Source organism: Rhodococcus sp. NPDC060090 (genome assembly GCF_042729855.1).
Lineage (GTDB): Bacteria > Actinomycetota > Actinomycetes > Mycobacteriales > Mycobacteriaceae > Rhodococcus.
This window is the reverse complement of the sequence record NZ_JBHWXB010000001.1, coordinates 298,380-413,722: the sequence shown is the minus strand read 5'-3', so window position 1 is coordinate 413,722 and position 115,343 is coordinate 298,380. Positions and strand designations below refer to the sequence as shown.

The window sequence follows — 115,343 nt, the reverse complement described above, 5'->3', positions numbered from 1 at the left end:
GTATCGGCGATCGCTGCCCGTGGCGCCGCAGCGCTCATCGTTGACGGCGCAGCGCCGACGTCCAGCACCACTTGGCCATCGGGCCTACCCGTGATCGAACTCGACCTCCCGGTCGGATTCGCCGCACTCAACCGGCTGCTCGCAGAACGGTCACTGACGCAGGAAGTGCACGTGATGCGCTATTCCGCCCTTGTGCACTCGACGCTCGCCGGGCTACTTCACCGGGGCGCAGGTCTCGCCCTGTTGATCAAGGAAGTGTCGTCGCTCGCGCAGCATCCCGCGCTTGTGCTCGACGCCCGCGGCCAGGTCGTGGCCCATCACGGCATCGATCGGGCGGTGGTCGACGAGATTACGGAGCAACTCCGGGGTCCCCTCGCCGCGCCGACGGTGAACCGACATCAGCACCACGACACACGCGTCGTGGAACACACCGCGGGAGCGGTGCGCTGGACGTGCACTGCCGGCGCGATCCGCCTCGGCAAGAGGTTCGAAGGGTGGGTGGTGATTCTCGCCCCCGACCCCGCGCCGGGCCCGCACGACCTCGCTCAACACGCGGTGGTCACCGAGCAGGCATCGGCGATCATCGGTTCCGAGATGCTGCGCCAGAGCAGCGTGGACGAGGCCGAGGAACGCGCGCGCGGCGATTTCGTCCAGGCGCTCGTGCACGGCAGTTTCTCCAGCCGCCACGACATGCAGGCGCGCGCCGAGCATCACGACATCGACCTCACCTCGACGTTCGCCGTGTTCGTCGCCCCCGGGTACAGCGGGAATCCGTCCGCACCGGGCGGTGAGGGTCCGGGCGGGTTGCTGCGACTCGCCCGGTACGCGGCCAGCGTTCTACCGCACCCCTCCGTCCGGTCGTACGTCACTGTGATCGGTGACGCCCTCGTGGTGGTGCGGTCACTTCGATATCGCGATGCCCCCGACATCGAGGCGGAGATCGACGAATTCGCGGAGGCCGTGTCGCAGGACCTGTCCCGGCGTCGAGGCCGGCCGGTGCCCGTCGCGCACGGAGATCCCGCCGTGGGCGCCGATCAGATCCGAGAGAGTTACCGGCAGGCTCGGGTGGCGCTCGGGATCGGGCAGCGGATGGACATGTCGGGCTCGGTGTCGTACCACGACTTGCGCGGATACGGTGTTCTCGAACTCGTTGCCGACACCGACCGCAGCCGGCGCTTCGTCGACGACGTGCTCGGCACGCTCCGTCCCGGCACCGATCTCCACGACACGCTCGTCGCGTATCTCGGCGTCGGCGGCAACGTCAACGCTGCAGCACGCGAACTCAACGTGCACCGCAACACGATGCTCTCGAAACTCGACCGGATCTCGCGGGCGATGTCGATGGACGTGCGGGTGCCGGAGAACCAGTTCACTGCCTGGCTCGCCGTCCGGCTCGAATTGCTCGATCGTCTGCATACCTCGGTGGATCGCGAGATCAACTACCGCTGAGAGCCCCTGGGTGGGTGTCGTGCGGAAGTCCGGCCGCGTCTTCTGGATCGGGTCCGAGGAATGAGGCTCCGAGCCCGATGCACACGACGGCCACGCACGCGACGAAGACGACTCCCACCGACCACGCGGACAGCGCGATCGTCACCCATGCCGCGCCGACCGCGGAGCCGCCGAAGCGGATGAGATTGAAGACTCCGAGTCCGGTGCCCTGTGCGCCGGCGGGGGAGCGCGTCGATCCGGCCGCGGCCGGTGTCTGCACCGCAGCGATCCCCGCTCCGGTCACCGCGAGAACCATCGCGATGAGCCACAGGTTCGGGGCGTCGTTCGACAGAACAACCGCGAGCGCACCCTGAGTCACTACCAGGACGGCCAGACCGAACCGGAGAACGCGTCGCCCGCCTATCCGGTCCGTCCTCCTGCCCACCAGCGGTGCGAGGGCCGCCATGACGGCCGGAAGCGCAAACAGGACCATGCCCGCAGTCACTGTGGATTCACCCGTCGCCGTCAATCTGAGTGGGACGGCCAGCAGGGCCGTACCGAGACAGAACATCTGTGCGAACGCGGCGATCGCGCTTCGGGCGAAACGACTCTCGACGAGCAGACGCACATCGACGAAGGGTACGGGAGCGCGCAGACAATGCGCGACAAACCACGCGAGTACGCCGACGGATGCCGCGAGCACTACCGGAGGAACAGCGGGAACGACACCGGACTGACCGAACATGCTCAAGCCCAGCACGATTCCCGCGGAGCCAACCGTGAGCGTCGTAGCACCGAGCACATCGAGCCGCATGGGTCGACCGGGGAACGCCGGTATCCATCGCAGTGTTCCGGCGAATCCGATCAGGGCAATCGGAATCAACGGGACGAACACCCACCGCCAACCAAGGCCCCCGGCCACGAACCCACCGAGCGACGGCCCGATCGCCTGACCGATCCCGTTGACGGTGGCCCACGCGCCAACGGCGCGCGCGCGGCGTTGCGAGTCGAAGAGCCACGCGATCAGCCCCATCACCGCAGGAGCGAACGCCGCGGCCGAGAGACCGCCGAGTGCGCGCCAGGCGATGAGCACTTCGAGGGTGGGTGCCGTCGCTGCACCCGCCGCGCATACCGCGGTACCGAGGAGGGCGCCGCAGTACACGCGCCGGCGCCCGAAGCGATCGCCGATATATCCCGCGAGCGGCATCGCCGCCGCGAAGGTGAGGAGGAATGCGACGGCGAGCAGCGCGCCGTCCTCCAGTGATGCATCGAAATCCGAAAGTATCTGGACAAGCGGAACATTGATGATGTTGTTGCTCAAAGTTCCGACGAGCGTGCCGGCGAGGAGCGCGGACAGCGCCAGTGGGGTGCCGGTGTCGGACATGTCCGGAGAGGCGGCGGGCACGTGTGTGGAGGTGGTCATCGAGCTCCTGAGCCAGTCGAACTGCACGGCACTGTGCGAACCGTGGTTCCACTTTCTCACCGCCCATCGCGCGTGTGCATCAGTGTCGTGTGGGCAAAGAGCACATGCTCTGGCTGCCAAATGTGGGCACTGTGCACAGCGAGCGGTGGGATCCCGCGACGGAGCGTGCGTCGACACATGTCCGTAGCAATTTGTCACATACTCGCGACCCGATGACACGAAATCGCAAAAGTGGAACACATTGCACACGTAACGTCCTGGGCACTGTGCATGGTTCTCGTTGACCAAGCATGGAGGAACGCGGAAAGTTCCACCAACAGCCCTCCGCTCCGCTCTCCTGCTGAAGGACCTGCCTTGGACGTACAACTCACCGCCGCCCACTGGGTCTACCTGGTCGGCATACTCGTCATCCTGGCCACCATGGCGCTACGAAAGAACATCGTCGTTCCCGCCGTCATCGCAACGTTCCTGACCGCACTGGTGTTCTCCGGCAGCATCATCACCGGGCTGTCCGCCATCTTCAACTCCAGCCTCGTGGCGGCGAAGGAACTGTTCAACATCTTCCTCATCATCGCGATGGTCACCGCGATGCTCGGCGCATTGCGCCAGCTCGGCGCCGATCGGATGATGGTCGCGCCGTTCCGCCGCGTCATGCGTGCGGGAACCAGTAGCTTCCTGGTTCTCGCTGCCGTCACCTACGTGATCTCGTTGTTCTTCTGGCCCACGCCCGCGGTCCCGCTGGTCGGGGCGGTGCTCATTCCCGTCGCGATCCGGGCGGGTCTGTCTCCGCTGTCGGTGGGCATGGTCATCGCGATCTGCGGTCAGGGGATGGCGCTGTCGGCGGATTACATCATCAAGGTCGCGCCGGGTATCTCGGCGTCTGCAGCGGGTGTGAGCGCCGATTCTGTCGCCGACAAGGCACTCGTGTTGTCGTTCATCGTCGGTGGCACTGCCCTCGTGCTCACCTACTTCATGCAGAAGAGGACGTGGCGCACGCCGTCCCCCGACCTGCTCGTCGAATGGGAAGCTGCAGCCGATCGAGGGATCGGCAGTGCACGAGCCGACGACGAGTCGTTCGGTGATTCCTCGGGTGGCGCGGGGCCACCGAAGCCGGCGCCGACCCCTGCAGGCGGTCCGGCCGGTGGTGGTGCGCAGACAGCCGCGGCAACGGTCGCTATCGCCCCTGCCTCGGATCCGTTCCCCGACGAGGTCGCCACAGGGGAGAAGGAGCGTCGTGGCACCGCGAAGGCTTTTGCGATGCTTGTGCCGCTGGCCTATCTCGCATTCATCGTCTACTTGATGCTGGGCAAGTTCACCGAGGTGGTACCGCCGCTGCAGGGTGGTGACGCCGCCGCGATCGTGGGCGGTATCGCGGCCCTGGTCCTGTTCGCTGCGGCAGCATCGACCGACAGGGGAAGCTTCCTCGAAACGACCTCGGACCACCTGGTGGACGGTTTGGTCTTCGCGTTCAAGGCCATGGGATGTGTGCTACCCATCGCGGGATTCTTCTTCATCGGAAACCCCGACTTCGCGTCTGCGATTCTCGGTGTTCCCGAAGGCCAGGCCCCTCCGGCGATCCTGTTCGACCTGGTTACCTCCGTCCAGACGCACCTGCCTCAGAATGCCTTCGTCACCTCGTTCGGGATCCTGCTGATCGGGCTGGTCGCAGGACTGGACGGTTCCGGGTTCAGCGGTTTGCCGCTCACGGGGGCGCTGTCGGGTGCCCTCGGCCCCGCGGTCGACGTCGATCCGTCGACGCTGGCGGCGATCGGGCAGATGGGCAACATCTGGGCAGGTGGCGGCGTGCTCATCGCGTGGTCGTCGCTCGTGGCGGTCGCCGGTTTCGCTCGCGTCCCGGTCCTCGAACTCGCTCGGAAGTGTTTCATCCCGGTGATGTCCGGACTTGTGTTGTCGACAATCTTTGCGGTGCTCGTGTTCTAGCAGCTACCACCGGGCTTCCGGAGAGGAACGGACGAAGCAGCAACGTGCCCTCGGCGCGTTGCTGCTTCGCTTTCTACTGGCCTTCGCCGGCAGTTGCTCGCGGGAACTGCCCGAGCCGATCCACGTTCGCCAAGATCACCGCGCGCAGTTCGCGCTCCGGCTCGCTCAGTACGCTTCGCCGTGAGACCAGGACGAATTCGAGTCCACCGGCGTTCGGCAGGTGACGACCCGCAGTGCGTACCTGTTCGAGCCCGGGCGGCGGAAACCGGCGGGCATGGAGAACAACGCCGAGTCCGGCCAGTGCGGCGGCGCGTAGACCGTTCAAACTGTCTGCGACGCACGTGATGCGAGCACTGTGTCCTTCGCGTTGCAGTGCTCCGAGTGCGATCTCACGAGTCAGGGACGGCGGGGGATAGGTCACCAGCGGCACCGGGCCGGTCGGCTCGAGGACGAAGTCCGGGGCGGCGAGAAACACCAGTCGATCACGGAAAATCAACTCGCCGTGCCGTTCACCGGGCCGGCGCTTGCCGAACATCATATCGAGTTCGCCGTCGTCGAGTTTCCGATGCAGATCTTCGCTCAGAGCGACGGCGAGTTCGAAATCTATCCGTGGGTGACTTCGCCGGAACTCGGCGAGAATCAAGGGAAGTTCGTGCAGGACCAGGTCTTCGGAGGCTCCGAAGCGAAGACGGCCACTGACTTCCGACTCCGCGAAGTACCGCTGTGCCGTGTCGTGCCGATCGAGGATCTCGCGAGCGAAACCGACCATGACGCTGCCGTCCGCGGTCAGTTCGACCGAATGAGTATCCCGGAGGAACAGCCGGCGGCCGACCGCCTGTTCGAGCTTGGCGATGTGCTGACTGACCGTCGATTGCCGAAGGTCGAGTCGTCGAGCGGCTGCACTGAAGTTCCGATCGCGTTCGACAGCGAGGAAGGTGCGCAGGTGGATGGGATCGAACACCCCCGCATTCAATCACGATTCGCGATAGCTGTAACCACTGTGATCGCCTTTCGCGGATAGCGGCCGGTGACTTAACGTCGAACCATGCTCACGAAGGTCCCCCTCCTGAACCGGCTCGACCCCTTTCTTGTCGGCATCCTCGTCACGGTCGGTATCGCGGCGCTCCTCCCCGCAGATGGCGTGGTCCTGAGCGGATTCAGTTGGGCATCCAAGATCGCGATCGGCCTGCTGTTCTTCCTCTACGGCGCGAGACTGTCGACGAGTGAGGCAATCGAAGGACTCAAGCACTGGCGCTTGCACGCCACCATCCTCGTCACGACGTTCGTCGTGTTCCCCGTTCTGGGTGTCGCTGCGAAACTGCTAGTTCCCTGGTTCCTCAACGATCCGCTCTATCTCGGAGTGCTGTATCTCTGCGTACTCCCATCGACGGTGCAATCGGCGATCGCTCTCGTGTCGGTCGCACGCGGAAATATCCCGGGTGCGATCGTGAGTGCCTCGGCGTCGAGCCTGCTCGGGATCGTTCTCACACCGTTGCTGGTGGCGGCGCTGATGACCTCTCAGGGCGTGGCCATGAGCGCGGGTGCGGTGATCGATATCGTGGCCATGCTGCTCGTTCCGTTCATGGCGGGGCAGGTGGCTCGCCGCTGGATCGGTACCTGGGTCAAAGACCACAGCAGCCCCCTCAAGCTCGTCGACCGAGGCTCGATCATGCTCGTCGTGTACGTCGCATTCAGTCGTGGCATGAACGAGGGAATCTGGTCGAGTATCTCGATCCCTCGGTTGCTCGCCCTGCTGGTGACGTGCAGCGTGCTCCTCGCGATCGTTCTTGCCTTCTCTTGGTACATGGCGCCTCGACTCGGATTCGATGCCGAAGATCGTGCGACGATCCTGTTCTGCGGGTCGACCAAGTCACTCGCGACCGGCCTGCCGATGGCAACAGTATTGTTCGCAGGTCAGCCGATCGGTTTGATCGTGTTGCCACTTATGCTGTTCCACCAGATTCAGTTGCTCGTGTGCGCTGCGATTGCTGGTCGGCTGGCGAAGCCAGCTCCCGAGGTCCCGGTCGCGGCATGACGAGAGCGTCCCGCCTCTTCTGAGCGAATGTGCCGTTCGTCTTCTTCACGAGACTGAATGTGCCGTTCGCTCAGGAAGCGGGTAGGTCAGATGTATCCACGACAGTCGGGAATCTCTGCGGGTACCGTCTCTCAGATGACGAACTTGGATCACGGCGACCCCGGCGACGCCCCCACTGTGCCGCCGCCGTTGACGGAGATCGTGAACGCGAACCGGCCCTCCGCTGCAGAGGAAGCGCGGACGGCCGCTGCGTCGACGAACATGGGCACTCTCGCCACCCTCACCAAAGACGGCGATCCGTGGGCGTCGTTCGTGACGTATGGGCTGGTCGGTGGTGCGCCGGTGCTGTGTGTGTCGCACATGGCCGAGCACGGCCGCAATCTTGCGCGTGATCCACGCGCGAGCATCGCGATCGTCGCGCCGGGCCCGCAGTCCGACCCGCTGGCCAGCACTCGCATCACACTCGCCGGGCACGTCGAGCGCCCGGAGGGGGAGGAGCTGGCCGCTGCACGCGAGGCGCACCTTGCGGCGGTGCCTGCGGCGCGCATCTACATCGATTTCAGCGACTTCTCACTGTGGGTTCTCCGAGTCCAGCGCGTGCGCTGGGTCGGTGGGTACGGGCGAATGGATTCGGCCACCGCCGAGGCCTATGCCGAGGCGCTGCCGGATCCCATTACTCCCTCGGCCGGTCGCGCGATTGCGCATCTCAACGACGACCATGCCGACGCGCTGGTGGCGATGGCTCAGAAGCTCGGCGGATTCCCGGACGCCACCGCGGCCACCTGTGTCGGCGCAGACCGGTACGGGCTGGATCTGGATGTGACCACCCCGCGCGGGCGCGCCATGACGCGCGCCGGATTCTCCTCGCCGTTGAATTCCTCCGATGAGTTGCGTTCGGCCACAGTGGGGTTGACGCAGCAGGCGCGGCAGGTATAACGGTTGCCCTTGGGTGGGCTGTGCAGTGGCGACGGTCAGGGCGTGAGCGTGGTGACGAACGACATCCGGTCGCCGCGGTAGAGCGACCGTCGATGCTCGATCGGGACGTCGTTCTCGTCGTACGAGATGCGGTTGAGCAGCAGCATCGGAGTGCGGATATCGGCGTCGAGCAGTGCGGCTTCGCGGGCATCCGGCAGGGTGGTTTCGATCCGTTCGACGGCGCGAGCGAAAGTGATTCCGCGTGCGCGGATCGCCGCGTACAGCGATGACGACGTGTCGAGAGTGTCGCGCAGTCCGGTGAATCGTTGTGCGGGAAGGCGAGTGCGTTCGAGGCCGACGCGCACGTCGTCGGTGAGGAGCACGCGTTCGAGTTCGACAACGGCGTCCCCGACGCCCAGTTGGAGGAAGTCGGCCAGTTCGTCGTCGGCCACGAGGTCGGTCCAGTCGACGAGTAGGCGCCCTACGCTGCGCCCCTCCGTCAATGCAGCTTCCGTGTAGGAACCGATGATCAGCGGCTGGACGAGTTTCGGGCTCGCGACGACGGTACCGCGGCCCCGTCGTTCGATCCTCCCGGCGACGAGGAGTTCCCGCAGTGCCTGACGCACGGTCTCGCGGGCGACATCGAAGCGTGCGGCGAGGTCGCGTTCGGACGGCACAGGGTCGCCGACGGCGAGCGCGTCGAGTAGGGAGTCCACTTTCTGTCGGACGATCTGGTGCTTGAGGATTCGAGCTTCCCGGTTCGCTGCGGCCACGCCGTCAGGGTAGCGGATTTTGGTCTATACCAATTGTTCACCGACCGTTTCCCTGGAATCTCCCCATTGGTCTAGACCATCGCCGAAGGTTGGCTGCATGCGAATCCTGATCATCGGTGGCGGCATCCTCGGTACCGCCCACGCCGACGCTGCAGTCCGTCGCGGACACGACGTGCTCCACCTCGAACGCGAACCCGAGGCGCGCGGCGCCACCGTGCGCAACTTCGGCCTCGTGTGGGTCTCCGGCCGTACCCGCGGCGAACTCGACGCCACCCTCCGATCCCGCGCCCTCTGGGAAGACCTCGGCGGCCGCGTCCCCGACATCGGCTTCCGCGCGAACGGGTCACTGACGTTGCTGCGCACCGACGCCGAAGTCGCCGTCGCCGAGGAAGCAGTCGCACGAGACGACGCAGAACGCAGAGGCTTCACGCTGCTCGATGCCGACGAAGCCCGTCGCATCAACCCTGCACTCCGTGGGAAGTTCGTCGCAGCACTGCATTGCAGCACCGATGCCACCGTCGAGTCGCGTGTCGCGTTGCCCGCCATCCGGCAGCACCTTGCCACCTCCGGTCGCTACCGATTCCTGTCGTCCACCGAGGCCCGCGGCGTCATCCGCACTCCGCACGGAACCGTCCGAGTCCGCGACGACCGCGGCACCGTCCACGAATCCGACCTCGTCCTCGTCTGCCCGGGCGCCACGCTCAGCGGCCTGGCCCGCGACCTTGCCGGCGATCTACCGCTGCGCCGCGTCCGGTTGCAGATGATGCAGACGGCTCCGCTCGACGAACCACTCACCACCTCGATCGCCGACGGCGACAGCCTCCGCTACTACCCGGGCTTCGCAGGGGAGGCCCGCGACCATCTCACCGCCACCGAGTCGCAGGCGCCCACCGCAGCGCTCCACAAGATGCAAATGCTGTGCGTGCAGCGACTGCATGGAGGCCTCACCATCGGCGACACCCACGCCTACGACGAACCGTTCGACTTCGACGTCGACGAAGAGCCGTACGACCACCTCATCAGCGTCACCGAAGAGCTTCTCGGGCGGCGTCTTCCGCAGGTCGTCCGCCGGTGGGCCGGCGTGTACAGCCAGTGCCTCGACCCCGCTGCGCTCGTGCATCGAGCGAAAGTCGACGAGGACGTGTGGGTTGTTGCCGGACCGGGTGGCCGCGGCATGACACTGGGCCCCTACCTCGGCGAGGAAACCGCCGAAATCCTCGAACTGTGAACCACTTCCACTCAACACCTGGAGCTTCCATCATGACCACCATCCGACTCGCCGTGCTGGACATGGCCGGCACCACGGTTGCCGACGGCGGACTCGTCGTCCGCGCTTTCGACGAGGCAGCCACCGCCGTGGGTCTCCCCGAAGACGGCCCCGAGCGGGACGACGCGCGCCGCTACGTCCTCGACACCATGGGGCAGTCGAAGATCGTCGTCTTCCGTGCCCTGTTCGGCAGTGACGAACGCGCCCGGACCGCCAACGACGCTTTCGAACGCGCCTACGAACGGTTCGTCGACGCAGGTGACGTGAGTGCGATCCCGGGCGCCGAGAAGGCGATCCTCGCGCTGCGTGATGCCGGCGTCAAGGTTGCCCTCACCACGGGGTTCAGTCGTTCCACCCAGGACAGGCTCCTCGCGGCTCTCGGCTGGCAGGATCTCGCCGATATCGCGCTGACCCCCGCTGACGCCGGCCGCGGCCGTCCCTATCCCGACATGATCCTCGCCGCTCTGCTGCGCACCGGGATCGACGACGTCCGGGAGATCGCGGTCGTCGGGGACACCGCAGGGGATGTGCAGTCGGGTCTGCGGTCGGGCGCGTCGGTCGTCGCCGGAACCCGCACCGGCGCCCACGACGAGACGACGCTCCGCGCAGCGGGAGCCACACACATTCTCGACTCGATCGCGGATCTGCCCGACCTGATCCTCTCCTGACATCCCGACCCGAAGGACATCACCTCCCATGCGCTCACACTCGTATCGTCGCGCGACCGCCGCCGTCGGTCTCGCCACCGGTCTGGCTCTCGCCCTGACCGCCTGCGGCGGAAGCGGTTCGGATCCCGATGCGCTCAATGCCCAGGGTTTCCCCGAAATCCTCACTCTCGGTGCGATACCCGCCGAGAACTCCTCCGATCTGAAGTCGAGTTACGAACCGCTGTTGGCGATGCTCGAAGACGAGACCGGGTCGACGGTCGAGTTCGTACAGGCATCCGATTACGCGGGTGTGGTCGAGGGCATGATCGCCGACAACGTGGACCTGGCCTTCTTCGGTCCGTTCGCGTACGTCGTCGCACAGATCAACGGGGCCGACACCTCACCGCTCGGCGCGGTGGTGCAGGATCCCGGCGCTGAACCCGGATACCAGTCGTACGGTCTGACCCGATCGGACAACGCGGAGATCGACAGCATCGAGGATTTCGCAGGCAAGGACGTGTGCTTCGTCGATCCCGGATCCACCTCCGGATTCCTCTACCCGGCTGCCGGTCTCATCGATGCCGGTGTCATCGACTCGGCGAACGAACAGAACCTCACGGCCGGGCTGGCCCCCGTCTACGCGGGCGGCCATGACGCCTCGGCACTCGCCATCGCGGCCGGCGACTGCGACGCCGGATTCGCCTTCGACACCATGGTCGACAAGACCATGATCGAGAGCGGCGACCTTCGCGAAGGCGAACTGAAGACGGTGTGGGAATCCGAGATGATTGCCGGATCCCTCTTCGTCGGCGACAACTCGCTCGGCGCCGATGTCATCGAGCGTCTCGGCACGATCCTCGTGGAGAAGGCCAACGCCGATTACCTACGCGAGCAGGGTTACTGCGACGGCGAATGCCGCATCACCGACGAGCGTGCGTGGGGTGTCGTACCCGCGTCCGACGCCGACTACGAGGGCGTCCGCAAGGTATGCGACGTGACCGAATCCGACAAGTGCAAGGGCTGACCATGACACTCGATTCGCGACATTCCGTGGCCGGCGACGACGTCGTCGTGTCGGCACGCGACGTGGTCAAGGAATTCGGCACCACGGCCGCCCTGTCCGGCGTCGACCTCGACGTGCACCGCAGCGAACTTGTCGTCCTGCTGGGGCTTTCCGGCTCCGGAAAATCAACCCTCCTGCGTTGCCTCAACGGCCTCCACCCCGTCACCGAAGGCAGGATCGAGGTGTCCGGGACCCGCGTCGACCTTGCGTCCCGACGCGAACTGCGTGACCTCCGCCGCGATGTCGGGTTCGTCTTCCAGCAGTTCAACCTGGTCGGGCGGCTGAGTTGCCTCGAGAACGTGCTCATCGGTGGTCTCGGCCGGTTGTCGTTGCCCCGGTACGGTGCGCTGACCTACCCGAAGGCCATGCGGATCGAGGCGCGCGAGCATCTCGACCGAGTAGGTATGGCCGACCTCGCCGACCGTCGCGCCGACACACTGTCCGGCGGCCAGCAGCAGCGTGTGGCCATCGCACGCACACTCATGCAACGCCCCACCGTCCTGCTCGCCGACGAACCCGTTGCCTCACTCGATCCGGAGAATGCAGGCGTCGTCATGGATCTGCTGTTCCGCGTCTGCATGGAAGACAAACTCACCGTCGTGTGCACCCTGCATCAGGTCGATCTCGCGCTGGGCTGGGCTCACCGCGTGATCGGTCTGCGTGACGGACAGAAGGTGCTCGATCGGCCGGTCGTCGGGTTGTCCCGCGAGGAAGCCATGGAGATCTACCAGCGTGTCGAGCCCATCTCCGATTCGCTGGGAGCCAGGGCGACATGAGCGTGCTCACGCCCTTCCGAGCAACGACGAGCACGAACGAGCCACGATCGATCGGGCGACGGCCTCTCGCTACCTTGTGGATCGTCGCCGCGATCGGTGTGCTCGCCTCGGCCGCATACATCGACTTCGCGCCCGCGACGTTGCTCGGCGGGTTGGATTCGATGGGCGGCCTGCTCGAGCGCATGATGCCGCCGCGGCTCGACGACCCCGGCCGCATCTGGGTCCTCGCGCTCGAGACACTGCTCATGGCAGTGCTCGGCACAGTCCTCGCGGCGATCGTCTCGGTGCCGATCGCATTTCTTGCGGCACGCAACACGACGCCGCATCCGATGCTGTACCGAGCTTCCCGCGGATTCATCACCTTCTGCCGGGCAATGCCCGACCTGTTGTTCGCGGTGCTGTTCGTCCGGGCCCTCGGCATCGGAGTTCTCCCCGGTGTGCTCGCGCTGGCGCTGCACTCCATCGGCATGCTCGGCAAACTCTTCGCCGACGCGATCGAGCAGACCGACGCCGGCCCTCGCGAAGCGGTGCGCAGCACCGGCGTGGGCTATATCCGGGAAATGATCAATGCGGTGCTGCCGCAAGTGGTGCCGTCGTTCATGGCCAACTTCGTCTACCGTATCGACATCAACCTGCGAACCTCGGTCGTCCTCGGCTTCGTCGGCGCCGGCGGCATCGGGTTCGCTCTGCAGGACGCGTTGCGCGGTCTCGTGTATCCACGTGCCCTGGGCATCGTGTGCGTGATCCTGGTGATCATCGCCGCGATGGAACTCGTCGCGATAGTCGTGCGACGCGCGTTGCTCACGCCGTCCGCAGTGCATCCCGGCCGCGAACGAGTGTCACGGATCGTCTTCTCGGCCACCGTTGTGGGCGCGACGCTCGCTGCTCTGGTCACTCTCCGGATCGACCCACGTGATCTCGTCACCTGGGTAGGGCCGTCTCTCGAAGTGTTCACCCGGTTGATTCCGCCGGACTTCACGGCGGTGGGTGATGAGCTCGTCGATGCGGTCCTGCAGACGCTCGCGATCGGTGTGGTCGCCACCGCTGTCGGTGCGGTCCTGTCGCTGCCATTCGGAATACTGGCGGCGCGCAATGTATCTCCAAATCTCGCCGTGTATACGGCTGCTCGCTCGATCATCCTCGCGGTCCGGGCGATACCCGAGTTGATCCTCGCGGTGATCTTCGTCGCCGCGATAGGTCTGGGTCCGATCGCCGGGGCGTGCGCACTCGCGGTCGCATCCGTCGGATTTCTCGGCAAACTCGTCGCAGATGCGGTGGAGGAGGTAGATCCGGGGCCACTCGAAGCAGTTCAGGCCGTGGGCGGAGGATGGTGGAAAACGCTTCTCGCAGCGGTTGTTCCGCAGGCAATTCCGGCTGTCGTCGGATCCACCCTGTACCTGCTCGACGTCAACATCCGCACTTCCACGATCCTCGGCGTCGTCGGAGCAGGCGGAGTGGGATTCCTGCTCTTCGAGGCCGTCCGGACATTGAACTTCGAATTCGCCGGCGCCATCGTGATCATCGTGTTCGTCATCGTGTATGTCATCGAAAGGATATCCGGGTGGATTCGATCTCGCGTGGTGTGAGCCGCACTGCCGTGTGGACCGGTGAGAGCATCGCGATGCAGGACGTGCCGATACCGGATCTGGGGCAGGGCGAGATGCTCGTGCGCATCCGGTGTACGACAGTGTGCGGGAGCGACCTGCACACTGTGTTGGGGCGTCGAAGCAGTCCGGCACCATCGGTGCTCGGCCACGAGGCTGTCGGTGAGGTCGTCGCGACCGGGCCGCACGCTGCGACCGAAGTGGGCCGGCGATTGGTGTGGAGCGTGACGTCCTCCTGCCACGAATGCGATCGATGCCGCTCCGGACGCACCGCCAAGTGCCGCACCGTGACGAAGGTCGGCCATGAACCCTTCACCGGGCCGTGGCCGCTGTCGGGGACATATTCGCAGTACATCGTCCTGCCGCCCGGGTTCGCGACCGTGCCTGTTCCCTCGGTGCTCCCCGATGTGGTCGCGGCCCCCGCATCGTGCGCGACCGCGACGGCCGCCGCGGTCGTCGAAGCGGCGGGTGAACTTGCAGGCCGACGGGTGTTGGTGTGCGGCATGGGAATGCTCGGCATCGCGGCCACTGCGATGTGCGCCGAAGCCGGCGCCGAGGTGAGGGCACTCGATATCGATCCGGAGCGCACAGCCCGCGCCGAGCGGTTCGGCGCGGTCGCCGACGACGGCGGGCCGGTCGATATCGCGCTCGACTTCTCGGGCTCGGCGGAAGCGATCTCGTCGCTCGTCCCGCGTCTCGACGTGGGGGGACGGCTGGTGCTCGCGGGCTCCGTGTCGCCTGGGCCCGCCGTATCGATCGATCCCGAGTCGATCGTGCGCCGATGGCTCACGGTGTCCGGCGTCCACAACTACGAGCCCAGGCATCTGCAGTCGGCTGTGGACTTCCTCGAGCGCACTGTCGCGATATATCCGTGGGACGAGCTCGTGGCGCAGCCGGTATCCCTCGACGAGCTCGAGGAAGCCCTTCGTCCGGGATCTGCCTTGCGTGCGGCGGTGGTGCCGTGAGCACGCTCAGGTAGGACGGGTAGTCACGACAGGTCCGCTGCGGTGAACCCCTGCTCAAGTGTGGTTTTCACCGCGGTGAGGAACCGGGCCGCGTCGGCGCCGTCGACGATCCGGTGGTCGTAACTGAGAGACAGGTAGGCCATCGACCGCACGTCGATGCGCAGCTGTCCGTCCTCGCGGGTAGGGACGAGTCGTTCGACGACTGCCCCGGTGCCGAGGATGCCGGTCTGCGGCTGATTGATGATCGGGGTGTCGAACAGTGCTCCGCGGCTGCCGGTGTTGGTCAATGTGAATGTGCCACCGGATAACTCGTCCGGTGAGATCGTGCCGGTGCGCACCTTCCGACCTTCCCGTCGCCGACCCGCTGATCTGAACACACGAGCCCATCTACCGGCTCGTGGACATCAGCCGTCCCGAGCGCGTCCGCGCGGCAGAAAGGCAGCCGCTCCCCGTCGACATGATGTTCGTGTCCGTTCTGTTCGCGGTTGTACCCCCGGGTGCGGGCAGGTTGGTCGCGCAGGAGACTGGACGATCCGATCTCATTTCTGTTGCTCGGAGAATTCGCGCAGTGTTGCGGCGATCCGATGCATGTCGTCCAGACCCATCGCGACGTCGTTCATGAATACCTCGGCGGCATCGACATCGAATTTGCTCGCCAGCGATACACCGTTGTATCCGAGGAACAGCCAGGCCGAGGCCCAGGCGGTGCGCTTGTTCCCGTCCACGAGTGCGCGGTTGCGCGCGAGTGAATGAAGTAGTGCGGCGGCCTTATCGAAGACGGTTCGGTATGTGTCGAGTCCGAAGACCGTGCTCTGAGGTCTGGCGATGGCGGCATCGAGGAGTCCGATGTCGCGCACGCCCGGGTTGCCGTCGAGCACCCGGGCGGCGACAGTGAGGACGTCGTCGCGGTCCAGGTAGGCGATCAAGCGAGGCGTCGGTTCAGCTCTGCGGATTTGATAAAGATGTCGTCGAGCAAGCTCTCGCGTAAGCGCTTTCGGTCGTTCGCGCACGAGATGGCTGCGTCGTGCACGAAGGTTTTCAGTGACGTCTTCTCGTGCTCCGCTGCTTGGCGTAGCAGTGCCTGTTCCTCTTCGGTGAAGGTGATGTTCAGTGATGGCATAACGCTCGTCCTACAGGTAATGGTGCTGAATCAGGTACCTGTTTTGGTACTGCGTTCTATGCTGCGTACGGCTCAGCCCACCAGGGCTCGCCGAGGGAGTCATCGTTGCCGGACTCCCCACCGCAGGCGCTCAGAAGGAGCAATGTGGAGCACACCGCTGCGAGGATCGTCAGGGCACGTGTGGGTCGGAACATCGTCGACCTTCGACTGTCGATGGGGAGAGCGGCTATGTCTGTGCGAGGGCTGCAGGCCTCTCGGCCCATGCTGTTTCGACGACGTCGCTGAGCGCCTCACCTTTCGCGAACCCGTAGTAGGCAGAGAATTGAATGACGATCTCGTCCATTTCGGCCTTGGTGATATCGCCGGAGTGGAGAGCGGCCCCGACATGACTTTTCATCGGGGTGAGGGCGTCGTTGTAGGAAACGCAGGCGACCGTGATGATTCGACGCTCGCGGCGGGTCAGGCCGGGTCGCTGCCATACGTGGCCGAAGACGAAATTGAGGATGCCCGCGTGCCGGTACGGGGTGGTGTGAGGGGGCGCGGGAATCAGGTTGACGTCGGCGAATTCCTGCGCGCCGGCCTCGAACCGCTCGTCCCAATCCGACGGGCCGAGCGTGTCGTTCGAGAGGTCTTTCCAGGGTTCGGGTTCCTCGCCACGGTCGCGGTGGATCTGTGCCCATTGCCTCATCACAGCGCCTTCGAGATGTGACGCCTTCGGCCACCCGCTGTACACGGCGAAATGCAGGATGAATTCGAGCATTTCCTCCAGCTCGATGTCGCCGCTCTCGAGTGCAGCGCGCACATATGCCTCGATGGGGCCGGGAGCGTCTGCACCGGCGACACAGGCCAGCGCGACCCATCGCCGGTCCTTGCGGCTCAAGCCGGGACGCGACCATATCTCGCCGAAGATGAAGTCGCGTGAAACCCGTTGGAAGGGGGTGCGGATCTCGGTGGGTTCGCGGTGCAGCACGGCACGGAAGGTCTCGTCTGCATGGTTGTTGCTCATGGTCGACTCCTGTCGTTCGGGGGAGGTGTTCAGGAGAGGTTCAACGCAATTCGGATGGAGTCTCGTTCAGGTGTGCGCTCGGTCATGAGCGAGAAAGCGTCGGCGAACCGGTCGAGTGGGTAGCTGTCGCCCAGAAGATCGGCGGTGGGGATCTGCCCTGCGTTGATGAGCTCGACTGCTCGCTCGGTGTCGAGACCTGATCCTGGGTGCACGGTGATCCGCCTGGTGGGAATCCAGTCCGGATGGAAACCTTCGAGCGGGCCGTCCTTCATCCCTGCCAAGACCACGTGGCCGCCCTTGCGCACCAGGTGCATGGCCAGATTGACCGTCTCCGAACTTCCCGACGCGGCGTCGATCACCACATCGGTCATCTGCCCGTTCGTGATCTCACGGACTCGTTCGACGACGTCGTCGTTCTCGACGTCGAGCGCGTGGTCGTCGCCGACCCGCAGTGCGTGATCGAGGCGGAAACGGTCTCGCCCGGTCCCGGTCACGATGATCGTTGAGGCGCCGGCAGCGCGTGCGGCGACGATCGTTGCCATACCCATGTGGCCGGGGCCCTCGATGAGAACCACATCACCGTGCCGTACCGGCGCCACCCATGTGACGGCGCAGCTCGGCGGCTCGAAGAACGTCAATTCGTCGGCGGGGCGATCTTCGCGCAGTCGATACACTTTCGAGCCCGGGAGCAGTTCGAGATGCTCCGCGAACCCTCCGTGCAGACCGGACCCCTCGTGGATGGAGAAGTCGTGACCGTAGGTCCGGTTCGGCTGCCGTCTCCGGTCGGATCTTGTCGATACGACTGACGATCTCGTGGCCGGGTACGGACGGGAAGGCGCCGCCCCGCGAGGTGTGGATGTTGCCGCGAAAATGGTCGACATCGCTGTAACACAACCCCGTTGCTTCGACTCGCAGCACGGCGCCCCCGATGGGCGGTTCAGGCTCCGGAAGCTCACGCTCCTCCCACGTCTCGTGACCGGAGAAGACGATGGCCCGGCTCATGGCTACACCCTTCGGATAATGCACTCGCACGTTCGTTTTCGTACTCGAGTGCCTCTTCGTGGTGATCCACGAAGCGCTCACGTCGGTTATTGGACTGAACTGTAAGTCTCAAGACTTAACTTGTCCAGAGGTGGTTACATTTGATGCATGTCAGAACAGCGGCCACACACCATCGCTCCGTCACCGAAGCAGCAGCTGGTACTCACCGCTGAACGTCTCTACGCTCTCCACGGGCTCGACGGAGTTCCCCTTCGCCACATCGGCGTTGCCGCCGGCATGGCGAACAAGTCCGCTGTGCAGTACCACTTCGGTAACAGAGAGAATCTGATCCAGGCGATTCTGGTCAACCGGATCGACGGTCTGACGCACCGTCGTGAGCTACTTGAAGCCAGGTCGTCGGGTGAAGGTGTGCGGCAGATCCTCGAAGCGCACCATCTCCCGTTGATCGAGCTCGCAGAAGACGAGGACTGTTACTACCTGCCATTCCTGGAGCACCTTCTGCGGAAGAGTCACCCGATGGACGACCTGACTGCGAGTCACCGCGAATCCAGACGCAACTACTACGCCCGCCTGGATGAGTTTCTCGGACACATCCCGCAACCGGTTCGCGACATGCGGATGCATCAAGCATCGGCAGTATGTGTGCATATCTCCGCCGACCGGCATCGCATGCGCATGCAGGGGATGGCCGTCGCCCCGTACGCGCTGCACGTGAGTCAGCTCCTGGACCTTCTCGTCGGCATCCTGACCGTGCCTCCTTCTGCGGAGACGCTCGCTGCTCTCGAAAACTCGACTCAGGAGGCTCCTGTGTTCCGGGCGCTTCCCTGAGTGAGTAATGCAGCAGACGCACGTCGCGGTAGATGCGCTCGACGGCGACCCTCGCGCATGTAGCCGGTGCCACCGTGGATCTTGCGCCACGAGCCAGTGTGGGCGCCGCGTCGGTATAGTCTTGGCTATGGGCAAATTCAAGGATGCTGTGGATGGGATTCTGAAGCGCCGGAAGCGAAATTCGGACCCCGCGTCCAAGCAGCTCGATCGATGGGCCAACGAGGGCGGGGCGCTCCCGCCGGAACCGCACGGGGATTCGGAATCCCGCTGAGCTGACGCCGACATTCTCGAACGAGCATGGATCCCAATCTCATTCGGGCAACCAGCCAACTCCGGTCTGGCTGACAGGGTATTCGGTCTGTCTGCTCGGTGGGCAGTGCCGCGGTCTCGTCACTCGGTCGAGCGAGTCCAGTGAGGTCTGCACTACCTCAACGTCATGGTGAACAATGCCGCAGCGGCCTGCTCGGCGAGATCGGCCGCATGGTCGGGGATCTGCTGGCCGGTGCTCAGGTAGCGCTTGACCATGGCGTAGGGCAGATCGACCACGGCAAGGAGTATCCGGTCGGCCGCATCGGGAGCGGTGTCGTCGCTGTTCGCGATCAGGGTGGTCAGCGCGTCGCTCAGCGCGGCATTGGCTCGCGCGGTGTTCGTGCGAGCCTGCTCACTCCAGTTCTTCTCATCCAGTTCTGTTGCGCCCGCGAGTAGGACGCGCGCATCGCGAGGATTGCGCCGCGCCCAGTCGATGCTTGCGCGGGCGCTGCGGCGGATCGCCTCCTGTGGTTCTCTGAGGCTCAGTGCTACGAGCAGTTCGTCGTGGAATCTTTGTAGCGCGCGTGACCACAGTGCGGCCAGTAACGCGGGGCGATCCGGGAAGCGGTGATAGACCGACCCGCTCGGTGCGCCGACGGCTTTCGCCACTCCCGACATGGTGACAGCGGACGGCCCCCCTCCGGCAAGGAGCTCGGCGGCGGCGTCCAGGAGTCGATTGGCGTCGTACCTCGGTGTCCTTCCCATGTAGTGGAGGATATGCTCTAATTTGTTTTAGAGAAGAGTCTCTAAAATGAGGAGCCGATCATGGCCGTTATCAACCTTCACGTACGTCACCTTCCCGTGCCGGTGAGCGAGGTCGGTGCGCTGATGGACACTCTCGCCAGCGAGGGCGACCTACTCTGGCCCGTGCATCGCTGGCCTGCGATGAGGTTCGACCGCCCGCTCGACGTGGGCGCGGTGGGTGGGCACGGTCCGATTCGGTACACGGTGGAGCACTACGTGCCCGGCCGCTGGGTGCGTTTTCGTTTCACGGGCCCCCGAGGTTTCGACGGTTTCCACGAATTCACCGTCCAACCCGTTTCTGACGGTACCGATCTGGTTCACCTGCTCGCCATGAACGTTCGCGGGCGGGCGCGACTGACCTGGCCATCGGCCTACCGGTGGATGCACGACGCCTGCCTGGAAGATTGCTTGGATCGTGCAGAGCGTGCCCTCACCGGCTCCGTCTTCCGCCCCGCCCGGTGGACCGGCCGTGTCCGCGTGCTGCGTCGGATCGCCGAACGTACCGTGGGGATGCGTTCGGGCGCTTCTGCCGACGATGCCGACGGTCCTCTCGTCGCGTCGTCGGGGTAGTCGCCGGGCGTGCAGACGCGTCAGTGGTCGTCGTAGGGAGCGCAACCATTGAGTGTTTGCGTGCGCACATACGCACATATACTGTCATGGGGTGAGAGCGCACAAGACCGGAGCGATGACCAAGGCGTTGCGCAATCCGATGTTCCAGCGACTGTTCGCCGCCCAGGTGGTGGCATTGATCGGGACCGGCCTGCTGACGGTGGCGCTGGGGCTGCTGGCCTACGGTCTGGCCGGCAGCAACGCCGGTGCGGTGCTCGGCACGGCCCTGGCGATCAAGATGCTCGCGTATGTGGCTGTGGCTCCGGTGATCGCCGCGCTGACCGACCTGTTGCCCCGCAAAACGGTGCTGATCACCGCCGATGTGGTGCGCGCCGCGGTGGCCATGGCGTTGCCGTTCGTCGCGCAGGTGTGGCAGATCTACGTGCTGATCTTCGTGCTCCAAGCCGCGTCGGCGACCTTCACCCCGGCGTTCCAGTCGGTGATCCCGTCGGTGCTGACCGACGAGGACGACTACACAGCAGCGCTGTCGCTTTCCCGCCTGGCCTACGACCTCGAAGCGGTGCTCTCCCCGATGCTGGCAGCGGCATTGCTGCTGGTGATCGACTACAACTCCTTGTTCGTCGGCACCGTGGTCGGCTTCGTCGCCTCGGGCGTCCTGGTGTCGACCATCTCGTTGCCGGCATTGCCGCCGGCGGATCGGGGGCGGCCGCTGCGGGCGCGGATCACCGCCGGGGCACGGGTGATGGCCGCCCGTCCGGTACTCCGGGCCCTGCTGGTGATGAATCTGGTGGTGGCCGCTGCCACCGCCCTGGTGTTGGTCAACACCGTGGTCTACGTGCGGGATCTGCTCGGGGGCACCGACACCGGAGTTGCGGTGGCGTTGGGGTGTTACGGCGCCGGATCGATGGCAGTGGCGCTGACTCTGCCGCGGGTACTGAGCGAGGTGCCGGATCGAGCTGTGATGCTCGCCGGCTGCGCGGTCCTGCCGCTCGGGCTGGCGGTGGTCGCGGTGGTGCTGTTCATCGACCCCGGGCCCGCACTCGGGTGGGCAGTACTGGGGACGATGTGGGTGGTGCTCGGGGCAGGCACGTCGCTGGTCAACACGCCGTCGGCGCGGCTGCTGCGCTATCAGTCCACACCCTCGACTCGATCGGCGGTGTTCACCGCACAGTTCTCCCTGTCGCACGCGTGTTTCCTGCTGACCTACCCGATCGCCGGGTGGGTGGGGGCGCGCGCCGGTCAGCCGGTGGCCGCGGTGGTGCTCGCTCTGCTGGCTACACTCGGTGCAGTCTCGGCGGCGTGGCTGTGGCCCCGGCACCTGTCGTCGAGGACGACCGCACCGGCGACCGCGTAAGGCCCACCCAGCGTAGCGAAAGGGGACACCGTGACCGACAGCCTCTCCCCCTCGCCCGCCGGGGCGGACGCCAGTCTGACGCACCCGGTCTCCCCGGACTCCGCACGTCTCGAGGCTGCTACCGGGATGTTCCGGATGCTCTCGGATCCGACCCGGCTGCACCTGCTGTGGCTGCTCAGCCACGCCGATGCGGACGTCACCGCCCTGACCGAGGCGTGCGGGGCGTCGCGCACCGCTGTCAGTCAGCACCTGGCCAAGCTGCGGTTCACCGGGATGGTCGAGACTCGCAAGGATGGTCGCCGGGTGATCTACCGACTGCGCGGTGGGCATCTGGCGCGACTGGTCCGTGAGGGTCTCAATCACGCCGACCATGTGGTCACCGGCGAGCCACCCCACGAATAGCGCAGAAGTGCCCGATGTGACGGCTGCTGTACTGAAATATCGGTAGCAAACCGTCACATCGGGCGCATTTGCCGTGTGGCTACGTCACCACCACGGCGGTCAAAGCAACCTCCACCGGCGCCCTGCGACAGGTCGAAAACTCACCCCGGCGGGCAACATGCCGCTATCGCGCGGCTACTCCGCACCCCGATCCGCAGTCCTACCCCACCAACCACACGCCAGCCAGTGCGATGACCACTACCCACAGCGTGGATAGGGTTGCCAGGCGAACGGCCGCGGACCCACCGCGCGGAGCAAGCTCACCCGGACCCCGAGGCCCAACGCGAACATCGCCGCGGTCAGCAGCGCCGACTGCACGAGTTTGACTTGGTCGATCACAGCATTGGGCAGCAGGCCCGATGAGCGAATTGCCACCAGCACGAGGAATCCGATCGCGAACATCGGCACCAGCGGTGGTTGTCTTCCGCGATCCTTCTCCCCCTGGGGCGGACGGCGCTGTAAGACCCCGAGGTACGCCATCACTGGGGCCAGCATCAGGACACGGGCGAGCTTGACCACTGTGGCGACGGCGAGCGCTCCGCTACTGATGGCACCTCCGGCGGCGACCACTTGGGCGACTTCGTGGATCGAGCCGCCGGCAAGGCTGACCAGCATCGTTGCACTCATGGTCGGTCTGCTGACGTTCCCGCTGTCGCTGCTCGCCGACCGCTGGGGACGAGTTCGCAGCCTCGTCCTGATGGCGGTGATCTGGAGCGTCGCGACACTGTTCTGCGCGGTGGCGGCCAACTACGAGCAGCTACTGGCCGCACGCTTCCTTGTCGGAGTCGGTGAAGCGGCCTATGGCAGCGTCGGAATCGCCCTGGTACTCAGTGTCTTTGTTCCTCGCGTCCACTCGACCCTCAGTGGCGCATTCATGGCCGGCGGCTCGTTCGGTTCGGTCGTCGGCGTATCACTCGGCGGTGTCATCGCTGTACACCTGAGCTGGTGGTGGTCGTTCGCGGCGATGGCGGTGCTGGGCCTGATCCTTGTCGCCATGTTCCGGGCCGTGGTCACCGAACGGCGACTGACCGAGCACGCAGTAGATCAGGACACCGCGACGGCCAACCGCCCCGACGGCCCTCCGATCCGAGTTCCGGTCTCGACGCTGTTCACCACCCCGCCACCTGGTGCGCGTACCTCGGCGGCGGCATGGTGGTGTGCGGCATGATCACCGACCGCGTCAGCCGCCACAACCCGGCGGGGAAGTGGTCGAGCGCCATCGCGTTCTGCGTCATCTCGCTGACTGCCCTCGGCATCGGATTCCAGTTGGAGACCGGCGTGGCGCAACTGACCTTGATCGGGATCGGTGCCTTTTTCTCAGCCGGCTCGTCCGGCCCCACCGCGGCGATGGTGGCGAGCTTGACGCACCCGTCGGTGCGGGCCTCAGCGCTTGGCAGCCTCACCGTCGCCAACAACATCCTGGGGCTGGCGACTGGCCCGTTCATCATCGGTGTCCTTGCGGACCGACTCGGCCTCCTCGGCGCGCTGCAGGTGACCCCCCTGGTGTATGTGCTGGCGATCGTGGCGTTGTTCTTCGGCCGGTGGGTGTACGCGGCCGGTCTTGCGAAGCTTGCGGTGCAGAGTGCCGCGGCGGCCGTCAGGGCCTGACGCCGAAGCTCGAGCCACAAACGTCGGACGCATCCGCACGCCATCAAGCCGGCCGCTGACACGCCCCGACCTGCTCAACGCTGTCGCGGTGGGGACTACCGTGGTGTGCATGGATATTCGCCGCCGTGTCGCCGACGCTCGAGTGGCCAGGCTCGCCACTGCGGACGGGTCCGGTGTGCCGCACCTCGTCCCGATCGTGTTCTCCCTCGAAGGCGATGCGATACACACCTGCGTCGACGACAAGCCGAAGACGACCCGACGACTGCGCCGATTGACCGACATCGCCGAGAATTCGCGGGTGAGTGTGCTCGTCGACCACTACGACGACGATTGGTCGCAGCTGTGGTGGGTCCGCATCGATGGCATCGCCACCGTCGACGACGCGGACTCGGATACGGGAGCGACCGGACTCGACGCGTTGGCTCGCAAGTATGTGCAGTATCGGGTGAAGCGGCCGTCGGGCCCGGTGATCACTATCGACCGGCTGAGCTGGCGATCGTGGTCGGCGTAAATAGCGATGACAGCACCGATAAGCGCGTGTATACCGAGGGAATGCGTATAGGAATCGTGGGTCTGTTGCGGGGCCTGTACATGGCCGAGTCGGCACACCGGATCGGGGCCGAGGTGATCGCGCTCTGCGATCGTGACGCTGAGCGCCTGGCCGCCGCGCACGCGGAATTTCCGGGGGCCCGGTTGACGGAGGACTGGACGGACTTGCTCGACGCCGGTCTCGATGGCGTCGTGCTCGCCAACGATTTCGACGCGCACACGGCGTTGGCGATCGCCTTCCTGGACCGCGGGATTCATGTGTTGTCGGAGACGGCGGCCTGCGTGTCCGAGGAAGAAGGCCGACTGCTCATCGCCGCGACCGAGCGTTCCACGGCAACCTATTCTTTCGCGGAGAACTACGTCTTCCATCCGCACACTCGATTGCTCCGGGAGTCGGTGGATTCCGGCGAGCTGGGCTCCATTGTGTTGGCGGAAGCCGACTATCTGCACAGCCTTTCGCCTCAGGACACCGCCGCGCTCATCGGCGATCCCGCGCACTGGCGTGGTCGAATCCCACCGACCGCCTACTGCACGCACACCGTCTCGCCGCTGCTCGAGCTCACCGGAGCATGGCCGGTGGAGGTCAGCGCCTACCCTGTCGGCTCGGGTGGCGGCCGCCCCGCCGCCGTCGTGCTGGCAATCCGACTCTCCGACGGCGCCTTGGCCCTGACCCGCCACGGATTCCTCGCCGGAGAAGCGGGCAGCCACTGGAGTTGGATCTCTGTGCGCGGTGCCCACGGCCTGGCCGAATCCGTCCGAGCCACAGGGGACGATGCGTGGTCGGTGCGAGTGCGCACGGAGGGCTGGGCCCAGGACGACGGGCAGACGCACGAAGAAATCCGTGTACCGGATCACTATCTTGTGAACGACGAACCGGTCGACCGGATGGCCGAGGGTACCGTCGCGGTGCTCGAAGGATTCCGAGCCACGGTGGAACACGGCGCACCCCCGCTGATCCCGGTGCGTCCCGCCGTGGCGGCATCACTGGTCGGCGTGGCAGGTGCCGAATCGCTCGCGACGGGTTCCGCACCCGTTCGCGTTCCGGACGTGTCCGCATAGGTTTTGTGCCGCAGTAGGTGAGAGCGAGCCGGGCGGCCTGTCACGACGTGGACGGTCGGGCGGACCACCTACGCTCGATGCATGGTGCGGCTGCGAAGACCAGAGGGTGTACGGATGAACGAACCGATCACACTACCTATTCTGATAATCGGCTACGGTCCGGTTGCTCAGCAGTACGTCGCCACACTCCGCGCACGACGTGACGAATTCCGGACTCGGTACGGAGTGGAACCACGCGTCGTTGCGATTCGGGGACGAACCCGGCAGGTTCTCCTGCCTGACGGGGAAGCTCCGCCTGTCCGGGAATCATGGACTGCACGCACGCCATTGGCGGAACTGTTGGCGCTGACATCGCCTCTCGTCGTAGCGCAGGCGGTTCCCTCCCATCCTGACGGGGCGGCAGAGGCATTGAGTGATGGCCTCACCGCACTCGCTCATGGTGCTCATCTGGTGACAGCAACAAAGTCACCTCTGTTGACCGGGTGGTCGCGGCTACGCGATACCGCACTCGAACACGTTCGCGGGGTGCGCATCTCAGGTGCGGCCGGTGCGGCGTTGCCTGCCGCAGACCTTGCATGTGCAGGTTTGCGTGGTTTCGACGTCCGTACCATCCGCGGATGCTTGAACGGCACTGCGAGTTTCGTACTCGATCAGCTCGGAGACGGTGTCACTCTCGCAGAGGCCGTCCAGATTGCACAGAGCCGAGGTATCGCCGAGGCGGATCCGTCGGCGGATCTCTCCGGAGCCGACACGGCGACGAAGCTGCGTCTGCTGGCAGCTCTGCAATGGGGATGGGATGTCAGTGCATGCACAGTCGACGGGGAGCCGATCACCGCCGACACTGCGCGCCGTGCGGTGCGTGCCAACGAACGTGGCGCGGTTCTGCGGCACGTCGGATCGGCGAGCATCGACAATCCGGGTCGCGTCGTCGTCGCTCTGCACGAGTTTTCGCGATCCGAGCCGCCCTTCGGCGTCCTGGCCGGTCCGGAGAAGGCGGTCACGTTCGGGTGCGCTGATGCGGGGGACATCACGGTCTCCGGTGGCCGATCGAGTCCGCTCGGCGCAGCATTGGCCATGGTCAAGGACACGCTCTCGCTGGTGATCGACCCACTGCCCGGTCTCGGTTGAGCGCTCCCTCCTGAGCGAAAGAGCGGGCCGATTCTGAACCTGGACTCTCCGACAGGTGTCGAGTAGAGAAGCAGTATGGATACGCATATCACCGATGAGTTCGCCCTGCTGCCGGAGAACGCAGCCGAACTGGGGCTCGAGCTGCCCACGTTGCCCCCTGCACAACGCGTACGCACCGACCACGACGACGGGCATGTCAGCGGGATCAAGTGGGGAGACGAACCGCCGCGCGCCGTCTTCCTCCACGGCGGAGCGCAGAATGCGCACACCTGGGATTCGGTGATCCTTGCCCTCGGCGTGCCGGCACTCGCCGTGGACCTTCCCGGTCACGGCCACTCCTCGTGGCGCGACGACGGCGACTACAGTCCGTGGCCGAACGCCGACGCCGTCGCCGTTGCCATCCGGCAGTGGGCGCCGGATGCGGAGGTGGTGGTCGGGATGTCGCTCGGTGGATTGACCACGATCCGGCTCGCTGCGGTCGCCCCCGAACTGGTGCGACGCACGGTGCTCGTCGACGTCACCCCCGCTTCGATCCAACGACATCAGGCCATGACGCAGGAGCAGCGCGGCACTGTCGCGTTGGCCGCTGGACCGGCCACATTCGACACGCTCGACGAGATCGTCGCCCTCACAGCGGCAGCGGCGCCGCATCGGAGCGCGTCGTCGATCCGTCGCGGCGTCATCCACAACACCCGGCAACGCGACGACGGTCGCTGGGAGTGGCGCTACGACCGGATGCGGGTCCTCCGCGACTTCGCGTTGTTGTGGGACGATCTCGCCCGGATCGACGTCCCCCTCACTCTGGTACGCGGTGGAGCGTCGGTGTTCGTCGCCGACGACGACGTGGAAGAAGCGCGTCGACGCGTTGCGGACCTGGATGTGCGCGTCGTGCCGGGCTCGGGGCATTCGGTGCAAAGCGATGCGCCGCTGGAACTTACAGAGATCCTGCGGGCGCACCTCTGAGCCGAGTGTGAGCGAATGTATCGTTCGGTGCGTTCAATCGATCAAATGTACCGTTCGCTCGGAAGTGGCTGGACGGTCCGCTAGATGCCGGTCTGTGCGACTCCGTACTGCGCCTGTTCGCTGGTATACCCCTCGAATATCAGCTGGTCGATCAGGCCCTGTCGCGAGAAGGCGCTGAACTCGAGGTAGTTCTCCGCGGCCAGCGCAGCCTGCTCGTTCCAATCAGGCGACACGTAGTCGACGGCGAATGTTGCGTCCTCGGTCGAGTAGTCCTCGAACTCCAGCTGGTCGATCAAACCTTGCCGTGAGAAGGCGGCGAAGTCGAGATACCCTTCCGCCGCTCGGACAGCGTTCCTCTGCCCGCCTGTCATTCCACCCGTCGTTGCGGGCTCTACTCGCGCCGGCGCGGTGGGCTCCGGTTCGACCGTCACCGTGGGCGCTACCGTCACAGTCTCAGGTGCGAGCGTCACGGTCTCCGGGGCCGGCGTCACTGTTTCGACGGTTGTGGCCTGCGCTTTCGGGCGTGCCGAAGGTTCGGTCGCCGTCGGCTTCGTTGTGGACGGAGCCGACGCTATCGCGCTCGGCTCTGTCGTCGCCTGCGCACGCGACGCGTCATCAGACGAGCCATCGGGAGAACTGACCGCACCGACAATGATGACGAACACTGCGACAGCGCCGACGATCCATGGCCACTTCTTGCGTTTGGATGTATGGGACCCCGGGTCGGGTTGCCCGGAGCCTTCGGAGTCTGGAAGCCATCCGGCGGGTGTGGTCATGGTCGTTCCTTACATTGCGGCGGACCTTCCACAGAACAAGGATCGGTTCTCATGTCCAAGGCGGATGCTTATCGGGTCTGTGAAATCGGTTGTGGGGCATTTTGGTTCGACATGGTCGAGCACCACGAACTGTCATCGGCTGAAATCGTCGGGCTGTTACCTATCGGTTGTCATTCGCTCGAATAAATCTCCAGGTAACAGGTTTATCGAAAGGCGCATTCTTCCTGCATGGTTCGATAGGGCCAGGTGCTGCAACGGGTGACGGACGATATCGGATTCAGGACCAATGGCCCGCTTCGCCGGTGATGAAAGAAAGCAAACCCGGAGAGATCGCTTCCGTTAGCCTCAATCTTTCGCGCGGGTGACGCGCTGGCCTGAGCAGTTCGGATTGGACGTGGAAAACCGTGGATCCGGTGTGCTTCCACGATCGACTACCCGACACGGTCGGGTGACGCCGGGGTCCACGGCCCCAAGCTGAGCGTCCCTTTCGTCTCGATGAAGAAGATTCGTGCAGGTCACACAGGTGCAGGTAGTGCTGCAAGCCGGTTCAGACCGGCCACGAGAACATCGACACCAGGAGCCGTCGCGGCCAGCCGTAACCGAACCCGGCGGGCATGCCGGGCGATCTTCCCGGCGATCGACAGCACCCGCAACCGCAACCGTTTCGGCTCCCACCTGCGTGCAGTCGTGTCGGTCAACGCGAGCATCTGCATCCACGCGAGCAGCTCGCACGCCAGTTGCACGAGCGCCAACCAGATCCGATTCTGATCGAACCCGTGCAACGGAAAATTCTGTAGTCCGGTCGCTTTCGCTGTCCAGATCCGGTCCTCGCACCGAGCCCGACGCCGGTGCCGCAACTCCGGATCGGGCAGTTGCCCGCGGCGGGTGTTGGTCACGAACGCCGTCAGACGCAGTCCGTCACGATCGGTGAACCGCAACTGCGCACCCGGATGCGGACGCTCCTTCCTCACGATCACGCGCATGCCGTTCGGCCACGTCGACAGGTCGAGCAACCCGGTGATCTCGGTGACCCAAGCGCCGTCACGGACCTGCCCGTCCGAGTCGTAGGCCGGCGTCCATGCCTGATCAGGAACGAGATCGATCGCGGCGGCGTGGGCGTCGGTCAACCCGAATCCGACCGAATACGAGAGCCTGCGCTTGGTCAGATACTCGATCAAGGAGTGGGTGCCGCCGGCGCCGTCGATCCGGACCAGCACCTTCTTCCCGACCCGATATCCCGGATCGAACGGCAACTGCGCGAGGGCGTCCTGCACGACGGTGATGTGGTCGGCGGCGGTGTTCGAACCGGCGTTACCCGGGCGCAGGAGCATCGCGACGGGTTCACCGGTGCCGTGCTCACCGTGGTCGACGAACGCGCATAACGGATGAAACCCGTAGCCGCGTTTGAGGTTCGGGGCGGCGTGTTCTTTGTTCGAGTGCGCGGTGACGAGGGTGGCGTCGATGTCGACAACCAGCGGTGTCCGCTCGTCGATGGTGTGATCCGGTGCCGAGGAGCCGGCGGCGGTCCAGGCGTGGGCGCGGGCGGCGGTGCGGGCCCGTCCGATGGCGGCCAGTGCGATGTCGGCGTCACCCGCGAGGGTGGTGATCAGGCGGGAGACGGTCGGGTCGGAGGCCACCGTGCCGAAAAGTTCGGGCTGGGCGCGTAGTTGGTTGATGTCGGCGAGGCAGTCCCCGCCGAGCGCGAGGGAGACTGCGAGGTCGAGGAGGATCTTGCCGGGATCGTGGCGTGCCAACGGTTTCCGGAACCGGGCGAGTTCGGTCGTCAATGCCGTGGTGAGGCCGGTTTTCTCGGCGGTGCGCAACAGCAGGACGGCGCCGGCATGTGACACGATGCCGGTTCCGTTGGCCGATGCGGACACGTGTGGGTAGGGGGACGTAGACTTGCTCACCGGAATGGTGCTCCTCGAACTGGTTGAAACTCGACCCTCAGCAAGTCGAATTATCCCAGCTCAGGGCACCATTCTTTGTGTTCGACACGGCCGCTCGCTCAATCAGCACGAAAGCGCGAGGCTAATGGGATGTGTTGGTTGGTGATGCAGGAGTGTCGCGAGGGTTGAGATTGTCTCCGAGGAGACTCACGAGAGTGGTTGAAGTGTGGTCGTGATCCAAGAAGAGCGGGGCGCCGGCAGTGAATCGTCGGTGCAGACGGTGCGTGTACGCCCACACGAGGCAGCGAACCGCTGGCGATGGCAGGCGGCGTACGGTCGGCGCTTGTTCTGGACCGACAGTGTCGTCGTCGTGCTGGCGGTGTTACTTGCGCATGCGGTGAGATTCGGCCAAGAGAACATGCTGGCGGTACAGCCGATCAGCACGCTGAACTACTCGCTGATTTCGCTGGGGCTCGCGGTCGCGTGGCTGACTGCGCTGCGAATTTTCCGTACCCGCTCACGTCGGGTGATCGGTGCGGGCTACGACGAATATCAGCGTGTCGTGTCGGCGACGCTGTGGCTGTTCGGGTTTGTCGCGATCATGGCGCTGGTGTTTCGTCTGGAGCTCGCGCGGGGGTATCTTGCGATCGCGTTGCCCACAGGTCTGGCGGGTCTGCTCATCAGTCGCTGCACGATCGAGATGACGCCGGGCCTCGGTGGATATGGCGGAAGGCTGTGGCACGCAAGCGCAGTCGAGGCGAGTACGCCACCTCCGTGCTGGTGGTCGGTGGTGCGCGAGCGGTGCGGCACCTGGGTCGCACGTTCGAGCGCAAGTTCACCGACGGTTACCGCGTGGTCGGAGTGTGCGTGCCCGCATATTCGGGGTCGGTGGGGGAGACGATCGACGTCGACGGCCGGGCCGTGCCGATATTCGGTGATGAGCACTCGGTGGTCGAAGCGCTCGAGCTATCGAGTGCTGACACGGTGGCGGTGACAGCGACGGAGTCGCTCGGCCCCGAAGGTATCAAGGATCTGGTGTGGCAACTCGAACCGCTCGACGCGGATCTCGTGGTGGCGACGGGTGTGGTCGACGTGGCGGGTCCGCGGTTGGAGATGCGACCGGTTGCAGGCCTGCCGTTGATTCACGTGGAGAAGCCGAGCTATCACGGTGCGAAGCGTTCCGGGAAGCGGATTTTCGACTGGGTGTTCTCGTTGGCGGCACTGGTGATGTTGGCGCCGGTGTTCGCAGTGGTCGCACTGCTGATCAAGCTGGACGGCAAGGGGCCGGTGTTCTATCGGGCCGAGCGGATCGGTCTCGATGGTGAGCCGTTCGGGATGATCAAGTTCCGGTCGATGGTCACCGACGCGGACAACATGGTCGAGACACTGCTGGCGGAGAACGAGGGCGCCGGATTGTTGTTCAAGATGCGCGAGGATCCGCGCGTCACGCGGGTCGGACGGGTCCTTCGGCGTTTCAGCATCGACGAGTTGCCGCAGTTCATCAACGTGCTGCGCGGTGAAATGAGTGTGGTGGGTCCGCGTCCGCCATTGCGGCGCGAGGTGGAGAACTACGACGGGCGGGTCAAACGGCGTCTGCTGGTACGTCCGGGTGTGACGGGGTTGTGGCAGGTGTCGGGGCGTTCGGATCTGTCGTGGGACGAGTCGGTCCGGCTGGATTTGTCGTATGTGGAGAACTGGTCGATGGTGTCCGATGTACTGATCATCGGGAAGACCGTGAAGGCCGTTGTCGCGAGCGAAGGTGCGTACTGACCGCGCACCTACGTCCACGACCGATCACGGACTGAGTTTCCTCCACTTCCTTGGGTTTCCGCAGGTTCAGAACCAACGGAAACCCAAGGAAGTGGAGGAAACTTTCAGCGATGGCCTTACTTCACCGTCGCACTCTGTGTCATTCGTTCGGATGACATAGCTGCGGGGATCGAAAAGAAGTGGAGTGGAGCGACTTCCAAGATCAGTGGGGCAAGGCTGCACCAGAAAATGGATGTGACATAGGCCATGAAAAAGTCGGATGTAACGATCAAATCAGACACCGCGATCCTTGGTTGACGATTGCGCTAGGAGTAGGGGTCTGAATGTCCAACCACCTGGTGGTATCCAGTACGAGTGATACCAGCCCGATTCCGCGCGTCTACCTCGAGCCCGGGCGCAACCGGAATGATGTGTATTCTTCCGCCAGCGAAGTATCGACGAAGGGCGAACCCGTGGTATCGCGCGACAGGTCCAAGAGGATGACGTTCGTGGCGGGCGGTGGTATCGACCTCTGGTTCATCGCCGGGGTGGCTGCAGTGCTGCTCGCCATCGGACTGGTTGTGGTGGGCGTTGCCTCGAACGAGTCGCGCAGCGCGCCGGCATACGAGTCTGTGTATGTACCCGTGAGTCCTTTCTCCCGTGGGGCACCGTAGCGAGCGGTCCGGGCTCGCGTGTCACTTGAACACTGGCCCGTGGCGCCTGGCTGACCCGCCGGGGAATTGTCGTCAACATTCAACGATCACGTTCATCTCGCGGAGATGATCCGAGCTGGACTAAAGGAGACATCGATGCCAACCAAACACGCCTTGGGCTTCGGAAACGGCCGGATCATGGAGCACGAGGACGGCACTGCCGCGTACATCAAGACGGGGGAGTTCACGCAGGCGTTCCGCGTGAACATTGCGGATGTCCGGGGCTTTTCGGTTACCAGGCACGGCAAGGTGATGTCACGATTGCTTCACGTTCTCGGGAACGGTACGACATTGGCGTCTGTCGAGGTCAACCACGGAACCTCCGAGCTGATCGAGAAGTGGTTCCAGCGGCATCCGTCGTTCAACAGCAAGGCGACACCGACGACGATCACCCCGACGCCCAGGCCCGCGGCTGCCGCGCCGGCGCCGTCAGCGCTGGTTGCTGATGAGCTTCGGAAGCTCGCCGAGTTGCGGAACGAGGGGATCCTGACGTCGGAGGAGTTCGACGCGCAGAAGGCGAAGCTCCTCGGCCGCTGACATCCGTGCATGGCCGCTACGGCGGTGAAGACTGTCGATTGCATCGCGATAGTGCGTGCCGATGTGATGCGGGGTTGTCGCGCTACGAGGTATCGGTGGCCTGAGCAGCGAACCTCGGGACGGTCGACCGCAAGCTCTCGAGGAACTGCGTGATCGTCTCTGGTGGGTTGCGAAAGGCTCTGACCTCGCGTTTTATGACGCCAACAACGGTCTCGGCGTGTTCGGTGAGCAGTCGCAGGAGGAGAGCGTCAGGGTGTAGGACCCCGATCCCATACGGCGCGGCCGCCTCGTCGGGAAAATCCTTGAGGTTGAATGTCGCGAGCATGTCGGCCCCACCGCGCACGGCCACGGCGAGTACGTGCCGGTCCTTGGGATCGCACTGCATCTTCTCGATGAGGTAGTCGAAGTCGTCGACGAGCGCTTCGGCTCCGAATGCTTCTCGCATCATGGCAATCCGGAGGCGTGCCTGTTCGGACGTCACCCCGACCTTGGGTAGGTTTCTTTGCGCCTCATCCAGGATGGACTCTGACCATAGAGGCTGGAACAGGCCGGCCTCGGCGAGCCACAGTAGCGTCGTTGCGAGCCGGATGGGAATAAGCACACACGCGTCAAGGACGACGACCGGGCGGTTGGTCACCGGGTGGTGATGATCTGGTCGGGTGGTGTGTCGTCCCCGATCTCGCCGGCAAGACCGTCGAGGGCAACCCTGCGTCGGGTGTCGCTGGCGGTCCGGTAGCGGGCCAGTTCGGAAACCGCGATACGTCGATGTGCCCCGCCACCGACCGCGGCAATCTCGCCGCGGTCGATCAGGCGCACCACGGTCATACGACTCACCCCGAGCAGATCGGCAGCCTGACCGGTGCTGACCGTGGTGTCGGAGGGGAACACTACCGCCGCGGGGCTGGACTCCAGAACCTCGACGAGGCGCTCGAGCGCTACCCGCGCGGAAGTCGCGGCCTCCGGTGCGGTGCCGGTTTCTCCGAGTACTCGATCGAACGCAGCTCGTAAGCGTTGCGCCTGATCGTGTGCAATCGCCCCAGTCATGACTCCACCCTACAGAAAACGCTCAAAACGCACACCCGGAAGGGATGCAGCGCTCGAATCTCGTCGGGCGCCCTGTGGTGGGCCGGCCGCTGAGGAGGTGGGCGGGTCCCGGCCTCGCATCAGCCAACGTGGATGGCCAGTCCAACGTCACGATCAGACCTGCGGCGCCCGCTTCACGCGCCCGCTGCACACGCTCGGCTATTTCCTCGCGCGAGCCCACCCAGTAGGTCTGGAAGAACGTCTGGGGATTCGCCTCGACGGCGTCCTCGACCGGTCTGCTGTCGAAGAAACTGAGCCCCATCGCAGTACCCTTTGCTGCAGGCGCACGAGCCACCGCCAAGATCTGCGATGTGGGGGTATGAATCCGAGTTCGTTGTAGGAATCGATGTTGTCGCGCAAGGTCAGTCCTTGCTGCGACCCGGCGTTGTTCACAGTTGCTCCTTTCCTGAGAACTGTCGGTGACCAGCCACAGCAGCGCATCGCTGATCACCTGAGGTGGCAGGGCACCTTGGTCGGCCATGATCCCGTAATGGGTGGCGCCTTCTTCGAGGCTGGTGCGGTCGCCGTCGGGCCCGCCGTTCATCATGTCGTAGATGTCCTGATAGTTCGTCATCGCTGTATCGATCACCCCGGGGCAGATCGCGTTCACGCGAATCCCATGGGGTCCCAATTCGAGTGCTGCACTACGCATCAAGCCGATCACCCCGTGCTTGGCCGACACGTAAGGGGCGTAGTTCACTCCGCCTTCGAGTCCATTGATCGAGGAGGTCGATACCGCTCGGTGAGGGTGAGGGCATGGGTGCGGCCTTGGCCACGAGCGGCGCCCGTGATGAACGCGATCTTCCCGTCGAGAGTGCCCATGGTTCGTCCTCCTTCCGTGTCGGGGCCCGCACCGAGTTACCGTCTTGGACGAGCGCTTCGGTAAAGCGGACCTTTATGATTCGGTCACTGTGTCCTCACCCGGACAGCGAGGGTCGAAACACACATGTAGCGGACCGATGACGAACTTCGGCCTCTCCTCGTCCTTGCATCTGGACGGGGAGAGGCCGAAAGGTAGTGAAGAAGAGAGCGTGTCAGCTGGTGTGCGGGCTGGTCGCGTTGGTGGTCACCGCCGGACCGATCTTGGTAGCGAGGAGCCCGAGCCCGATCATGCCGACTCCGAGGCCGAAATGCAGCCAATTGTCGGCCGTGTTGACGGGAACGAAGTTGGCGGCGCTGTTCATGTCGATCACCAACCCGTAGATCCACAGAACCAGGTAGATGACACCGCCACCGATCAGGAACCATTTCGCAGCCGCCGCCGTGCGCGCCATCACGAGACCGGCCACACCGAACAGTAAATGCACGACGTTGTGAAGTGCGGAGACCTGGAACAGGCCGAGCAGTTTCGCCTCCGAATGGTGACCCGCCCACGTGAACGTGTCGTAGTTCGTGGTTATGCCTGGAATGAAGCCGAGCACACCGACGAGCAGAAAAACCACGCCGACCACCAGAGCCGCAGTTTGTACCGGGTTGCGGGGCAATGCAGTTCGTGTAGTCATAGCAATCCCTCACTCAGCGATCGGAGGCAGCGAGTCGGGTAGTCCTCTGGAATCAGGTTGTAGTCCTTGCCCCTGGTGCCGGTGACGTCACCGGTTTCTTCGCCGCTCATAGGTTTCCCACCCTTCGTGTGTATGTGTGCGGTCGAACTTTCGGGAGTCTGCGAGATTCAGGCAGGTCCGTCAGGGCCCGCTCGCCCTATTTCTGGTCGGGCTTGGTCTGCGTGCCGTGGAGCTTCGCTGCGATGGCGTCGGGCAGCAGCTTGCCCACCGCTGCTTGCACTCGATTCATCGCCTTCCCCGTCACGACGTGGTCTTTACCCTCGAGCGTCGCCTCGACGGCTTGCTCGGCGACCTGTTCAGGATCGTCGAGGTCGGTGCTGGTCACCTTCGCTTCATTCATGTCTGCGCGGTCGAAGAAGTCGGTTTCGGTCGGTCCCGGTATCAACGCGGTGACGGTGACACCGGTATCGGCCAGCTCGACGCGGATTGCCTCGGTGAACGACTGGATGAACGCTTTGCTCGCGGCGTACGTCGCATATCGCGGCCCGGGCATGGTTGCTGCGACAGACGAGGTGGTCATCACCCGTCCGTGCCCGCGTTCGACCATCCCGTTGATGATGTTTTTCGCCAACGTCACGTTGGCGGTGATGTTCACGGCCACGACTCTCAGGTCGTCGGCGAGTGGCAGTTCGTGGAACAGACCGTATGCGCCGATCCCCGCATTGAGGGCGGCCACCTCGACGGGGCGTTCCAGCGCCGCGAGTGAACGCTGTACTTCGTCGAGACCTTCGGGGGTACCTAGGTCTGCTTCGAGGGCGTGGGTGGTGATGCCCTGGGGTGCGAATTCCTTCGCGACCGTGTGGATCGACGGCTCGTCTGCCACGAGAACAAGATCGTAGTGGCGGCGGGCAAGCTGTCGCGCCAGTTGATAGCCGATACCGGTGGATGCTCCGGTGATCAGAGCCAACGGTCGTTCGTTTGCCGCATCAGGTGAGCTCATAGTCGCATCCCTCATCGTCGGAGCGGTACGCCCTGGCGATACCCCAGCGCGAGACATCGAAACGGCCACATTCCTCCCGCGCCGGTTACCACCGTCGAGAACCATGTCCGCCTTGTGCTCGATGCCCCCACGGAAACGACTCTCGTAGCGATGACGACCGAAGCGCCACGGCCCGACTTCGCACCGTGCGATCGAATCGGCCGCCGCCACACAGGTAAGGCTATGCATGCAACGTGCGTTACATTTGTGCCGAATACCCGCTTTCGACTCATCCACTACAACTGGGGTGCAGATGTCACTTATCCGCAGAATGAGCGTGCTGTCCTGCAGCGCCGCGCTGGCCGTGGGGTTGGTCGCGTGCGGCTCCTCCGATAGCGCTGACGAACCCGCTACCGACACCGAATCGGCATCGGCGCTCGTTGTCTACTCGGGACGCGACGAGGACCTCATCGATCCGTTGATCGAGCAGATCGGCGAAGAAGTCGACACCGCCATCGAGGTCGACTACTCCGGTAACACCAACGCACAGGCCGCGAAGATCCTCGAGGAAGGCTCCGCATCTCCGGCGGATGTGTTCATCGGTCAGGATGCTGGTGCATTGGGTGCGCTCGACGAGGCCGGGACACTGGCACCGCTTCCCGACGACATCCTGGCCCTTGTTCCCGAGCAGTATCGCGGAGCCGACGGCACTTGGGTGGCTACATCCGCGCGGGCCCGAGTGCTGGCCTACAACTCGGACCTCGCTACGGAAGAAGGGCTCCCCGATGGGATCGACGGCCTGCTCGACCCGCGCTGGAGCGGACAGATCGGCTACGCGCCGACCAACGCATCGTTCCAGGCGTTCGTGACTGCGCTGCGCGTGCAACGAGGTGAGGACGCCGCGCGTCAGTGGCTGGAGGCGTTCCTGGCCAACGACCCGGTTGCATTCGAGGGCAACGGCCCGCTGATGGTTGCGGTCAACGACGGTCAGGTCGCTGCTGGCCTGACCAACCACTACTACTGGTATCCATTCATCGATGAGCACGGCGACGATGCGCCGGTCCGGTTGCACTACTTCGAGCCGGGCGATCCGGGCGCGCTGGTGAACGTCGCGGGCGCCGGTATTGTTGCAACGTCCGACAATGCAACTGCGGCCGAGGATTTCCTGAGGGCGATGCTCTCCGTGAATGCCCAGACCTACTTCGCGAACGAGACGGCGGAGTATCCGGTGATCGCCGGAGTGGTCTCGGAGTACGACCTGCCGCCGCTGGACGAGCTGGGGGTGTCGGATATGAACCTGGGACAGCTCTCCTCACTGGAGGAGACCCAGGCTCTGCTCACCGAGGTGGGGATGATCTAGCTTGATCGGATTTTCTCGTGGCCGCCCCGTGCTGGGGGCGGCCGCGTCGGCTGTCGCACTCCTCGCTCTGGCGCCGCTGTGCTATCTGGTGATCCGGGCATTCGACGGCGGTACAGAAAAGGCATGGGGGTTGCTTTTCCGGCAGCGAACCCTCGATCTGATGTTGCGCAGCATCGCGCTCACCGTCGTCGTGGCCCTTTCCTGTGTAGTGCTCGGAGTGGGTCTTGCGTGGCTGACGACGCGCACCGACCTACCGATGCGCCGGTTTCTCGGAGTCTGCCTCACGATCCCACTCGCCATTCCGTCATACGTGGCGGGATATACGTGGATATCCCAGTTTCCTTTCCTGGCAGGTTTTCCCGGCGCTGCACTGGTGCTCACCGCGTCGTCCTTCCCATTGGTGATGCTTCCGGTATCTGCAGCTCTTGCGAGCGCCGATCCAGGTATGTCCGAGGTGGCGCGCACGCTGGGACGTAGCGAGATGTGGACGGTGCTGACCGTGGAGTTGCGGCGTGTCGCTCCGGTAGCTGCGGCAGGGGCGTTGCTCGCCGCGCTCTACACCCTCAGCGACTTCGGGGCAGTGGCACTGATGAGATACGAGGCGTTCACCCTCGGGATCTACAACGCGTATCGAGGTGGGTTCGACCGCACCGCCGCCGCGATCCTGGGATTGGTTCTCGTGGTTCTGGCGCTGGTGTGCACCCTGATTGAACGGTGGGTGCGGAGCGGCGCGACCGCCCGGGTCGGATCGGGATCACCGCGTCGTGCAGAGTTGGTCCAGCTGGGACGGTGGAAGTTTCCGGCATCGGTGTGTGCCTTCGGCGTCTTGGCGATATCGGTGCTCGTGCCGCTCGGGGGCCTGGCGCGCTGGCTCGCACGGTCGGTTCGGTTCACCATCGACTGGTCGGATGTACTCGCCACCACGGTCGAGACAGTCGAACTGTCCGCGACGGCGGCGGTCGTCGTGACAGTGCTGGCCTTCCCCGTCGCGTTGTTCGCGGCACGATCGTCGTCCTCCGCGGCGCGGATGGCCGAGATCTCGACATATGTTGCGCACGGGCTTCCTGGCATCACCGTCGGGCTTGCCGTCGTCTTTCTCGGGATACGGTTCCTGCCCTCGATCTATCAGACAACCACCCTGCTGATCGTGGCATATGTCGTGTTGTTCCTTCCTCTCGCAGTGGGGAGTACGCGGTCGGCGATCGATGCCTCTCCGCTGGTGCTCGAAGATGTCTCACGTGTCCTCGGATCCGGTCGGTTACGAACCGACCTTCGGGTGACGATACCCATCGCCCTACCGGCCATCACTGCTGGCGCGGCACTGGTATTCCTCACTGTGGCAAAGGAACTGCCGGCAACTTTGATGCTTCGACCGAGAGGTGTGGACACGCTGGCGACCGAACTGTGGTCCACTGCCCAGGTGTTCAAATACGGCGAGGCAGCACCGTACGCGCTCGCTCTGATCCTGGTGTCCGCGCTCCCGACGTTCGTGCTCGGCAGAGTGCTCAGAGGAAACTCGGTCGACGGGCGGACCGTAGTGAAAGGTCAGGTATGAAGTCTCTGTCGGTGTGCGGGGTCGGTGCAGGGTACGGCAGCACACGTGTCCTCGACGACATCTCGTTCCACGTCGACCAGGGCGAGATGCTCGCGGTGCTCGGTCCGTCCGGATGCGGCAAGACCACACTCCTGCGTTCGATTGCAGGGCTGCACCGGATCGATACCGGATCGATCATGTTGGGAGACCGACTGATCGATCAACCGCCACGCGAGTACCTTCCACCCGAGCACCGGATGATCGGGCTGATGCCACAGGAAGGTGCCCTGTTCCCGCACCTGAGCGTCGGACGGAACGTCGGCTTCGGCCTGGTGCGTCCATCGCTGCGGTCGATGCTGGGAGACCGCAAGGCGCGGCGTGCGAGGGTGGAAGAGTTGCTCGAGCTGGTGGGGCTCGCACACGCGATCGACGCGCGACCGCGGGAGCTGTCCGGCGGACAGCAGCAACGTGTCGCGCTTGCACGTGCCCTCGCCCCGAAGCCGACGCTGCTGCTCATGGACGAGCCGTTCGCCGCTCTCGATGCCGGATTGCGAGCAAGCATCCGCTCCGAGGTGCGGGAGCTGCTACGTGAACAGAAGGTCGCCTCGGTCCTGGTCACTCATGATCAGGCGGAGGCGATGGGCTCCGCAGACAGGGTCGCGGTTCTCCTGGCGGGTCGGTGCGCCCAGATCGGAGAGCCTGAACACGTGTACCGCGCGCCCGCCACACGAGAGGTCGCGATATTCGTCGGCGAAGCCCAGTTCGTTGCCGCGGTTCGTACCGGGCTGCACGCAGAGACCGTGTTCGGAAGTGTCGCGGTGTTCGGGGAGGGACACGGTCGCGGAGAGGTGCTGGTTCGGCCGGAACAAGTGACGTTGACGCCTGCACCGGACGGACAATTCCGGGTGGGTGAGATCCAGTTCTCCGGCGCCGAGTCGATTGTGACCGTGAATCATCTCGAGTCGGAGGTCTGTGTGCGGGCGTCTGTTCGTGGTGGGGCGCGTTTCGAGATCGGGTCGATCGTTCGAGTGGAGGTGACGCAACCGCTCGCGTACTACTGCAGTGAGACCCTTCCGGCACGCAGTCTCTCGTGAGGGTGCCCGTCATGGGTCGAATCGGGTTCAGAGCAGAGTGTCGAGTGGCAGCGATTTCAAAGAGTCCTTCTTGCAGCTCATGAACTGGTCGTGCTCCGAGGAGCGAAGTGGTTGAATTGCCATGTGATTCGTCCTCGCCTTGATCGGACCGAGAAGGCACACCACGTACGGTGCTGCACGTGAGCACCATACGGTCGGCTGTGATCGGGATCGCCAGCGGACTGCGCAGCTCCACAGGGCTCGCGGCGATGCTTCTCGCACGATCCTCAAGACCGCCGCATTGGTCACGCCGGGTCGGTGCGGCGGTGCTCGTCGCCGGCGAATTGGCAGCCGACAAGAGCCCGAAGATACCGTCGCGATTGGCCGCGCCCGCGCTCACCGCACGACTTGCCGCAGGTGGTGGAGGAGCGGTGGCGTTGGCTCGCCGCGACCGGGCCGGTACGGCGCCCGCCGTGATCATCGGCGCCGTCGGAGCGCTCGCCGGCTCCTACGGTGGGGCCTGGTGGCGAGCACGGGCGGGCCAGCGAATGCCTGACTGGCAGGCCGCGCTGGCGGAGGACGTCGTGGCACTTGCCCTCGCTGGGACCGCCCTGCGGCGCACCGCTCGGTCGTCGGCGACCGCTGCGCGCTGACTCTGCAGTTGCGACCGAGTGCGCCAAGGCCGCTCGGTTTCGAAACCGCTTCGCCGCGCTCAGCGGCCCCGTCGTTGCGCTCAGCCGCCCAGATTCGCGACAGCGGAATCGAGCGCACCCGCCTGTATTTCGAGATCGCTGTCGGTGTACTCCCGATCTTGCGGAAGCTGTTCACGAAGTTGCTCACGTGTGAGTACGACGAAGGTTCGATTCCGGTCGGTTGTGTCTTCGGCACCGACCACCCGGAACAGGCCTTCGTCGAGTACGAGTGCGGGGTCATCGAGTGGAGAGTCGAGGAGTTCTCGCAGGTCGGCTGCGGTCACATGAGTAGGCACATCGTCCTCCTGAACACGTCGTTCTTCCGAAGCGGTCCTGACACGTATACCCGTCAGAGGCCGATCGAATCGGCACGCCGGTCTGCCGGAGTCCTCAGGAGTTATGGAAAGCGCATGGCCGTGCGCCTTCGTCAGAATTCGTTCGATTGCCGGGCGTCGTAGTCCTGCAGCGTCTGCACGAGAGAGGTGAGCAGTCCGTCGCCGGCGCGAACTCCATCGTCGAGAGCGTTGGCGATGACCGTCGCTTCGGCGGTGAGGATGGCTGCATCGGTGTCTCCGACGCTCGAGACGATGCGGTCGTACACACGGCCACACTCCTGGGCGACATGCCCGATGCGTTCGTGTGCGCAGCCCGGCGCACAGATCTGAGGAGTCCAGCCCTCGAGGAGGCCGAGTACCTTCCGGAACTTGCCGTCATTCCAGTAACCGGGTGATGTTCGGAGCCACTCCATCAGTTCGTCGTGATCGGGGATGCTCGCGTCGCACTCGTGGCGCAGCTCGGCGTCCGAGGCTCCGACCAAGGCTTCGGCGAGCTCACCGGGGCCCGCGCTCATCGGGTCGAGATCGAGGATTGTGCGGAACACGATGCCGGTGGCCGACGACAGGGGAAGGTTCCGTTCGTCTTCGCTGAACGGATCGGACAGCACGCTCGGCTTCTCGGAAGCGCCTTCGATCCAGCGTTCGAACTGCTTCAACCCGTAAGTGATTGCGTTCGCCTTCGGCATTCCGGCATTGCGTTGATGAACGCCGGCGGTATCGCGTATGGAACCCCAGACCATCCGGTCCAGATGCCCGATCGAGAACAGTTCTGCACCGCGGGCCGTTGCCGTCCTCAGCGCGTCCTCTTGAGTCTCGGTCAAATCCGGCAGGTTGTGCTCACCCAGCATGTGAACGAAATACCGACTGGCTTCCTCGGCGATGAGGTGCCGCACGAGGTCGGTCAGTTCGGTGCGTTCGGTCGAGCGCATGCGAGTCGGATCGAGCCTGTCGAGGAGGAGGTCGACGAGGCGCTCGGGTCGTTCTTCGACGGGCCCGTCGCCGGGGACGAAGAATCGGGCCCGGTTGGTGTAGAAGCCTTCACCGAGAACGGTTTCGCCGTCCCAGGAGAACGCGTTGGTCGGTGAGGTCGGATGGACTTGGAGCAGCCCTCCCTGCCAGGCAGCGATGAAGAGGTCTTTGCTGAGCGATGCGTTCGGAGCGATCGTCCGATCGTTGATCTCGATGGGATAGATCAACCCGCCCGTGTTTCCCACTGCGTGGATCACCGCGAGGGCGCCGAGCTTTGCCTGGAGTGAAGCGTCGGCGAGGAGCTGCTCCGGATCTTCGAATGCCACCGGGTGGAGTTCTGCGATCACTTCGCGCCGGGCTTGCTCGATAGTCGCCTGCCCCCGCGCCTCCAGCGCCCGATGGGAGTGCCCGGTGAGCGCGCGTGGGTTGAGGATGCCCGCTGCTTGATCGTCGACACGCGTGTTGCATCTTCGGCACTCGACTGCCTTCCCGACGAGGGCATCGACGAGCGCTTGCCGGGAGGTCAAGACCAATTCTCCCCGACACGATGCGCACCAATATCCGAGCAGCGTCGCGGCTACGGCAGCGGCCGCTGCATAGTGCGCTCCGCCCGACCACATCTTGTAGGGAAGCGCACTGAGGCTCTGCTCCCAGATCGGCTCGCCGGTTTCCGGCTCGAGACCTTCCAGCCGCCAGTACGCGATGCCGACGTCCTGAAGTGCGGTGGGTGCGTATGCGTTGATTTCGAGTCGAATGTTGGGATCGGTGGGCGGGACGGCGTAAGGCATGCCGGATTGTAACGGCACCTTTCCTTGGTTCGGTATGTCGGAATCCCACTCGAAGGGCGTGGCCCGGTGTGAGCGCGAACATGACGAAGGTTGTCGATGCGGATCTGCTCAATGGGGACGTGCCGCAGGTACCGTGTGGCGCAGCGACGCAGAAGGTCGGGGAGACCACCGTCACCGGCCCGGCCGGAAGGCAGGTCCTTGCCGACGCAGGCTTCGCTGCGCCCTGACTCCCAACTGTCCTCGCCGTACTGGGACGGACACTTCTGCAGTGAAAGGAATTCGCGTGACTGCTCGTGGATTTCGTGCGTTCGTCGCTGGGTATTTTGCGTAAGGCGGAAGACTCGCTCAGGCCGCGCCTCGAGTTGTTGTCTGCGACTCCCCGCCGGGCGCCCATGAGGCTCCGTGGGTCAATCAACCTAAACCAGTCATCTACAATATCAGTTGTTTGTATATGGCGGTTCTATCTGGTAGGGGCTATGCACTCGACAAGTGACTTGAGCATCGACTCGATGTCGAATGCAGCTGATCTTGGCCTTCGCGCCCTTGCGGACCTGGCCTCCGCGGCCACGGGGCACGAATACCGTGTCATCGGTGGCCACATGGTCCACATACTCACCCACGTCTATCGGCGGTGACGTCGGCTGTATCTGGCGATCCATTCGAGGTCTGCGTCGTAGCCGCTCGTTCGGTGAGGCTTTCGCCATCGAACGACCGCGCGCGAGAAAGGCAGGTACACGATGTCGACGCCGCGCACCTGCCTTTTTCTGCTGTGTCTGTGTCACCCGAGCAGTCCGTGCCCACATGACACCCGGCCTCGCGCCTGAAACGTCAGTTGTCGATGCGGACTTCGTTGTCGGTGATGAGAAACTCATCAGGTCGTTACCCACAGTCAGTGGCCCCTCGTAGCTCTCCCTCGTCCGTTCGATGAGAGTTTCCTCGGAGATTCCGGGCACCCGCCCGGGGATACCGTTGACGATGTGGCTGTATACCGCCATCTTCGGCTGAGTCTGTTCGAAGATCTCGCCTGCCTGCTGCGGGTTCGTATAGTGCGCGTACACACTCGGCAGGGCAGAGGGATCCTCGAAATCGGCGACTTCGTGGATCAGCACGTCGACTCCGTCCCCGAAGATGAGGACGTTCTCGGTGGGAACGGTGTCGCCGCTGATGAGGACGGACTTTCCGGCGTAGTCCACGCGGTAGCCGACTGCCGGCTGGATCGCGCCATCGGGATCGTGCTGAACGGTGAACATTGTGACGGTGACGCCGTCCTGATCGAAAACTACTCCGTCGGTATCGAATTCGTGTGATTCGATACCTGTGGTGGCGGGGTCCACCTCGTTGTCCGCGACACGGACGTCGATGTCAATGCGGTAGGTGCTTTGCATTCCGTCGCCGATGTTCCGGACGCCGGTGGGGCCGTAGAGCTGGAAGCTTCCTTCTCGACCGCCGAGCGCCGGAACATAGCTGCTCATCCACAGGTCCGAGAGGCCGTTGATGTGGTCGGAATGGAAATGCGTGAGGAAGACGGCGTCGACCTGACCGACGGGTACGCCGGCTTGGGTGAGACGCACAGTGGCGCCGCGGCCGGCGTCGAACACGAGATTCATGCCGTTCGCCTGGACGAGGGTCGAGTTTCCGTAGCGTTCAACGCTGGGTACGGGACTGCCGGTTCCGAGCAGTGTCACGCGCATTTCACCGTCGGCGAGGTCGGTGCAGGGAACGCCGAGGGAAGGGTCGTCGTCCATGCTCATGAGGGGTGTCCCTCTCGCATGTTGACGATGCTGCCGGATACGGGCAGCGAACGACAGACGGATCCGGTCGCGGACGTGCGGTGTCCGCGACCGGGTGTGTGAGGGTTCCGTCATCGAACAGCCGCGCGCGAAAAAGGCAGGTACACGATGTCGACGTCGCGCACCTGTCTCTTTCTGCTGTTTCTGTCTCGCCCTCCTCGTCAAGGAGGTACCACCGGAAGGGATGCGGGTGGTTGGTCCGGGGGTGAGGAAACCTTCAGCGTTTCTCTCACGATCCTTCGTGGTGAGCTAGAACGTCTGGACGACGGGCTCAGGCAGCAGTGTCTATTCGGTGAGAGCGTCCGGCTCGTCTCGTACCGGCATGTCGAGGAGGTGGTCGAGCCAGTCCACCGCCTCGGTCAAGGCGTGAATTTGCTTCTCGGGATCGGATACATACACCACGGGCCTGAGTCGTCTATGGCCACGCAGAGCGTCTCCCGCAAGGTAGTAGGCAATCGCCTGCCACACGTGGCGTTCCGGGGACGGAAGCTGCTCGATCGTCATGTGCTCGCCTTCGGGTGTTCGCAGCGTCAGTACCTTGTCGGTCTCCGAGCCGGAAGCGATCGGCCCCAATTTGTCGGTGATCACGTCGGCTGTGGCCGTGACCGTCCATTCGAGGACTGCGCCGTAGCTGTTTCGTCCGGTGAGGCTTTCGCTGTGGACCAACGAGGCCACCGTGTCGGAGAGAGCGGCGCGGTCGTGCTCACCGGCCAATGCGAGCAGATGGCCGCCCAGTCTCGACGCGGGGTCGGCATCTCGTCGATTCGGTTTCATAGAGAAAGTATTCCCCCTCATTCAGGGGTTACACCTGGGTTTTCGTGGGGCGGCGAAAGCGGTTCGGATCGTCGGAATTTCACGCTATGGGAGGTTTCGCACGCTGATGGTCGAAGCCTGTGCATGGATTGCCGTGGCAACGGGTATATGACCGGACGTGCTCGGATCCAGTCGGGAGCGGGGCACGACGAGCAGGAGAGCGCACAACGCATGCACAGCATCACCACCGGCGTCGAATTCGTTCGACGGCTCGACCACGCCAAGCGATCCCAGATATCGATAGTGCGCCAGGAGTTCGGGGGGTGGCTCGACGCTGTGATCGGGCCGGATCCGATGCGTGCCGCAGTGCTCTCGGCAACCGGCGAGGCGGTGGTCAATGCTTCCGAACATGCCTACCTCGACCGAGCGGGCCCCATCGAGATACACGCAACGATGCAACGCGGATATCGACGATTGATGGTGCTCGTCCGCGATCACGGCCGGTGGCGCATTCCCACCGCCGCCGGAAGCCGTGGCGCCGGTGGACACGGGCTCGCGCTGATCGACGAACTCAGCGCTGACAGCGTTGTACATACGAGCGCCACGGGAACGACGACGTCTATGTTGTGGAATCTCGCGCCCCGGGTTGCCGAGATCCATCCCTGAACAACGTCCAGCGACGCCCTCGACGAGAGCAGCAGCATCGGCTCGCTCCATCTCGGCGGTCCAGTAGCGCATCGACTCCTCGTCCGGGGGGAGCCCTGCCTCGTGATGGCAGCAGCCGTCGAGGGTGACGTTGATCGAGTATCGAAGTGGTCTCATAAGCCCCCGCGTTCACTGGTTCAAGAATGCGTCGTGGTCGGCGTGGGCGCGTCGGATGAGGCCAAGAGCTCGATTTCCACCACGTGCACGGCACGGTGCGCGATGCGGTGCGCACCTTGGGTTCGTGGGGACCGAACCTGTGGTGGCCGCAGGACCGGGCATGGTCCGTCACCAGCGACGAGATCAATCCACCACCGCCGCGCTCGTACGGCTGCAGCGACAGGTACTGGCGCGGTGATGAGACTCGCCTGACAGAACTTTCCCGACCGATCAAGGGTGTTCGAACAGCTTGGCCGCTTCCACTGCTGCTGCGGTGTCGAGCTCCCGGGGTTGAAGCAGCGCACCTGCGGTGTGTGGGTCGAGCGCAGCACCCTGCGCCAGGACAGCATCGATGATCGCGAGGTCGGCTTCGTGGTCGCCGGACTCAACTATCTTCAGCATCGTGACGATGTGTTCTCGAGTGGATTCGTGATCGACGCAGGGTAGACCGACCGATCTGAACCCGTCGTCGACGGAATAGTCCACCCGCGTCCACCGGCCGTTCTCGAAGCCGTATACGAAACCGATCCATTCCCCCTTGTCGCGCTGCCGTTGCAGGTAATCGGCGATCGTCTCGGACCACCAGTCCGGGGCGCCGGCCAATATGTCCGTTGCGTCGCATTCGAAATATTCGGCGGCCGCATCGAAATACGTCTCGGAGTATTCGTGGTCGTATCCCACCAGGACTGCCCGCTGATCGTCGACCCAGCGGAGGTCGACCCAGTTGCCGCCACCGTCGTCGTAATGCCACGTGTTTCCCGACGCGTAACAGCTTCGGCCCCAAGCGGGTCCGCGCGAGGCCATCATCGCGGCCAGTGCAGCCCATCGGGAGCGCATCGAATCGGGCGAGGGTATCGAGACAGTCTGCATGCACCCAACTTTAGTCTCGGGCTTTCGTGCTGATTGGTCGCAAACCCGTGTCAAACCTTCTCCGGCCCGACCGGAATGTCGGCCGCACCATCGACGTTCGGGGAGGTGCCGAAGGTGAAGGTCCAGGTCAACAGTTGTTCCATCATGTGCTCGGTGCTGATGTGTCCGGCGGTGCTTCGGTCGATGATCTCGGCCGGTATCGCTGGGCGACCGCCCCCGACCGGAACTCATGGCGGTCCACGAGCTCGAGCTGGATGCGCTCGCGCAGACCGGCGAGCAACGTCGGCCCGTGTCCGGCGAGGACCGGCTGCACAAGGAACTCGTACTCGTCGATGAGTCCCAGGTCTGCCAGTGCCTGGGGGAGCGTCACGCCGCCCACCCAGAGGCCCTCGCCCGACTCCTGCTTGAGCTGCTGAATCGCTGGCCCCAAGTCGCCGCGCACCAGCTCGGCATTCCAATCGACTTCGCTCAGTGTGCTCGACACGACGTACTTCTTCGCCCGGTCGATGGCCTCGGCGAACGGGATCTCCCACTCATCCATCCAGTCGGGCCATGTGCCCGTGGCAGGCTTCCGCCACGCCGACTCCATCATCTCGTAGGTCACCCGGCCGAATAGGAGGGCATCGGCGCGCTCCATCGCGGCAGTCCAGTAGCGCATCGACTCCTCGTCCGGGGGAAGTCCTGCCTCGTGATGGCAGCAGCCGTCGAGCGTGACGTTGATCGAGTATCGAAGTGGTCTCATCAGCCCCCGCGTTCACTGGTTCAAGAATGCGTCGTGGTCGGCGTGGGCGCGTCGGATGAGGGCCAACAACCCTTCCTCCTCCCGCGCCTCCTGCCGGTACTTCGGCGCGAGCGCCTTCACCTGCTCCTCCTTGGCAATCAACTTGGCGAACATCCGTTCGCGCTCTTCCTTACTCGACGTGTAGTCGAGGTCGGCATAGTTGGTGGCGAGACGTCTCGCGCCGGAGATCGCGGACTGCGCCTTGCCCCGCTCACTGGTCAGCGAGGCGATGACGGTGACGATCAAAATGCCGAGGATGACGGCCAGCGAGGTTCCTGTCTCGATCTCCACCACGGGCACGGGTTCGCCGTCGTTGACGAACGGCAGATTGTTCTCGTGGAGCGCGTGCAGGATGAGTTTCACGCCGATGAACGCGAGGATGGCTGCGAGTCCGAACGACAGGTAGATGAGGCGGTCGAGCAGTCCGTCGAGGAGGAAGTACAGCTGACGAAGACCCATCAGTGAGAAGGCTGTTGCCGTGAACACGATGAACACGTTCTGGGTCAGTCCGAAGATCGCGGGGATGGAGTCGAGTGCAAACAGTAGATCGGTACCGCCGATGGCGATCATTACGAGCAGCATCGGCGTCAGGGCCCGCTTGCCGTTCTCGATGGTGAACAGTTTGTCGCCGTCGTAGTGCTCGCTGGTGTGGAGGAATCTCTTGGCGATGCGGATGATGAAGTTGTCTGCCGAATGCGACTCTTCGGTTTCGGGCCGCAGCATGTTTCCGGCGGTGAGGAGGAGGATCAGGCCGAAGATGTAGAAGACCCACGCGAACGAATTGATCAGTGTCGCACCGAGAAAGATGAATCCCGTTCGGGCGAAGAGTGAGAACACGATGCCGAACAGAAGCACCTTCTGCTGGTCGTCGCGCGGCACCCGGAAGCTGGACATGATGATCAGGAAGACGAAGAGGTTGTCCACCGACAACGCCTTCTCCGTCACATAACCCGCGAAGTACTCCGCACCCATCGCAGTACCGCCGAAGACGAATACCACGACGCCGAAGACGAGGGCCAGCCCGACGTAGATGGAAGACCAGATCGCCGATTCCTTCAGAGTCGGCGTGTGGGCCTTGCGGACGTGCGCGAAGTAGTCGAAGGCGAGCAGGCCGACGATCACTGCAATCGTCAAACCCCAGGCCAGGGGAGTTACGTGCATTATCCGCCTCCGGTCTGAGTGGACAGGTGATTCGTCAGTCTAGTGACCGGTGGGGGCGCCATCCTGTGATTCGTTATGCCGGCCTCTTGACTTCCTCCCCCGCGTGAACGCGGAGGATTCCTACGCAGCCTCACCAGATGGTGCGGTCTGTTCAGCAGGTTCCTGCTTCACCGGGTCCGCGCATGCAAGCACACGTCTTACGCTCCCTCCACAGGCGTTTACCCTCTCCACCAGCCCAGCGGCGAGCATCACATTCACAGCGGCGTTGTAGTCCCGATCCAGCAGCAACCCACACGACGGGCACATCCACACCCGCACATCCAGCGGCTTCGCCCCGTCGCGCACCCCACACCCCGCACACACCTGCGATGTCGGCTCCCACCGGCCGATCCTGTGCACCACAGCGCCATACCGGGTGGCTTTCTCCTCGATCAACCGCATCAGAGTCGACCAACCCGCATCGTGCACCGACTTGGCCATCCGAGTCCGCGCCATCCCCGCCACCGACAACCCCTCGAGCGCCACCGCTTGATTCTCGCGGACCAACCTCGAAGCCAGTTTGTGGTGATGATCCAACCGCGTCTCGCGCACCTTCCGGTGCGCCACCGCCACCTTCCGCCGGGCCTTGTCGCGGTTCTTCGACCCCCGCTCGGTACGCGCGTACGCCCGCTGAGCACGACCCAGGCGCCGCTCCTTCGACCGCAACCATCGAGGGTTGTCGATCTTCTCGCGGGTGCCGTCGTCGTAGACGATCGCCGCCAGATCGGTCAACCCCATATCGACACCGGCAGCCCGAGCCGGCGGGGTCGACACCACTACCGGCGCCGGCTCGTCGACGACGAAGGACACGTAGTGCCGCCCGTCGGCTTCGCGGATCACCGTCACACTCGACGGGTCCGCCGGTAACGGCCGTGACGACTCGTACCGCACACGCCCGATCTTCGGTAACCGCACGAACCCGATACCGCCGCCCGGCTCGAGGACACCGAAACCCGCGTTGCGGGTGAAACGGGCACTCTGGCGGTGTGTCCGCTTCTTGAATTTCGGAGCTCCGACCTTGCGGCCCTTACGTTTCCCGGTGCGGGAGTCGAAGAAGTTGGCGTACGCGCGGTGCAGGTCCGCCAGCGACTGCTGCAACGGTACCGACGACACCTCCGCGAGCCACGCCCGTTCGGGAGTTGTTTTCGCGGCGGTCAGTGCCGCCGACAACTCACCTTTGCTCGGGATCGACCGGCCTGCCCTGCGGGCGGATTCCCTCGCGGCGAGGGCGTCGTTGAATACCACCCGGCAGCACCCGAACAGTCGCGACAGTGCCTTGTGCTGTTCCCCTGTGGGATAGGCACGGTAGCGGTATCGCTTGAGCACCCCGCGACGATATCATTTGGTGTCATGAATGAGGCGAGCCTTGTTAGAGCTGGTAGACACGCAGTGTGGGAATGTCACGCACGTTTGGTGTTCGTCACAAAATATCGGCGTGGCGCGTTCACCGGACCGATCTTGGCGGACTGCGAGCAGATCATGCGGAAGGTGTGTGGGGACTTCGGATGCGAACTGCGGGAGTTCAACGGCGAGGACGATCATGTGCACCTGCTGATCGACTTTCCCGCGACCGTGCAGTTGTCGAAGTTGGTGAATTCACTCAAGGGGGTGTCCTCACGTCATTTGCGGCGTGATCATGCGGATCATCTGTCGCGGTATCTGTGGGGTGGGCATTTGTGGTCCCGCTCGTATTATTGCGGGACCGCAGGTGGTGCGCCGTTGTCAGTGGTTGCCGAGTATGTGAAATCCCAACGTCGCCCGGGGTGATGGTGATTCACCTCCACCGTGAACGGTGGAGCACTCTCACCGAGCAAGGTAGATCCGAGACAGCGAAGTTCTCGAGGACATAGTTTTTTGTCCTCAGCGAAACCAGTACTTCATTACAGAGGAGGAACTCGACGCAATCGAGACCGCCAGTAAGGCCCACCAACACCTTCGACGCCGACGATCTGCATGAAGGCCTGTTCGACGGATGGTCGGACGACAGGGAGGATGCCCCCGGCGAGGTGCAGGAAGGTGAGTTGACGAGCATTGCCCAGGTCCCCGGGTGGAATTTCGGGGCGGGCACACCTGCCGCCCTGATCAGCAGTCGATTCAAACAGGAGATCGAATGAAACTGACGCACTTCGGTGCGGCCGGCGGTACCGGGCGTCTACTCGTCGGCAGACGTCATTTCGTGGCCCAGTTCGTCGCGAGGAATCGCATCAACTCTGCGGTCACCGCTCCTGCCGCGTCCTGACTCACGAGGTGGCCGGCGTCCGGTACAACCAGTTCGCTCACGCCTTCGTGACGCGCCCACGCGGGCATTGCCGACGCGATGTTCCCGGTGCGGTCTTCTGCCCCGCGAATCAGGCAGAGAGGCACCGGTGTCCGATACGAGGGATCGGGATCGACGAACGTCGTCGTCGCCCGCCAGATCTCCAGGAAATCGCGCTTCGTCACCTGCGAGAAGGCCCGCTCGGCGTCCTGGCGTGCGGGCTCCGTTGTTGCGGAGGCCGCGGCCATGATGTGCGGGAACTTTGCAGCTGGGATGAGGGAGAGTCCGGGGGCGGCCAGACGAAGCATCTGCCTCTCCACCCAGTTCAGAGGCCCGGTGTTCCACGTCGAATCCAAGACGGCCAAGCCGGAATACGCATGCGGGGAGCGCCTGACCAGCGCCTGACCGAGGTTGCCGCCCAGCGAATGACCGACAAGAACAGGTCGCTCGAGCGCAAGCGCAGCGACGAGGGATTCGACGTCGTCCATCAGTTGCTCGGCCGTGATCGCGGCACTGTTGGGGCGGGACTGGCCATGACCCCGCATGTCCAGCAGCACCACTCTGCGGCCATCGTTGTTCAGGGTCTCTGCCTGATCGATGAACATCACGTGATCTGCCCCTGCACCGTGCAGGAAGACCACGGCAGGCCCAGCACCACCGGAATCGCGATACCTGAGGGAACATCCCGGAACGCTCAGGTGGCTAGTAAAACTCAGCATAGATTACCTCCGAGATAGTCGACATCCGTTCCTGTCGACACCGACGATGGGACCCAACGTAGCGTGAACGCTGCGTCGTCGAATCGAAAGGTCCTACAGTGCATACTCCCGTCGATCTCTACCTCGAAACGTGGAACGCAACCGATGACGCGACCCGTGAACGCCTACTCGCCGATCACTGGTCCGACTCCGCCACCTACACCGACCCGATGGTCGATGTTGCCGGCCGCGACGAAATCAGTGCCACGATCGCTGCCGTACATGTCCAGTTTCCGAGCTATGTGTTCTCGCTCGTCGGCGAAGCCGACGCGCACCATCGGCAGACCCGATTCCAGTGGGGCTTGGGCCCCGCGCACACCGAGCCGGTGGTGATCGGCTTCGACGTGCTCGTCAGTGACGAGAGCGGCCGCATTCAACGTGTCCACGGCTTTCTCGACAAGGTCCCTGCGTGACGTCTCGGGTCGTCACTGCCGTTGTAGCTCGACCCAGATCTGTGCCAGTGCTTGCGAGATCTCCTTGTTCCGGATGACCCCGTCGTCGTCGACGTCGTCCCGCCCCACCGGCACAGCAATACACGCAGGCTGGATCAATTGTGCGCCAACGTAACCGAGGACAGTTTCGAGGGTGCTCACGGCGCCGCGCCCGCGACCGGGCGCGGCGACGTTGATCCACGCCACCGGTTTGTCGGTCATGTCGGTTCCTCCGACCGTCCAGTCCAGGAGATTCTTGAAGCTGCCGGGCAGGGTGCCGGCGTATTCGGGTGTGCAGAAAAGCACTGCGTCTGCAGCTCGGATGAGTTGCCTGAGGGCGGATACTTCGTCAGGCAGCGGATCGTGGTCGTCGTCGGGGTTGAATGCAGGAAGTGCCGACAATCCGCGATAGAACGTTGTGGTTGCTGAGGGCGGAGCAGAGCCGGCGACCGACGCGAGGGCGGCAGCGTTGGTCGAGTTCGCTCTCGTACTCCCGGATACCAGCAGTAGGTTCACAGGATCGATGCTCTCACGCACGCGGTATCGCTCGTTCCTGCGGCGGCGCCGCGGGTTCGAAAAACCGGGTTGCGCCGAAAACATGCCGAATGCTCGCACATACAGCAAGATCACAAAGAACCACAATCCTCGACCGTCAGGAACCTCGATGCGACCGATTGCCCGCGCTGCCCTGATCGCTGCGGCCACTGTCCCCCTGGCCATGGCAGTTCCTGCTGTGGCCTCAGCCGCCAACGCAGGCGATGTCGCTTACGTATTCGGTGTCGACGGCACGAGTGTGACCAATACGATCACCAACAACACCGGGGGAGTGCTCCTCTGCACGACGTCGCTCGCTTCCGCGCCGGGCGGTGTGCTGCCTCCGATCTGGGAAGTTACGGGGCCGGGTCAGACGCTCTACACGTCGGGCGAGGTGCAGCCCGGCACCACGACACAGACGGTGACGGAGATTCCCGACGGCTCATATGTCGTGTTGGCGACGTGCGGTAATGCCGACAACACGGCCATGTGGGCGTCGGACTATCCCGGTATCGGTGAGATTCTCGACCTCTTCCCGTTGACGGCTTTCGCTGTCCAGCAGGCGTCCACGGTCGTCACAGTGCCTGGCGCAGCTCCCGCTCTGCCCGCTCCGGGCGCCGGAGTTCCGACCTTCGGCAGTAGCTGAGAACAGGTCTGGAGATTCCTCATTGCAGTGAACTCAGGCAATGACAATCCAAGGCACTGAAATGTCGTTCGGCCAGGGATTCGGTAACGACCCACAGGTGCTGGGCGATCGGTTGTGTGTGACCGACCTTGACATCCTCGTACTCCTCACGATCCTCTGGGGAGGACTCTCGATGTTCCGAAACTCATCGGACGCGGAGCCGCAGTGCAGATACTGCGATACAACGCTCGATCCCGACACGAGCGGCTTCTGTTCGTCCGACTGCGAGATCGAGTTCACCGACTCGAACTTCGTGTGACTGAGGCCGGACGGAAGCGGTAACGACCGAGTTCAGCCACACGATGTCTCGGTCGAGCTGATTGTCGGATTCGTGAGGAGTTGTTTGTGGGCATCGAGGTTGCGTCGCAGTACCCCATTGCCGTCGTCGACGAGCAGCCAAGTCGAGTGGCTGTCTGGCACGTCGATGTCAGTGGCGACATTCCTGCGGGCATGTCGCGCCTGACGGGGTCCTGGGTTGTTGACGCCTCCGACACCGAAACGCTGACTACTCTGCTCACCGATCGCTATGTTGCACGCTGCGACCCTGCATCCGCACAGTCGGTTGTAGAACAATTCTCGATCAGTGGACAAATTGATCTGGATGCCACCGTTGATGCAGTTCGTACCGAAATCCGGGAATTGGACAAACTCTTCACCGAGCATGTCGCCTCGGTGAAAGGAAAGCTCGTCCGGCCGGTCTGGCCCGATGTTCCCGACCCGCGTGTTGTCGCACTGCGACCGGTCAGTGCACCTGACGAGCCGCGACGCGAAGGCGCCGACGCTCTCGCTCTGGCACGAGGCATCCGCGACCTCGCAGATACTTGGGCTCAGATCGAAGCGCACCGTGCCGCACGTCCTTTCCTTGCTGAGCCGGCAGGGAAAGCTATGCGCCCGCTTCCTCTGGAGGTCTCGTGACACCGACGTGGGAACAGGTCCGAGGTTCGAACTACGGCACGATGGGACGCACCGTCTGCGGAACTGTCCACCGTCCGGACGGATCGTGGAGCCGCATATGGCATGCGCCCGAGGAGACTTGGCGCTTCGAGAACGAAGCCGGTGAGCCCACTCGCATCGAGAACACCACCGACAGATGGTTCCGCGACGGGGATGGCACGATGGTGCACTCGGTCAAGTCTCCCCACACCTTCTATGCAACCGTGGGTATTGCTTCGCCGTCTTATCTCCTCCGCGCCTACGAGATGTTTCCTCCCTCGGGAGCACGCGGGGGTGGCGACCAACGATTCGTCACACCGAGTGCGCCCAGATCAGTCCGCGTTCGTGGCCGCGACGGCTGGGAGGTGAGTTCCCTCGGCCCACGCGCGAACCAAACAGTCAGCTACGTGTTCGACGCGGAACTCGGCATCGCACTGCGGTGGCAGCGCGGAGAAGACTGGATGGAACTCGAAAACCCCACTCTCGATGAACTATTCGAGCCCACATTGTTCACATGGACAGGGCTGTCGCGCCCAGCCGAGGACGACGCCGCGAAATATCAGCGCGAGCACGAGGAGCGTCAGCGCGTTCTGGCCGCGATTCCTCAAGCGCTCCCGACGTGGCTGCCGCTGAGGATAAACGCACAGTCCCAATCCGGCGATGCCCGCACGGGCGAACTGAAAGTGTCGATCAGCGGGCATGCGCCACAATTCACGCTGCGCCGATGGGTGAGCGCAATCGGTGAACCGAAAGCCGAAAGGCCCAACGATTCGACGCCGGAACGCTACCGCCGGTCCATCGGCGACTGGACGTACGAGATTCGCAGCCACCAGGACATCAGTCGGGACGACTGCGCTCGGATCGTGGATTCGATCGTGCCGGTCGACCCACCCGATCGCGACCCCGTCGAGATCACTGCCGAACTCGCTGCCGAGGAGCACGATCGCCGCGAAGCGGAGATGCTCGACATGCTCGGGACAGGCCGAGTTCTCACCGACCATCTCGAAGACGAGTCACTGTTCATCCGCACCGACTTCACCGACGACGCCGCCTGGCGCGACATTGCCGTCGCAGCCATGGCTCCGATACCGCAGGGAGACGGCACCGAATTCGCCGCCTGCCTCACTTGCATCGACAACCCGGAATATGACGGGTTGACCGTCGACGGGCTTCTCCAAGCAATAGGCGAGTCACCGACGTACTACGCATTTCTCGTCGACGCCGAGACGGTGACGAACCCCGAGATGCCCATCGTCGCCGTCTATACCGGGCCCGACGAACCGGAAGTGCCTCGCGGAAGAACCTTCCGCGTCATTCCTTCCGAGATGTGGGGTGTGGAGAACAACCTGTCGATCTCGAACATGGACTTCGAATCCTTCGCAGACAGCGCCGACGAGGACGGGGTGTTTCGGGGTTTCCCGGAACCGGAGCGACCCGTCGAGGAGGTGACCACACGCGAGATCGCGCAGTGGATCGCAGACCATGTCGATACCGACGCGCTCCGGGAGTTCCATGCCCAGATCGCCGGCCGGAAGTATCGCTATCCCGTGTCTCTGTTCGAAGTCGACTTGGCGGAGGTGCACGCCCACGCCCGCGACACCGACCACGGAGCGCATGCCGTACTTCTCGGCTACGACGAGTTCCTGGACGCGACGGCGGCTGGGGGACCGGCGCTGCGCGGCACCATGCCGACGCACAACGGCTACTGGAAGTTCGTGCTCGAACGCGGCTCGCATCGACCGATCGCGGCGTACCGCATCACGAACGCACCCTACGTGCCCCCGGCTCCTCAGGACGGAGTGAGGCAACCGATGAGGTTCGAGGTGCCGTTCGTATGCACTGAACCGGTTTCGTTCTCGACGTTGACCGATGACGACGATCTGATCGACCGAGATGTCGTGCAGCGAGCGGTTCTGGCCGAAGCTGCACGGCTGCATCCCGACAGTGAGATCACAGGCGGCGTACCTACACTCCAGCGGATCCCGCGTCTCGTGGGTTTCAATATCGGCTGCTACGTGCACATCGACGGCCGGTCGGTGTTCTACGTGTCCATCGTGACCGACATCGACGACGAGTTCATCGTCCAGGAGGTACCACCGGAAGGGATGCGGGTGGTTGGTCCGGGGGAGGCGTGAGGAAACCGTCAGCGTAGCGCAGGGCGACACAGCCTCACTCGGAAGATCGGGTTGCGGGAAGGACACCATGCCGGGCGAGAGGATAAGCTCTTGACCATCGTGACCGGAGGTGGGGCAGAACGATGGAGGTCGGCAGTTGAATCTCGCTTCGCTGACGCTGAGCAATTATCGCAGGTTTGAGCGATTCAACATCGATCTGCATCCGTCGTTGACCGTGATCGCGGCCCGAAATGGGCAGGGCAAGACGACGGTGTTGGAGGCTGCGGCCTCGGCGCTTGGGCCTTTTGTCGGCGCATTCGACGAAGGCAAAGCCGAGCACATCAAGCGAACCGACGCCCGCTACCGAAGGATCGGTGCAGGCCCTGAGAATGAGCAGACGTTTCCCGTCGTCGTCAATGCTGTTCTCGATGATCCGCGATTGACTTCTACCCGTGAACTGCGCAGCGGAAAGGGCCGTACGACGACGAGCGGAGCTGCAGAGCTCGTGCACTATGGAAAGGAACTACAGGACCGAGCACGGTACGACGAGCGGATTGACCTTCCTGTCGTTCGTTATTACAGCTCGAAGCGTCTGTGGGTTCACCACAACAGCAGCCGCAAGTCCGTGCTTACGGAAAGTCGCACCGCGGGTTACGAGGATTGTCTGTCGGCGATGTCGACTTTCAACCAGTTGCAGGAATGGGTGCGGGCGGCCACTCTCGCCGATCTCCAGCAGCGGGCGCAACCGGGGTATCCAGACTCCGGTCTCGGCGATCGGCTGCGTGGAATTGCTAGTGCGGTCGATGTTGTCATGGCGGGTGAAGGCTGGTCAGGATTCCACTACAGCTTCATTTTCGATGAACTCGCTATGACCCACCCCGACCACGGCGCATTGCCGATGACTGTGCTGAGCGACGGTGTTCGCGCAATGGCCGCGCTCACTGCAGATCTCGCGCAACGGTGTGCACGGCTCAACGGACATTTGGGGTCGGAGGCTCCGACTCGGACTTGCGGGATTGTTCTGGTCGATGAAGTCGACCTGCATCTGCATCCCGCCTGGCAGCAGCGTGTACTTCCGGCGCTGACAGAAGCGTTTCCCAACATCCAGTTCATCGTCAGCACACATAGTCCGCAGGTCCTCAGTACCGCTCCGCGTGAGAGCATCCGAACTGTCTTCCAGGACGCCACAGGTGCTTGGCGTTCCGAGCGGCCGTCGCATCAGGTGTTGGGCCTGGCGAGCTCCGTGGCACTCACTGAGGTGATGGCGGTGAACCCGACACCAGATGTCAAGGAAGCAAATCTGATTGACGAGTACACGGCGCTCATCGAGAGTGGTCAACACAATACTGAACGAGGGAATGAACTGCGACGGGAGCTGGAGAACTTCTTCGGAAGCGGCCACCAGGTCCTGATCGACGCGGACCGCTTGATCCGCTTCCAGAAGTTCAAACTGCGACGTGGCGAGCGCGAGTCGGATTCACACGTGAAGGGAATGGACTGATTCGTCGACTTCAGAGACCGCCCGCTCCCAGTTGCTTGGCGACGTACAGCTACAAGACCATGACCTGGAATCAGTTTCGAGGTGCTTGCAGGGAGGGCGTCCGTAACGCCCTGGAAGCCATGAACACGGATCTGGGTGGGCCTCTGTGCTCGTATTGCGAGTCGGAGGTCAACGACAACACGGGTTGGCACATCGAGCATCTCCACCGAAAGCATGACTTCCCCGAGCGGACGTTCGACTGGAGCAATCTTTTTCTGTGCTGCCAGAATACGGAACATTGCGGGCATTTCAAGGATGCTGGCGGCGGCGCCTACCGTCCGAGCGATCTTATCCACCCGGACAAGGACGATCCTGACGAGTACCTACAGTTCTATTCATCAGGTGAAGTCAAGGCTTGCAGCGGCCTCTCCGCTGACCAACGGATTCGAGCCGAATCGACGATCAGGGTTCTGAATCTCAACCATTCTTCGCTCAAAGGCCGTCGGAGTGCTGTCGCGCGCCGCGCAAGGGATCTGGTGCTCATGGACCTCGATTTCCTTGATTCACTTGCCGAAGAGGAACGCATCGAGCTCTTGTCGGAGGAGATCCGGAGCTTCCGTAGTTCTGCCCACCCCACAGTGGCACGCCACTTCTTTACCAGTCTCGATTGAGACCACGTACACGTCGGCCGTGACACCAATTGACAGAAGCGTCCCACCTCATCGAGAGCCGGAGTGCTTCGCGTCAACTGCCTCGTCTGGGTAAGCGCGCTCAGAATCCGCTCGGTGCCCCGGGAGCGCCAGGGACGAGCGGTTCCGGAATTTGCCACTCCCAACTGATGTCCTTGCCCAACATGTCAATGAATATGCTCTGGATGCCGACGGGGACGTCGAAGGCGTAGGTGCCGCGATATGTCGATGCTGGAGCAAACGGCTCGACGAATGCATCATCATTGAGTTCGTCGCAGTTGAGGGCCGCAGTGCTGATCAGACTGCCGAGAACGATTCCGTCCGGCCCGATGCCCCTCCAATTGCCTGCCTGGAGGCTGCGGTCTGCCATCTGCTTGACAGCTCGGTTTCCGGAGCCGGTAACAGCCTCGGCGTACGTTGGGGACGTCACTGCTTCGACGTCGACGAAGAGATACTGCCCATTGGGAGTGATCTGCCAGAATCCGGTGCATTCCGAGTTGATGCGCGGGTTACTCAGCGTGAAGGAGAATGCAGGTTCGCCACTTGCGTTGTCGTTCAGGCCGGCTGGTTCGCCGAAGTTCTTGTCGATGCGTCCTTGAGCGTTTCGAGGTGGCCCGGGTGCCGTCGATTCCGCTGCGGGCGTGCCTACACTTACGTCGTATGTATCCGTTTCTCCGCTGGTGGCGCAGCCAGCAATGAAGGTGACAGAGGCCAATGCCAGCGCAATTCGGATCTTCATGTGCACAACTCCTAGGCCGACGAGACGAAGCGTCACCCGGATGGGTATTGGAACGCATTGTCCCAGTTGATACCTGCTTGCGCAGCAAGATTGGGCTTCAGCAGAATTGCCCAGGGTTTTCGCTTGGCGGCGCGCGTTCCCAGGAAGTCGGGTCGAGGCCGTGGGATGCGTTATGGACGCGTCATTCGATCGGACTGCGCGGATTTCGCTACGACCCGCCGTCAGATTCTCTTTGATGTCGCACTCCCGCAATTGGATTCACTCGATCAAGGATGGTGTCAGCTATAGCCGTATGCGATGCTGAAGCCGTGCTTCGAAGCCTCATCGCGGGAGATGGTGACCGGACTCTCGTCTCCGATCTGCACGTCGAAATACGGGGCAGGGCTGTTCACCGGCGCAACGAATCGAAATAGACAGCCGCGATCGGTGTGCCAGCTGCCGTCCTGCAAGCTTGCGGTCCCTACCTTTCTTCCTTGGTCGTCAGCCACATTGATGAGGACCCGCTCGGATATCGGCAATGCTGGATGCTGGTATTGCGTCACAGCTGCCGTCTTCTTCTGTGATCGTGTACTTCGGGTGGACTAGTATCTGACCGATCATCAAGAACCGCGACGAGGCGACGGTGCTGGTTGCGGTGGCGGTGCTGGCGACAGGCACCGCAACTGGCTTCTCTGAGGCGCACGCCGCGACGGTGGTGAGAATAGTCAGGAGAGGGACGAATCGGACGAAGTTCATACCGGAGATATCGCAGCTCGCTGTGGAGTGCGTTACGGGCGGGTGTCTCGACAGGACACTTGATCGCTTGGACTGCCGCAGCCTTGTCGTTCTGCGTTCCCGGAATTCGACGGAGATTCGGTGAGCACGGCCAGTGTGTCTTCTTCAGCGCAGACGCAGTGATTATTCGGTGAGAGTGTCCGGCTCGTCCCGTACCGGCATGTCGAGGAGGTGGTCGAGCCAGTCGACGGCCTCTATCAGGGCGTGTGTTCGCTTCTCGGCGTCGGACACATGCACCACAGGTCTGAGTCGTCTATGACCGCGCAGGGCGTCTCCGGCGAGGTTGTCGGCGATTGCCCGCCATACGTGACGTTCCGGAGGCGGGAGCTGTTCGATGGTCAGGTTCTCGCCCTCGGGTGTTCGCAGTGTCAGGACCTTGTCGGTTTCTGCCCCTGAATCGATCGGCCCCAGTTTGTCGACGATCACGTCGGCTATGGCGGTGACCGTCCACTCGAGGACGGCACCGTAGTGGTGGCGTTCGGTGAGGCTGTTGCCGTGGACCGACGAGGCCACCGCGTCGGCGAGAGCAGCGCGGTCGTGCCCACCGGCCAACACGAGTAGGTGGCCGCACAGTCTCGCTGCGGGGTCGGCACCTCGTCGATTCGGTTTCATGAGGGGAGTATTCCCCTTTGAACGAGTACTCGAGATCGCCAAAATAGATATCAGGCAAATCCCTAGCCTGGTTTCGGGGCCAAAGCAGGTGGTTTTGCACGAATAATCCGGATAGGGCCGAAGGTTCGAAGGTGGGGCAGGGCCGTTCGGTATAGGTGGAGGACTATCCAAAGACTGCTTTCGTAAGCTATTGCACTGCAACGGCATTGTGATTAGATCTGCGCTTATTGGACGAACTGTCACGATTGCGTCAAATTGGTCAATGCGGGTAAAGGGAATATTTGCGGCACTCGAAGGCGCTGATCTCCTTTTGGTGCGCGAAGTCATAACGAGCTGTTTATTTTTCCTGTAACAATCAGCTCCGCAATCGCCATATCTCAGATGGCATGCCTGCCCGATTTCCGTCTCCGTAGAGAAATGAATGACATGACCTCTGTCGACCAGACCCGTAAACGCCGCAAGATCCGCGCTGTCCTCGCCTCCGGGCTCGTCCTCGGTGTCGGCGCGGCCATCACGCTCGCCGCGTGGAGTGATACCGTGTGGGGTAGCTCGCAATTCGGCACCACCGGTAGTGACTTCAACATCCAAGGCTCTTTCGACAACGGAGCCACCTGGGGGGAGTACCTCACGCCCGAAACCGCAGGGACCATGACCTTCGCCCAGCAGGCCGAGGCACTGGTACCCGGCGAACCGGTCTACCAGTTGGTCGGCCTGCAGGAAGTCGAAGGCAACTTCGGCGCCGACATCGCGCTGTCCAAGGAGAGCGCTGACGCCTCACCGCTGGCCGGACTCGTCACTGTTGCCGTTGCCGATGCCGGCTCCGGGGAATCCGCTACCGCCTGCGACGCAACCGCCGCTTTCGGTGCGGGTACCACTATCGGTGCCACTTCCACACCGATGCTGAGCACCACTGTGGGAGCCGCGGGGTTCCGCTGGGTGTGCTTCTCGGCCGAGCTCGCAGCGGACGCCACCCTCGAGGCCAGCGACCAGACGTCGGATCCGATCCTGTGGGAATTCGCCGCGACCAGCACCGAATAACCAACTCGCGCGTGCGATGACCAGCTCCTTCGGGGGCGGTCATCGCACATCTCGGTACTGACCATGGCGCGCGTCTCGGCCCCAAAACAGGAGTGAATCGATGGCGGATACTTCCGCAACTCACCGGTCGGAGCACCCGGCCCGCGCTTCCCGCGCGAAGCGACGGTCGCTGGGGTCCTACCTTGCGGGCGGAGTGATGAACCTGCTCGCCCTCGGCGGGGTGGTCTGCGTCGTTCTCGTCATTGCCGCAGTGCTGCTGAATATTTCACTCATCATGTTCAAGACCGGGTCGATGTCGCCCACCATCCCTGCCGGATCGCTTGCAGTAGTGCAGGAGATCTCGGCGGACGATATCGCCATCGGTGATGTCGTCACTGTCGATCGTCCCGGCGAACTGCCCGTCACCCACCGCGTCATCGCAGTGCATCCGCAAGGGGCGGGTGAAGCGCTGATCGAAATGAAGGGTGACGCCAACCCCGGACCGGACCCCGGCATGTATCGCGTGGAGCAGGTCCGCAAGGTGTTGTGGTCGGTGCCGGACCTGGCGCATGCGGTGGTGTGGTTGTCGAACCCGTATGTCCTCGGGTCGCTCACCATCGGTGCGTCGGCGCTGGTGCTGTGGGCGTTCTGGCCTCGTCGCACCGATGACGAGCAGGCCGACCAGACACCGAATATCCCGGGTGCGCAGCGATGATCGCACTTCGACAACGCCGACTCGGTGTCGCTGCTGTGGGGCTGTTGTGCGGGCTTGCCCTGATACTGGCCAACGGTGGTGTAGTCGGGCAGACGATGGCGTCCTGGAGCGACCGCGTTGTCGGCGGGTCGGTGTTCCGCACCAGCGAGGATGCCGGGAAAGTCTATGCACGCGCCATATCGACACATGGGCGGGTGGACCGACTGGTCAGCGTCGACCAATTCGGACCGGTCCGCTCGTTCACCGACGCACAGCGGCCACTGAAGTTCGTCGACAGCGGCTGGATCCAAGGTGGAGATCCCGGGCTGTTCGGCGTGGTCTCCACGGAAGGGCAGGGCCGATCTTGTAGCCGCTCGGAGATCACTACTCCTAACGAGTGCACACCGCCGCCGAGTACTTCGCCGCCGCCACGAGCGTATGCGGCCTCACTCGCCAATACGCTGCGCATCACCGCCCTCGGCGGCCTGGGCGTGATGATGTCCTACGGCACTGGCACGAACCCGACACCGGTGGCTGCGACAGCAGCCTGTCGGCCGGGGCAGAACGGCGTAGCCCGCCTGACCGGCGGCAATTTCAACGTACGTGGTGCCACCTTGCCGATCCCACCGCCGAACGCCCAGGGATCTGCTACCGCCACATCCCCCGGGTTTCGATACGACGCAACCCTCCGGCACATGCGAGTAGAAGGTCAAAACCAGGCGAAATCCCAATTGTGGTTGCACGCCAGCAGTACCGGTAGGGTCAGCGGCACCGTGCAGTGGCGCGTAGACATGCTGCTGGTCAACGCCGAATGCGGCATCGGAATGTCGACCCCGCCCGAACCGGGACTGCACACCGTTTCGGTGCCTGTGCACGCTGACGTGCTTGCTGCCCAACTCGCTCAGCCCGACGACTCGAGCGAGACGTGCATCGAGCCCAGTCGGGACGAAATTCGCGTCGGCGATACGGAACACAACGGCCAGGCCCTGTCCGACGACAATCAGGGCTCAGCTTCCGACTCAGCGGCCGGCGCCGTCACCGACTCGACTCCGGAGCGAACCGGTGACCACGACGCCGCTGCCGTCACGCCATGCATCGGTGAAACTCCGACGGTGCTCGACGTCCTCGCGGAGGAAGACGTGACGCCCGAGGAAGGCACCGTCGACTCAGGGGACGGGAAGGAGCTGTCTTCGTCCGCACCGGGCACACAGACGGCGCCGACCCTCACGCCGACATCACCGGCCGGTGAAGCGGCCACGGACTCGACTTCGGGTACCGCCACCGCAGAGGAGTCCGCGGAGCGAACTACTCCCGCAGATTCGCCTACACCCGATACGCCGGCAGCTTCACCGACAGGCACGACTACCCCTGCGCCGCCGAACGACACCGCTCCGGCTCCTGCTCCAGCGCCGACACCCGGCCCGACCGAGCCCACCTACGTCGGGGTCGGACAACCTTTCGCTCTCGTTGCCACCGACGGCACCGAGCTCGGTACCGCGACCGTCACGGCAGTGCGCAACGAACCCGGGTGTGGGATCGCTGTGCAGATGAGCGTGCGTACTTCATCGCAGGCCGACGAATCACGATGGAACACGCTCATATCCAAGGACTTCCGGGCGGTTCTCTCTGACGGCAGTATTGCGGCAGTCGGGCCCGCGTCAGGTGGGTGCGATCCCACACGCACCGCTCTGCCTCAGGTGCTCGAACCGGCTTCGAGTTACGCCGGGTGGATCACGTTCGGCTCCTCTCCGGTTGCTTCCGCCGTGATGCTTCGGCCGGCAGGCACTGCAGGTTGGACATTCACGGTCCCTGCCGCACCTCCGTCCGAAGCTGCGCCTGCCCCGACCCCAACCCACCCTGCCGTGGCTCCCGAGGAGTCGACGACCGACGATCCGTCCACCACGTCGAGTACCTCGGATGTCACGCCCGCCTCGCCGGACGGCCCGAGCCCGGAGCCCGAGGCCGGTAATGCACCCCAGCAACGGTGATGAGCAGTCGCAAGCGAGGACAGAATGATCTCGATGTGCGGGTGGTATCGACGGCGGTCCGACGTCAACAACGACTGGATGCAAGGGCGGTTTGCCATGTGTGATTGCCAGCCAGAGGTTCGGTCGGCGGTGTACGAAATACGTATGGCAGCTGAGGTTCTCGCAAAACTTTCGAGATTGCGGCGTAAGTAGGCTTGACGGATTTCGCACACGCATTTCGCCGACACGAGCAGCGGACCGCTCTGCCGAGATCGTCGTCGGGCAGCCACCCGTACTCGTCGCACTGACCGCAGGTGGGTGGAAGCTTCGGCCGCGGTGGCCTGAGTTCCTGCCAGATCGAGATCCAGGCCGCTGCCGAGCGGGCCGGGTCGCTCGGACGATGCCGTTCGAGCGCGACCCGCACGAGCGCATCGACGCCGTGGACGTCGACCGCATGGGCGATCAGCGTGGCTTTCTCGGCGCTGAGGGTGTCGAACCGTGCGGTGAGACCGGCCCGGCGGCACGCCGCGGCCAGGTCGTCGATTCGAGGATGCTGCTGCCGCGCTGCGGGCCCTGTCCTTGCGGGAGGTTCCGTGCGCGACGGTGCGGCAGGTTTATCTCTTGGTTCAAGGACGGTTCGGGTGACATCAGTGTCACCCCGTTCGTGCTCTGCTGTCACCCCGTCGGGTACTCGCATGTCACCCCGTGACTTCGGACGGGGTGACAGGGCGTCGCCCCGCGGCATGCAGAGGTCGTAGCAGATGGGTCGACGATCTTCGCGCGAGATCGTCGCCGCGACCCGTTCCTGATCGCCGCGGGTGATGAGTTCGAGTTCGACGAGTGTGCTGAGGCAGCGCTGCACTTGGCGTTCGCTCATCCGGGCGTAGCGGGCGAGGGTCCGCACCGACGGGTAGGCGTCCTCGCCACATCTTGAGGCGTGAGTGGCCAAACCCAAAAGCACCAACGTCAATGCCGGCGCCGACGGCATGCCGGGTGGAGTGGGGGAGGGGATAGCTGCGTGTTCGAGAGTCCAGGTGATCGCTTCGATACTCACGATGTCACCTGCACATAGGTATGCTGAGGCACGTTCGACTCCCAATTCAGTCGGACATCCGGCCCGTCGCGATGCCAGTCGCGGCGGGCCATCTGTTTTGAGTTGTTCGCACACGTTCGTCGCGTGATTGATCATCTTGTCACCGGCGGTGGCGAGCGTCAACGATTTCTACGGGGTTGTCCGAGTCGCGGCGGTGCAGCCGTACGCATAGGATCGTCTTCGACGGTCGGCATGAACATGCCCGACATGTGAACGCCGGGCCTGCTTCTATTTGGCGGTACCTGCACGACATCCTCCCCTCAGTCGTGCAGGGGGTTCGGCAGTCTGCTGACCACTCCGGAATTCTCCCTGCAGCCATCGAGAGAAATAGCCGCGCAGTCGAGGTCAAGGCCAATGTCAGAGGTATACGCGATCGAGGGGATCGAGGAACGATTGAGTAGCGTCGACACAAACCCAGAAGTCCCACTGGATGTCGAGATTCCAGGCACGAATCCCAGCCCTTACGCAGCACAGCGCATTAGCGGAACCATCCAGCCCTATTCGTGGGGTTCTCGCACTGCACTCGCCGAATTGACACGCCGGCCCTGTCCGACAGACCACCCCGAGGCCGAGCTCTGGTTGGGCGCACATCCGAAGAGCCCGTCTACGTTGGAGACAGGTGCACTCCTGTCGGATGTGATCGACAGATCGCCGACGTCGGCGCTGGGATCGAAATGTGTCGATGAGTTCGGTGCTCGGTTGCCCTTCCTGCTCAAGGTCCTGGCCGCGGAGACGGCGTTATCCCTCCAGGCGCATCCCACCCTCGAGCAAGCACGCGCTGGCTTCGCTCGCGAAAATGCCGCTGGCATACCCATCGATTCGCCGATGCGCAATTATCGGGACGACAATCACAAGCCCGAGCTGCTCGTTGCGCTCACTGAGTTTCATGCCCTGACAGGGTTTCGCGATGTGGAGAGAACTCGCGCTCTCTTCGGTGCTTTGGACCTGCCGGAACTAGCTGAATCCGCACGGTGTCTGGAGAAAAATGGTCTCCGTGGCTTGTTCGAGGAGTGGTTGAGCCTGGAGAATGCTCAGGCACAGGAGCTTTCCATGCTTGTGGTTGGAGCGTGCCGGAGATACCTCGACGCATTCCTTGACGGTGACTTCGTAGAAGAATCGCAGACGGTCATCGATCTGGCCGAACAGTATCCAGGCGATTCCGGTGTCCTTGTTGCCATGCTCCTGAACCGGATCACGTTGCAACCGGGAGAGGGCGTCTACCTCGGTGCAGGTCACCTGCATGCATATCTGCGGGGTACGGGCATCGAGATGATGGCGAACTCGGACAACGTCTTGCGTGGGGGACTGACCAACAAGCACATCGACCGGAGCGAGTTGGTGGACGTTGTCCGCTTCAAGTCGATCGCCCCACCGATTATCCGTCCAGTTCCCCTCACGACCTTCCTGCAGGAGGGCGTCCTGCGATACTCGACGCCAGCCCCCGAGTTTCAATTGCGCCGAATCGAAATCAGGCCAAGCAGCGTTAGGGGATCATCAGTCGCCCGCACTTGGGCTGACGGCCCGCAGATTCTGCTGTGCACGAAAGGTGCATGCGAGATCGCGGTGGATGGCGTGGAGAGCATGTCGCCTGGTTCCAGCTTCGAAATCGCACAGGGTGAATCGATCTGGCTTCCCGCAGGTGCAACTGCGACCCTTTCCTCGGAAGATGTCGATTCGCAGGTCTTTATTGCGACGACCGCCTGAGCTGGGCAATCGAGTGGGGCGGGCGAGAGAGCAACATGCGCTCCTCGCCCGCCCCACTCGATTATCGGGACCGCCGCCTACTTGCCGTAGCTCAGCTCAAGCCGCTCGAGGAGCCACTTGCGCAGTTCCGGTCCGTATTCGTCGCCGTTCAGCGCAGTATCGATTGCGGCCCGCAGGTAACCACCGGGATTACCGAGGTCATGTCGGGTCCCACGATGAATCACCACGTGAACGGGATGCCCCTCCTCGATAAGCAAGGCGATGGCGTCGGTCAATTGCAGCTCGCCACCGGCGCCGGGCTTGATGCGACGAAGTGCGTCGAAGACCTGTCGATCGAGGAGGTAGCGGCCGGCTGCTGCCAATGTGGACGGTGCATCGGCGAGCTGCGGCTTCTCAACCATGCCAAGCACCTTCATCACGTCCGGATCAGCAACGCCCGGCACCTCTTCGACGTGGAAGATCCCGTACGAGCTCACCTGTGCTTTCGGGACGTCGATGGCGCAAAGCACGGTCCCGCCGTGTTCTGCACGCACCCGGGCCATCGTCTCCAGGATCCCCGACGGCTGGACGAGATCGTCGGGTAGAAGGACGGCAATGGCGTCCTCGTCGTCGGCCAGAGACTGCTCCGCACATCCGACGGCGTGACCGAGACCCAGCGGCCTTTCCTGAACGACGGACGCCACCTCGAGCAAGTTCGGCGCGCGACGGACCTTCTCGAGCAGGTGATGCTTGCCCTTGGCTTCGAGGTGGCCTTCGAGCACCAGATCTTCGACGAAATGGGCCACCACGCCGTCCTTGCCCGGTGAAGTAACGATCAGGAGCCGTGATGCTCCAGACTCCGCGGCTTCACACGCGACCAATTCGATGCCGGGGGTGTCGACCACCGGCAAAAGCTCCTTCGGCACAGTTTTGGTCGCAGGCAGGAATCGAGTCCCCATCCCTGCTGCTGGTACTACCGCGGTGCGGAATGCCGTATGCACCCCTGCGTTTGCTTCCATTGTGGAACCTCGCCTCCCCAGTCGAGTTTGTGAAAGTTGTCCGATAACCGACGTTCCAGCCCGGAAACTTCGCTAGCAAAAATTGTGAGTTACATCTCACCGAATGGATGTTTAGGCTCGATTGCTCGATTTCGGTCACCTTCGGTCAATGAAGTGTATGGCGGATTGCTGAACCGCGCTAACTGGAGTGAGGAACGAAAAACGTGGACGGCCAGTGGTATTCCGCTAGATGAGGGCGTAAGGCTTGAAATGCCGTATCTCGGGGTATCACGAAGATGCTGCGACGGAACAGCTTACAGACGAGGCTGAACTGGACATGCGTTCAGGCTGCTTCGGAAGGTAAGTAACGTTACAGTCTCAATCGTGGATGACGGCGCAGCGATGCGCCGCTATCTGCGCAGGATGGCGTTCGAGACGCCACAGGGCGGGCTCAGTACGCGCGATGTGACCGGGGAGGGTTGCAAGCGCGACTAGGTCAGCCTTCAAGCAAATATGCACGTCTCGGGGAGGAGACAAAATGAGGGTCGGTTCACGGTGACTGCCGTCGGGGAGAAGCGGAAGTCCGCTTCCGAAGGTGGTGTGACCAGCGCAAATTCGATTACCGCTGCGCGGAGCTCAGGCTCCACAGCGAGCAGGCAAACATGGCAGTCCGCGTACGCACGTCAATTGTTCTGGACGGATGCCGTCGTGGTCCTACTGTCCGTGTTCTTGGCGCACGTGGTGCGGTTTGGTCACGATAACTGGCTGACGATGGAGCCAGTCAGCGCGTTGAACTACACGTTGATCTCGGTGGGTTTGGCAGCTGCTTGGATGGTGAACCTGCGGATATTCCGGACGCGGTCACGCCGCGTGATCGGTGCCGGTTATGACGAGTATCAACGGGTTGTCTCGGGCACTCTACGGCTGTTCGGGTTCATTGCGATAGTGGCGCTGGTGTTCCGGCTGGAATTGGCGCGTGGATACTTGGCGATTGCCTTGCCTGTCGGTCTATTGGGGTTGTTGCTCAGTCGTTGGGTCTGGCGAAAAGTGGTGGCCCGTAAGCGTAACCGAGGAGAATACACGACCTCTGTGCTTGTGGTGGGCGGAGCGCGTGCAGTGCGGCACTTAAGCAGTACTTTTGAGCGCAAATTCACCGACGGGTATCGGGTTGTCGGGGTGTGTGTTCCGGCGTATTCCGGATCAGTCGGGGAAGAGATCGATGTCGACGGCCGGCCGGTGCCGATCTTCGGTGATGAACACTCCATCGTTGAGGCGCTCGGTGCATCGGGCGCGGACACGGTTGCGGTGGCTGCGACTGAGACCCTCGGTCCCGAAGGTATCAAGGACTTGGTATGGAAACTCGAACCGCACAATGCGGATCTAGTGGTTGCAACCGGTGTCGTCGACGTGGCAAGTCCGCGAATTGAGATGCGTCCGGTTGCTGGGCTTCCATTGATCCACGTGGAGAAGCCCAGCTACCACGGTGCGAAGCGCAGCGGCAAACGGCTTTTCGATCTGGCCTTCTCCATTGCAGCTCTCCTGATCCTGACCCCCGTTTTTGGGGTGGTGGCTTTGGCGATCAAGCTGGACAACAAAGGACCGATATTCTATCGGTCTGAGCGAATTGGACTGGACGCCAAACCATTTGGAATGATCAAGTTCCGGTCGATGGTGACCGACGCAGACCAACTGGTGGATTCGTTGATTGCGCGGAACCAAGGCGCCGGCCTGTTGTTCAAGATGCGCGAGGATCCTCGCGTTACAAGGGTTGGCCGAGTGCTTCGGCGGTTCAGCATTGATGAGCTGCCGCAATTCATCAACGTTGTGCGCGGTGAGATGAGCGTGGTTGGACCCCGTCCGCCGTTGCGACGCGAAGTGGAGAACTACGACGGGCGCGTGAAGCGGCGGTTGTTGGTACGGCCGGGTGTGACCGGATTGTGGCAGGTGTCAGGTCGTTCGGATTTGTCGTGGGATGAGTCGGTGCGACTGGACCTTTCATATGTGGAGAATTGGTCGATGATCTCAGATGTGTTGATTATCGGAAAGACCGTCAAGGCCGTGCTTGCGAAAGATGGCGCCTACTAGCAATGTTTGAGACAGCCTTGTACGGGACAGTGATTGCGGTCCAATCTTGTTCGCGCCCTGAGTTGGACGACACCGTGTGCCCCAATCAACGGCCACCCTCGGCCGGACGTTCTTTCGATTGTTCGGAGCTTGTGAAGTGACGGATGCTGTGGTTGTAGGTAGCGGGCCTAACGGACTTGCTGCTGCGGTCCTCTTGGCCGAAGAGGGAGTGAACGTCCGTGTGCTCGAAGGCGCTTCGACCGTCGGGGGTGGTACGCGAAGTGCTGAGCTGACGCTACCTGGCCTCGTACACGACGAATGCAGCGGATTTCATCCCCTCGCAACCGACAATCCATTCACTCGGCGTTTCGATCTCACTGAGCACGGTGTGAAATGGCTATGGCCGGAGGTGCAGTACGCTCATCCACTCGATGGCGGTGGCGGAGCCGCGGCATACCGGTCTGTCGCGGCTACTGCAGACAATCTTGGCCCTGATGGCCGCGCGTGGAGTGCCGTTTTTAGTAACGCCACAGCACAGTTTGGCGCCGTCACAGAAGACTTTTTGAGGCCAATGCTGCATGTGCCGCGGCACCCCTGGATGCTCGCCCGGTTCGGCGCTTACGCTGCCATGCCTGCCGCGCTCCTAGCACGTCGCTTCTCAAGCTCCGAGGGTAAGGCACTATTCGCGGGAGTCGCTGCGCACGGATTTCGTCCGTTCACTTCGCCAATGTCTGCGGCTATCGGGGTCGCACTTGGGACTGCAGCACACGCATATGGGTGGCCGGTAGCTCAGGGCGGCTCGCAGTCTATCGCGTCGGCAATGGTCTCAATCCTCAATGAATATGGCGGCAGCGTCGAGACCGGGATTCACGTGGAGTCGCTTGATGAGTTGGGGTCGCCCGATCTTGTTCTTCTGGACACGACTCCGTCCGCCGCAGCAGACATGGCAGGAGACAGGATGCCTCCCGCCATCGCGCGAGCGTATCGAAGATACCGACATGGTCCAGGTGTCTATAAGGTCGAGTATGCGGTCGAGGAGGGAGTGCCGTGGCAGCATGAGCCGTCTCGTCGAGCGGGGACAGTCCACGTCGTGGGTTCTCTCGCAGAAACCGCATTCGCGGAACGGCAGGTGCATCGTGGCGAAATGCCCGCGCGACCGTTTGTGCTCGTAGGTCAACAGTCTCAAGCCGATCCGTCACGAGCGGCTGGCTCGCTGCACCCCGTTTATGCGTATGCCCATGTGCCGAGCGGCTATAGCGGGGACGCCACCCAAATGATTACAGCGCAGATCGAACGATTTGCTCCCGGTTTCAGGGACACAATTCGAGCAAAACATGTGCGTAGCACGCATGGGATGGCACTCCACAACCCCAACTACGTCGGAGGCGACGTGGTGACCGGAGGGAACGATCCATTGCAAGTGCTGTTTCGTCCACGGATCGCGCTCGATCCGTACTCGACTGGGATACCTGGTGTGTACCTATGCTCCGCGGCAACACCGCCCGGAGCTGGAGCGCATGGGATGTGCGGGTTCAACGCTGCGCTCGCTGCGCTTGAATACTTGAGGAGGTAAGCAGATCTGAACACGGGTAGGCGGCAGGCACCGCGTGCAGTTGCGTCGTGTCGATCGGATGAAGGTGCTCGATCGTCCGTGATCTGCCTTGGCCGGCGTTAGAAAACGTGGATTTGCCGACGCAGCAACGACAACGCAACCGCGGCAGTGGAACCAGCGCGATCGCCGGGGGTTCGCTCTTCACCGTCGTTCTGCACGCCAGAGGATGGTGGAAGGGCAGGAGTATCTCGGGGAGGGGATATATGTGAGGACTGAGCGTAGCGTTATGGGAACGGTTGATAAGCGGCAACCGACAGCTGCGGGTCAAGTCGGCCAATCTTCCGAACTGCTGGAATCGTCTGTGCGGTTTGCCGCGATGGCGGAGCTCATAAAAAAGAAAAGCAGGGGGAGTACAATCCCGACCACGCACCTGGCCCGGCGTACGTATGCGTCGACGCGCAGATTGTCGTTGCTGCAGCATCAGATCAGTCTTCCTCGGAGTCCTCGCACTTCAGTTCTTGGTTTGGATCAGCCCCGATGGCCAATGTTTCTGAGTCCATACGGTGATGGGCGGTTCGCCCGCTTGCCTTTGGGAGTATTTAAGGGAGAGTCACAGATACATGTGCGGGGCTTTCGGAACGCGGTGCGCACAGCCCGCGGATCGGCAGGCTCAGAGACCCCAGTAAAAGTCCTATTTTTCTTGACCGTAGCTACATTCGGGGGTGCAGAGGTATGGAAGCATCGAGCTTAGAGCACGAGTCCGAACGCAGGAGAAAACGTCGACAGTTACTCGTGGTCGTGGCTTTCGCACTGCTATTGGGCATTCAGGGTCTGCTGTCCTTCGCGACCCGGCCCGAGCCGTACCCTTCCGTCAGAATGCCAGGGTTTGGCGATGCCCCAAGTTCGAGCGGTCATTTCTCGAGTACCGGACTTGCTATTACCATCACTCTGGTCGATGGGAGGCAAGTTCAAGCGCACCCCGTCGACTTAGCAAGCGAGTTCCGCTATTCTGCGGCACGACCTTCTTTGGATTATGTCTTCCGGCCGACTGCGGAGGGGGAGCAGAATCCTAGGTCATCAGATCCAGCTGTAATAGACTGGCTGTCACGCAGCGCCGATCGAGTCGCTGATCAACACGCAGCCGAGATTGAATTCTGTTGGTGGCAGAAGACAATCGATATCACTGATGGTTCAGCTAACGCTCCTTCAGAATGTGAAATTGCGACGGTGAAGCTATGACTCCCAATGACCGCCGGGGTCTTGTTGAATTTCTCGCAGAGTATACGGACCGACTGTGCACCGCGTATCGCGCTGATGCGACTTATCTTGGATTCATACGGATAGCATTCGCTCTCTACGTCATCTTTCGTCCATTCGACTACTCATGGACGAGTGATATTCCGGACGCCTTCTATCAGCCGGCGCCAGGACCCTTCTCCTTAATATCGGAGCCGCCTGCTCCAGGGTTTGTGACCGCAATCGAAGTGACACAAATTATCCTTGCGGTTATTCTTCTCGTAGGTTTTCGGACAATTGAAGTTTCGGTTGGACTGTCCATAACTCTGATACTTGGTGCTGGGATCGCCAATTCATTCGGGAAAGTAGATCATTTCATCCTCTTCGAGTTGTTACCGATCGGGATGGCAGCAGCTGGTTGGGGTGCAGCGCTTTCAGTGGACTCCCGCCTGCGCAAAAATCGTGGAACGAATGTTGGCAGGACCAGAGGTCTGCCTATCCTCCTCTGGGGTGGAACAGTCGCGTTTGCGCTATTTACTGCGGCACTCCCAAAAGCAGTATCAGGGTGGCTTGACCCCGATCGTCAGGCCACCCGCGGATTTGTTTCCCGCGATATCGAAGATCCTTCTAAGGTCGGCCCATTAACTACTCAAGTATTCGAGATTGATTGGCACTGGCTTTGGAAGCTCCTGGACTACGCCACGATACTGGTAGAGGGCTGGCTGATCGTTCTCATATTTTTTCCTATCCTCTTCAGGATGGGAATCGCGATAATACTCTTCTTCCATTTGGGTGTGTATCTGACTCTCGGAATCGAGTTCGATAGCTATATTTTCGTGTACCTACCGTTCTTCTCCGCTCCGTTGCTCTGGATCGCGAATAAAGTAATCAGCAGGGCAAAGCCTGGGGAAAGGCTGCGGGCTAGCAACCGAGGGGTCGACTCCGAGAGTCTGGACCACCACGGGGCGGTGTATCCGACGTGACCCAAATTCGGACATCTAATCGGGTATTGAACCCCAGATCCCAGTGCGCCGGATTCACCCTCATATGGATCTGCATCGCCGCTGTCCTGCCGGTCTATCGAGTGCTTCCGGTATCGCTGAAGCTCGCGTGGTTCGTCGCAGTCTTGGGCTTGATCTCCATTTCTCTCGTGCTTGGACGTGTTTCTCGACCCATGTTTCCGGCCGTCTGGTTGTTCGCTGGATTCAGCGCACTGATCGCGACTGTTACCGCGACCGATAACGCGGTCGTTTCCGAAAATCTGTATGTTGGGGCCCAACTATTCCTCCTTATTGGAGTGGGGCCATTCGCGATGAGATGGATGGTCGAACGAAACGTTCGGTTTACCAGAAATGTTGGTGCGGCGTTTCTGGTCGGCCAGACGTTATCGTCGTCGGCGGGGATCTTGCAGGTTACTGGCGTGACTATATTGGGCTCGACCGTCACGCAGGGTCGCGCTCCGGGCCTCGCCGCTCATCCGAATACTCTCGGTGTACTGGCATTGGTCGCCATCTTGATCTGCGTTTATGAGCTTACGCAACATCGTCGGCGTAAGGTCATATTTTCGGTTACCGTGATCTTAATTCTCAATATTGGGGGGCTATTAGCAACGGGTAGTCTGAGTTCATTGCTTGCTGGGGCGTTCGGGATCCTGGTACTCGCAGTGTGCATTCGGGACCGGGTGAGTAATGTCCTCCGCATTGGAATATTTATTGGACTACTTTCATGGCTGATACTTTCACTAACAAGCTTCTCGGAGAGCCTTCGGACGCCTGCTGATCGATTCATGCAGGTGACTGGACAGACTTCTGCTGAAAGCACCTGGGGAATCCGATTGCGAACATACGAGTTTGCGTGGTCGAGTATTTCGCGCGAACCATTGTTCGGCGTAGGCTTGTCCCCGGAACGCGGGGTTACTTTCGACGGAATCACGGTGGCGCATAACATATTTCTTCGCGCATGGTTTCAGGGTGGACTCTTACTGGCGATTTCGGTTGCCTTGATAATTGGGGCAATCGCGATAGTTGCACTAAGATCGATGTGGATTGGCGAGTCCGGTCTCGCTGCTGGCCTGCTCGTAGCAATGATGGGCTTCGCCCTGACATCCGCATTTTTTGAGCAGCCCGACTACTGGCTTCCGGTCTTGCTTGCATGGGCCTCTCTCGGTCATATCTCCCGTGAACCTCAACAAGCGAATGTATCCCCGGTAGAAGCGGGTGTCACGACATGACGAGTCTGATTTCCATCAATGTGAAGGTGCACCTTGAAGAACAGCGGGGTACGAATGTTTTCAGTCGCTTTGTCAATGCGCAATCGTACCGCGAATATCTGCGGTGCTGGCGGACTCGCGTGCGCGTGAGTTGCGGAAGCGTGGTCAGGTGGCTGCGTTGTGCAGTCATGGTCTACAAGAATCATCTACAAGCGTCTTCGGGAGCGGTGTCATGAGTTGTCGTATTGCTGTGTTTGGAACCGGCTATTTGGGCGCAACGCATGCAGCGTGTATGGCGGAACTGGGTCATGAGGTGTTAGGGGTCGATGTCGACGTCAGCAAACTGGCTAAGCTGGAAGCTGGTGAAGTGCCCTTCTACGAGCCAGGCCTAGAGGAGGTTCTGAAGCGCAATCTTGAGTCAGGTCGATTGCGGTTCACTTCTTCGTATAGAGAAGCGGCGGACTTTGCAGACATCCACTTTATTGGAGTGGGTACGCCGCAAAGAAAGGGTGAGTATGCTGCGGACCTCACCTACGTGGACTCAGTAATCGAGCAACTCGTTCCACTGTTGACGAGGTCGACAACGATTTTTGGTAAGTCCACCGTACCAGTGGGTACCGCACAGAGGCTTGGCGCCAGGATGCGGCAATTGGTGCCGGCGGGGGTGGATGTCGATCTTGCTTGGAATCCTGAGTTTCTGAGAGAAGGGTTCGCGGTTCAAGACACGCTCCACCCGGATCGACTGGTACTCGGCGTCGATTCTGTCGACCCGGGAAACGCTGAGGATATCGCTCGCTTAGTTTACAGTGACCTACTGGACGAGGGAATTCCGTTGCTCGTAACAGACTTGGCAACTGCGGAATTGGTCAAGACTGCGGCCAACGCATTCTTAGCTACGAAGATATCTTTCATCAATGCGATGGCAGAGGTATGTGAGGTAGCCGGTGCTGATGTGTCCGTGCTAGCGGACGCTATAGGACATGACGTGCGAATTGGTAGACGCTTTCTCAACGCGGGAATCGGTTTCGGCGGAGGATGCCTACCCAAAGATATCCGCGCATTTATGGCCCGTGCTGGAGAGCTCGGCGCAGACGAAGCTCTAACCTTCCTTCGCGAAGTCGACAACATTAATATGCGGCGGCGTACCCGAATGGTGGAACTAACCCGTGAGGCTGTTGGCGGGTCCCTGCTCGGTAGTCGAATAGCGATCCTTGGAGCGGCATTCAAACCCGATTCAGATGACGTTCGTGATTCCCCAGCGCTCAATATTGCGGGTCAGATTCAATTGCAAGGCGCATCGGTCAATGTTTTCGACCCGAAGGCTATGGATAACTCAAGAGCGATATTTCCCACCCTGAACTACGCGTCGAGTTCCCTTGAGGCATGCGAGGGTGCGGATGTGGTGATGGTGCTTACTGAGTGGCGTGAGTTTAAAGACCTCGATCCAGTGGAAATCGGCATAGTGGTTCGCAACCGTACGATATTGGATGGCCGAAACTGCTTGGACGGATCGCGATGGGCTAACGCAGGGTGGCGTTATCGCGGTCTTGGGCGAAGGCCAATCGAAGGCGGACGCGATGACCATGCAGAGGGGGGCTCCGCGCGTGCGTGAATCGACCTCCGGTAAGTACGTGTTATATCTCGCGGTAGTACCTGTATATCGCGATGCATGTGTTCGGGAACTGATGGTCCGCCACGGTGAAGATATTACTATCTTCGCTGGTGAGCAGCATCTGGACCGTACGGTAAGAACTGGCCTTCCAGTTGATATTGTTCAGCGAGTTAAAAATTTCGGCTTAGCTGGCGACCGTGTGCTTCTTCAGGTCGGCAACTGGCGCGACGCAATCAATGCTGAAGTCACAGTGATTGATCTGAATCCGAGGAGCCTCACCGCGTGGATTATCGCAGGGTTGAGGCGCCTCGTGAAGCGTCGCACGCTTGCGTGGGGTCATTTGCATCCCCGCTCCGGACCTGAGTCCCGCACCGCGCCACTTCGAGTTCTGTTGCGCAAGTTTACTGACGGAACAATCCTGTATGGGTACGACAGTGTGGTTCCCGCAAGAGCGGAGTTGCCAGATATTCCGGTATGGGTAGCGCCAAACTCCTTATACCGGGCTCGTGATATCGAGACACGTGATGAAGATAGGCGTGGGATTCTGTACGTCGGACGGCTTGAACAAGCCAAGAACGTGCACCTTCTTGTCGATGCGTTTGCGGATTCGAAACTGTGGTGCGAGGGGATGTTTCTCCAAATCGTGGGATTCGGCTCGCTCGAGGAAGAGATACTTCGAACCGCAACCCTCCGCGGCATCCGAGACCACGTCAGGTTCTTCGGAAAAGTGCACGATGTATCGGCGCTCGGGGACATTTACGCTGAAACATTATTCTCGGTGTCTCCCGGATACGTTGGCTTGAGCCTGACACAGAGTCTCGGATTCGGCGTTCCTGTCCTATACGCTCAGGACGCTCCACACTCGCCGGAGATAGAACTGCAACGATTCGGCGGAATGGAAAGCTTCACTCCCGTTTCGGTAGGTGGGCTAGCTAAAGAGATGGTTGCCTACACACGTAAATTGGCGGCGAGTCCCGTTGATCGGGAGCGCCTGTCCCGTCAGGTGCGCGGCACCTACTCGGCGGAAGGAATGGCTCAGGGCATCTGGGACGCGTTGACGAACAAGCCTAGTGAACTGGGACCTGATGGATGGCCTATTCGGGAGGACTCCAATTGAAGAATCGATCGAGGTTGCCGGCGCCGATCAGAAAGTCTGTCACACGTGTTCTAAATAAATTGGCAGTCTTCGGCAACGTCGTGGTTGGTGACGAGTTTAGCGCCGGTCGCGGAGCGATTATAAGTGCCCCTCACGGCCTAAAGATCGGATCGCATGTGAGTGTGGGACCGCGATCGATCATTCAGGTTGATGGTAAAATTGGCGACTTTGTCATGATTGGCATGGGCGTGCAGATAGTCGGTCGCGAAGACCATGCGATCGACGAATTGGGTGTGCCCATGTTGTATTCCACATGGTCCGGGGACCGACCTGAGACAGACCGTGATTCAGTCACTATTGGTGACGACGTGTGGATTGGCGGAGGTTCAGTGGTGCTTAGTGGAGTCACAGTCGGAGAAGGTGCGGTTATCGGCGCTGGATCTGTAGTGACCAAGGATGTAGCCGAGTTCGCGATAGTTGGAGGTGTCCCTGCGCGTGCTTTGGGATTGCGCTTCAAGGACGAGGAAACCCGCGCAGAGCACCTGGCGCTCGTACGCAAGAGACTTCCGTCCGAGTCGGACTAGCGAAGGTCGCCCCGCGTTGACGACGGACACTTAGACATCTGGTTAGCGTTTCAAACTGTAAGGGTAGATATGAACAGTAGCAAACCCCGCGTGGCGATCTTTGGGCTCAATTATGCCCCGGAGCCCACTGGCATTGCTCCGTATACAACAGGACTTGCGCGTGGCCTGGCTCAGCGAGGATACGAGATCCAGGTATTCACTGGATATCCCCACTACCCTGAATGGCAGATCGCGCAGGGATACACAGGGCTATCAGTCGAGGAGTTTGAAGAAGGAGTCAGCATTAAGAGGATGCGGCACTTCGTCCCCGCCCACGCAGGCACCTTTGGGCGCGTTCACATGGAAGCTAGCTTTGGTGCACGCCTAGCTGCGAGCAAGTGGCGGGAGCCTGACGTTGTCGTGTGCGTTACCCCTGCTCTTATTGGCGCCGGCGCCGTTATGGCACGCAGGCGCCTGATGCGAAGGAGTCCGAGCGTCGGGATCTGGGTGCAAGATCTCTATGGGCTGGGTGTTCGCGAAACAGGTGCTATGTCCGGTCGTTCTGCCTCCTTGGCTGCAAGCCTGGAAGCGCGGATTTTGGGAGAGGCCGACGGGATTGTGGTCATCCACGATAGATTTCGAGAACACGTGGTGGGCGAGTTAGGTATACCTGCGGATCGCACGACTGTTATTCGAAATTGGTCTCACGTGCAGCGGTTGACTTCGATGGAGCCGACCGAAGTACGTTCGCGGCTTGGTTGGGGTTCTGAAGAAACAATCGTGCTGCATGCTGGGAACATGGGGATGAAGCAGGGGCTCGAATCAGTAGTCGAGGCCGCTCGACTGGCTGAGAAGGGGGAATCGGCTGTCAGATTTGTGTTGATGGGCAATGGCAACCAACGGCAGCAGTTGGAAGCAATATCCCAAAACTGTGCAAACATTGACTTTGTGGATCCCTTGTCGGATGAAATGTTCCTTCCGGCACTAAACGCTGCCGACATACTGTTAGTGAACGAACGTGCATCCCTCGCGGAAATGGCAGTTCCAAGCAAGCTGACATCCTACTTCGCGAGCGGACGGCCGGTATTGGCGGCTACTTCGGCGGACAGTGTCACTGCGAGCGAAATTCAAATTTCGGGGGGTGGGATGCAGGTTGCCCCGGAGGATCCCCAGGCCCTTCTAGACGGTGTGGATGCTTTGGCAAGCGACGCCGGTTTAGCCACGAAGCTAGGCGAAGCTGGGCGGAAGTTCAGGCAGTCACACCTGACTATGGAGACCGCCGTGGACGCGTTCGAGGAATGGGTCTGCAAACTCTCGAAGTTGAGAGATCGGAAAGGGATATCTGTTCGTTGACCCTTCGACTGAACGAGTTCAGCAATGAATAGTGACGTGGAACTAGAACCTATATACTCCAGCCTCCGAGTGGGCAAGTAATGAGCGCCGTGTCCGCTTGGAACTACTCCGCGGGAGCAGGCGCTGCCGTTAAACGGCGAGGAAGCGGTTTGAATAAGAGAAACGCAAATTCCGGGCTGGCCAAGCAGTTCTCATGGGTCCTGCTAGGCCGGCTTGCTGGTGCACTTCTCCAAGCTGGAAGTATGGCGCTCTTAGCGCGATGGTCAGGGCCTTCAGGTTTCGGTCTATTTGCCAGCATATACGGAATTGCGCTCATAATACAGACTTTTATAGATTTTGGTTTGACCACATATATAATTCGGTTGAGGGCTCAGAATGCGTGGCATGGCTCGGTAGGTGGATCATTGCGACTCATCGGCCAAATTAATGTACTGGTCGGTGCGATTCTGGTTTTAGTCACGTGCGGGCTTTCAGTTTGGGACGGGATGTTCCTTCCCTTTGTGCCTCTCGCAGTCTGGGTAGTGGCTGATAGGCAGGTCGAAACCTGGCTGGGTGTGCCGCTCGCTGACGGGAATACGTGGCAAAATGCGAGCTCGCTAGTGCTTCGCCGATCGCTTGCTCTTGTAATATTGCTAGGTGGATACTATTGGGGTGTCGACGCGTTGTTGGCTTATGCAACGGGATTGGCACTCTCCTCGCTTATCGCGTGTGCTCCAGTGATGATGCTAAATAGAGCGGTCTCAGCGCGAAATAGTGGTACTTCGATTGAGCTGTTGCGAGCGGCGCGCCCCTATTGGTTCAATTCTCTTGCGACGCAGGCCCGAAATTTCGACGCAGCGTTGGTCGCTATTATCGCAAGCCCTGTGTCGGCGGGATACTATGGTGCAGCAAGTCGGTTAACCACGCCATTGCGCATGATCCCAACTTCTTTTGCCGCGGTGTTGATGCCGGCGGCTACACGTGCCGGTGGCGAAAATAAGATGGCGCTCGTTCGGAGCGTTTTGATTCTGACTGCGTTTACCACAGTTCTTTACGCATCCCTTGCCGTCGTGATCCCTTTCGTTGTTCCTGTAGTGCTCGGCGAGGAATTCGATGCGGCCGTTCCGGTAATTCAGATAGTTTGCGGCGGTCTCGTGTTTGCGGCGATCGCTTCTCAACTTGGCGCTCTGATGCAGGGATGGGGGCACGCCCGCGCTGTTGCGGTGGTGTCGAGTGGGACGACTCTGGTTTGTTTGCTTGGAATTATGCTCCTTACTCCTTGGGTCGGTGTACTGGGTGCGGGGTTTGCGCTGGCTGGCAGTTATGTCGTTCAAGTTCTCGTTCAATTGGTGTTTCTCTGGGCGAATGATAGGAGGTCAATACGTGCGATCGGTGTTCCTGAGTATCGCGGCAGCGCAGGGTAATCTAGGAGATGTATTTATAAGACGGGAGATCACTCGTGCAATAGAACGGGGTGGTGGTGCTGCAGTCGTTTACAGGGGGTCGATGCCCACCGGCTACGTAAATGCTTTTGAGCTCCCTAGTGACTGGACAATCACCAGTTCGCCGGCGAGGTTCTTATGGCGCTTGTTGCGAGCAGCAGTGGTCGGCAACGCTTTGATTATTATGACTCCGGGCCCTGCAAGTCTCTCTGGAGGCGTTGTTGGGGCTATAAAACGAGTCGGCGTCGCATGCATGATCGCCCTGAATCGAATTATGGGAAACCGTTCGATAGTCCTTGGCCGCGCATTGAGAGGGGCGCCGGGGGTGCGGCTTCGCGCGGAAAAGGCCATGGCCAAGTTTTCTGAGCTTTATACAACGCGTGATTCGCAATCCAGCCGTATAGTTGGTGGTCGCGCTGAGTTCTTTCCTGATTTAGGATTTGCTTGTCTGGATCCCTTTGAGGAAAAAAATCGGGCCTATGTCGGAGTGTCCCTGCGTCATGATCGTACGGTTGACGAACCGGCATTGAAGAGCCTCGTCTGCTGCATCGAGAGTTACGGATTGAAGCCGATATTTGTTACCCAAGTCAGAGAAGACCGCCGTGGTCATCTTGAATGGGCTGAGGCTTTGGGGGTTGAACATTTAGACTGGCCTGAAAAAATTCACCATTCTGAGCAGGAGCGCCGGATTGAAGATTGTTACTCGCGCTGTGCAGGTGTTGTGAGCGACCGTTTGCATGTTCTCATATTGGGAGCCCGGAAGGGGGCTATACCAGTGATCGTCGATTCGGAAAATGAACAGAAGCTCCATGCGAGTCTCGATGAGATACTGTACCCGCAAGCTGTGAATCTTTGCGAGAATGGCGGACAGGTTGTTCTAGACCTTGGCAGCAATGAGGCGTTGCGCATCCAGGAAGCGATGGCGAGCGCATCGAGAAGGCTGGAACCAGTGCTTGTGAGGGTTAATTCTATTATTGAAGGCGCGTAGGTTGGATATGAGAGCGTTTCAAATAGTTTCTTCCTTGTGAAGTATTCCAATCGGTGCAGTGACTATCGATTCTTGAGCTAGGTCCTTGACGACGAGCACTCTCGCGCCGACGGTCGATCGTGCTCCGATCGTCACACCCCTCAGCACCGTAGCTTGCGCGGCTATCCAGACATTGTCTTCGATCAAAATCGGTGCGTTATCAAATTCGAAAGTAGGCGACTTTCTATCATGACTGCCGGTGCATATAAATACTGATTGAGAAATGCAAACGTTGTTTCCGATTTGAACGTCTTCCAGATTTAAGATCCACGTGTTTTCGCCGATCCACGTGCCGTCGCCGATCGAAAGCTTCCACGGCCAGTGGATCTGGACGCGGTGTCGAATGAGAACGCCGTCGCCGATGCGTGCACCGAATCTTCTTAATATCGCAACTCTGACGGAGGCAGGGCACCACCATCGGGTGAACACTGTGCCTGAGATCAGCATCCACGTAATTTGCCGCAGTTTGCTTCCTCCCTTGTCATAGCCGATTCCAGTGAATTCTCGAAGATTCCAGTTATTGGGTGTTGGGGTTTCGGAATTGTCCATGCTTCGATCCTCTGGTTAGTAGGTTGAGTGTTCGTTGAGAACTCGAACATCGTGGCCGTGTTGTGTTGTATGTCTTGGATGGTCGAGTTGCAGGTAGTCCCACGTACTGATTCAATATGGGGGATCTGTAGATGCAGTTGAGTGTCAATAGTCTCAAGTGCGATCGGTTGGAATCCTACCAATGCTTTCGCGCAATGTCGGTCTGTAGCGAACGTGACTGTGCAGACGCGAGTAGCCTTGGTGTCGTTGTCCTTCAGGGTGGGAGAAATGGAATCTATGAAGCGCGCAGTTATTACAGGCATCACTGGGCAAGATGGTTCGTACCTTGCGGAACTTCTGCTGTCCAAGGGGTATGAGGTCCACGGACTGATCCGGCGATCGTCGACGTTCAATACTTCGCGAATCGACCATCTCTATGTCGATCCGCATATGCCAGAGGCGAGAATGTTCTTGCACTATGGCGATCTCAGTGATGGAGCTCGTCTTGTGACGCTCTTGTCGCAGATCCGTCCAGACGAGGTCTACAACCTTGGTGCGCAATCTCATGTTCGGGTGAGTTTTGACGAGCCTGAGCATACGGGCAATACAACCGGAATTGGGTCGATTCGTCTACTTGAGGCAGTTCGCCTTGCCGGTATCGAATGCAGGTACTATCAGGCTTCGAGTTCCGAGATGTTCGGCGCTACCCCGCCGCCTCAGAACGAAGACACGCCGTTCTACCCGCGTTCCCCTTACGGTGCGGCCAAGGTTTACGCGTACTGGGTCACCAAGAACTACCGTGAGGCGTACGGGATGTTCGCGGTGAACGGCATTCTTTTCAATCACGAGTCTCCCCGACGAGGCGAGACGTTCGTGACGCGCAAGATCACCCGTGCCGTCGCTCGTATCCGCGCTGGTGTCGAGCAGCACCTCTACATGGGAAACCTTGATGCAGTGCGTGACTGGGGATATGCGCCGGAGTATGTCGAGGGCATGTGGCGCATGCTTCAGGCCGATGAGCCCGACGATTACGCCTTGGCCACGGGGCAGGCATACTCGGTTCGAGATTTTCTTCAGGTTGCGTTTGAACACGCGGGACTGAGTTGGGAAGAGCACGTGAAGTTTGATGAACGATACCTCCGTCCTACGGAGGTCGACGCGTTGATTGGTGACCCAAGCAAGGCTCGGGACAAGCTGGGCTGGAAAGCGATGGTCCACACACCCGAGCTTGCCCGGATCATGGTGGACGCTGACATCGAGGCACTGACTCACGAGGGTCGACCATGGATTGATAAGCCCACCCACCCAGACTGGGAGATCCACTGATGTCTGCGGTTTTTGCTCCTGGTCCTCTGGATCGAGCGGCACCGTTCTACGTTGCTGGGCATCGCGGACTAGTGGGCGGGGCAATTTGGAACCGACTGGAAGAAAGAGGTTTTCAGAGTCTGATCGGCAGATCATCCACTGAGTTGGACCTGCGTGATCGCGATGCCGTGTTTGAATTCTTCGCGGAACATCGGCCGGTCAACGTGGTGCTCGCTGCAGCCAAGGTGGGCGGGATCCTCGCAAACAGCACATATCCGGTGGACTTCCTGTCAGAGAACATGCGGATCCAGGTGAATGTCCTTGATGCTGCACGTGAACATGGAACACACCGGTTGTTGTTTCTTGGTTCTTCGTGCATCTACCCAAAACTCGCCCCGCAGCCCATCAAGGAGGAGTACCTCCTCACCGGGTATCTGGAACCGACCAATGATGCGTACGCAATCGCAAAGATTGCCGGCATCCTTCAGGTGCAGGCGGTCCGCAGGCAGTATGGGTTGCCCTGGATCTCCGCGATGCCCACTAACCTGTATGGACCCGGTGACAACTTCTCGCCCGAGGGTTCGCATGTACTGCCGGCACTCATCAGACGTTTTGATGAGGCACGGCGAGACGGGATCGACACTGTCACGAACTGGGGGACAGGGTCTCCCCTTCGCGAGTTTCTGCACGTCGATGACATGGCGTCGGCCTGTTTGCATCTGATGGAGCATTACGACGGCGCAGATCAAGTGAATGTTGGCACCGGCGAAGATCAGACGATCAAGGAGATCTCTCAGATCGTTGCTGAAGAGATCGGCTTTTTCGGAGAGACCGAGTGGGATACGAGTAAGCCTGACGGAACGCCTCGGAAGCTGTTGGACGTCTCCAAACTGCGCGAGTCGGGTTGGGAGCCAAAGATCGATCTTCGTTCAGGTATTGCGTCGACCATCGCCTGGTACCGCGAGAATGTAGATGCGATCCGAACCTAGCCAGGTGCTACTTTTCCGGATGCATCGTGGCCGCGAGTCGAGTTGCTCGTGGCCACGATGCGCACTAGCGATTTTAGATCGAGAGCAAGGCGCTCAGTCACATGCTGGGACAGCTGTTGTAACAACGGGTTCGTCGACAAGTGGTTGTATGGGTACACGCGCCAGGCCGGGGTTGGTGGGCTCGGTGAGTTCGTAGACGATCTCAACTGTCTCGCCTTGGGGTATGGGTACCTGCACGTTGAACATTGGGTGCCCGCGCTCAGCGCTGTTGAAGGCGAAGGCGTAGGCACCGTTCACCTTTACTCTCTTCAGTTTGGCTCCCTCGGTCGCGAGAAGGCCGACATCAGAGAGGTTTGTGCCGAATGGCGCGTCGATCGGATTCTCGAACATCCCTGCGACATATTCCGTGTGCTTCCCTTCGGGAAGCCCATTCGTCAGACGAACGGTTACTGAGCTTTCGCGGGTGTCCGTATCGCACGGCCCTGCGGTGTAGTCGATTTCGCGCTTCAGGTAGTAGTCCAGCTTGTTTCCACCGAGGTTATTGATAACGACGCCAGCATACGGCGCGGCGTCGTCAGGCACGACGTGGCCAAGCTTGGTGGTTGAAAGGATCTCCTGTTCCGCAGGGGTTGCACTCCAGATCGCGAGTCGACCTTCGTTGACGGCGCGTCCGAGCGCTTCGAGAAGTGCTTGCGGATTGGAGATGCTGCCAGTCAGCTTCGCAACCACGGTCTTGGCAACTAGTTCAAGGTAGTCCTTACGGGCGGCCTGGTCATCGCCGAAACGTGAGTAGGCGGTCGACTCAGTCAGTTCCACTACATTGTCTGCCGTGATTTTCTCGCCGTCGGGCAGCGTGACGGCGCCGACCACCTCGAGGACATAGCTCAGCGCCACGGGGTCGGTGGCGATCGCACCGTCTACGCGCTCACCGGTCTCTTGTTGCCACATCGACTGCCAGATTTGTCCCGTATATGGGAAGTGGGAGCTCACGTTGCTATTGACTGGGCGAGTCGTCGCGCCACTGTGACCATAGGCTTGCTTGAAATCTTGACCAAGATCGATAGGGGCGTACTCGGGTTTGAGATCGCGTCGGGATACGTCATCGACGCGTACCGCGCCATCGTTCGCTCGGGCGACAGCGAAGCCACCTAACAGCCCACCCGTGCCACGCGCCTCCGCGTTCGTTTGGAATCCGATGAAGTAGCTTCGTGGCCCATCGGCGCCCAACATTGCGGGCGCGATCTGAGCGGCCGTCGACGTATTGTTCAGCAGGCCAGACAATTCGGACACTTGGTCCTGTAAATCCATCCGTGCATCGTTGAGCAAGCCGATGTATGTACCGTCTACTTCTTGAGCTTGCACATCGAGGTCTGTGATGGCCGCAGCCGTCGTTTCAAGCACCGGCGCGGCGTCGCGAAGGGCGGCGAGGTTGATCCGTGCGCCGTCGAGAATCAACTGATCGGGGGAGACTGCGCTGCCGGCGTCGACCGCAGGAAGTAGAACATCTGCTGTGAGACCAGTCACAATGGTGGTCATTTGGCGCGTGGAGTCGAACGGGCTGCCCAACCATGGAACCGCGCCTGCCGCGCGCCACGGGAACGAATCAACCGAACCCTGCGCCTCCTGGGCGTAGCGATCGGCATCGCCGGCTGTGCGCGTTGCGGCCTCGGTATCACCCGACAGCAACGCATCTTTCGCCTGCATGGCGAAATCCTGTGCCTTCTCCAGATTCGACTTTGCTTGCAGGCCTTCGTATCCAAGCCAGCCAACAAATCCGACTGCCGCGAGAACGCCGACACCGCAGCCGATCTGTATGCGTCGGCGCTTCTTGTTTCGCGCTGCGACCTCCTCGTCTGACAAGCGCCGGCGTACCTTGCGTCGACGTTCGCCGGACGAATCTGACTCACCGGTAACATTGTTCACGCGGTCTGTGCCCCCTTCATGTTTTCCAGTCGAGACGATAACCGAGATCGAGTTGGCCGTCCGTTCAAGTGGTGAGTCACCATAACCCCGGATACACTTTGTCCCGTTGATCGTGGCAACGGTGTTGGGAGGCATCAGCTGCGGTTCGTCGGGGCGGTAATCAGCGTAGCGATCGCGCCTCGAGTATGTGTTTTGTCGGGTGAGGCGAGGGAGCGTGGTGCAAATACTTCCGCTGTCCCCAAGTCAGCGGGGTCTGTGGTACGCCCAGGTGTTGAACCCGGACGTACCCTTTATTACTGCCCAGTACTTGGAGTTTCGGGGCAGTCTCGATCATGGTCTCGTGACCGAGGCGATGCTGCAGGCTGCGCGCGATGTGGAATCGGGCTTTCTCTTTCTCGCAGACGGAGAAGGTATTCCCGCGCAATTCGTCGATATCGAATATGTCGATGATGTCCCATATGTCGATTGTCGAGGATTCGATGACCCGGAAGCCGCTGCGCATCGTTGGATGACTGCTCGCTTCTCGGCGCCGCTCGATCCCCTCCGCGACCGACTCATTGCCAGCACCCTGCTGCACGTTGCCGACGAGCGGTATTTCCTGTCGAGCTACGTCCATCACATTGCCCTCGACGGCCATGGGGCCATGATCCTGTTGCGCCGGGCTGCAGATCTGTACTCGGCGTGGATCGCAGGCGAAGAGACCCCGCCGGTCACGTCACTGCCGATCGAGAAGATCCTCGATTTCGAAACCGCCTACGTGGGATCGAAGAGGCAGGCCGGTGACCGCGAGCATTGGGCCCAGCGTCTGACAGATCTGCCCGAGCCACTTTCACTCATCGGCGACGTCGCGCCCCCTACAGTCCCGGCGCGGCGATCGGGAACTGCTGTCACCACCGGGCTTGCTGAGGCGATCACAGCACGAGGGCAGGAAGTGAATGCCACCGAGGTGCCGATCGTGCTCGCCGGGTTCGCTGCGTTCTTGGCTCGCACTCGGAGCACCACCGATGTAGTGCTGTCGCTCCCCGTATCGGCGCGCACCACCGCTGCGCTGAGGCGTTCCGCGGGCGTCATATCCAACGTGGTGCCGCTGCGCGTGCATCTGGATCTGTCGGCGCCGGGAGCCGAACTGATTCGCAGCGTTCAGGTGGAGATGAACGGTGCGCTGCGTCATCAGCGGTACTCCTACGCAGACATGCTCGCCGACCTCCGCGCACTCGGCCGCGAACACACCGAGACGCGCAACGCCTTCGGGCCCGTCGTCAACATCATGAATTTCCATCAGCCGATCGTCTACGGCGACGTACCGGCCGATTACCACGTGCAGTCCACCGGACCCGTCGACGACCTGTCGATGAATGTGTACGCGGGGATTCCCGGTAAGACCCTCCGCGTCGACTTCGAAGCCAACCCCAACCTGTACACGCAGGACTACCTCGATTTCCTGCACCGCAGGTTCCTCGACTTCCTCCTGCACTTCGTCAGCGACCCGTCGGCACCGGTGGGAGATCTGCCGTTCGCTACCGCCGACGAACTCGACGGCTTCACCCCGGCGCGCGGCATCGAGGCACCTGCCCCGCAGTTGCTGCCAGACCTGCTCACTGCACACGCGGATAGCGACCGCATCGCCGTACACGACCGCGACCGCTCGCTCACCTACCGCGACCTCGACGCCCTCTCCGACGAACTCGCTCACCGCCTCGTCGCCGCCGGTGCCGGCGCCGAGGATCGTGTCGCGGTGTTGCTGCCACGCTCGATCGACTCCGTGATCGCACTGTGGGCCGTCGCGAAAACCGGTGCCGCCTACACCCCGATCGACCCGGAACTTCCCGGCATCCGCCTCACCGAACTGCTTGCGGACGTGCCGGTTGCCGTCGCGGGGGAGCGGTCGCTTCCTGCACACGTCGTGCGGGTCGTACCCACCGCACAGCGTGAGACGTCCGAGAAGTTCACCGCCGAGCACCGGCTGCGTACGCTGCACCTCGACAATCCGGCGTGGGTGATCCACACTTCCGGCTCCACCGGCACACCGAAGGCCGTCGCCGTCGGCCACCGCGGTATCGCGGCGCTGGTGACCACCCTGCGCGACCGCTACAACGCCGACGCCGACTCGCGCGTGCTGCACCTCGCCGCACCCAGCTTCGACGCGTCGCTGCAAGAACTACTGCTCGCGTTCGACGCCGGCGCCACCGTCATCCTCTGCCCATCGGATGCCGTCGGCGGACCTGCCCTCGCGACACTGCTGCGCACCGAACGCGTCACTCACGCGATCACCGCACCCGCCGTCCTCGCCGTCACCCCCGAACACGGGTTGCCCGATCTGGCGATGCTCGACGCCGGCGGCGAATCGTTGCCGCAGGCCGTCGCCGACCGCTGGTCGGCGAGCCGCACCATGCTCAACGCCTACGGGCCGACGGAAACCACCGTCCTCGCGACACTCAGCGCGCCACTGGAACCCGGCGCCGGCGTCCCCATCGGACGACCCGTCGACGGCATGACCGCCGTGGTCCTCGACTCACGCCTGCACCCCGTGCCCGTCGGCGTGTCCGGCGAGCTGTACCTCGGGGGAGACGCCGTAGCCCGCGGCTACCTCGGCGCACCCGCACTCACCGCCGAACGATTCGTCGCATCCCCGTTCGGTGGCCGCATGTACCGCACGGGCGACGTGGTGCGCTGGCATTCCGACGGACAACTCGTGTTCCTCGGCCGCGCCGATCAGCAGGTGAAGATCCGCGGTCGCCGGATCGAACTCGGTGAAATCGAAGCGGCACTCACCTCGTTCGACGCCGTGCGCGCCGCCACCGTCGTGGTGCGCGGTGAGCACCTCGCCGCCTACGTTGTCGGCAACGTCGACGTTGCCGACCTCACCATCCACCTCGCCGAACAACTGCCCGGCTATCTGCGGCCCACGTCGATCACCGTGCTCGACGCCCTGCCACTCACACCGGGCGGCAAGATCGACCACCGTGAACTGCCCGCCCCCGCGGTCGCTTCTGCCGGGTCGAAGCCGCTGAACGGCCCCACCGAACTGCTTGTGGCCGAACTCTTCACCGACCTCACCGCAGCCGACGATGTGGGCGGCGATGCCGACTTCTTCGCACTCGGTGGCCACTCGCTCGGCGCCGCGCAGCTCGCCGCGCGCCTGGGCGCTGCACTCGGCCGCGACGTGCAGCTCCGCGACGTGTTCGAGCACCCCACCGTTACCCGGCTCGCCGCCGCAGCCGAGGCACGCCCGCTCGCTGCGTCGGGTCCGGTCGCGCTGGCGGGCACTGGACCGGCCCCGCTCGCCCCGGCCCAGCAGCGACTGCTGCTCCTCGCCCGCGCGCACGGCGACCCCGCCGCCTACCACCTGCCGTTCGCCCTGTACCTCGACGGCGCACTCGACGTGCCGGCGTTGCAGGCCGCGATCACCGATGTGCTCGGTCGTCACGACATCCTCCGCGCCGTCTTCTCGATCACGAGCGACGGACCGGTACAAGAGGTGCTCGGGATCGATACTGCCGCCCCGGCACTCGACCGTGAGCCCATCGATGAGGCCGACGTCGACGCGGTGATCGGGGAGTGGGTGGCCGCACCGTTCGACCTCACCGCCGACATCCCGTTCCGCGTCCGCTTGTTCCGGGCGGCCGAGGATCGGCACGTGCTCGCGGTGGTCGCCCACCACATCGCGCTCGACGGAGCCTCGTTCGTGCCGCTGACCACCGACGTCGCCGTCGCCTACGCCGCGCGCGTCGGCGGGCAGGCACCCGCGTGGGAGCCGCTGCCGCTGCAGTACCGCGACTACGCCCGCTGGCACCGCGACCGGCTCGGTAACGCCGCCGACCCCTTGAGCCTCGCCGGCCGCGAACTCGCCTATTGGCGCACCACTTTGGCCGGGCTCGACACCGCAGCGCCGCTGCCCACCGATCGTCCCCGCAACGGCGGGTTCGGCCCGGCCTCCGCGGTGGAGTTCACGGTGCCCGCCGAGCAGGTCGACGCACTGCGCTCGATCGCCGTCGCCCACGACGCCACCGTGTTCATGGCCGTGCACGCCGCGGTCGCGGTGTGGTTGTCGGCGTGGACTTCCGGCCGCGACATCGCGATCGGCACCGGCACGGCCGGCCGCGACCACCCCGACCTCGACGCCCTCGTCGGCATGTTCGTCGGCACCGTCGCATTGCGCCTCGACGTCGACCCCGCCGCGCCCTTCACCTCGCTGCTCACCTCCGCCCGGAGCGTCGACCTCGACGCATTCGCGCACGCCACCGTGCCGTTCGAGCAGGTCGTCGACGCACTCGGGTTCAGCCCGTTCAGCGTGATGCTCGCCTACGACAACGTCGACGTCCCCGACCTCGAACTTCCGGGCCTCACGGTGCGGCCGCAGGAAATCGGCTCGGCCCGAGCACGGTTCGACCTCGAGATCTCGATACGCGCCATGCGCGACGGATCTTTGACGGGCCGTCTCGTCTACGACACGACCTTGTTCGACCACACCACCATCACCACGTGGTCGCAGCGTCTGGGCACGGTGCTCGAGCACGTCGCGCAGCACCCCGCCGAGCCGGTGAGCGACATCGACTTCGGCGCCGTCCCGGTGACACTCGCCGAACCCGGACCGGAAGCCACCTTCGCCGAGATCATCGAGCGATCCGCGGCGCGGGTCGTCGAACCCGGCGGCGAGCCGCTCCACATCGCGACCGCAGCCCGGCCGCTGGCGTGGACGCTGCTCGGCAGGGGAGTGGGAGCCGAAGACCGTGTCGCGGTGATGGTGCCGCGCGGTGTGTCGTCGGTGATTGCGGCCGCCGCCGTGACCCTCACCGGCGCGGCATTCGTGCCCGTCGACCCGGCCCAGCCTGCCGCCCGCATCAATGCGCTGCTCACCGGCTCCGGAGCCCGGTACGCGATCGCCGGCCCCGACGTGCCTGTGCCGTCCGGTGTGGAGATCGTGCCCTTCACGCTCGAGGGCGACACCCGCGAGATCACCGACGCCGACCGCGTGCGTCCGCTGCACCTCGATAATCTCGCCTACCTTGTTTACACGTCCGGGTCGACGGGTAAGCCCAAGGGTGTGGCGGTCGCGCACCGCGGACTCGGGCCGCTCGCACAGTCGTTCGTCGAACGGTTCGCACTGCACGACGACGCTCGCATCCTGCACTTCGCGAACCCCGCCTTCGACGGCGCCGTCCTCGAACAGGTGATGGCGCTGACCGCGGGCGGGACTCTCGTGGTGGCACCGGCCGATGTGTTCGGCGGCGACGACCTGCTCGAACTGCTTCGTAGCGAGCGCATCACGCACTGGTTCACCACGCCGTCGGTGCCCACCCAGCTCGACCCGGCCGGGCTCGACGACCTCGAAGTCCTCGCCGTGGGCGGCGAGAAATGGCCGGCGGAGACCGCGGAACGGTGGTCGCCGGGTCGCACGATGCTGAATGTGTACGGGCCCACTGAAACCACGGTGATCGCCACCGCCAGTACCCCGCTGCAGCCGGGAGGCGCGCTCACCATCGGCTCCGGTCTCGTCGGTGTCACCGCGGCGGTGCTCGATCATCGCCTGCAACCCGTGCCCGACGGCGTGACCGGCGAGCTGTACCTCATGGGGCAGGGCGTGGCCCGCGGATACCTCGACGCACCCGCCCTCACCGCCGAACGTTTCGTCGCCGACCCGTTCGGCGGTGGTCGCATGTACCGCACGGGCGACCTGGTGCGCTGGACTCGCGACCACGCCCTCGACTTCGTGGGCCGCGCAGACCACCAGGTCAAGATCCGCGGCTTCCGCATCGAACTCGGTGAAATCGACGCCGTTCTCCACGACCACCCGGGTGTGCGCACCGCCGTCACCGTCGTCCGAGACAGCGCACTCGCCGCCTACGTGCACAGCCCCGACACGCAGCTCGACGGACGCGAGATCCGCGACCGGCTCGCCACCCGCCTGCCGCGACACATGGTGCCCGCGACCGTCACCGTGCTCGACGCGGTGCCGCTCACCAGCACCGGAAAGATCGACCGCGCTGCACTGCCCGTCCCTGCCGCAGAATCCACCGCCGACCACGGGTTCCGGAGCGTCACCGAAGAACTCGTCGCCGGGATCGTCGCCGATGTGCTGGGGACGTCCGCCGTGTCGGGCGACGACGACTTCTTCGCGAGCGGCGGCAACTCGCTGCTCGCCACCACCCTCGCAGCCCGGCTCGGCGCGGTCGCGGGCCGGCGCGTGGGTGTGCGCGACGTGTTCGACAACCCCACCGTCGCCGACCTCGCCCGCGTGGTCGCGTCCTCCGGCTCGGTGGCCGGCATCCCGCTCGTCCACAGCGACGACACCGGACACGCCGACAACCCGGGCGACGCACCGCTCGCCCCCGCACAGCAGCGCATGTGGCTCGTCAACCGGTTCGATGTCGCCGCCGGCACCGACGGCGGCGACCACATCGCCTTCGCCATCGACCTCGCCGCCGACGCCGATCTCGACGCCCTGCGCGCCGCGTTCGCGGATGTGATCGCCCGCCACGAGACACTGCGCACCGTCTATCCCGACGCGGGTGACGGCCCGCGTCAGCACCTGCTCGACACGGTGGAACTCGATCTCGAGCCCATCGACGCTCCTGCCGAGCTCGATGATCGGATGGCCGAGTTCGCCCGTGCGCGTTTCGATCTCACCGGCGACGCGCCCGTGCGTGCGAAGCTCTACCGCACCACCGCCGGGTTCACGCTCGCTGTGGTGCTCCACCACATCGCAGTCGACGGTTTGTCGCTACTCCCACTAGGTCGCGACGCTGCGACGGCATATGCTGATCGACGAGCCGGCGGGACCCCTGACCTCGCCGGCTCGTCGATCACCTTCCGCGACTACGCGCGGTGGCACACAGCCGTTCTCGGCGACGAATCCGATCCCGACAGCCTGGCCGCGAGGCAGCTCGCGTACTGGAAGCAGACGCTCTCCGGCGCGCCGCCGCTGCTCGAGTTGCCCACCGACCACCCGCGCGCACACGGCACCGCCGGGACTGTGGGGCGGGTCGGGTTCACGGTGCCCGCCGAAGTGCATGCCGCGATCGACAAACTCGCCCGCGCCAATGACGTCACCCCGTTCATGGTGGTGCACGCCGCGTTCGCGACGCTGCTGTCGTCGCTCGCCGCGACCGACGACATCGTCATCGGCGCCCCCGTCTCGGGACGCACCGAGGCTGCGCTCGACGACATGGTGGGTATGTTCGTCGGCACCGTCCCGCTACGCCTGTCGGTGCAGCCGCGGGCCAGTTTCACCGACCTGCTCGCCGCCGCGCGCCGCGTGGATCTCGACGCGTTCGCGCACGCCGACGTTCCGTTCGACCGCATCGTCGACGCCGTGGGCGCGAGCACCAGCGGACACCACCCGGTGTTCCAGGTGATCCTCGCCTACGAGAGCTTCGGCATCGACACCTTCACCGTGCCCGGCGCGGCGGTGCGCGAGTTGCCGTCCGGCGCTGCGCGTGTGGACCTCGAACTGAACATCCGCGATCACCGCACCGACGCCGGTACGCCCGCGGGACTGACGGGGACGTTCACTTTTCCTGCGGAAATGTTCGAAAGTGAGACCTTGTTTGACTGGGGTACGGGGCTTGTGCGTACTCTCGACTCGGTTGCCGCGGATCCGGCTCGTCCGGTCGGCGGTATCCCCCTGCGTGGCGCCGACCACACCCCCGTCGGCGTCACGCTCCCGTCTGTGGCCACCTCGCCCATCGACCTCCTCGCCGCCCGCGTCGCCGACGACGCGGAAGCCGTCGCGGTGTCCAACGCCGGTGAGAGTCTTACGTACGGACAGCTGTGGTCGCGCTCCGGTGGTCTGGCCGCGGTGCTGCGCGAGCGGGGCATCGGCACCGACGACGTGGTGGCCGTGGCATTGCCGCGCTCGCTCGATCTCGTCGTCGCACTCCTCGCCGTCACGCGCGCCGGGGCGACATACCTGCCGGTCGACGTCACCCATCCCGCGCCGCGCCTGCGAGCGCTGTTCGACGATGCGTCACCGTCGGTTGTGCTCGCGCAGAGCAGCTTCGATGCGCCCGTGCCCGCGCTGCACCTCGACGACCCGGAAATCGCCGCCCGCATCGACGACGGCGCCGACTTCGACACCGCCATCCCCACGGACAGCGGCGTCTACCTGATCTACACGTCCGGTTCCACGGGCACCCCCAAGGGTGTGCTCGTCACCCACCGCAACCTGGCGACGCTGCTCGCCGCGACCACGTTCGATTTCGGCTGCGTCCCGGGCGATGTGTGGACGCTGTTCCACTCACCTGCCTTCGACTTCTCGGTGTGGGAGATGTGGGGCGCGCTCACCACGGGTGCGCGACTCGTCGTGATCGATCACCACACCGTGCGCGATCCCGAGGCATTCGCCGACCTGCTTGCCCGCGAGCACGTTACGGTCCTGGGCCAGACGCCCCGCGCTTTCTACCAGCTCGCCGACCTCGACGTGTCGCTGCCAGACCTGCGGCTCGTGATCTTCGGCGGCGAGGCGCTCGACCCCGCACGCGTGATGCCGTGGGCGCGGCGGCACCCGCACGTGCACGCGGTCAACATGTTCGGCATCACGGAAACCACCGTGCACGTCACCGCCGGGGAAGCCACCGCCGCCGGCATCGGTAGCCCGATCCCGGGGATGGGCGTCGACGTCCTCGATGTGTCGCTGCGGCAGGCCTTGCCCGGCGCGATCGGCGAACTGTACGTCACCGGAGATCAGCTGGCCCGCGGCTACCGCGGCCGGCCCGGCCTGACCGCGGCCCGGTTCGTCGCCGCACCCGGCGGTGCCCGCCGCTACCGCACCGGCGACCTCGCCCGCCGCGACCGCTCCGGCGGCTTGCGCTATCTGGGCCGCGCCGACCATCAGATCGAACTGCGCGGTTACCGCATCGAACCCGGCGAGATCGAAGCCGCACTCCTCGCCTGCGACGGAGTCACCCAGGCCGCGGTGCTGCTGCGCGACGACATGCTCGTCGCCTACCTCGTGGGCGGCGACAGCACCGCCGCGCTCAGCGAACTGCGCCGCACCCTGCCCGACTACCTGGTGCCCGCGGCCGCCGTGTCACTGGACGCCTTGCCGCGCACCGCCAACGGCAAACTCGACCGCGACGCCCTGCCGATGCCCGAGGTCACGAGCGCCGGGGGAGCGGCACCGCACGGGCCCGTCGAGGAACTCGTCGCCGAAGTGGTCGCCGGGCTGCTCGGCGTCGGCGCGGTGCACAGTGCCGCGGGACTCTGCGCGACCGACGACTTCTTCCACCTCGGCGGCAACTCACTGCTCGCCACCCGCCTCGCCGGGCGCCTCACCGACATCACCGACGTCGACGTCACCGTCCGCGACATCTTCGACGCCCGCACCGTCGCCGGGCTCGCCGCGGTCATCACGGAGAGAGCAGGCACCGGTCGCTCGCGGCCGCAACTGGTGGCGGGGGACGGTCCCGCACCGATGTCCGCAGCTCCGATGTCCGCAGCCCAGCAGCGCCTGTGGTTCGTCAACCGCTTCGACCCGGCCTCTCCCGGCTACAACCTGCCGTTCGCGGTGCAGCTCGACGGCGAGCTCGACGTCGCAGCCCTCGCCGCCGCCCTCGGGGATCTCATCGAACGGCACCGCACACTGCGCACCGTGTACCCCGCGGCAACCGAGCAGGTGCTGTTGCCTGCCGAACCCGTCACCCTCGACCCCATCGCTGTCCCCGATGACGCGCTCGGCGAGTTCGTCACCGAATTCGCCTCGGCCGGATTCGATCTCACCGTCGATCGGCCGATGCGTACGCGGCTGTACCGGACGGCACCCGAGCGGCACGTGCTCGTGGTGGTGCTGCACCACATCGCGGCCGACGGATGGTCGCTCACCCCGCTGCTGCGCGACATCGCCGTCGCCTACGAGGCGCGGCATGCGGGTGTGGCGCCGTCGTGGTCGCCGCTGCCCGTGCAGTACAGCGACTTTGCGCGGCGTCAACGCGCGATCGCCGACGAACAACTGCCGTATTGGCTCGACACGCTTGCCGGCCTGCCCGAGGAAACGACACTGCCGAGCGATCGGCCGCGTCCGGCGGAGCCCACCGGACACGGCGCCGCGCACGTCGTCTCCCTCGATGCCGAGCTCGTGGACGGTGTGCGCGACCTCGCCCGCACCGGACACGCGACGCTGTTCATGGTGCTGCACGCCGCGCTCGCGACCCTGCTGCACCGACACGGCGCCGGTCGCGACATCCCCATCGGCACCGTGGTCTCCGGTCGCGGCGAACCACAACTCGACGACCTCGTAGGCATGTTCGTCGGCACCCTCGTGCTGCGCACCGACGTGAACCCGGATGCGACGTTCACCGAGTTCCTCGAACAGGTACGCAGCCGCGACGTCGGCGCCTACATGCACCCCGATGCGCCGTTCGAGACGCTCGTCGAACACCTCAACCCCGTGCGCAGCGCAGCGCGGCACCCGCTGTTCCAGGTGTCGCTGTCGCTGAACCGGCCCACCGTCGACGCCGTTGACACCGCTAACACAGTCGACACCGCCGCACTGCCCGGAGTGGACGTGTCGGTGCTGCCGGTCGACACCCGCCACACCCAACTCGACCTGCAGATCACCGCCACCCCCACCGGTTCGGGCCTCGATCTCGAATTCTTCTACAGCACAGACCTGTACGACGAGGAGACCATCGCGGCCGCTGCCGACCGGTACTCGGCGATCCTGTGTGCCGCCGTCACCGACCCGCAGGTCCGGCTCGGCGACATCGACCTGATCGAGGGTGGGAACCCGGTGGTGGAGGGACGTTTCGCCGCGTCGACCCGGTCGCTGCGGCAGCGCCTCGCCGCCGGCGCCGACTTCGGCGGCGACCACGTGGCCGTGCGCGACGGCGACCGCGAACTGACCTACCCCGAACTTCTCTTCTACGCCGACGATCTCGCCGCGCGTCTCCAGGACGTCGGTGTACGCCCCGGTGATGCGGTGGCGTGTGCGCTGCCGCGGTCGCTGGAGTCGGTGCTCGCCGTGTGGGGCATCGTCCGCGCCGGGGCCGCCCCGATGCTCGTCGACCCCGCCCAGCCCACCGCGCGCCTCGCCGCGATGCTCGACGGCGTTGCCGTCGGAGTGGGTGAGAGCGACACTCTGCCCGGCACCGTGACGTGGGTGCCCGTCGACAACGGCACCGAATTCGATCCCGACCCGGTGCTCGAACCGGCGCCCGATTCGCCCGCGTACTACGTGTTCACCTCCGGCACCTCCGGAAACCCCAAGGGTGTCACCATCACCGAACGTGGTGTGAGTGCGTTCGCCGACGACATCAACCAGGATCTCGGTGCCGTCCCCGGCGACCGCGTGCTGCACGTGGCGGCACCCAGCTTCGATGCGGCGATGCTCGAGATCCTCACCGCAGGTCTGTCCGGTGCGACGCTGATCGTGGCCGACGCCGACAGCTACGGCGGTACCGCCCTCGGCGACCTGCTCCACCGCGACGCCATCACCCACGCGGTGATGACACCGTCCACCCTCGCGACCGTCCCGCCCCGCGACCTACCGCACCTGCGGGTGCTCATGCTCGGCGGCGACCGGCTCACCTCCGCACTCGTCGAGCGCTGGGCGCCGGGACGCACCCTGATCAACAGCTACGGCCCCGCCGAAGCCACCATGTTCGTCACCAACTCGCAGCCGCTGCACCCGGGCGACGACATCGTGATCGGTAAGCCCGTGCGGTCGTCCTCGGTGGTCGTGCTCGATGACCGGCTGCGGCCCGTGCCCATCGGCGTGATCGGCGAACTGTATGTGGGCGGCGGACGCCTCGCCACCGGCTACCGCGGTGCCGCTGCCCGCACCGCCGAACGTTTCATCGCCGCACCCGGCGGCACCCGCCGCTACCGCACCGGCGACCTCGTGCGGTGGCGCCGCGACGGCACCCTCGAATTCCACGGACGCAGCGACGATCAGTTCAAACTGCGCGGTGTGCGCATCGAGCCCGGCGAGATCGACGCGACTCTGTCGGCCCTGGGCGGCATCGATCGCTCTGTCACGTTGCCGCGCAACGGGATTCTCACGTCGTATGTGACACCCGTCGGCGTGGACGTCGACGACGTGCGACGCGCACTGCGCGACGTGCTGCCCGCACATCTCGTGCCCACGGTGATCGTGCCGCTCGAGACGATCCCGCTCACCGCACACGGCAAGATCGACGTGGCGGCGCTGCCCGCGTTGTCGTCGTCGGGTTCGTCGGAGCCGGCGACCGGGACCGAGATCACGGTGGCGCGGGTGCTCGGTGATCTCCTGGACAGGGGCACGATCGGTCGCGACGACGACTTCTTCGCCCTCGGCGGCAACTCGCTGCTCGCGACCGTGCTCGTCGGGCGTCTGCGCGACGAGACCGGCGTGAGCGTGTCGCTGCGGACGCTGTTCACCCACCCCACCGTCGAGGCGCTCGCCGCGGTCATCGATACCGGCGGCGCCGAGCGTGAGGACGGGCCGGTCGCGGTGTCGCCGAGACCCGACCGCATTCCGCTCGGCCGCGCCCAGCGTCGCCTGTGGGGTCTGGGCGCTCTCACCCCCGACGCCTACCGCCTGCACAGCACCGTCCAGTTGCGCGGACCACTCGACGTGCTCGCCCTCGAAGAAGCCCTCGACGACGTGACGCAGCGCCACGAGATCCTGCGCACCGACTACGTCGTCGACGGTGACGGCGTGCACCAGGTGGTGACGGGCAGGGGGCGGTGGTCGAGCCGCCTCGAACCGGTCGCGGAGAACCTGCACGTCCTGCACCTCGACGTCGACCACTCCATCGCCGACGGCGCCTCACTGCGCCCGCTGTTGCGCGACCTCACCGTCGCCTATCTCGCACGCACCGCGGGCACTGCGCCGCAGTGGCAGCCGCTGCCGCTGCAGTACGCCGACTACGCACTGTGGGAGCAGGATCGCGGAGTGCCGGCAGCCGACGTCGAGCACTGGCAACGCGCCCTCGACGGTCTCGTCGTGACCGAACTGCCCGTCGACCACACCGGCGCAGAGGCTGTGGCACAGCGCCTCGACTTCGAGATTTCCGCCGACGTGCGCGACCGTGTCGCGGGGCTTGCGCGTGAGCACGGCGCCACCGAATTCATGGTGCTGCACGCCGCGCTGTCGGTGCTGCTCGCCCGCCTCGGCGCGCACGACGACATCGCCGTCGCCGCTGTGACCGGTGGACGCCACTGGGCGCAGCTCGAAGACCTCGTCGGCCCGTTCCTCGACACCCTCGTGCTGCGGGCGCGCGTCGCACCCGACATGCCGTTCGCCGGGCTGCTCACCCAGGTCCGCGACTTCGACGTCGCCGCATTCGACCACACCGCCGTGCCGTTCGAGCAGATCGTCGCCGACATCCACGGCACCCCGCAGGTGGCATTGGCGCTGCAGGACTTCGGCATGGAGCCGCTGCAGGTGGGTGAGCTGACGCTCGAAGCACAGGAAAGTATCGACGACACACCGAAATTCGATCTGCAGTTCTCCCTCGGTGCTGCTGCCGGCGGCTACGCGGGCACTCTGCTGTTCGACGCATCCCGCTTCGCCGAACCCACCGCCGCCCGGTTGGCCGAGCGATTCGTGACGATCCTCGACGCCCTCACCGCCGCACCCGAGACCGCGGTGGGCGAAGCGGAATTCGCCTCGGCGGCCGAACCTCTCGTCGGCGCCGCTCCCGCCGAGACCCGCACGCTTCCGGAGTTGCTGCGCGCCACCGCCGCCGCGCACCCCAACCGCGAAGCACTGCGCGGCGACGGCGTCTCGCTCACCTACCGCGAACTCGACGAACAGTCCGACGCGGTGGCCGACGAACTGCGCGCGACCGGTGCCGGGCCGGGCCGGGTCGTGCACATCGATCTGCCCCGCAGCGTCGACTACATCCGCATGCTGTGGGCCATCACGAAAACCGGCGCAGCCTTCATGTCGTCTGCAGGCGCGGAGCCCACCGGCGTGGGGGAGCAGTGCCCACCCGATGTCGCCTACGTCGTCGCGACGTCCGGCTCCACCGGCACCCCCAAGCGCGTCGCCGTCACGCACCGCGGACTCGCCCCGCTCGCAGCCGAGGTTCGGAAGCGCTACCGGGTCAGCACCGGAGACCGTGTACTGCACGGTTATTCACCCGCATTCGACGCCGCGCTGCTCGAGCTGCTCCTCGCCCACACGAGCGGGGCGACGCTGGTCGTCGCGCCACCCGACGTGTATGCGGGAGCCGACCTGCACCACCTGCTCGTCGACGAGCACGTCACCCATTACCTGTCGACACCCACGGTGCTCGGCACCCTCGATCCCGACGGACTGCCCGACCTGCGCGTCGTCGCGTCCGGTGGTGAATCGCTCTCGCCCGCGCTGGCCGCACGCTGGGCCGCCGGCCGCACGATGCTCGACGCATACGGACCCAGCGAAGCGACAATCGTCTCGACCCTCGCCGAGATCAGCGGCGACGCCCCGGCCGGAATCGGAAGCCCGGTGCCCGGCACCGTCGCCCACGTCCTCGACGCCCGCCTGCAGCCGGTACCGGACGGTGCCGTCGGCGAGCTCTACCTCGCCGGTGCAGGACTGGCCGCCGGATACCTCGACGCACCCGCGCTCACTGCCGAGCGATTTGTCGCGGCGGCGGACGGCACCCGTATGTACCGCACGGGCGACCTCGTGCACCGCACCGGCGATGCCCTCGCCTACCGGGGCCGCACCGACCGTCAGCTCAAGGTGCGCGGCGTGCGCATCGAACCCGGCGAGCTCGAAGCGTCACTGCTCGCGCAGCCCGACGTGCGGCACGCCGCGGTGCTCGCGCTCGGCGGCACGCTGGTGGCGTTCGTCGCCGGACACGAGCTGACCGCGACGAACGTGCAGGCGTCGCTGTCGCTGGTGGTGCCGCCGCAGCGCATGCCCGGTCGTGTGCGGGTTGTGGATGCACTGCCGCTCACCGCCAACGGCAAGCTCGACGTGGCGGCGCTCGAATCATTCGATGCCGCACATTTGGTTGACACTGGGCAGCCGTTCGACGATGTGGTGGTCGACGACCGCTCGCTCACCGACGCCGAAGACCTCGTGGTCACCGTCGCCGAGCACGTGCTCGGTGTGCGGCCGTCCGCGCATCGCGGATTCTTCGCGGCGGGCGGCGACTCGCTGTCGGCCGTCGTGTTCGCTGCGCGCCTCACCGATGCTTTCGGAGTGGACGTGCCCGTGCGGTCGGTGCTGCACGCCCCGACTCTCGTGGCGCTGGCTCATAGCATCGGTGAAGAAGATCCGCGGATCCCGTTGCAGCACTACGATGTCGATGGGCCTACTCCTCTCGCGCCCGCGCAGCGACGACTGTGGCTGCTGAGCCGCGTCGACCCCGACACGACCGCATACGTCGTGCCCGTCGTGCTCGCACTCGCCGGCGAACTCGACGTCGACTCATTGGCCGCGGCGGTCGGCGACGTGATCGACCGCCACCGGATCCTGCGGACCGCGCACACCGATGCAGGTCAGGTACTGCTCGACCCGCCTGCGCTCGAACAGCTCTCGCGCACCGACATCGATGCAGGGATTGCCGAGATCACCGCGACACCGTTCGACCTCGCCACCGAGTCGCCGCTGCGGATCCGGTTGCTGGACGTCGGGCCCGGCAGGTGGATCCTCGCCGCCGCGGTGCACCACATCGCGTTCGACGGCGGTTCCGTCGGCCCGCTGCTCGACGACCTGTCGCGTGCCTACACCGCCCGTCTCGCCGGAGACGCACCGCAGTTCACGGAGCTGCCCGTCTCCTACGGCGACTACGCGCGCTGGCAGCACGACCTGCTCGGCGACCCCACCGATCCGACGTCGCTCGCCGCGCGGCAACTCGACTACTGGGCGACGATCCTCGCGGGCGCGCCCGACAGCCCGCTGCCACTGCCCACCGATCGGCCGCGACCCGCGCGCCCGACCCACCGCGGCGCGCAGACCGTCGTCCATCTCGACGCCGACCTCCACCACCGGCTCCGCGACACCGCACGCAACCACGACGTGACCGTGTTCATGCTGGCCCACGCCGTGCTCGCGGCACTGCTCGCCCGTCGCAGCGGCCGCGACGACATCACCATCGGCACCGCCGTGGCCGGTCGCGGCGACCCCAAGCTCGAGCACCTCGTCGGCATGTTCGTCGGCACCGTACCGCTGCGCACCGTCATCGAACCCGCCCGGCCGTTCGACGCACTGCTGCGTGACGTGCGCGCCACCGACCTCGGCGCGTTCGCCCACGCCGACGTGCCGTTCGAAGAGGTGGTCGCGAAGGTCGCGCCGACGCGCGAGCAGGCCTACCACCCGCTGTTCCAGGTGCTGCTCACCCACCGCGCCGTAGCCGACGAGACGCTGCCCCAGCTGCCCGGACTGCGGATCACCGAAGCCGACGCCGGTGCGCCCCCCGCCCAGTTCGATCTCGTCCTCGAAGTCGTCGAACGCGGCGACCGCAGTGATATCGACCACGGGGGCATCGATCTGCGGCTCGTGCACGCCGTCGACCTGTTCGACACTGCCACCGCCGAGTCGCTGCTCGCGGACTACGTGTCGCTGCTCGGTGACGCCGTGGACCGTCCGGCGCTTCCGGTCGGAGACCTCGCCGTCCCCGCACCCGCGCCACTGTCGACTCCCGCCGTGGAGCCCCGCACCTTGGTCGACCTGCTCGACGACGCCGTCGCGGAGCATCCCGGTGCCATCGCCGTGCAGGCCGGCCACGTCGTGTGGACGTACTCGGGGCTGTCCGCCCGCGCCGACGAGATCGCCGCCGACCTCGCCCGACGCGGTATCGGCACCGGCGATATCGTCGCGATTTCGTCACCGCGCGATCAACATTGGCCGCTCGCCGTGTGGGCGGTCGCCAAGAGCGGTGCCGCGTGGGTGTCGGTGGATCCGGCACAACCCGCCGCGCGCATCGACGCGATCCTGCGCGACTCCGGCGCCACCTACGGGCTCACCGTCGGTGCGTACGGGCCCGGTAACGTCACCTGGCTCGACCTCACCGCCGACCGCGACGACGTGCTTGTGCCCGCAGCACCGGCCGTGCGCGTCGACGACACCGCCTATGTGATCTACACATCCGGCACGACCGGCACACCGAAGGGCGTCGAGGTGACGCACCGCGGGCTCACCGCCCTCGTCGATCTGCAGCGCGCACGCCTCGACGCGGCGCCCGGCGCGCGGGTGCTGCAGGCGGCGTCGCACACGTTCGACGCGGCCGTGTTCGAACTGCTCACCGCCCACGCGCACGGCGGCACGCTGGTGATCGCACCCGAGCACACCTTCGCCGGTGAACCGTTGCAGCAGTTGATCATCGACGAGCGCATCACCCACGCCAACCTCACACCCACCGTGCTCGCGACCCTGTCGCCCGACGTGGCGCCGCTGACCGTGGTCGCGGCCGGTGAATCGCTTCCTTCGGCGCTCGCCCGAAAGTGGTCGGGGCACCGCTTGTTCAACGGATACGGCCCCACCGAGCTGACCGTCGGCGTGTCCGTCGGCGGACCCCTGCGCGGTGACGCGAAGCCCGGCATCGGAGTCCCGGTCGCGGGTGCCACCGCCCACGTCCTCGACACGCGCCTGCACCCGGTCGCCGTCGGCACGGTCGGGGAGCTGTACGTGAGCGGCAGCGGACTGGCCCGCGGCTACCGAAACCGAAGCGCCGATACCGCAACACGATTCGTGGCCGATCCGTTCGGTGCTCCTGGCGACCGGCTGTACCGCACGGGTGACCTCGTGCGAATCGGACGGGACGGTCAGCTCGACCACGTGGGCCGTGCCGATGATCAGGTACAGATCCACGGCATCCGCGTCGAGCCCGCGGAGGTCGACGCCGTGCTCCTCGCCGACCCGCAGGTCGACGCCGCCGTCACGGTCGTCGTCGACAACCAGGCCGGCCACGCCGTGCTCGCCGCCTACGTGCAGGGCAGTGCGACTGTCGAAAGCCTGCGACGACGCGTCGCCGCCCAACTCCCGCGACACCTGCGGCCCTCGAGTATCACCGTCGTCGACGCCCTGCCGTTCACGTCGTCGGGCAAGATCGACCGCGCAGCGCTGCCTGCACCCGACGCACCCGCAGTCGAGTTCGTACCGCCGCAGGGACATCTCGCGCAGACCGTCGCTGCGATCTTCGCGCGGCACCTCGGCGTGCCCGCCGACACCGTCTCGGCCGACCGCGGATTCTTCGATCTCGGTGGAAGTTCCATCGCCGCAGTCGCGGTGGCCGGCGACCTGCGCACCGAACTCGACCGCGACATTCCGCTCGAGTGGCTGTTCACCTCGTCGTCGGTCGACGAACTCGCGCACCGCATCGAACACGGCGGTGAGGCAACCGATCCGCTCGGTACGGTCGTCGAACTCACCGCAGGCGACGCACGTGCACCGCTGTTCTGCATCCACCCCATCAGCGGGCTCGCGTGGAGCTACCGGGGTCTGGGCGCCCACCTGGAGGGCCGCGCACTGTACGGCGTGCAGGCACTCGGGTTCGACGACCTTCCGGACAGCATCGGTGAACTCGCCGCGCGATATGTCGAGGAGATCCGTAAGGTGCAGCCCGTGGGCCCGTATCACCTGCTCGGCTGGTCGGTGGGAGGCACGATCGCCCACGAGATGGCCGTGCAACTGCGCGAGCGCGGCGAACAGGTGGGTGTACTCGCGTTACTCGACACCCTCACGCCGGAAACCCTTCCGGTCGGTGAATCACCCGAACCGGAACCCGAACTGGATTACGCAGCACTGCCCGCCGATCTCGTCGGCGACGTACTCGGGCGGGTCGACGCGGCAGCGCAGGCCGTCGAGACCGCCGCGCTGCGTCACACACCACGCCCCTACGACGGCGACATCGACCTGTTCGTCGCCACCCCAGATCTCGACCGGCATCCAGAGCTCGCTGCGACCTGGCAGCGATACGTGCACGGTCTCGTCGTCGAACACCCGGTGCCGTATACACACTCGGAGTTGACCGGTGCGGACGCAGTCCGTTCGATCGGTCCGGTTCTCGCCACTGCGCTGGCAGACCGTGACGACCGTCCCATCGTGCCCGCTGGGTGCGCAGTAACCGCAACGAGGGAGACGCCCTGATGGAAGTACACGATTACCTGCGAATTCTGCAGGCGAGGTGGAAGATCGTCGCAGTGACGACGGTCGTCGCGGTCCTCGCCGCACTCGGAGCGTCACTACTGACCACTCCGCAGTACGAAGCGAAGACACGGATGTTCGTGTCGACGTCGTCGGGCGGATCGGTGCAGGAGATCTACCAGGGCAACCTGTTCTCGCAGCAGCGTGTCGCGTCGTACACCAAGCTGCTGACGGGCACGAACCTCGCCGAGCGCACCATCTCGACACTCGGACTCGCCGACGTGACACCCAACGAACTGGCCTCGAAGGTCACTGCGGCGTCGGCCCCCGACACGGTCCTGATCGACATGGCCGTGACCGACCCGTCGCCCGAGCGGGCGCGCGACATCGCCAACGCGATGTCCGACGAGTTCGTCGTCATGGTCCGTGAGCTCGAAACCCCCGAGAACGGTGGTCCTCCCACGGCGCGCGTCGTCGTGGAGACCCAGGCTGCGACACCGTCGGCGCCGGTGACACCCAAGACCATGCGCAACGTCGCACTCGGTCTGGCCGTCGGCGTGCTGCTCGGTATTGCCCTCGCGGTGCTGCGCGATCGCCTCGACAACACCGTCAAGGACCGCGGGACCATCGAGGAGATCGCCGGAGCCGGTGTGGTCGGTGTGATCCCGATGGACAAGGCGCGGCAGGAAGCGCCGGCCATCTCGTTCGCCGAAGCCAACAGCGGTGACGCCGAGGCTTATCGCGAAATGCGCACCAACCTGCAGTTCCTCGAGGTCGACCACCCGCCGCGCGCGATCGTGGTGACCAGTGCACTGCCCACCGAAGGCAAGACGACCACCGCGATCAACATCGCGCTGGTGCTCACCGAGGCAGGGCACACCGTCGCACTGGTCGAGGGCGACCTGCGTCGTCCGCGGGTGTCGAAGTACCTCGGTGTGATGGGCGGTGCCGGCCTGTCGACCGTGCTCGCGAACCAGGCATCGATCTCCGACGTCATGCAGACCACCAAGTACGACGGCCTGTGGGTACTCGGTGCGGGCGCGCTGCCGCCGAACCCGTCCGAGCTGCTCGGCTCCGAGCACGCCCGCGAGGTGCTCGAAGATCTGCGGTCGCGATTCGACTACGTCATCATCGACGCGCCGCCGCTGCTGCCCGTCACCGACGCGGCCGTGCTCAGCACCATCACCGACGGTGCTCTGCTCATCGCACGGCACGGCAAGACCACCAAGGAACAGCTTGCTCGCGCCGTCGGCAACCTGCAGTCGGTCAACGCGACCGTGCTGGGCACGATCCTCAACATGACTCCGGCGAAGGGTCGCGGGGGATCGTACGAGTACCGGTACTACTACGAGGCCGACAAGCCGGCCACGCCTGCCGCACCGGTCGCGTCGCAGCCCGTCCCGGCCGCACAGAAGGTGGTGCATCCGCCGGCGCCTCAGCAGCCCCGTCAGTTCGACAACGAGCATGCACCCAGTGGTCAGCATGCAACGCCCGCGCCGACACAGGCCATGCCGTACCGGACCAGCGGCGACTACCGGCCCGACAACGACGCGTGGAACGTGTCCGAGCAGTTCCCGCCCGCGCCGTCACGGCACAGCGACGACCAGTACCCGCAGCAGGCGTATTCGTCCGTGCCGGGCTTCGGGCCGAAGAACGGTCATGCAGCCGAGAGCCAGGCGACGCGGCCGGTGATCCAGGCACCGCGACGCCCGGTCGACGACTCAAACCCGGATTCGGGCAAGCAGGGGTAGCAGCAGATCGGCGATCTCCGAACCGACCACGACGAACGTCTCCTCGTCCTGGCCGATCGGATCGGTGATGTCCTCCGGCCCGGACTCGGCAGTGTGCTGAGTTCGGGCCGCTGCCAATTCTGCGACGGTGGTGGCGCCACTCGCCTCCATGAGGCGCGCGGCCTCACGCAGAGTGAAGGTCACGCGCATCTTGCGCGGTGCCACTTCGACGACCTTGTTGCGTTGCCGCTCGCTCATGGTGATGACCATGTCGGAATCTTCCGCGAGCTGGGGTGTGATGCGTTGGGCGACGAATCCGTCCGGGTCGCCGCCGAGCTGCTGAAGTACCAGCGCTGCGGTGGGCTCCATCCCGTGCCCGACCATGGCGCGGGTGCCTCCGCTGTGTGCCGTGAGATCGGTCCGGCCGGCTTCGGCCGCGTATGCGGAGGTCAGGCGCTCAGCGGTGGGCGAGCGGCAAACGTTTCCGGTGCACACAAAGAAGATCCGCATTGGGCGATCGTAGGGGACGCTGCCGGACATGGCCGGTGGGGGACAGGGCGATGTGGCGTTGCAAACATGTTGTATTTCGCGCGACCGCCACACCGGTGAACAAAGTTCCAGGTGAGCGAGTAGTCGTGTCCGTTTCGTGACTGGAGGGTTGTCGTTACGTCTGGTAAGTGTGATTGGCACGGTCACGGTTTGCGCGCACACTGAACTCATGTGGTGGTGGATCGCGGTGGGGTTGGTGGCCTGGCTTGCAGTGTCGGTCGCCATCGCATTTGCTGTGGGTGCGTTCTTGCGCGTGGCCGAACGCGAAGAGCAGCTCGTCGAATTGCAGCGTGAGCAACGCGATCACGTGCAGCCACCCCCTTCCGAGCTGACCCCGTGAATCAATAAAGAGACATTCCGGTTCTTCCCGACGTGCGGCGCCTATTCGCCGCGACACGGATCGTTACCTGCGATAACGTGCAGATGAAGCTGTGCCTGACAGAGGTCGGTTTCGCGTGCCGCTCACGACGCGGACGCACCAGAAGAATTTTCGGGGAGGAAATTTATGAATTCTGTCGCGAAGAAAGCTGCCCTCACTGCTGCCGGTGCCGCTGCACTGGCGTTCGCGGTCCCGGGTGTCGCATCCGCTGCCGGACCGAACGTCTCTGCCTCTGCTGACGACACCTCCATCACGGTGGACTTCGACCTGCCGCAGAACTCCGTCGAACTCGGCGCCACCTGCGTCACCTACATCCTCGAGCCGGGCACCGTCGACACCGCCGCACCGTCGGGCCGTATCGACAACCAGCCCGCAGGCACGAAGTTCTCGGTGAAGAACACCCAGACGTCGTCCGCCACCTATGTCAAGGACGGTGCACCCGCGCAGACCGGCGCTCGGGCGCTCACGCCGGGCACCTACGACGTCTACTGGGGTTGCCAGGACGCCGCGGGCGCCACCTACGACAACATCTTCGACGCGTCGGGCCGCCCCTTCGCGAAGGAGCCCATCACGGTGACCGTCGGTGGCGGCGAGGCTGCACCTGCCGGTGCTGCTCCGGCCGAGGGTGCTCCGGCTCCTCAGAGCGAGGGTGAGGCCGCCCAGATCGCCGACAAGCCCGTGACGACGCCGGAACCGCCGCTCGAGGAGCTGCCCATCGATCCGCTGCAGTGGTTCCTCGACTTCCTGCGCGACCTGTTCACAGCCGTGCCGCAGTCCTGAGGCGCGATCGTAGATACGGCGACGCCTTCGCCCGAAGGCGTCGCCGTACTGCGTATCAAGACCATGCGTTCTCGGACAATCCGAGAGCCAGTGCGTCGATAAGTTCTTTCCGGCGGTGGATATCGGGACTCCATACCAGTGGGGCAGTGTCGATGTTCATGTGTTGTACAAGGGCATCATCGTGTGGGCCGGGCCAACGGGTTGCGAGCTCATCGAGTCGCTGGGACCCAACCGTCGCGGCGACGTCTTCGCCGAGTAGATAAGCCAAAGCCCGATTTTCGTCGAACTCGAACTTGTCGAGGACGTCCATGCCGTGGCCAGAGTCTTCGTAGAGACGGTTCTTCACAGCCTTGGACGAGGTGTACCAGTACACGGCCGTGGCAATGTCCGGGGCGTCCTTGTAGAGGCCGTTCTCGCTTCGGTCGAGCCAGGCGGCGAGCTTGAGCGCTGTGTAGCCGGGCACTGTAGGGATTCGAGTCGATCCCACAGTGGGCAGTGGGAGGTCATATCCAGTGTCGAACACTTCTCGAAAAGCCCAGACGCTCAAGGACCTGTCCGGTGGGTCGGGAACCACCCCCGTCGGGTTTTCGATGGGTCCGAATGGCACGAGGTCGGTGGGGACGCCGCCCACGTCGTAACGAATTCCGGTTCCACCGATTGCCGGCAAATCGGTGACGATCTCCCGATATGCGTCCCAGTTCGCGATGGCAAGGGCGACATCGAGATCCTGGGTCGTACGAAGAGGGAAGGAGTGCCCCAACGCCTCGTGGAGCACGTCACGGCACTGCGCTCCGAGGATCATCAGGTCGGACGGTTGCAGGTGACCGGCATGGTTCAGCAGTCGTGAGCAGACGTGGTCGATGATCTGCAGTCGAGTCGGGTGGCAGGCCGTCAGATCAAGCACAATGTTCTCTCCAAGTCTCAGCGACTTCGGCCAGGCGGGGGTCATTCGTGGCGAGCAGGTCGGCGTATACGAGAGGCCACGGTGCGTTGTGCGAGTCTTCCCGCCCGCAGCCGTCGGTGGATGAGGAATCTGCTGTCGGCGTCTTCCAGAATTTGTGCATCACTGTCACATTCGGGGCATGGTCGGGATCGCTTCGCCACCGGTTCATGAACGCGAGCTTGCGGTCGAAGTGCTCGACGTAGACGGTCAGTGTGCTGGGTCGCTGGATGTCGACTCCCGTCGCGGATTCACCGCTGAGGAAGAATTCCTGGTCGGGATCCATCGGCCGGAACACTGTCGGATCGTCCGAGGTGTAGCGCGCAACGGTGAGCTTCTGACGTAATCCTCGCGGATACTCCAGGGACCACGGCCGCAGTAGTTCGTGAACTGCACGGGGGGAAGGCGGTGTGCCTCGATGAAGAAAGCCCGCCTCTTCGAGCAAGCCGAGAGTGTCGTGTGCTTGCCCGACCGAGACTCCCGAGGCGCCGGCGATGTCGCGGATCTTCATCTCGGCCAGGTGAGGCCAGGCCAGAAGCGCGAATACAACCTGTGAGCGACGTGGGCTGAAAAGGTTGTGCGCCAAGCGCGTCCCGGTCTCTTCGTGTGCCGAGCGAGCGGGGTGCGTGGAGGGATGAACCAGGCCCCGTGAACCCGGTTTCCTTCCTCGGACATCGATGTAGACGTCTCCGAACTCGATGTAGGCGTTCCCTGAGCCGTCGATGTACTGGATTTCCAGATCACGAAGCGCAGTCGCGCTGCGCTCGGTGATACGCTCCCCGACGACCAGGACCGGGGCGCGCAGATGGGGGCGACGCAGGCGCGAGATTTGTGTGAGTGTCATAGCTGCGGTGAAGACCAGCACGTAGTCTTGGGCATTGCCTTGGCGAGAGAGGGTTGCTGTTGCGTCGTAGCCCCTGTCGGATCCGTCCATCCAGCGGAGGTCCTTCAGCTTCAGGCCGAATCGGCTGAGGCGTTCGGGAAGAAGGTCGGCGAGACTGCGACCGCGTAGATCCATCGCACAACACTCCTGTTCAGTATTAACTGATTTTCAGTTTAACTGAACAGGAGTGAAAAATGAACAGCTGCGCAGGTCTCAGCGTGGCGCCCGTGCTGCGTTCACCGCGCAGTTTGGCACAGGCCGATTGCGGCGCTATAGTGACGGCGGTCACCCACATGGGGTGGATGTGACCTGCGTCCGCCGGGCAGGCCGGCGTCGAGTGCGAGGATTGACTTGAGCACCTGCACCACCGATTCAACGTTCGACAGCTCCGCCGCGCCGGGGAGCACAGAGTGGATAAAAGCCCACCTCGCGCGGATGGATGACGACGTTCAGGGCGACGACATGGTCGTAGACCGACGTAACTGACACCATCCGCGTGCTGCGAAGTCAGCCGCGCGTTGTCTGCAGCGCGCGGCTGTCTGCAGCGGAAGCGTTCGGAGGCGCGATGGCCGGTGTTCCCGGTTTCGACGATCTCGACCTCGGTGCGCTGTCGGCCCGCGCGGGAGCGAAGTGGTCACAGGCGGTATCGGACGAGCTGATCCCTTCGTGGGTCGCCGACATGGATTTCCCTGTAGCACCGGAGATTCGGCGTGCGCTACACGAACGGATCGAGAACAGCGACCTCGGATACCCCGACTGGTTCCGCGGAACACCGCTGCGCACGGAATTCTGCAAGCGAATGACCTCGAAGTACGGGTGGGAGCCCGACCCGGATGCCGTCCGCGAGCAGACCGACCTCATCCAGGCATTGCAGATCATCCTGCATCTCGCCACCACCCGCGGCGACGCCGTCGCGATCCAGACCCCGAACTACCCACCGTTCCTCTCCACGCTGCGACGAATGGGTTTGCAGCAGATCGACTTTCCGTTCATCGACACCGGTGACGGGTGGGAACTCGACTTCGACGCTTTCGAGCAGGTGGTCGCGCGGTACCGTCCCCGCGTCCTGATCCTGGTGAACCCGCACAACCCGACCGGACGCGTGCACACTCGCGACGAACTCGACCGTGTCGCCGATATCGCCGAGCGATTCGACATCCTCGTCGTCAGCGACGAGATCCACGCCGAGCTGATCTACGAGCCGCACCGGCACATTCCGTTCGCGTCGCTCGGGGCAGATGCCGCGGCACGGACGGTGACGATCACGTCGGCGAGCAAGGCCTTCAATTTGGCCGGACTACGCTGTGCTGTAGTGCATTACGGACCGGTCGGTCTGTTGTCTCGGCGTGATGCAGAACCGTTCGATCTGTACGGGGCGGTGTCGGTGCCCGGAGTGGTGGCGACGCTGGCCGCATGGCAGCACGGCGACGCGTGGCAGTCGGACCTGCTGCAGGTGCTCGAGCGCAATCGTCGACACGTGCACGAGGTACTGCGGGCCGAGGTTCCCACTGCCCGACATCACCTGCCCGAGGCAACGTACCTGTCGTGGGTCGATGCCGGGCCTCTCGGCCTCGATGATCCGGTGGTCGAGGTGCGCGAGCGCGGCGGAGTTCTCGTCGAGGGCGGTGCACGATTCGGACGCGACTACCGAAATCATGTGCGTATCAACTTCGCGACGTCGGAGGCGCTGCTCGGGAGAATCCTCGACGGCGTGGTCGCGGGACTGACGACCGACGGGCGCAGGAAAGCCCCGCCGGCGATTTGAGGGGGGAGGAGCCAGCGGGGCCCTGCGCTGCATCTCCTGTGTCGGGGAGGACTTCAGGGAGATACGGCCACGCGAAGTGGCCGCTGACGAGTCTAAGTGAGCATGATCGATCCGTCCAGGATCGAGACCGAATAGTGATGTAACGGAGAGACATAGCGAAACTTATGGTCTATTCGCCGACGCGCACGGGCACCGCGCGAGTGTCGTCGGGATGCCGGTAGGTCGACCCGGTCGTGGCTCGCCGACGACGACGCCGGCGCCGGTTCCGGACGCTGTACCAGCAACCCCACGCGGCGATGCACAGTCCCACAGCCGACAGCAGATCCGATTCGGTGAGCCCATGATTGGGAGTCACCACATAGAGGACACGGCCTTCGATCGGACCGTTGAGGAGAACCCACAAACCGGACGCGACAGCCGCAGCGAGGCTCGACAGCAGATGCGGGCGGGCGAGACACCACGTCGACGCCGCGAAGAGCGAGCACATGGCGACGAGCGAATAGAACTCGACGTTCTCCATCGGGCGTCACCATCCTTCACGCTGCGTACCCGACCACTGTACTCAGCGCGACGCTGCGCTCGCCGTTGCTGCGAGGGTGTTCTCGGTAACTACTAGCCCTGTACCCCGGTGCGTTCGCGCTGTTCACGCATCCACTTCGGTGCGATGAAGATCCCTTCGGCCTCCACGCACACCCCGTCCGGCCCGGAGATGGACCCCGTCGCGAACGCCTTCGACCCTTCGACGCGATCGAGCCTGGCCTCGCAATGCAGATCGCCGAGCGGAGTGGGACGCCGATACTTCACCGTCAGCGTGCCGGTCATCCCGGGAGCGCCCGAGAAGCGGGCCGTATCGCCGAGGAGCTGGTCGAGCACCAGGGCGGAGACCCCGCCGTGGGCGAACCCGGCAGGACCCTCGTAGCCGGCGTGGAGATGGAAGTCGGCCCACACGCGGCCGTCGTCGTCGACCTGGAACTCGAGCGGCGGTGCGATGGGGTTGCGCAGCCCGATCGCGGCATTGCCCCACGTCCGGAAGTTGCCGGCATCGGTGAAACGCGTGCCGTACGGCCCGGTGTCCCGGTCGCGTTCGAGGATCGTCCTGGCCGCGGCAAGATGCTTGCGGGCCTCGAGGATCTCGTCGTCGCCGCCCCGCGACTGGATGGACAGCACGATGAGGTCGCGCAGATCCTGGGCCAGCGGCTGGTAGCGCGCGCTCTGAGCTGCGATTTCTT

94 protein-coding genes and 6 pseudogenes (2 of these 100 cut by a window edge) are annotated in these 115,343 nt (G+C 63.6%); 58 read left to right on the top strand and 42 right to left on the bottom strand.

Features of this window, described 5'->3' with window-relative positions:
- A protein-coding gene (locus tag ACFWCF_RS01750) for a PucR family transcriptional regulator (RefSeq protein ID WP_378556670.1) crosses the window boundary here: on the top strand, positions 1–1,449 show its 3' portion. It extends 153 nt beyond the left edge of the window; only the last 1,449 of its 1,602 coding nucleotides appear in the window; its start codon lies off the left edge, out of view; its stop codon occupies positions 1,447–1,449.
- Here ACFWCF_RS01750 and ACFWCF_RS01745 read toward each other — a convergent pair.
- Complete coding sequence (locus ACFWCF_RS01745; RefSeq protein ID WP_378556375.1) at positions 1,436–2,851, bottom strand: MFS transporter; 1,416 nt, start codon at positions 2,849–2,851, stop codon at positions 1,436–1,438. The genes ACFWCF_RS01750 and ACFWCF_RS01745 overlap by 14 nt on opposite strands.
- Before the next feature lie 354 nt (positions 2,852–3,205).
- Here ACFWCF_RS01745 and ACFWCF_RS01740 point away from each other — a divergent pair, with 354 nt between their 5' ends.
- Entirely contained in the window at positions 3,206–4,792 is a 1,587-nt protein-coding gene (locus tag ACFWCF_RS01740) for a hypothetical protein (protein ID WP_378556372.1), read from the top strand.
- A 73-nt stretch (positions 4,793–4,865) separates the two neighbouring features.
- Here the strand turns inward: ACFWCF_RS01740 and ACFWCF_RS01735 are convergent, their stop codons facing one another.
- Complete coding sequence (locus ACFWCF_RS01735; RefSeq protein ID WP_378556369.1) at positions 4,866–5,753, bottom strand: LysR family transcriptional regulator; 888 nt, start codon at positions 5,751–5,753, stop codon at positions 4,866–4,868.
- 84 nt (positions 5,754–5,837) lie between these two features.
- Here ACFWCF_RS01735 and ACFWCF_RS01730 point away from each other — a divergent pair, with 84 nt between their 5' ends.
- Both ACFWCF_RS01730 and ACFWCF_RS01725 read left to right on the top strand, forming a co-directional pair.
- On the top strand, positions 5,838–6,827 hold the full coding sequence (locus tag ACFWCF_RS01730) for a bile acid:sodium symporter family protein (protein ID WP_378556366.1): 990 nt from the start codon (positions 5,838–5,840) through the stop codon (positions 6,825–6,827).
- Positions 6,828–6,962: 135 nt separating this feature from the next.
- Entirely contained in the window at positions 6,963–7,763 is an 801-nt protein-coding gene (locus tag ACFWCF_RS01725; protein ID WP_378556363.1) for a HugZ family protein, read from the top strand.
- A 35-nt stretch (positions 7,764–7,798) separates the two neighbouring features.
- Here ACFWCF_RS01725 and ACFWCF_RS01720 read toward each other — a convergent pair whose 3' ends face one another.
- Positions 7,799–8,515, bottom strand: coding sequence for a GntR family transcriptional regulator (locus tag ACFWCF_RS01720; protein ID WP_378556360.1), 717 nt, complete (start codon positions 8,513–8,515; stop codon positions 7,799–7,801).
- 97 nt (positions 8,516–8,612) lie between these two features.
- Here ACFWCF_RS01720 and ACFWCF_RS01715 point away from each other — a divergent pair, with 97 nt between their 5' ends.
- From ACFWCF_RS01715 to ACFWCF_RS01690, 6 genes are read left to right on the top strand one after another with little or no spacing between them, the layout of a single operon-like run.
- Positions 8,613–9,743 carry a TIGR03364 family FAD-dependent oxidoreductase gene (locus ACFWCF_RS01715; protein ID WP_378556357.1) on the top strand — a complete coding sequence of 377 codons (1,131 nt, stop codon included), beginning with the start codon at positions 8,613–8,615 and terminating at the stop codon, positions 9,741–9,743.
- Positions 9,744–9,775: 32 nt separating this feature from the next.
- Positions 9,776–10,450 (top strand): phosphonatase-like hydrolase, encoded by a 675-nt coding sequence (locus tag ACFWCF_RS01710; RefSeq protein WP_378556354.1) that lies wholly within the window; start codon positions 9,776–9,778, stop codon positions 10,448–10,450.
- 28 nt (positions 10,451–10,478) lie between these two features.
- Positions 10,479–11,453 (top strand): phosphate/phosphite/phosphonate ABC transporter substrate-binding protein, encoded by a 975-nt coding sequence (locus ACFWCF_RS01705; RefSeq protein WP_378556351.1) that lies wholly within the window; start codon positions 10,479–10,481, stop codon positions 11,451–11,453.
- A 2-nt stretch (positions 11,454–11,455) separates the two neighbouring features.
- Positions 11,456–12,268: a phosphonate ABC transporter ATP-binding protein gene (phnC, locus tag ACFWCF_RS01700; protein ID WP_378556348.1), complete on the top strand. Its 813-nt coding sequence runs from the start codon at positions 11,456–11,458 to the stop codon at positions 12,266–12,268.
- Complete coding sequence (phnE, locus tag ACFWCF_RS01695; RefSeq protein WP_378556345.1) at positions 12,265–13,854, top strand: phosphonate ABC transporter, permease protein PhnE; 1,590 nt, start codon at positions 12,265–12,267, stop codon at positions 13,852–13,854. Before phnC ends, phnE begins: the two co-directional genes overlap by 4 nt.
- Positions 13,830–14,837 (top strand): zinc-binding dehydrogenase, encoded by a 1,008-nt coding sequence (locus ACFWCF_RS01690; RefSeq protein ID WP_378556342.1) that lies wholly within the window; start codon positions 13,830–13,832, stop codon positions 14,835–14,837. Before phnE ends, ACFWCF_RS01690 begins: the two co-directional genes overlap by 25 nt.
- Positions 14,838–14,860: 23 nt before the next feature.
- Here the strand turns inward: ACFWCF_RS01690 and ACFWCF_RS01685 are convergent.
- The 6 genes and pseudogenes from ACFWCF_RS01685 to ACFWCF_RS01660 form a co-directional block, all read right to left on the bottom strand.
- Positions 14,861–15,178, bottom strand: a pseudogene (locus tag ACFWCF_RS01685) (2-oxo acid dehydrogenase subunit E2); the annotation flags it as partial.
- A 198-nt stretch (positions 15,179–15,376) separates the two neighbouring features.
- On the bottom strand, positions 15,377–15,763 hold the full coding sequence (locus tag ACFWCF_RS01680; protein WP_378556339.1) for a type II toxin-antitoxin system death-on-curing family toxin: 387 nt from the start codon (positions 15,761–15,763) through the stop codon (positions 15,377–15,379).
- Positions 15,760–15,957 carry a DUF1778 domain-containing protein gene (locus ACFWCF_RS01675; RefSeq protein ID WP_378556336.1) on the bottom strand — a complete coding sequence of 66 codons (198 nt, stop codon included), beginning with the start codon at positions 15,955–15,957 and terminating at the stop codon, positions 15,760–15,762. Before ACFWCF_RS01675 ends, ACFWCF_RS01680 begins: the two co-directional genes overlap by 4 nt.
- Before the next feature lie 226 nt (positions 15,958–16,183).
- Positions 16,184–16,963, bottom strand: coding sequence for a carboxymuconolactone decarboxylase family protein (locus ACFWCF_RS01670; RefSeq protein WP_378556333.1), 780 nt, complete (start codon positions 16,961–16,963; stop codon positions 16,184–16,186).
- 29 nt (positions 16,964–16,992) lie between these two features.
- Positions 16,993–17,637 (bottom strand): zinc-binding dehydrogenase, encoded by a 645-nt coding sequence (locus tag ACFWCF_RS01665; protein ID WP_378556330.1) that lies wholly within the window; start codon positions 17,635–17,637, stop codon positions 16,993–16,995.
- Positions 17,540–17,965, bottom strand: coding sequence for an alcohol dehydrogenase catalytic domain-containing protein (locus ACFWCF_RS01660; RefSeq protein WP_378556327.1), 426 nt, complete (start codon positions 17,963–17,965; stop codon positions 17,540–17,542). Before ACFWCF_RS01660 ends, ACFWCF_RS01665 begins: the two co-directional genes overlap by 98 nt.
- A gap of 147 nt (positions 17,966–18,112) precedes the next feature.
- On the opposite strand from ACFWCF_RS01660, the gene ACFWCF_RS01655 reads away from it, so the two are divergent.
- Positions 18,113–18,793 (top strand): TetR/AcrR family transcriptional regulator, encoded by a 681-nt coding sequence (locus ACFWCF_RS01655; protein WP_378556324.1) that lies wholly within the window; start codon positions 18,113–18,115, stop codon positions 18,791–18,793.
- A gap of 423 nt (positions 18,794–19,216) precedes the next feature.
- On the opposite strand, the gene ACFWCF_RS01650 is transcribed toward ACFWCF_RS01655, so the two are convergent.
- Positions 19,217–19,807 (bottom strand): TetR/AcrR family transcriptional regulator, encoded by a 591-nt coding sequence (locus ACFWCF_RS01650; protein ID WP_378556321.1) that lies wholly within the window; start codon positions 19,805–19,807, stop codon positions 19,217–19,219.
- A gap of 60 nt (positions 19,808–19,867) precedes the next feature.
- On the opposite strand from ACFWCF_RS01650, the gene ACFWCF_RS01645 reads away from it, so the two are divergent.
- The 3 genes from ACFWCF_RS01645 (at position 19,868) to ACFWCF_RS01635 (ending at position 22,172) form a co-directional block, all read left to right on the top strand.
- Complete coding sequence (locus ACFWCF_RS01645; protein ID WP_378556318.1) at positions 19,868–20,416, top strand: SRPBCC family protein; 549 nt, start codon at positions 19,868–19,870, stop codon at positions 20,414–20,416.
- A 115-nt stretch (positions 20,417–20,531) separates the two neighbouring features.
- Positions 20,532–21,770 carry an MFS transporter gene (locus ACFWCF_RS01640; protein ID WP_378556667.1) on the top strand — a complete coding sequence of 413 codons (1,239 nt, stop codon included), beginning with the start codon at positions 20,532–20,534 and terminating at the stop codon, positions 21,768–21,770.
- A 30-nt stretch (positions 21,771–21,800) separates the two neighbouring features.
- Positions 21,801–22,172, top strand: a complete 372-nt coding sequence (locus ACFWCF_RS01635) for an ArsR/SmtB family transcription factor (protein WP_378556315.1) — start codon at positions 21,801–21,803, stop codon at positions 22,170–22,172.
- 199 nt (positions 22,173–22,371) lie between these two features.
- Here the strand turns inward: ACFWCF_RS01635 and ACFWCF_RS01630 are convergent.
- Positions 22,372–22,811 (bottom strand): annotated as a pseudogene (locus tag ACFWCF_RS01630) (YeiH family protein); the annotation flags it as partial.
- A gap of 25 nt (positions 22,812–22,836) precedes the next feature.
- Here ACFWCF_RS01630 and ACFWCF_RS01625 point away from each other — a divergent pair.
- From ACFWCF_RS01625 to ACFWCF_RS01600, 6 genes are all read left to right on the top strand, one after another.
- Positions 22,837–23,379, top strand: coding sequence for an MFS transporter (locus tag ACFWCF_RS01625; RefSeq protein WP_378556312.1), 543 nt, complete (start codon positions 22,837–22,839; stop codon positions 23,377–23,379).
- On the top strand, positions 23,376–23,819 hold the full coding sequence (locus ACFWCF_RS01620) for a hypothetical protein (RefSeq protein WP_378556309.1): 444 nt from the start codon (positions 23,376–23,378) through the stop codon (positions 23,817–23,819). Before ACFWCF_RS01625 ends, ACFWCF_RS01620 begins: the two co-directional genes overlap by 4 nt.
- 109 nt (positions 23,820–23,928) lie before the next feature.
- Positions 23,929–24,330 carry a TIGR03668 family PPOX class F420-dependent oxidoreductase gene (locus tag ACFWCF_RS01615; RefSeq protein ID WP_378556306.1) on the top strand — a complete coding sequence of 134 codons (402 nt, stop codon included), beginning with the start codon at positions 23,929–23,931 and terminating at the stop codon, positions 24,328–24,330.
- A 41-nt stretch (positions 24,331–24,371) separates the two neighbouring features.
- Positions 24,372–25,427, top strand: a complete 1,056-nt coding sequence (locus ACFWCF_RS01610; RefSeq protein WP_378556303.1) for a Gfo/Idh/MocA family protein — start codon at positions 24,372–24,374, stop codon at positions 25,425–25,427.
- A gap of 450 nt (positions 25,428–25,877) precedes the next feature.
- Positions 25,878–26,555, top strand: a complete 678-nt coding sequence (locus tag ACFWCF_RS01605; RefSeq protein WP_378556300.1) for a hypothetical protein — start codon at positions 25,878–25,880, stop codon at positions 26,553–26,555.
- Positions 26,556–26,630: 75 nt separating this feature from the next.
- Positions 26,631–27,518 carry an alpha/beta fold hydrolase gene (locus ACFWCF_RS01600; RefSeq protein ID WP_378556297.1) on the top strand — a complete coding sequence of 296 codons (888 nt, stop codon included), beginning with the start codon at positions 26,631–26,633 and terminating at the stop codon, positions 27,516–27,518.
- A gap of 80 nt (positions 27,519–27,598) precedes the next feature.
- On the opposite strand, the gene ACFWCF_RS01595 is transcribed toward ACFWCF_RS01600, so the two are convergent.
- Together ACFWCF_RS01595 and ACFWCF_RS01590 are read right to left on the bottom strand one after the other, a co-directional pair.
- On the bottom strand, positions 27,599–28,294 hold the full coding sequence (locus ACFWCF_RS01595; protein WP_378556294.1) for an Ltp family lipoprotein: 696 nt from the start codon (positions 28,292–28,294) through the stop codon (positions 27,599–27,601).
- A gap of 515 nt (positions 28,295–28,809) precedes the next feature.
- Positions 28,810–30,204, bottom strand: a complete 1,395-nt coding sequence (locus ACFWCF_RS01590; protein WP_378556291.1) for an IS1380 family transposase — start codon at positions 30,202–30,204, stop codon at positions 28,810–28,812.
- A 250-nt stretch (positions 30,205–30,454) separates the two neighbouring features.
- On the opposite strand from ACFWCF_RS01590, the pseudogene ACFWCF_RS01585 reads away from it, so the two are divergent.
- From ACFWCF_RS01585 to ACFWCF_RS01575, 3 genes and pseudogenes are all read left to right on the top strand, one after another.
- Positions 30,455–31,953 (top strand): annotated as a pseudogene (locus ACFWCF_RS01585) (sugar transferase).
- Between the two features lie 479 nt (positions 31,954–32,432).
- Positions 32,433–32,606, top strand: coding sequence for a hypothetical protein (locus ACFWCF_RS01580; RefSeq protein WP_378556288.1), 174 nt, complete (start codon positions 32,433–32,435; stop codon positions 32,604–32,606).
- Between the two features lie 135 nt (positions 32,607–32,741).
- Positions 32,742–33,182: an SHOCT domain-containing protein gene (locus ACFWCF_RS01575; protein WP_378556285.1), complete on the top strand. Its 441-nt coding sequence runs from the start codon at positions 32,742–32,744 to the stop codon at positions 33,180–33,182.
- 82 nt (positions 33,183–33,264) lie between these two features.
- On the opposite strand, the gene ACFWCF_RS01570 is transcribed toward ACFWCF_RS01575, so the two are convergent.
- From ACFWCF_RS01570 to ACFWCF_RS01545, 6 genes and pseudogenes are all read right to left on the bottom strand, one after another.
- Positions 33,265–33,819: a putative toxin-antitoxin system toxin component, PIN family gene (locus ACFWCF_RS01570; protein WP_378556282.1), complete on the bottom strand. Its 555-nt coding sequence runs from the start codon at positions 33,817–33,819 to the stop codon at positions 33,265–33,267.
- Positions 33,816–34,226, bottom strand: a complete 411-nt coding sequence (locus ACFWCF_RS01565; protein ID WP_378556279.1) for a helix-turn-helix domain-containing protein — start codon at positions 34,224–34,226, stop codon at positions 33,816–33,818. The genes ACFWCF_RS01570 and ACFWCF_RS01565 overlap by 4 nt, the downstream gene beginning before the upstream one ends.
- A gap of 22 nt (positions 34,227–34,248) precedes the next feature.
- Positions 34,249–34,965 (bottom strand): SDR family oxidoreductase, encoded by a 717-nt coding sequence (locus ACFWCF_RS01560; RefSeq protein WP_378556276.1) that lies wholly within the window; start codon positions 34,963–34,965, stop codon positions 34,249–34,251.
- Positions 34,966–35,003: 38 nt separating this feature from the next.
- Positions 35,004–35,087, bottom strand: a pseudogene (locus ACFWCF_RS01555) (SDR family mycofactocin-dependent oxidoreductase); the annotation flags it as partial.
- 212 nt (positions 35,088–35,299) lie between these two features.
- Positions 35,300–35,767 (bottom strand): DUF4383 domain-containing protein, encoded by a 468-nt coding sequence (locus tag ACFWCF_RS01550; protein ID WP_378556273.1) that lies wholly within the window; start codon positions 35,765–35,767, stop codon positions 35,300–35,302.
- Between the two features lie 196 nt (positions 35,768–35,963).
- A complete protein-coding gene (locus ACFWCF_RS01545; RefSeq protein WP_378556270.1) occupies positions 35,964–36,767 on the bottom strand; it encodes an SDR family NAD(P)-dependent oxidoreductase in 804 nt (267 codons plus the stop codon).
- A 310-nt stretch (positions 36,768–37,077) separates the two neighbouring features.
- Here ACFWCF_RS01545 and ACFWCF_RS01540 point away from each other — a divergent pair, with 310 nt between their 5' ends.
- The 4 genes from ACFWCF_RS01540 to ACFWCF_RS01525 all read left to right on the top strand — a co-directional run bounded on the left by ACFWCF_RS01540 (position 37,078) and on the right by ACFWCF_RS01525 (position 41,366).
- Entirely contained in the window at positions 37,078–38,106 is a 1,029-nt protein-coding gene (locus ACFWCF_RS01540; RefSeq protein ID WP_378556267.1) for an iron ABC transporter substrate-binding protein, read from the top strand.
- A 1-nt stretch (position 38,107) separates the two neighbouring features.
- Complete coding sequence (locus ACFWCF_RS01535) at positions 38,108–39,661, top strand: ABC transporter permease (protein WP_378556264.1); 1,554 nt, start codon at positions 38,108–38,110, stop codon at positions 39,659–39,661.
- Positions 39,658–40,734, top strand: coding sequence for an ABC transporter ATP-binding protein (locus ACFWCF_RS01530; protein WP_378556261.1), 1,077 nt, complete (start codon positions 39,658–39,660; stop codon positions 40,732–40,734). Before ACFWCF_RS01535 ends, ACFWCF_RS01530 begins: the two co-directional genes overlap by 4 nt.
- A 179-nt stretch (positions 40,735–40,913) precedes the next feature.
- Entirely contained in the window at positions 40,914–41,366 is a 453-nt protein-coding gene (locus ACFWCF_RS01525; protein ID WP_378556258.1) for a hypothetical protein, read from the top strand.
- 80 nt (positions 41,367–41,446) lie between these two features.
- Here ACFWCF_RS01525 and ACFWCF_RS01520 read toward each other — a convergent pair whose 3' ends face one another.
- Positions 41,447–41,701 carry a hypothetical protein gene (locus ACFWCF_RS01520; protein ID WP_378556255.1) on the bottom strand — a complete coding sequence of 85 codons (255 nt, stop codon included), beginning with the start codon at positions 41,699–41,701 and terminating at the stop codon, positions 41,447–41,449.
- Between the two features lie 131 nt (positions 41,702–41,832).
- The gene (locus ACFWCF_RS01515; protein WP_378556252.1) at positions 41,833–43,497 is read right to left on the bottom strand and encodes a hypothetical protein; all 1,665 of its coding nucleotides are present in this window, start codon (positions 43,495–43,497) and stop codon (positions 41,833–41,835) included.
- Positions 43,498–43,577: 80 nt separating this feature from the next.
- On the opposite strand from ACFWCF_RS01515, the gene ACFWCF_RS01510 reads away from it, so the two are divergent.
- On the top strand, positions 43,578–43,724 hold the full coding sequence (locus ACFWCF_RS01510) for a hypothetical protein (protein ID WP_378556249.1): 147 nt from the start codon (positions 43,578–43,580) through the stop codon (positions 43,722–43,724).
- Between the two features lie 210 nt (positions 43,725–43,934).
- Here the strand turns inward: ACFWCF_RS01510 and ACFWCF_RS01505 are convergent, their stop codons facing one another.
- Positions 43,935–45,248 (bottom strand): MBL fold metallo-hydrolase, encoded by a 1,314-nt coding sequence (locus tag ACFWCF_RS01505; protein WP_378556246.1) that lies wholly within the window; start codon positions 45,246–45,248, stop codon positions 43,935–43,937.
- A 324-nt stretch (positions 45,249–45,572) separates the two neighbouring features.
- On the bottom strand, positions 45,573–46,061 hold the full coding sequence (locus ACFWCF_RS01500; RefSeq protein WP_378556243.1) for a hypothetical protein: 489 nt from the start codon (positions 46,059–46,061) through the stop codon (positions 45,573–45,575).
- Positions 46,062–46,208: 147 nt separating this feature from the next.
- On the opposite strand from ACFWCF_RS01500, the gene ACFWCF_RS01495 reads away from it, so the two are divergent.
- Positions 46,209–46,706 carry an ATP-binding protein gene (locus ACFWCF_RS01495; RefSeq protein ID WP_378556240.1) on the top strand — a complete coding sequence of 166 codons (498 nt, stop codon included), beginning with the start codon at positions 46,209–46,211 and terminating at the stop codon, positions 46,704–46,706.
- A gap of 33 nt (positions 46,707–46,739) precedes the next feature.
- On the opposite strand, the pseudogene ACFWCF_RS01490 reads toward ACFWCF_RS01495, so the two are convergent.
- The 5 genes and pseudogenes from ACFWCF_RS01490 to ACFWCF_RS01470 form a co-directional block, all read right to left on the bottom strand.
- Positions 46,740–46,862 (bottom strand): annotated as a pseudogene (locus ACFWCF_RS01490) (deaminase); the annotation flags it as partial.
- 270 nt (positions 46,863–47,132) lie between these two features.
- Positions 47,133–47,771 (bottom strand): hypothetical protein, encoded by a 639-nt coding sequence (locus ACFWCF_RS01485; protein ID WP_378556237.1) that lies wholly within the window; start codon positions 47,769–47,771, stop codon positions 47,133–47,135.
- Positions 47,772–47,913: 142 nt separating this feature from the next.
- A complete protein-coding gene (locus ACFWCF_RS01480) occupies positions 47,914–48,513 on the bottom strand; it encodes a dihydrofolate reductase family protein (protein WP_378556235.1) in 600 nt (199 codons plus the stop codon).
- A 12-nt stretch (positions 48,514–48,525) separates the two neighbouring features.
- The gene (locus ACFWCF_RS01475; RefSeq protein ID WP_378556233.1) at positions 48,526–49,713 is read right to left on the bottom strand and encodes a TerC family protein; all 1,188 of its coding nucleotides are present in this window, start codon (positions 49,711–49,713) and stop codon (positions 48,526–48,528) included.
- A 120-nt stretch (positions 49,714–49,833) separates the two neighbouring features.
- A complete protein-coding gene (locus tag ACFWCF_RS01470; protein ID WP_378556230.1) occupies positions 49,834–51,078 on the bottom strand; it encodes an RNA-guided endonuclease InsQ/TnpB family protein in 1,245 nt (414 codons plus the stop codon).
- A 24-nt stretch (positions 51,079–51,102) separates the two neighbouring features.
- On the opposite strand from ACFWCF_RS01470, the gene tnpA reads away from it, so the two are divergent.
- Entirely contained in the window at positions 51,103–51,519 is a 417-nt protein-coding gene (tnpA, locus tag ACFWCF_RS01465) for an IS200/IS605 family transposase (protein WP_378556228.1), read from the top strand.
- A 402-nt stretch (positions 51,520–51,921) separates the two neighbouring features.
- On the opposite strand, the gene ACFWCF_RS01460 is transcribed toward tnpA, so the two are convergent.
- A complete protein-coding gene (locus ACFWCF_RS01460) occupies positions 51,922–52,728 on the bottom strand; it encodes an alpha/beta fold hydrolase (protein WP_378556226.1) in 807 nt (268 codons plus the stop codon).
- Positions 52,729–52,826: 98 nt separating this feature from the next.
- Here ACFWCF_RS01460 and ACFWCF_RS01455 point away from each other — a divergent pair, with 98 nt between their 5' ends.
- Entirely contained in the window at positions 52,827–53,180 is a 354-nt protein-coding gene (locus ACFWCF_RS01455) for a nuclear transport factor 2 family protein (RefSeq protein ID WP_378556223.1), read from the top strand.
- Between the two features lie 12 nt (positions 53,181–53,192).
- Here ACFWCF_RS01455 and ACFWCF_RS01450 read toward each other — a convergent pair whose 3' ends face one another.
- Positions 53,193–53,735 (bottom strand): NADPH-dependent FMN reductase, encoded by a 543-nt coding sequence (locus ACFWCF_RS01450; RefSeq protein ID WP_378556220.1) that lies wholly within the window; start codon positions 53,733–53,735, stop codon positions 53,193–53,195.
- Between the two features lie 127 nt (positions 53,736–53,862).
- Here ACFWCF_RS01450 and ACFWCF_RS01445 point away from each other — a divergent pair, with 127 nt between their 5' ends.
- The 5 genes from ACFWCF_RS01445 to ACFWCF_RS01425 all read left to right on the top strand — a co-directional run bounded on the left by ACFWCF_RS01445 (position 53,863) and on the right by ACFWCF_RS01425 (position 59,615).
- Positions 53,863–54,378, top strand: coding sequence for a hypothetical protein (locus ACFWCF_RS01445; protein WP_378556217.1), 516 nt, complete (start codon positions 53,863–53,865; stop codon positions 54,376–54,378).
- A 384-nt stretch (positions 54,379–54,762) separates the two neighbouring features.
- On the top strand, positions 54,763–55,332 hold the full coding sequence (locus ACFWCF_RS01440; RefSeq protein ID WP_378556214.1) for a hypothetical protein: 570 nt from the start codon (positions 54,763–54,765) through the stop codon (positions 55,330–55,332).
- Positions 55,329–57,485: a DUF6924 domain-containing protein gene (locus ACFWCF_RS01435; protein WP_378556211.1), complete on the top strand. Its 2,157-nt coding sequence runs from the start codon at positions 55,329–55,331 to the stop codon at positions 57,483–57,485. The genes ACFWCF_RS01440 and ACFWCF_RS01435 overlap by 4 nt, the downstream gene beginning before the upstream one ends.
- Before the next feature lie 109 nt (positions 57,486–57,594).
- Positions 57,595–58,965: an AAA family ATPase gene (locus ACFWCF_RS01430; protein WP_378556208.1), complete on the top strand. Its 1,371-nt coding sequence runs from the start codon at positions 57,595–57,597 to the stop codon at positions 58,963–58,965.
- A gap of 59 nt (positions 58,966–59,024) precedes the next feature.
- Positions 59,025–59,615, top strand: a complete 591-nt coding sequence (locus tag ACFWCF_RS01425; protein WP_378556205.1) for a retron system putative HNH endonuclease — start codon at positions 59,025–59,027, stop codon at positions 59,613–59,615.
- A 100-nt stretch (positions 59,616–59,715) separates the two neighbouring features.
- Here the strand turns inward: ACFWCF_RS01425 and ACFWCF_RS01420 are convergent, their stop codons facing one another.
- The 3 genes from ACFWCF_RS01420 to ACFWCF_RS01410 all read right to left on the bottom strand — a co-directional run bounded on the left by ACFWCF_RS01420 (position 59,716) and on the right by ACFWCF_RS01410 (position 61,758).
- Positions 59,716–60,372: a hypothetical protein gene (locus tag ACFWCF_RS01420; protein ID WP_378556202.1), complete on the bottom strand. Its 657-nt coding sequence runs from the start codon at positions 60,370–60,372 to the stop codon at positions 59,716–59,718.
- A gap of 278 nt (positions 60,373–60,650) precedes the next feature.
- Positions 60,651–60,914 carry a hypothetical protein gene (locus ACFWCF_RS01415; protein WP_378556199.1) on the bottom strand — a complete coding sequence of 88 codons (264 nt, stop codon included), beginning with the start codon at positions 60,912–60,914 and terminating at the stop codon, positions 60,651–60,653.
- A gap of 355 nt (positions 60,915–61,269) precedes the next feature.
- Positions 61,270–61,758: a hypothetical protein gene (locus tag ACFWCF_RS01410; protein ID WP_054713487.1), complete on the bottom strand. Its 489-nt coding sequence runs from the start codon at positions 61,756–61,758 to the stop codon at positions 61,270–61,272.
- 426 nt (positions 61,759–62,184) lie between these two features.
- On the opposite strand from ACFWCF_RS01410, the gene ACFWCF_RS01405 reads away from it, so the two are divergent.
- The 3 genes from ACFWCF_RS01405 to ACFWCF_RS01395 all read left to right on the top strand — a co-directional run bounded on the left by ACFWCF_RS01405 (position 62,185) and on the right by ACFWCF_RS01395 (position 65,457).
- Positions 62,185–62,796 carry a SipW-dependent-type signal peptide-containing protein gene (locus tag ACFWCF_RS01405; protein WP_378556196.1) on the top strand — a complete coding sequence of 204 codons (612 nt, stop codon included), beginning with the start codon at positions 62,185–62,187 and terminating at the stop codon, positions 62,794–62,796.
- 100 nt (positions 62,797–62,896) lie between these two features.
- A complete protein-coding gene (locus tag ACFWCF_RS01400) occupies positions 62,897–63,490 on the top strand; it encodes a signal peptidase I (RefSeq protein ID WP_378556193.1) in 594 nt (197 codons plus the stop codon).
- Positions 63,487–65,457 carry a hypothetical protein gene (locus ACFWCF_RS01395; protein ID WP_378556190.1) on the top strand — a complete coding sequence of 657 codons (1,971 nt, stop codon included), beginning with the start codon at positions 63,487–63,489 and terminating at the stop codon, positions 65,455–65,457. The genes ACFWCF_RS01400 and ACFWCF_RS01395 overlap by 4 nt, the downstream gene beginning before the upstream one ends.
- Before the next feature lie 64 nt (positions 65,458–65,521).
- Here the strand turns inward: ACFWCF_RS01395 and ACFWCF_RS01390 are convergent, their stop codons facing one another.
- A complete protein-coding gene (locus ACFWCF_RS01390) occupies positions 65,522–66,490 on the bottom strand; it encodes a helix-turn-helix domain-containing protein (RefSeq protein ID WP_378556187.1) in 969 nt (322 codons plus the stop codon).
- A 393-nt stretch (positions 66,491–66,883) separates the two neighbouring features.
- Here ACFWCF_RS01390 and manA point away from each other — a divergent pair, with 393 nt between their 5' ends.
- Positions 66,884–68,233 carry a mannose-6-phosphate isomerase, class I gene (manA, locus tag ACFWCF_RS01385; RefSeq protein ID WP_378556184.1) on the top strand — a complete coding sequence of 450 codons (1,350 nt, stop codon included), beginning with the start codon at positions 66,884–66,886 and terminating at the stop codon, positions 68,231–68,233.
- A gap of 77 nt (positions 68,234–68,310) precedes the next feature.
- Here the strand turns inward: manA and ACFWCF_RS01380 are convergent, their stop codons facing one another.
- Entirely contained in the window at positions 68,311–69,231 is a 921-nt protein-coding gene (locus ACFWCF_RS01380; protein WP_378556181.1) for a UTP--glucose-1-phosphate uridylyltransferase, read from the bottom strand.
- 492 nt (positions 69,232–69,723) lie between these two features.
- Here ACFWCF_RS01380 and ACFWCF_RS01375 point away from each other — a divergent pair, with 492 nt between their 5' ends.
- The 11 genes and pseudogenes from ACFWCF_RS01375 (at position 69,724) to ACFWCF_RS01325 (ending at position 83,304) form a co-directional block, all read left to right on the top strand.
- Positions 69,724–71,295, top strand: a complete 1,572-nt coding sequence (locus tag ACFWCF_RS01375) for a sugar transferase (RefSeq protein WP_378556178.1) — start codon at positions 69,724–69,726, stop codon at positions 71,293–71,295.
- 136 nt (positions 71,296–71,431) lie between these two features.
- Positions 71,432–72,847, top strand: coding sequence for a phytoene desaturase family protein (locus tag ACFWCF_RS01370; protein WP_378556175.1), 1,416 nt, complete (start codon positions 71,432–71,434; stop codon positions 72,845–72,847).
- A 1,214-nt stretch (positions 72,848–74,061) separates the two neighbouring features.
- A complete protein-coding gene (locus ACFWCF_RS01365; RefSeq protein ID WP_378556173.1) occupies positions 74,062–75,045 on the top strand; it encodes a hypothetical protein in 984 nt (327 codons plus the stop codon).
- Between the two features lie 26 nt (positions 75,046–75,071).
- Positions 75,072–76,292 carry an O-antigen ligase family protein gene (locus ACFWCF_RS01360; RefSeq protein WP_378556170.1) on the top strand — a complete coding sequence of 407 codons (1,221 nt, stop codon included), beginning with the start codon at positions 75,072–75,074 and terminating at the stop codon, positions 76,290–76,292.
- A gap of 211 nt (positions 76,293–76,503) precedes the next feature.
- On the top strand, positions 76,504–77,883 hold the full coding sequence (locus ACFWCF_RS01355) for a UDP-glucose dehydrogenase family protein (protein WP_378556167.1): 1,380 nt from the start codon (positions 76,504–76,506) through the stop codon (positions 77,881–77,883).
- Positions 77,849–79,000, top strand: a complete 1,152-nt coding sequence (locus ACFWCF_RS01350) for a glycosyltransferase (RefSeq protein ID WP_378556164.1) — start codon at positions 77,849–77,851, stop codon at positions 78,998–79,000. Before ACFWCF_RS01355 ends, ACFWCF_RS01350 begins: the two co-directional genes overlap by 35 nt.
- Positions 78,973–79,422 (top strand): annotated as a pseudogene (locus ACFWCF_RS01345) (acyltransferase); the annotation flags it as partial. The gene ACFWCF_RS01350 and the pseudogene ACFWCF_RS01345, both read left to right, overlap by 28 nt.
- Positions 79,423–79,425: 3 nt before the next feature.
- Positions 79,426–79,563, top strand: a complete 138-nt coding sequence (locus ACFWCF_RS01340) for a hypothetical protein (RefSeq protein WP_378556693.1) — start codon at positions 79,426–79,428, stop codon at positions 79,561–79,563.
- Positions 79,564–79,632: 69 nt separating this feature from the next.
- Positions 79,633–80,895: a glycosyltransferase gene (locus tag ACFWCF_RS01335; RefSeq protein ID WP_378556161.1), complete on the top strand. Its 1,263-nt coding sequence runs from the start codon at positions 79,633–79,635 to the stop codon at positions 80,893–80,895.
- 80 nt (positions 80,896–80,975) lie between these two features.
- Positions 80,976–82,298 carry a lipopolysaccharide biosynthesis protein gene (locus ACFWCF_RS01330; protein WP_378556158.1) on the top strand — a complete coding sequence of 441 codons (1,323 nt, stop codon included), beginning with the start codon at positions 80,976–80,978 and terminating at the stop codon, positions 82,296–82,298.
- Positions 82,198–83,304 (top strand): polysaccharide pyruvyl transferase family protein, encoded by a 1,107-nt coding sequence (locus ACFWCF_RS01325; RefSeq protein WP_378556155.1) that lies wholly within the window; start codon positions 82,198–82,200, stop codon positions 83,302–83,304. The genes ACFWCF_RS01330 and ACFWCF_RS01325 overlap by 101 nt, the downstream gene beginning before the upstream one ends.
- Positions 83,305–83,322: 18 nt before the next feature.
- On the opposite strand, the gene ACFWCF_RS01320 is transcribed toward ACFWCF_RS01325, so the two are convergent.
- The gene (locus ACFWCF_RS01320) at positions 83,323–83,892 is read right to left on the bottom strand and encodes a putative colanic acid biosynthesis acetyltransferase (RefSeq protein WP_378556152.1); all 570 of its coding nucleotides are present in this window, start codon (positions 83,890–83,892) and stop codon (positions 83,323–83,325) included.
- A 276-nt stretch (positions 83,893–84,168) separates the two neighbouring features.
- Here ACFWCF_RS01320 and gmd point away from each other — a divergent pair, with 276 nt between their 5' ends.
- Together gmd and ACFWCF_RS01310 are read left to right on the top strand one after the other, a co-directional pair.
- Positions 84,169–85,197, top strand: a complete 1,029-nt coding sequence (gene gmd / locus ACFWCF_RS01315) for a GDP-mannose 4,6-dehydratase (protein ID WP_378556664.1) — start codon at positions 84,169–84,171, stop codon at positions 85,195–85,197.
- The gene (locus ACFWCF_RS01310) at positions 85,197–86,165 is read left to right on the top strand and encodes a GDP-L-fucose synthase family protein (protein ID WP_378556149.1); all 969 of its coding nucleotides are present in this window, start codon (positions 85,197–85,199) and stop codon (positions 86,163–86,165) included. The genes gmd and ACFWCF_RS01310 overlap by 1 nt, the downstream gene beginning before the upstream one ends.
- A gap of 93 nt (positions 86,166–86,258) precedes the next feature.
- Here ACFWCF_RS01310 and ACFWCF_RS01305 read toward each other — a convergent pair whose 3' ends face one another.
- Complete coding sequence (locus tag ACFWCF_RS01305; protein WP_378556146.1) at positions 86,259–88,088, bottom strand: DUF4012 domain-containing protein; 1,830 nt, start codon at positions 88,086–88,088, stop codon at positions 86,259–86,261.
- A 187-nt stretch (positions 88,089–88,275) separates the two neighbouring features.
- Here ACFWCF_RS01305 and ACFWCF_RS01300 point away from each other — a divergent pair, with 187 nt between their 5' ends.
- Together ACFWCF_RS01300 and ACFWCF_RS01295 are read left to right on the top strand one after the other, a co-directional pair.
- Complete coding sequence (locus ACFWCF_RS01300) at positions 88,276–107,091, top strand: amino acid adenylation domain-containing protein (RefSeq protein ID WP_378556143.1); 18,816 nt, start codon at positions 88,276–88,278, stop codon at positions 107,089–107,091.
- Positions 107,091–108,839, top strand: coding sequence for a polysaccharide biosynthesis tyrosine autokinase (locus ACFWCF_RS01295; protein ID WP_378556140.1), 1,749 nt, complete (start codon positions 107,091–107,093; stop codon positions 108,837–108,839). The genes ACFWCF_RS01300 and ACFWCF_RS01295 overlap by 1 nt, the downstream gene beginning before the upstream one ends.
- Here ACFWCF_RS01295 and ACFWCF_RS01290 read toward each other — a convergent pair.
- Complete coding sequence (locus ACFWCF_RS01290; protein WP_378490678.1) at positions 108,810–109,328, bottom strand: protein tyrosine phosphatase; 519 nt, start codon at positions 109,326–109,328, stop codon at positions 108,810–108,812. The genes ACFWCF_RS01295 and ACFWCF_RS01290 overlap by 30 nt on opposite strands.
- A gap of 208 nt (positions 109,329–109,536) precedes the next feature.
- Between ACFWCF_RS01290 and ACFWCF_RS01285 the strand changes: the two genes are divergently transcribed.
- Complete coding sequence (locus tag ACFWCF_RS01285) at positions 109,537–109,707, top strand: hypothetical protein (protein ID WP_378490677.1); 171 nt, start codon at positions 109,537–109,539, stop codon at positions 109,705–109,707.
- A 165-nt stretch (positions 109,708–109,872) separates the two neighbouring features.
- Entirely contained in the window at positions 109,873–110,526 is a 654-nt protein-coding gene (locus tag ACFWCF_RS01280) for a hypothetical protein (RefSeq protein ID WP_378556137.1), read from the top strand.
- A 55-nt stretch (positions 110,527–110,581) separates the two neighbouring features.
- Here ACFWCF_RS01280 and ACFWCF_RS01275 read toward each other — a convergent pair whose 3' ends face one another.
- Together ACFWCF_RS01275 and ACFWCF_RS01270 are read right to left on the bottom strand one after the other, a co-directional pair.
- A complete protein-coding gene (locus ACFWCF_RS01275; protein WP_378556134.1) occupies positions 110,582–111,430 on the bottom strand; it encodes a hypothetical protein in 849 nt (282 codons plus the stop codon).
- Positions 111,423–112,484 (bottom strand): type IV toxin-antitoxin system AbiEi family antitoxin, encoded by a 1,062-nt coding sequence (locus ACFWCF_RS01270; RefSeq protein ID WP_378556131.1) that lies wholly within the window; start codon positions 112,482–112,484, stop codon positions 111,423–111,425. The genes ACFWCF_RS01275 and ACFWCF_RS01270 overlap by 8 nt, the downstream gene beginning before the upstream one ends.
- A gap of 430 nt (positions 112,485–112,914) precedes the next feature.
- Between ACFWCF_RS01270 and ACFWCF_RS01265 the strand changes: the two genes are divergently transcribed.
- Positions 112,915–114,114: a MalY/PatB family protein gene (locus ACFWCF_RS01265; RefSeq protein ID WP_378556128.1), complete on the top strand. Its 1,200-nt coding sequence runs from the start codon at positions 112,915–112,917 to the stop codon at positions 114,112–114,114.
- Positions 114,115–114,283: 169 nt separating this feature from the next.
- Here the strand turns inward: ACFWCF_RS01265 and ACFWCF_RS01260 are convergent, their stop codons facing one another.
- Positions 114,284–114,634: a hypothetical protein gene (locus ACFWCF_RS01260; RefSeq protein ID WP_378556125.1), complete on the bottom strand. Its 351-nt coding sequence runs from the start codon at positions 114,632–114,634 to the stop codon at positions 114,284–114,286.
- 92 nt (positions 114,635–114,726) lie between these two features.
- Positions 114,727–115,343: the 3' portion of a PaaI family thioesterase gene (locus ACFWCF_RS01255; RefSeq protein WP_378556122.1), read on the bottom strand. 55 nt of this gene lie beyond the right edge of the window; the window shows 617 of its 672 coding nt (coding positions 56–672); its start codon lies beyond the right edge, outside the window — the gene reads right to left on this strand; its stop codon occupies positions 114,727–114,729.

Coding starts and splice junctions, on each gene's coding strand:
- ACFWCF_RS01745 (WP_378556375.1), bottom strand. CDS start 2,851: ATGACCACCTCCACACACGTGCCCGCCGCCTCTCCGGACATGTCCGAC.
- ACFWCF_RS01730 (WP_378556366.1), top strand. CDS start 5,838: ATGCTCACGAAGGTCCCCCTCCTGAACCGGCTCGACCCCTTTCTTGTC.
- ACFWCF_RS01725 (WP_378556363.1), top strand. CDS start 6,963: ATGACGAACTTGGATCACGGCGACCCCGGCGACGCCCCCACTGTGCCG.
- ACFWCF_RS01715 (WP_378556357.1), top strand. CDS start 8,613: ATGCGAATCCTGATCATCGGTGGCGGCATCCTCGGTACCGCCCACGCC.
- ACFWCF_RS01710 (WP_378556354.1), top strand. CDS start 9,776: ATGACCACCATCCGACTCGCCGTGCTGGACATGGCCGGCACCACGGTT.
- ACFWCF_RS01705 (WP_378556351.1), top strand. CDS start 10,479: ATGCGCTCACACTCGTATCGTCGCGCGACCGCCGCCGTCGGTCTCGCC.
- phnC (WP_378556348.1), top strand. CDS start 11,456: ATGACACTCGATTCGCGACATTCCGTGGCCGGCGACGACGTCGTCGTG.
- phnE (WP_378556345.1), top strand. CDS start 12,265: ATGAGCGTGCTCACGCCCTTCCGAGCAACGACGAGCACGAACGAGCCA.
- ACFWCF_RS01675 (WP_378556336.1), bottom strand. CDS start 15,957: ATGCCATCACTGAACATCACCTTCACCGAAGAGGAACAGGCACTGCTA.
- ACFWCF_RS01670 (WP_378556333.1), bottom strand. CDS start 16,963: ATGAGCAACAACCATGCAGACGAGACCTTCCGTGCCGTGCTGCACCGC.
- ACFWCF_RS01660 (WP_378556327.1), bottom strand. CDS start 17,965: ATGAGCCGGGCCATCGTCTTCTCCGGTCACGAGACGTGGGAGGAGCGT.
- ACFWCF_RS01655 (WP_378556324.1), top strand. CDS start 18,113: ATGTCAGAACAGCGGCCACACACCATCGCTCCGTCACCGAAGCAGCAG.
- ACFWCF_RS01650 (WP_378556321.1), bottom strand. CDS start 19,807: ATGGGAAGGACACCGAGGTACGACGCCAATCGACTCCTGGACGCCGCC.
- ACFWCF_RS01645 (WP_378556318.1), top strand. CDS start 19,868: ATGGCCGTTATCAACCTTCACGTACGTCACCTTCCCGTGCCGGTGAGC.
- ACFWCF_RS01640 (WP_378556667.1), top strand. CDS start 20,532: ATGACCAAGGCGTTGCGCAATCCGATGTTCCAGCGACTGTTCGCCGCC.
- ACFWCF_RS01625 (WP_378556312.1), top strand. CDS start 22,837: ATGGTCGGTCTGCTGACGTTCCCGCTGTCGCTGCTCGCCGACCGCTGG.
- ACFWCF_RS01620 (WP_378556309.1), top strand. CDS start 23,376: ATGATCACCGACCGCGTCAGCCGCCACAACCCGGCGGGGAAGTGGTCG.
- ACFWCF_RS01615 (WP_378556306.1), top strand. CDS start 23,929: ATGGATATTCGCCGCCGTGTCGCCGACGCTCGAGTGGCCAGGCTCGCC.
- ACFWCF_RS01610 (WP_378556303.1), top strand. CDS start 24,372: ATGCGTATAGGAATCGTGGGTCTGTTGCGGGGCCTGTACATGGCCGAG.
- ACFWCF_RS01600 (WP_378556297.1), top strand. CDS start 26,631: ATGGATACGCATATCACCGATGAGTTCGCCCTGCTGCCGGAGAACGCA.
- ACFWCF_RS01595 (WP_378556294.1), bottom strand. CDS start 28,294: ATGACCACACCCGCCGGATGGCTTCCAGACTCCGAAGGCTCCGGGCAA.
- ACFWCF_RS01580 (WP_378556288.1), top strand. CDS start 32,433: ATGACGTTCGTGGCGGGCGGTGGTATCGACCTCTGGTTCATCGCCGGG.
- ACFWCF_RS01575 (WP_378556285.1), top strand. CDS start 32,742: ATGCCAACCAAACACGCCTTGGGCTTCGGAAACGGCCGGATCATGGAG.
- ACFWCF_RS01565 (WP_378556279.1), bottom strand. CDS start 34,226: ATGACTGGGGCGATTGCACACGATCAGGCGCAACGCTTACGAGCTGCG.
- ACFWCF_RS01550 (WP_378556273.1), bottom strand. CDS start 35,767: ATGACTACACGAACTGCATTGCCCCGCAACCCGGTACAAACTGCGGCT.
- ACFWCF_RS01545 (WP_378556270.1), bottom strand. CDS start 36,767: ATGAGCTCACCTGATGCGGCAAACGAACGACCGTTGGCTCTGATCACC.
- ACFWCF_RS01540 (WP_378556267.1), top strand. CDS start 37,078: ATGAGCGTGCTGTCCTGCAGCGCCGCGCTGGCCGTGGGGTTGGTCGCG.
- ACFWCF_RS01530 (WP_378556261.1), top strand. CDS start 39,658: ATGAAGTCTCTGTCGGTGTGCGGGGTCGGTGCAGGGTACGGCAGCACA.
- ACFWCF_RS01515 (WP_378556252.1), bottom strand. CDS start 43,497: ATGCCTTACGCCGTCCCGCCCACCGATCCCAACATTCGACTCGAAATC.
- ACFWCF_RS01510 (WP_378556249.1), top strand. CDS start 43,578: ATGACGAAGGTTGTCGATGCGGATCTGCTCAATGGGGACGTGCCGCAG.
- ACFWCF_RS01505 (WP_378556246.1), bottom strand. CDS start 45,248: ATGAGCATGGACGACGACCCTTCCCTCGGCGTTCCCTGCACCGACCTC.
- ACFWCF_RS01500 (WP_378556243.1), bottom strand. CDS start 46,061: ATGAAACCGAATCGACGAGATGCCGACCCCGCGTCGAGACTGGGCGGC.
- ACFWCF_RS01495 (WP_378556240.1), top strand. CDS start 46,209: ATGACCGGACGTGCTCGGATCCAGTCGGGAGCGGGGCACGACGAGCAG.
- ACFWCF_RS01485 (WP_378556237.1), bottom strand. CDS start 47,771: ATGCAGACTGTCTCGATACCCTCGCCCGATTCGATGCGCTCCCGATGG.
- ACFWCF_RS01480 (WP_378556235.1), bottom strand. CDS start 48,513: ATGAGACCACTTCGATACTCGATCAACGTCACGCTCGACGGCTGCTGC.
- ACFWCF_RS01475 (WP_378556233.1), bottom strand. CDS start 49,713: ATGCACGTAACTCCCCTGGCCTGGGGTTTGACGATTGCAGTGATCGTC.
- tnpA (WP_378556228.1), top strand. CDS start 51,103: ATGAATGAGGCGAGCCTTGTTAGAGCTGGTAGACACGCAGTGTGGGAA.
- ACFWCF_RS01460 (WP_378556226.1), bottom strand. CDS start 52,728: ATGCTGAGTTTTACTAGCCACCTGAGCGTTCCGGGATGTTCCCTCAGG.
- ACFWCF_RS01445 (WP_378556217.1), top strand. CDS start 53,863: ATGCGACCGATTGCCCGCGCTGCCCTGATCGCTGCGGCCACTGTCCCC.
- ACFWCF_RS01425 (WP_378556205.1), top strand. CDS start 59,025: ATGACCTGGAATCAGTTTCGAGGTGCTTGCAGGGAGGGCGTCCGTAAC.
- ACFWCF_RS01420 (WP_378556202.1), bottom strand. CDS start 60,372: ATGAAGATCCGAATTGCGCTGGCATTGGCCTCTGTCACCTTCATTGCT.
- ACFWCF_RS01410 (WP_054713487.1), bottom strand. CDS start 61,758: ATGAAACCGAATCGACGAGGTGCCGACCCCGCAGCGAGACTGTGCGGC.
- ACFWCF_RS01405 (WP_378556196.1), top strand. CDS start 62,185: ATGACCTCTGTCGACCAGACCCGTAAACGCCGCAAGATCCGCGCTGTC.
- ACFWCF_RS01400 (WP_378556193.1), top strand. CDS start 62,897: ATGGCGGATACTTCCGCAACTCACCGGTCGGAGCACCCGGCCCGCGCT.
- ACFWCF_RS01395 (WP_378556190.1), top strand. CDS start 63,487: ATGATCGCACTTCGACAACGCCGACTCGGTGTCGCTGCTGTGGGGCTG.
- manA (WP_378556184.1), top strand. CDS start 66,884: ATGTCAGAGGTATACGCGATCGAGGGGATCGAGGAACGATTGAGTAGC.
- ACFWCF_RS01380 (WP_378556181.1), bottom strand. CDS start 69,231: ATGGAAGCAAACGCAGGGGTGCATACGGCATTCCGCACCGCGGTAGTA.
- ACFWCF_RS01375 (WP_378556178.1), top strand. CDS start 69,724: ATGCACGTCTCGGGGAGGAGACAAAATGAGGGTCGGTTCACGGTGACT.
- ACFWCF_RS01365 (WP_378556173.1), top strand. CDS start 74,062: ATGACTCCCAATGACCGCCGGGGTCTTGTTGAATTTCTCGCAGAGTAT.
- ACFWCF_RS01355 (WP_378556167.1), top strand. CDS start 76,504: ATGAGTTGTCGTATTGCTGTGTTTGGAACCGGCTATTTGGGCGCAACG.
- ACFWCF_RS01350 (WP_378556164.1), top strand. CDS start 77,849: ATGACCATGCAGAGGGGGGCTCCGCGCGTGCGTGAATCGACCTCCGGT.
- ACFWCF_RS01335 (WP_378556161.1), top strand. CDS start 79,633: ATGAACAGTAGCAAACCCCGCGTGGCGATCTTTGGGCTCAATTATGCC.
- ACFWCF_RS01330 (WP_378556158.1), top strand. CDS start 80,976: ATGAGCGCCGTGTCCGCTTGGAACTACTCCGCGGGAGCAGGCGCTGCC.
- ACFWCF_RS01325 (WP_378556155.1), top strand. CDS start 82,198: ATGTCGTTCAAGTTCTCGTTCAATTGGTGTTTCTCTGGGCGAATGATA.
- ACFWCF_RS01320 (WP_378556152.1), bottom strand. CDS start 83,892: ATGGACAATTCCGAAACCCCAACACCCAATAACTGGAATCTTCGAGAA.
- gmd (WP_378556664.1), top strand. CDS start 84,169: ATGAAGCGCGCAGTTATTACAGGCATCACTGGGCAAGATGGTTCGTAC.
- ACFWCF_RS01310 (WP_378556149.1), top strand. CDS start 85,197: ATGTCTGCGGTTTTTGCTCCTGGTCCTCTGGATCGAGCGGCACCGTTC.
- ACFWCF_RS01295 (WP_378556140.1), top strand. CDS start 107,091: ATGGAAGTACACGATTACCTGCGAATTCTGCAGGCGAGGTGGAAGATC.
- ACFWCF_RS01290 (WP_378490678.1), bottom strand. CDS start 109,328: ATGCGGATCTTCTTTGTGTGCACCGGAAACGTTTGCCGCTCGCCCACC.
- ACFWCF_RS01285 (WP_378490677.1), top strand. CDS start 109,537: ATGTGGTGGTGGATCGCGGTGGGGTTGGTGGCCTGGCTTGCAGTGTCG.
- ACFWCF_RS01280 (WP_378556137.1), top strand. CDS start 109,873: ATGAATTCTGTCGCGAAGAAAGCTGCCCTCACTGCTGCCGGTGCCGCT.
- ACFWCF_RS01270 (WP_378556131.1), bottom strand. CDS start 112,484: ATGGATCTACGCGGTCGCAGTCTCGCCGACCTTCTTCCCGAACGCCTC.
- ACFWCF_RS01265 (WP_378556128.1), top strand. CDS start 112,915: ATGGCCGGTGTTCCCGGTTTCGACGATCTCGACCTCGGTGCGCTGTCG.
- ACFWCF_RS01260 (WP_378556125.1), bottom strand. CDS start 114,634: ATGGAGAACGTCGAGTTCTATTCGCTCGTCGCCATGTGCTCGCTCTTC.